This window comes from Nonomuraea sp. GTA35, from assembly GCF_041950525.1.
Lineage (GTDB): Bacteria > Actinomycetota > Actinomycetes > Streptosporangiales > Streptosporangiaceae > Nonomuraea.
This window is the reverse complement of sequence record NZ_JBGNUV010000001.1, coordinates 1,157,418-1,270,837: the sequence shown is the minus strand read 5'-3', so window position 1 is coordinate 1,270,837 and position 113,420 is coordinate 1,157,418. Positions and strand designations below refer to the sequence as shown.

Annotated in this window: 104 protein-coding genes and 1 pseudogene (2 of these 105 cut by a window edge); 65 read left to right on the top strand and 40 right to left on the bottom strand. The window is 72.3% G+C overall.

The window, feature by feature from the left end; translation table 11 throughout:
* Together ACBJ32_RS05725 and ACBJ32_RS05720 are read right to left on the bottom strand one after the other, a co-directional pair.
* Positions 1-692, bottom strand: the 5' portion of a protein-coding gene (locus ACBJ32_RS05725) for a polysaccharide lyase family 1 protein (protein WP_375125757.1). Its footprint begins 454 nt before the window's first position; the window shows 692 of its 1,146 coding nt (coding positions 1-692); its start codon is at positions 690-692; its stop codon lies beyond the left edge, outside the window.
* 188 nt (positions 693-880) lie between these two features.
* Complete coding sequence (locus ACBJ32_RS05720; RefSeq protein ID WP_375125756.1) at positions 881-1,936, bottom strand: polysaccharide lyase family 1 protein; 1,056 nt, start codon at positions 1,934-1,936, stop codon at positions 881-883.
* A 1,940-nt stretch (positions 1,937-3,876) separates the two neighbouring features.
* Between ACBJ32_RS05720 and ACBJ32_RS05715 the strand changes: the two genes are divergently transcribed.
* From ACBJ32_RS05715 to ACBJ32_RS05670, 10 genes are all read left to right on the top strand, one after another.
* The gene (locus ACBJ32_RS05715; protein WP_375125755.1) at positions 3,877-4,578 is read left to right on the top strand and encodes a response regulator transcription factor; all 702 of its coding nucleotides are present in this window, start codon (positions 3,877-3,879) and stop codon (positions 4,576-4,578) included.
* 8 nt (positions 4,579-4,586) lie between these two features.
* Positions 4,587-6,032 carry a sensor histidine kinase gene (locus ACBJ32_RS05710; protein WP_375125754.1) on the top strand — a complete coding sequence of 482 codons (1,446 nt, stop codon included), beginning with the start codon at positions 4,587-4,589 and terminating at the stop codon, positions 6,030-6,032.
* A gap of 90 nt (positions 6,033-6,122) precedes the next feature.
* A complete protein-coding gene (locus tag ACBJ32_RS05705; RefSeq protein WP_375125753.1) occupies positions 6,123-7,022 on the top strand; it encodes a polyphosphate polymerase domain-containing protein in 900 nt (299 codons plus the stop codon).
* Between the two features lie 6 nt (positions 7,023-7,028).
* Positions 7,029-7,706: a DUF4956 domain-containing protein gene (locus ACBJ32_RS05700; protein WP_375125752.1), complete on the top strand. Its 678-nt coding sequence runs from the start codon at positions 7,029-7,031 to the stop codon at positions 7,704-7,706.
* A 9-nt stretch (positions 7,707-7,715) separates the two neighbouring features.
* Positions 7,716-9,272, top strand: coding sequence for a CotH kinase family protein (locus ACBJ32_RS05695; RefSeq protein WP_375125751.1), 1,557 nt, complete (start codon positions 7,716-7,718; stop codon positions 9,270-9,272).
* A gap of 219 nt (positions 9,273-9,491) precedes the next feature.
* Complete coding sequence (locus ACBJ32_RS05690) at positions 9,492-11,294, top strand: hypothetical protein (RefSeq protein WP_375125750.1); 1,803 nt, start codon at positions 9,492-9,494, stop codon at positions 11,292-11,294.
* 7 nt (positions 11,295-11,301) lie between these two features.
* The gene (locus ACBJ32_RS05685) at positions 11,302-13,410 is read left to right on the top strand and encodes a hypothetical protein (protein WP_375125749.1); all 2,109 of its coding nucleotides are present in this window, start codon (positions 11,302-11,304) and stop codon (positions 13,408-13,410) included.
* A complete protein-coding gene (locus tag ACBJ32_RS05680; protein WP_375125748.1) occupies positions 13,407-14,600 on the top strand; it encodes a CHAT domain-containing protein in 1,194 nt (397 codons plus the stop codon). Before ACBJ32_RS05685 ends, ACBJ32_RS05680 begins: the two co-directional genes overlap by 4 nt.
* Positions 14,597-15,175, top strand: a complete 579-nt coding sequence (locus ACBJ32_RS05675; RefSeq protein ID WP_375125747.1) for a hypothetical protein — start codon at positions 14,597-14,599, stop codon at positions 15,173-15,175. Before ACBJ32_RS05680 ends, ACBJ32_RS05675 begins: the two co-directional genes overlap by 4 nt.
* Before the next feature lie 4 nt (positions 15,176-15,179).
* Complete coding sequence (locus tag ACBJ32_RS05670; protein WP_375125746.1) at positions 15,180-16,196, top strand: hypothetical protein; 1,017 nt, start codon at positions 15,180-15,182, stop codon at positions 16,194-16,196.
* Between the two features lie 111 nt (positions 16,197-16,307).
* On the opposite strand, the gene ACBJ32_RS05665 is transcribed toward ACBJ32_RS05670, so the two are convergent.
* Positions 16,308-17,285, bottom strand: coding sequence for a LacI family DNA-binding transcriptional regulator (locus ACBJ32_RS05665; protein ID WP_375125745.1), 978 nt, complete (start codon positions 17,283-17,285; stop codon positions 16,308-16,310).
* 296 nt (positions 17,286-17,581) lie between these two features.
* On the opposite strand from ACBJ32_RS05665, the gene ACBJ32_RS05660 reads away from it, so the two are divergent.
* The 6 genes and pseudogenes from ACBJ32_RS05660 (at position 17,582) to ACBJ32_RS05635 (ending at position 26,386) form a co-directional block, all read left to right on the top strand.
* A complete protein-coding gene (locus ACBJ32_RS05660) occupies positions 17,582-18,640 on the top strand; it encodes a family 43 glycosylhydrolase (RefSeq protein ID WP_375125744.1) in 1,059 nt (352 codons plus the stop codon).
* A gap of 109 nt (positions 18,641-18,749) precedes the next feature.
* Positions 18,750-20,087 (top strand): MFS transporter, encoded by a 1,338-nt coding sequence (locus tag ACBJ32_RS05655; RefSeq protein WP_375125743.1) that lies wholly within the window; start codon positions 18,750-18,752, stop codon positions 20,085-20,087.
* Positions 20,088-20,103: 16 nt separating this feature from the next.
* Positions 20,104-22,503, top strand: coding sequence for a glycoside hydrolase family 2 TIM barrel-domain containing protein (locus ACBJ32_RS05650; RefSeq protein WP_375125742.1), 2,400 nt, complete (start codon positions 20,104-20,106; stop codon positions 22,501-22,503).
* Positions 22,500-24,644, top strand: coding sequence for a hypothetical protein (locus ACBJ32_RS05645; RefSeq protein ID WP_375125741.1), 2,145 nt, complete (start codon positions 22,500-22,502; stop codon positions 24,642-24,644). The genes ACBJ32_RS05650 and ACBJ32_RS05645 overlap by 4 nt, the downstream gene beginning before the upstream one ends.
* A gap of 51 nt (positions 24,645-24,695) precedes the next feature.
* Positions 24,696-24,797: pseudogene (locus ACBJ32_RS05640) on the top strand (hypothetical protein); the annotation flags it as partial.
* Positions 24,770-26,386, top strand: coding sequence for a GMC oxidoreductase (locus tag ACBJ32_RS05635; RefSeq protein ID WP_375125973.1), 1,617 nt, complete (start codon positions 24,770-24,772; stop codon positions 26,384-26,386). The pseudogene ACBJ32_RS05640 and the gene ACBJ32_RS05635, both read left to right, overlap by 28 nt.
* A gap of 99 nt (positions 26,387-26,485) precedes the next feature.
* Here ACBJ32_RS05635 and ACBJ32_RS05630 read toward each other — a convergent pair whose 3' ends face one another.
* Positions 26,486-27,271: a TetR/AcrR family transcriptional regulator gene (locus tag ACBJ32_RS05630; RefSeq protein WP_375125740.1), complete on the bottom strand. Its 786-nt coding sequence runs from the start codon at positions 27,269-27,271 to the stop codon at positions 26,486-26,488.
* An 84-nt stretch (positions 27,272-27,355) separates the two neighbouring features.
* Here ACBJ32_RS05630 and ACBJ32_RS05625 point away from each other — a divergent pair, with 84 nt between their 5' ends.
* Both ACBJ32_RS05625 and ACBJ32_RS05620 read left to right on the top strand, forming a co-directional pair.
* Positions 27,356-28,288: a zinc-binding dehydrogenase gene (locus ACBJ32_RS05625; RefSeq protein WP_375125739.1), complete on the top strand. Its 933-nt coding sequence runs from the start codon at positions 27,356-27,358 to the stop codon at positions 28,286-28,288.
* Between the two features lie 832 nt (positions 28,289-29,120).
* Complete coding sequence (locus ACBJ32_RS05620; RefSeq protein WP_375125738.1) at positions 29,121-30,635, top strand: hypothetical protein; 1,515 nt, start codon at positions 29,121-29,123, stop codon at positions 30,633-30,635.
* Between the two features lie 141 nt (positions 30,636-30,776).
* On the opposite strand, the gene ACBJ32_RS05615 is transcribed toward ACBJ32_RS05620, so the two are convergent.
* Entirely contained in the window at positions 30,777-31,469 is a 693-nt protein-coding gene (locus ACBJ32_RS05615; protein ID WP_375125737.1) for a TetR/AcrR family transcriptional regulator, read from the bottom strand.
* A gap of 53 nt (positions 31,470-31,522) precedes the next feature.
* On the opposite strand from ACBJ32_RS05615, the gene ACBJ32_RS05610 reads away from it, so the two are divergent.
* On the top strand, positions 31,523-32,770 hold the full coding sequence (locus tag ACBJ32_RS05610; RefSeq protein WP_375125736.1) for an FAD-dependent oxidoreductase: 1,248 nt from the start codon (positions 31,523-31,525) through the stop codon (positions 32,768-32,770).
* Positions 32,771-32,870: 100 nt separating this feature from the next.
* On the opposite strand, the gene ACBJ32_RS05605 is transcribed toward ACBJ32_RS05610, so the two are convergent.
* Positions 32,871-33,530 (bottom strand): TetR/AcrR family transcriptional regulator, encoded by a 660-nt coding sequence (locus tag ACBJ32_RS05605; protein ID WP_375125735.1) that lies wholly within the window; start codon positions 33,528-33,530, stop codon positions 32,871-32,873.
* Between the two features lie 90 nt (positions 33,531-33,620).
* Here ACBJ32_RS05605 and ACBJ32_RS05600 point away from each other — a divergent pair, with 90 nt between their 5' ends.
* Positions 33,621-34,820 (top strand): glycoside hydrolase family 1 protein, encoded by a 1,200-nt coding sequence (locus ACBJ32_RS05600; RefSeq protein ID WP_375125734.1) that lies wholly within the window; start codon positions 33,621-33,623, stop codon positions 34,818-34,820.
* Positions 34,820-36,571 (top strand): beta-glucuronidase, encoded by a 1,752-nt coding sequence (gene uidA / locus ACBJ32_RS05595; protein ID WP_375125733.1) that lies wholly within the window; start codon positions 34,820-34,822, stop codon positions 36,569-36,571. Before ACBJ32_RS05600 ends, uidA begins: the two co-directional genes overlap by 1 nt.
* Before the next feature lie 96 nt (positions 36,572-36,667).
* Here the strand turns inward: uidA and ACBJ32_RS05590 are convergent, their stop codons facing one another.
* The 3 genes from ACBJ32_RS05590 to ACBJ32_RS05580 are packed head-to-tail and all read right to left on the bottom strand — an operon-like array spanning position 36,668 to position 38,830.
* Positions 36,668-37,483 (bottom strand): SDR family NAD(P)-dependent oxidoreductase, encoded by an 816-nt coding sequence (locus ACBJ32_RS05590; protein ID WP_375125732.1) that lies wholly within the window; start codon positions 37,481-37,483, stop codon positions 36,668-36,670.
* Positions 37,484-37,528: 45 nt separating this feature from the next.
* Complete coding sequence (locus ACBJ32_RS05585; RefSeq protein WP_375125731.1) at positions 37,529-38,128, bottom strand: TetR/AcrR family transcriptional regulator; 600 nt, start codon at positions 38,126-38,128, stop codon at positions 37,529-37,531.
* Between the two features lie 54 nt (positions 38,129-38,182).
* Positions 38,183-38,830, bottom strand: coding sequence for a TetR/AcrR family transcriptional regulator (locus tag ACBJ32_RS05580; RefSeq protein ID WP_375125730.1), 648 nt, complete (start codon positions 38,828-38,830; stop codon positions 38,183-38,185).
* A 198-nt stretch (positions 38,831-39,028) separates the two neighbouring features.
* Here ACBJ32_RS05580 and ACBJ32_RS05575 point away from each other — a divergent pair, with 198 nt between their 5' ends.
* Positions 39,029-40,366 carry an MFS transporter gene (locus ACBJ32_RS05575; protein WP_375125729.1) on the top strand — a complete coding sequence of 446 codons (1,338 nt, stop codon included), beginning with the start codon at positions 39,029-39,031 and terminating at the stop codon, positions 40,364-40,366.
* A gap of 14 nt (positions 40,367-40,380) precedes the next feature.
* Positions 40,381-43,008, top strand: coding sequence for a family 78 glycoside hydrolase catalytic domain (locus ACBJ32_RS05570; RefSeq protein WP_375125728.1), 2,628 nt, complete (start codon positions 40,381-40,383; stop codon positions 43,006-43,008).
* A 159-nt stretch (positions 43,009-43,167) separates the two neighbouring features.
* Here the strand turns inward: ACBJ32_RS05570 and ACBJ32_RS05565 are convergent, their stop codons facing one another.
* Positions 43,168-43,365, bottom strand: a complete 198-nt coding sequence (locus ACBJ32_RS05565; protein ID WP_375125727.1) for a hypothetical protein — start codon at positions 43,363-43,365, stop codon at positions 43,168-43,170.
* 65 nt (positions 43,366-43,430) lie between these two features.
* On the opposite strand from ACBJ32_RS05565, the gene ACBJ32_RS05560 reads away from it, so the two are divergent.
* Positions 43,431-44,195, top strand: coding sequence for a helix-turn-helix transcriptional regulator (locus tag ACBJ32_RS05560; protein WP_375125726.1), 765 nt, complete (start codon positions 43,431-43,433; stop codon positions 44,193-44,195).
* Positions 44,196-44,203: 8 nt separating this feature from the next.
* On the opposite strand, the gene ACBJ32_RS05555 is transcribed toward ACBJ32_RS05560, so the two are convergent.
* Together ACBJ32_RS05555 and ACBJ32_RS05550 are read right to left on the bottom strand one after the other, a co-directional pair.
* The gene (locus ACBJ32_RS05555; RefSeq protein WP_375125725.1) at positions 44,204-44,812 is read right to left on the bottom strand and encodes a hypothetical protein; all 609 of its coding nucleotides are present in this window, start codon (positions 44,810-44,812) and stop codon (positions 44,204-44,206) included.
* A 176-nt stretch (positions 44,813-44,988) separates the two neighbouring features.
* Positions 44,989-46,176 carry a DUF5685 family protein gene (locus tag ACBJ32_RS05550; RefSeq protein ID WP_375125724.1) on the bottom strand — a complete coding sequence of 396 codons (1,188 nt, stop codon included), beginning with the start codon at positions 46,174-46,176 and terminating at the stop codon, positions 44,989-44,991.
* 144 nt (positions 46,177-46,320) lie between these two features.
* Between ACBJ32_RS05550 and ACBJ32_RS05545 the strand changes: the two genes are divergently transcribed.
* The 4 genes from ACBJ32_RS05545 to ACBJ32_RS05530 are packed head-to-tail and all read left to right on the top strand — an operon-like array spanning position 46,321 to position 50,431.
* Positions 46,321-47,433 (top strand): sensor histidine kinase, encoded by a 1,113-nt coding sequence (locus tag ACBJ32_RS05545; protein WP_375125723.1) that lies wholly within the window; start codon positions 46,321-46,323, stop codon positions 47,431-47,433.
* The gene (locus ACBJ32_RS05540; RefSeq protein ID WP_375125722.1) at positions 47,430-48,107 is read left to right on the top strand and encodes a response regulator; all 678 of its coding nucleotides are present in this window, start codon (positions 47,430-47,432) and stop codon (positions 48,105-48,107) included. Before ACBJ32_RS05545 ends, ACBJ32_RS05540 begins: the two co-directional genes overlap by 4 nt.
* A gap of 59 nt (positions 48,108-48,166) precedes the next feature.
* Entirely contained in the window at positions 48,167-49,648 is a 1,482-nt protein-coding gene (locus ACBJ32_RS05535; RefSeq protein WP_375125721.1) for an ArnT family glycosyltransferase, read from the top strand.
* 9 nt (positions 49,649-49,657) lie between these two features.
* Positions 49,658-50,431 (top strand): polyprenol monophosphomannose synthase, encoded by a 774-nt coding sequence (locus ACBJ32_RS05530; RefSeq protein ID WP_375125720.1) that lies wholly within the window; start codon positions 49,658-49,660, stop codon positions 50,429-50,431.
* On the opposite strand, the gene ACBJ32_RS05525 is transcribed toward ACBJ32_RS05530, so the two are convergent.
* Positions 50,412-51,404: a zinc-dependent alcohol dehydrogenase family protein gene (locus ACBJ32_RS05525; RefSeq protein ID WP_375125719.1), complete on the bottom strand. Its 993-nt coding sequence runs from the start codon at positions 51,402-51,404 to the stop codon at positions 50,412-50,414. The two genes, ACBJ32_RS05530 and ACBJ32_RS05525, sit on opposite strands and share 20 nt — an antisense overlap.
* Positions 51,405-51,491: 87 nt before the next feature.
* On the opposite strand from ACBJ32_RS05525, the gene ACBJ32_RS05520 reads away from it, so the two are divergent.
* The 4 genes from ACBJ32_RS05520 to ACBJ32_RS05505 all read left to right on the top strand — a co-directional run bounded on the left by ACBJ32_RS05520 (position 51,492) and on the right by ACBJ32_RS05505 (position 54,062).
* Positions 51,492-51,875, top strand: a complete 384-nt coding sequence (locus tag ACBJ32_RS05520; protein ID WP_375125718.1) for a winged helix-turn-helix transcriptional regulator — start codon at positions 51,492-51,494, stop codon at positions 51,873-51,875.
* A gap of 112 nt (positions 51,876-51,987) precedes the next feature.
* Positions 51,988-53,010 (top strand): LLM class flavin-dependent oxidoreductase, encoded by a 1,023-nt coding sequence (locus ACBJ32_RS05515; RefSeq protein WP_375125717.1) that lies wholly within the window; start codon positions 51,988-51,990, stop codon positions 53,008-53,010.
* 166 nt (positions 53,011-53,176) lie between these two features.
* A complete protein-coding gene (locus ACBJ32_RS05510) occupies positions 53,177-53,488 on the top strand; it encodes a hypothetical protein (protein ID WP_375125716.1) in 312 nt (103 codons plus the stop codon).
* Between the two features lie 139 nt (positions 53,489-53,627).
* Complete coding sequence (locus tag ACBJ32_RS05505; protein ID WP_375125715.1) at positions 53,628-54,062, top strand: GNAT family N-acetyltransferase; 435 nt, start codon at positions 53,628-53,630, stop codon at positions 54,060-54,062.
* 19 nt (positions 54,063-54,081) lie between these two features.
* Here ACBJ32_RS05505 and ACBJ32_RS05500 read toward each other — a convergent pair whose 3' ends face one another.
* Entirely contained in the window at positions 54,082-54,459 is a 378-nt protein-coding gene (locus tag ACBJ32_RS05500) for a DUF6578 domain-containing protein (protein ID WP_375125714.1), read from the bottom strand.
* A 993-nt stretch (positions 54,460-55,452) separates the two neighbouring features.
* On the opposite strand from ACBJ32_RS05500, the gene ACBJ32_RS05495 reads away from it, so the two are divergent.
* Entirely contained in the window at positions 55,453-55,836 is a 384-nt protein-coding gene (locus ACBJ32_RS05495; RefSeq protein ID WP_375125713.1) for an STAS domain-containing protein, read from the top strand.
* Between the two features lie 379 nt (positions 55,837-56,215).
* Here ACBJ32_RS05495 and ACBJ32_RS05490 read toward each other — a convergent pair whose 3' ends face one another.
* Positions 56,216-57,418 carry an acyltransferase family protein gene (locus ACBJ32_RS05490; protein ID WP_375125712.1) on the bottom strand — a complete coding sequence of 401 codons (1,203 nt, stop codon included), beginning with the start codon at positions 57,416-57,418 and terminating at the stop codon, positions 56,216-56,218.
* Positions 57,419-57,548: 130 nt separating this feature from the next.
* A complete protein-coding gene (locus ACBJ32_RS05485) occupies positions 57,549-58,109 on the bottom strand; it encodes a TetR/AcrR family transcriptional regulator (protein ID WP_375125711.1) in 561 nt (186 codons plus the stop codon).
* Between the two features lie 80 nt (positions 58,110-58,189).
* Here ACBJ32_RS05485 and ACBJ32_RS05480 point away from each other — a divergent pair, with 80 nt between their 5' ends.
* Together ACBJ32_RS05480 and ACBJ32_RS05475 are read left to right on the top strand one after the other, a co-directional pair.
* The gene (locus ACBJ32_RS05480; protein WP_375125710.1) at positions 58,190-58,816 is read left to right on the top strand and encodes an FMN-dependent NADH-azoreductase; all 627 of its coding nucleotides are present in this window, start codon (positions 58,190-58,192) and stop codon (positions 58,814-58,816) included.
* On the top strand, positions 58,813-59,127 hold the full coding sequence (locus ACBJ32_RS05475) for a multidrug efflux SMR transporter (protein WP_357881412.1): 315 nt from the start codon (positions 58,813-58,815) through the stop codon (positions 59,125-59,127). Before ACBJ32_RS05480 ends, ACBJ32_RS05475 begins: the two co-directional genes overlap by 4 nt.
* Before the next feature lie 28 nt (positions 59,128-59,155).
* Here ACBJ32_RS05475 and ACBJ32_RS05470 read toward each other — a convergent pair whose 3' ends face one another.
* Positions 59,156-60,025: a LysR family transcriptional regulator gene (locus ACBJ32_RS05470; protein ID WP_375125709.1), complete on the bottom strand. Its 870-nt coding sequence runs from the start codon at positions 60,023-60,025 to the stop codon at positions 59,156-59,158.
* 296 nt (positions 60,026-60,321) lie between these two features.
* Positions 60,322-62,916 carry a rifamycin-inactivating phosphotransferase gene (rph, locus tag ACBJ32_RS05465; protein ID WP_375125708.1) on the bottom strand — a complete coding sequence of 865 codons (2,595 nt, stop codon included), beginning with the start codon at positions 62,914-62,916 and terminating at the stop codon, positions 60,322-60,324.
* 256 nt (positions 62,917-63,172) lie between these two features.
* Between rph and sigJ the strand changes: the two genes are divergently transcribed.
* From sigJ to ACBJ32_RS05450, 3 genes are all read left to right on the top strand, one after another.
* On the top strand, positions 63,173-64,060 hold the full coding sequence (gene sigJ, locus ACBJ32_RS05460; protein ID WP_375125707.1) for an RNA polymerase sigma factor SigJ: 888 nt from the start codon (positions 63,173-63,175) through the stop codon (positions 64,058-64,060).
* Positions 64,061-64,172: 112 nt separating this feature from the next.
* Positions 64,173-64,406, top strand: a complete 234-nt coding sequence (locus ACBJ32_RS05455; protein ID WP_375125706.1) for a hypothetical protein — start codon at positions 64,173-64,175, stop codon at positions 64,404-64,406.
* Between the two features lie 60 nt (positions 64,407-64,466).
* Entirely contained in the window at positions 64,467-65,612 is a 1,146-nt protein-coding gene (locus tag ACBJ32_RS05450) for a hypothetical protein (RefSeq protein ID WP_375125705.1), read from the top strand.
* Here the strand turns inward: ACBJ32_RS05450 and ACBJ32_RS05445 are convergent.
* Positions 65,593-66,162 (bottom strand): TetR/AcrR family transcriptional regulator, encoded by a 570-nt coding sequence (locus ACBJ32_RS05445; protein WP_357881393.1) that lies wholly within the window; start codon positions 66,160-66,162, stop codon positions 65,593-65,595. The genes ACBJ32_RS05450 and ACBJ32_RS05445 overlap by 20 nt on opposite strands.
* Before the next feature lie 114 nt (positions 66,163-66,276).
* Here ACBJ32_RS05445 and ACBJ32_RS05440 point away from each other — a divergent pair, with 114 nt between their 5' ends.
* The 3 genes from ACBJ32_RS05440 to ACBJ32_RS05430 all read left to right on the top strand — a co-directional run bounded on the left by ACBJ32_RS05440 (position 66,277) and on the right by ACBJ32_RS05430 (position 71,190).
* Positions 66,277-66,927, top strand: a complete 651-nt coding sequence (locus ACBJ32_RS05440; RefSeq protein WP_357881390.1) for a class I SAM-dependent methyltransferase — start codon at positions 66,277-66,279, stop codon at positions 66,925-66,927.
* Positions 66,928-67,099: 172 nt separating this feature from the next.
* Positions 67,100-69,274: a SpoIIE family protein phosphatase gene (locus ACBJ32_RS05435; RefSeq protein ID WP_375125704.1), complete on the top strand. Its 2,175-nt coding sequence runs from the start codon at positions 67,100-67,102 to the stop codon at positions 69,272-69,274.
* Between the two features lie 65 nt (positions 69,275-69,339).
* Positions 69,340-71,190, top strand: a complete 1,851-nt coding sequence (locus ACBJ32_RS05430; protein ID WP_375125703.1) for a glycoside hydrolase family 15 protein — start codon at positions 69,340-69,342, stop codon at positions 71,188-71,190.
* 97 nt (positions 71,191-71,287) lie between these two features.
* Here ACBJ32_RS05430 and ACBJ32_RS05425 read toward each other — a convergent pair whose 3' ends face one another.
* Positions 71,288-72,091: a helix-turn-helix transcriptional regulator gene (locus ACBJ32_RS05425; RefSeq protein ID WP_375125702.1), complete on the bottom strand. Its 804-nt coding sequence runs from the start codon at positions 72,089-72,091 to the stop codon at positions 71,288-71,290.
* A gap of 83 nt (positions 72,092-72,174) precedes the next feature.
* On the opposite strand from ACBJ32_RS05425, the gene ilvD reads away from it, so the two are divergent.
* Entirely contained in the window at positions 72,175-74,022 is a 1,848-nt protein-coding gene (gene ilvD / locus ACBJ32_RS05420) for a dihydroxy-acid dehydratase (protein WP_375125701.1), read from the top strand.
* 220 nt (positions 74,023-74,242) lie between these two features.
* On the opposite strand, the gene ACBJ32_RS05415 is transcribed toward ilvD, so the two are convergent.
* Positions 74,243-75,085: a helix-turn-helix domain-containing protein gene (locus ACBJ32_RS05415; RefSeq protein ID WP_375125700.1), complete on the bottom strand. Its 843-nt coding sequence runs from the start codon at positions 75,083-75,085 to the stop codon at positions 74,243-74,245.
* Positions 75,086-75,119: 34 nt separating this feature from the next.
* Between ACBJ32_RS05415 and ACBJ32_RS05410 the strand changes: the two genes are divergently transcribed.
* On the top strand, positions 75,120-75,776 hold the full coding sequence (locus ACBJ32_RS05410) for an alpha/beta hydrolase (RefSeq protein ID WP_375125699.1): 657 nt from the start codon (positions 75,120-75,122) through the stop codon (positions 75,774-75,776).
* Positions 75,777-75,845: 69 nt separating this feature from the next.
* Here the strand turns inward: ACBJ32_RS05410 and ACBJ32_RS05405 are convergent, their stop codons facing one another.
* Positions 75,846-76,529: a helix-turn-helix domain-containing protein gene (locus ACBJ32_RS05405; RefSeq protein WP_375125698.1), complete on the bottom strand. Its 684-nt coding sequence runs from the start codon at positions 76,527-76,529 to the stop codon at positions 75,846-75,848.
* Between the two features lie 97 nt (positions 76,530-76,626).
* Here ACBJ32_RS05405 and ACBJ32_RS05400 point away from each other — a divergent pair, with 97 nt between their 5' ends.
* On the top strand, positions 76,627-77,604 hold the full coding sequence (locus tag ACBJ32_RS05400; protein WP_375125697.1) for an alpha/beta hydrolase: 978 nt from the start codon (positions 76,627-76,629) through the stop codon (positions 77,602-77,604).
* Between the two features lie 92 nt (positions 77,605-77,696).
* Here ACBJ32_RS05400 and ACBJ32_RS05395 read toward each other — a convergent pair whose 3' ends face one another.
* Entirely contained in the window at positions 77,697-77,933 is a 237-nt protein-coding gene (locus tag ACBJ32_RS05395; protein WP_357881362.1) for a hypothetical protein, read from the bottom strand.
* Between the two features lie 173 nt (positions 77,934-78,106).
* Between ACBJ32_RS05395 and ACBJ32_RS05390 the strand changes: the two genes are divergently transcribed.
* Complete coding sequence (locus ACBJ32_RS05390; RefSeq protein ID WP_375125696.1) at positions 78,107-78,526, top strand: CoA-binding protein; 420 nt, start codon at positions 78,107-78,109, stop codon at positions 78,524-78,526.
* Between the two features lie 32 nt (positions 78,527-78,558).
* Here the strand turns inward: ACBJ32_RS05390 and ACBJ32_RS05385 are convergent, their stop codons facing one another.
* Both ACBJ32_RS05385 and ACBJ32_RS05380 read right to left on the bottom strand, forming a co-directional pair.
* Entirely contained in the window at positions 78,559-80,517 is a 1,959-nt protein-coding gene (locus ACBJ32_RS05385) for an FHA domain-containing protein (RefSeq protein WP_375125695.1), read from the bottom strand.
* A gap of 200 nt (positions 80,518-80,717) precedes the next feature.
* Positions 80,718-81,305: a DUF4396 domain-containing protein gene (locus ACBJ32_RS05380; RefSeq protein WP_375125694.1), complete on the bottom strand. Its 588-nt coding sequence runs from the start codon at positions 81,303-81,305 to the stop codon at positions 80,718-80,720.
* A gap of 356 nt (positions 81,306-81,661) precedes the next feature.
* Between ACBJ32_RS05380 and ACBJ32_RS05375 the strand changes: the two genes are divergently transcribed.
* Positions 81,662-81,880, top strand: a complete 219-nt coding sequence (locus ACBJ32_RS05375; RefSeq protein ID WP_375125693.1) for a hypothetical protein — start codon at positions 81,662-81,664, stop codon at positions 81,878-81,880.
* A gap of 532 nt (positions 81,881-82,412) precedes the next feature.
* On the opposite strand, the gene ACBJ32_RS05370 is transcribed toward ACBJ32_RS05375, so the two are convergent.
* Positions 82,413-82,622, bottom strand: coding sequence for a heavy-metal-associated domain-containing protein (locus ACBJ32_RS05370; RefSeq protein WP_375125692.1), 210 nt, complete (start codon positions 82,620-82,622; stop codon positions 82,413-82,415).
* A gap of 234 nt (positions 82,623-82,856) precedes the next feature.
* Between ACBJ32_RS05370 and ACBJ32_RS05365 the strand changes: the two genes are divergently transcribed.
* The 3 genes from ACBJ32_RS05365 to ACBJ32_RS05355 all read left to right on the top strand — a co-directional run bounded on the left by ACBJ32_RS05365 (position 82,857) and on the right by ACBJ32_RS05355 (position 84,407).
* The gene (locus ACBJ32_RS05365) at positions 82,857-83,159 is read left to right on the top strand and encodes an ArsR/SmtB family transcription factor (RefSeq protein WP_375125691.1); all 303 of its coding nucleotides are present in this window, start codon (positions 82,857-82,859) and stop codon (positions 83,157-83,159) included.
* Positions 83,156-83,674, top strand: a complete 519-nt coding sequence (locus ACBJ32_RS05360; RefSeq protein ID WP_375125690.1) for an SRPBCC family protein — start codon at positions 83,156-83,158, stop codon at positions 83,672-83,674. The genes ACBJ32_RS05365 and ACBJ32_RS05360 overlap by 4 nt, the downstream gene beginning before the upstream one ends.
* Before the next feature lie 91 nt (positions 83,675-83,765).
* Positions 83,766-84,407, top strand: coding sequence for a response regulator (locus tag ACBJ32_RS05355; RefSeq protein ID WP_375125689.1), 642 nt, complete (start codon positions 83,766-83,768; stop codon positions 84,405-84,407).
* Between the two features lie 98 nt (positions 84,408-84,505).
* On the opposite strand, the gene pta is transcribed toward ACBJ32_RS05355, so the two are convergent.
* Complete coding sequence (gene pta, locus ACBJ32_RS05350; protein WP_375125688.1) at positions 84,506-86,563, bottom strand: phosphate acetyltransferase; 2,058 nt, start codon at positions 86,561-86,563, stop codon at positions 84,506-84,508.
* A gap of 91 nt (positions 86,564-86,654) precedes the next feature.
* Between pta and ACBJ32_RS05345 the strand changes: the two genes are divergently transcribed.
* Positions 86,655-87,857: an acetate/propionate family kinase gene (locus ACBJ32_RS05345; protein ID WP_375125687.1), complete on the top strand. Its 1,203-nt coding sequence runs from the start codon at positions 86,655-86,657 to the stop codon at positions 87,855-87,857.
* Between the two features lie 189 nt (positions 87,858-88,046).
* Positions 88,047-89,297, top strand: coding sequence for a threonine ammonia-lyase IlvA (gene ilvA, locus ACBJ32_RS05340; protein WP_375125686.1), 1,251 nt, complete (start codon positions 88,047-88,049; stop codon positions 89,295-89,297).
* Here ilvA and ACBJ32_RS05335 read toward each other — a convergent pair.
* The 4 genes from ACBJ32_RS05335 to ACBJ32_RS05320 form a co-directional block, all read right to left on the bottom strand.
* A complete protein-coding gene (locus tag ACBJ32_RS05335; protein ID WP_375125685.1) occupies positions 89,287-90,240 on the bottom strand; it encodes a proline dehydrogenase family protein in 954 nt (317 codons plus the stop codon). The genes ilvA and ACBJ32_RS05335 overlap by 11 nt on opposite strands.
* 64 nt (positions 90,241-90,304) lie before the next feature.
* Positions 90,305-91,147 carry an ABC transporter permease gene (locus tag ACBJ32_RS05330; RefSeq protein WP_375125684.1) on the bottom strand — a complete coding sequence of 281 codons (843 nt, stop codon included), beginning with the start codon at positions 91,145-91,147 and terminating at the stop codon, positions 90,305-90,307.
* Positions 91,144-92,124, bottom strand: a complete 981-nt coding sequence (locus tag ACBJ32_RS05325; RefSeq protein WP_375125683.1) for an ATP-binding cassette domain-containing protein — start codon at positions 92,122-92,124, stop codon at positions 91,144-91,146. The genes ACBJ32_RS05330 and ACBJ32_RS05325 overlap by 4 nt, the downstream gene beginning before the upstream one ends.
* Before the next feature lie 102 nt (positions 92,125-92,226).
* Complete coding sequence (locus ACBJ32_RS05320) at positions 92,227-93,072, bottom strand: helix-turn-helix domain-containing protein (protein ID WP_375125682.1); 846 nt, start codon at positions 93,070-93,072, stop codon at positions 92,227-92,229.
* A 164-nt stretch (positions 93,073-93,236) separates the two neighbouring features.
* Here ACBJ32_RS05320 and ACBJ32_RS05315 point away from each other — a divergent pair, with 164 nt between their 5' ends.
* From ACBJ32_RS05315 to ACBJ32_RS05295, 5 genes are all read left to right on the top strand, one after another.
* Complete coding sequence (locus ACBJ32_RS05315) at positions 93,237-93,932, top strand: ABC transporter ATP-binding protein (RefSeq protein ID WP_375125681.1); 696 nt, start codon at positions 93,237-93,239, stop codon at positions 93,930-93,932.
* Positions 93,929-94,579: a hypothetical protein gene (locus tag ACBJ32_RS05310; protein ID WP_375125680.1), complete on the top strand. Its 651-nt coding sequence runs from the start codon at positions 93,929-93,931 to the stop codon at positions 94,577-94,579. The genes ACBJ32_RS05315 and ACBJ32_RS05310 overlap by 4 nt, the downstream gene beginning before the upstream one ends.
* Before the next feature lie 172 nt (positions 94,580-94,751).
* Positions 94,752-95,339, top strand: a complete 588-nt coding sequence (locus ACBJ32_RS05305; RefSeq protein ID WP_375125679.1) for a hemerythrin domain-containing protein — start codon at positions 94,752-94,754, stop codon at positions 95,337-95,339.
* Between the two features lie 209 nt (positions 95,340-95,548).
* Positions 95,549-96,541 carry a phosphotransferase family protein gene (locus tag ACBJ32_RS05300; RefSeq protein ID WP_375125678.1) on the top strand — a complete coding sequence of 331 codons (993 nt, stop codon included), beginning with the start codon at positions 95,549-95,551 and terminating at the stop codon, positions 96,539-96,541.
* Positions 96,542-96,650: 109 nt separating this feature from the next.
* Positions 96,651-97,229, top strand: a complete 579-nt coding sequence (locus ACBJ32_RS05295) for a TOPRIM nucleotidyl transferase/hydrolase domain-containing protein (protein ID WP_375125677.1) — start codon at positions 96,651-96,653, stop codon at positions 97,227-97,229.
* Positions 97,230-97,259: 30 nt separating this feature from the next.
* On the opposite strand, the gene ACBJ32_RS05290 is transcribed toward ACBJ32_RS05295, so the two are convergent.
* The 4 genes from ACBJ32_RS05290 to ACBJ32_RS05275 form a co-directional block, all read right to left on the bottom strand.
* Positions 97,260-99,083 carry an ABC transporter ATP-binding protein gene (locus tag ACBJ32_RS05290; RefSeq protein WP_375125676.1) on the bottom strand — a complete coding sequence of 608 codons (1,824 nt, stop codon included), beginning with the start codon at positions 99,081-99,083 and terminating at the stop codon, positions 97,260-97,262.
* Positions 99,084-99,198: 115 nt separating this feature from the next.
* Positions 99,199-99,810 (bottom strand): LysE family translocator, encoded by a 612-nt coding sequence (locus ACBJ32_RS05285; protein WP_357881303.1) that lies wholly within the window; start codon positions 99,808-99,810, stop codon positions 99,199-99,201.
* Between the two features lie 62 nt (positions 99,811-99,872).
* Positions 99,873-100,868, bottom strand: coding sequence for a small ribosomal subunit Rsm22 family protein (locus tag ACBJ32_RS05280; RefSeq protein ID WP_375125675.1), 996 nt, complete (start codon positions 100,866-100,868; stop codon positions 99,873-99,875).
* Between the two features lie 423 nt (positions 100,869-101,291).
* The gene (locus ACBJ32_RS05275; RefSeq protein ID WP_375125674.1) at positions 101,292-101,864 is read right to left on the bottom strand and encodes a TetR/AcrR family transcriptional regulator; all 573 of its coding nucleotides are present in this window, start codon (positions 101,862-101,864) and stop codon (positions 101,292-101,294) included.
* A gap of 75 nt (positions 101,865-101,939) precedes the next feature.
* Here ACBJ32_RS05275 and ACBJ32_RS05270 point away from each other — a divergent pair, with 75 nt between their 5' ends.
* Positions 101,940-102,938 carry a DsbA family protein gene (locus ACBJ32_RS05270; protein ID WP_375125673.1) on the top strand — a complete coding sequence of 333 codons (999 nt, stop codon included), beginning with the start codon at positions 101,940-101,942 and terminating at the stop codon, positions 102,936-102,938.
* 110 nt (positions 102,939-103,048) lie between these two features.
* On the opposite strand, the gene ACBJ32_RS05265 is transcribed toward ACBJ32_RS05270, so the two are convergent.
* Complete coding sequence (locus ACBJ32_RS05265) at positions 103,049-103,483, bottom strand: hypothetical protein (RefSeq protein WP_375125672.1); 435 nt, start codon at positions 103,481-103,483, stop codon at positions 103,049-103,051.
* 129 nt (positions 103,484-103,612) lie between these two features.
* Here ACBJ32_RS05265 and ACBJ32_RS05260 point away from each other — a divergent pair, with 129 nt between their 5' ends.
* The 3 genes from ACBJ32_RS05260 (at position 103,613) to ACBJ32_RS05250 (ending at position 105,961) form a co-directional block, all read left to right on the top strand.
* Positions 103,613-104,467, top strand: a complete 855-nt coding sequence (locus ACBJ32_RS05260; protein WP_375125671.1) for an alpha/beta fold hydrolase — start codon at positions 103,613-103,615, stop codon at positions 104,465-104,467.
* Between the two features lie 206 nt (positions 104,468-104,673).
* Positions 104,674-104,991 carry a hypothetical protein gene (locus tag ACBJ32_RS05255; RefSeq protein ID WP_375125670.1) on the top strand — a complete coding sequence of 106 codons (318 nt, stop codon included), beginning with the start codon at positions 104,674-104,676 and terminating at the stop codon, positions 104,989-104,991.
* Positions 104,992-105,205: 214 nt separating this feature from the next.
* The gene (locus tag ACBJ32_RS05250) at positions 105,206-105,961 is read left to right on the top strand and encodes a TetR/AcrR family transcriptional regulator (RefSeq protein WP_375125669.1); all 756 of its coding nucleotides are present in this window, start codon (positions 105,206-105,208) and stop codon (positions 105,959-105,961) included.
* An 8-nt stretch (positions 105,962-105,969) separates the two neighbouring features.
* On the opposite strand, the gene ACBJ32_RS05245 is transcribed toward ACBJ32_RS05250, so the two are convergent.
* The 3 genes from ACBJ32_RS05245 to ACBJ32_RS05235 are packed head-to-tail and all read right to left on the bottom strand — an operon-like array spanning position 105,970 to position 107,923.
* The gene (locus ACBJ32_RS05245; protein WP_375125668.1) at positions 105,970-106,311 is read right to left on the bottom strand and encodes a DUF4180 domain-containing protein; all 342 of its coding nucleotides are present in this window, start codon (positions 106,309-106,311) and stop codon (positions 105,970-105,972) included.
* Between the two features lie 50 nt (positions 106,312-106,361).
* Positions 106,362-106,763, bottom strand: a complete 402-nt coding sequence (locus ACBJ32_RS05240) for a helix-turn-helix domain-containing protein (RefSeq protein WP_375125667.1) — start codon at positions 106,761-106,763, stop codon at positions 106,362-106,364.
* Positions 106,764-106,807: 44 nt separating this feature from the next.
* Positions 106,808-107,923 carry a winged helix DNA-binding domain-containing protein gene (locus ACBJ32_RS05235; protein ID WP_375125666.1) on the bottom strand — a complete coding sequence of 372 codons (1,116 nt, stop codon included), beginning with the start codon at positions 107,921-107,923 and terminating at the stop codon, positions 106,808-106,810.
* 133 nt (positions 107,924-108,056) lie between these two features.
* Here ACBJ32_RS05235 and ACBJ32_RS05230 point away from each other — a divergent pair, with 133 nt between their 5' ends.
* From ACBJ32_RS05230 to ACBJ32_RS05215, 4 genes are read left to right on the top strand one after another with little or no spacing between them, the layout of a single operon-like run.
* On the top strand, positions 108,057-109,595 hold the full coding sequence (locus tag ACBJ32_RS05230) for a phenylacetate--CoA ligase family protein (RefSeq protein WP_375125665.1): 1,539 nt from the start codon (positions 108,057-108,059) through the stop codon (positions 109,593-109,595).
* Positions 109,592-110,038, top strand: coding sequence for a DUF4188 domain-containing protein (locus ACBJ32_RS05225; RefSeq protein ID WP_357881271.1), 447 nt, complete (start codon positions 109,592-109,594; stop codon positions 110,036-110,038). The genes ACBJ32_RS05230 and ACBJ32_RS05225 overlap by 4 nt, the downstream gene beginning before the upstream one ends.
* Positions 110,035-111,111, top strand: coding sequence for a hypothetical protein (locus ACBJ32_RS05220; RefSeq protein ID WP_375125664.1), 1,077 nt, complete (start codon positions 110,035-110,037; stop codon positions 111,109-111,111). The genes ACBJ32_RS05225 and ACBJ32_RS05220 overlap by 4 nt, the downstream gene beginning before the upstream one ends.
* Positions 111,108-112,028, top strand: a complete 921-nt coding sequence (locus ACBJ32_RS05215) for a hypothetical protein (protein ID WP_375125663.1) — start codon at positions 111,108-111,110, stop codon at positions 112,026-112,028. The genes ACBJ32_RS05220 and ACBJ32_RS05215 overlap by 4 nt, the downstream gene beginning before the upstream one ends.
* Before the next feature lie 36 nt (positions 112,029-112,064).
* Here ACBJ32_RS05215 and ACBJ32_RS05210 read toward each other — a convergent pair whose 3' ends face one another.
* Complete coding sequence (locus tag ACBJ32_RS05210) at positions 112,065-112,898, bottom strand: ABC transporter ATP-binding protein (RefSeq protein ID WP_375125662.1); 834 nt, start codon at positions 112,896-112,898, stop codon at positions 112,065-112,067.
* Positions 112,899-113,043: 145 nt separating this feature from the next.
* Between ACBJ32_RS05210 and ACBJ32_RS05205 the strand changes: the two genes are divergently transcribed.
* Positions 113,044-113,420 carry the 5' portion of a hypothetical protein gene (locus ACBJ32_RS05205; RefSeq protein ID WP_375125661.1) on the top strand. It continues 469 nt past the right edge of the window, so only the first 377 of its 846 coding nucleotides appear in the window; it begins with the start codon at positions 113,044-113,046; its stop codon lies off the right edge, out of view.

Genomic DNA, 113,420 nt, shown 5'->3' with positions numbered 1-113,420 from the left:
GTCGTCTTCCACGAATCGTGCAGGTAGTTCCACGAGATCGTGACATACGCCGCGCCGTCCTTGACGTCGATCAGACCGTCGTAGTAGTCCTTGTCCACGTCCGGGAACTCGTTGTAGATCTCGTTGTGGTCGATCCAGACGTTGGAACTCGATTTCTGGACGGTGATGCCGTCCCGCTCCCCGGTGTCGACGTGGTGGATCCTCAGGTTCTGGATGACGACGTTGCGGGAATTGCGGAGGCTGAGCCCTACCCCGTCGAACTCGCCCCGCGTCCCGACGCCCAGGATGGAGACGTTCTCCACGTCGTTGACATGCATCTTGTCCCGGCCGAAGTCGGCCGCCCTGATCGTCTCGTCGACGTAGACGACCAGGCCCTCGCCGGACCCGGTCCGGTCATCGTGCTCCTTGAACAGGTCGTACATCGCGTCGCCGGGGTTGGAGTAACCGGCGCTGCGCCAGTACTCGCTGAGGGTGTACTCGTGAACCACGTCGGCTCCGAACCCGCCGGTGGTCCCCCCGTTCATCGAGGCGTACCCGACCGGCTGCCCGGTCCGTGCGGAGGCCGCCGGGACCCTGGCCTGCGGGGCTGAGCCGGCCCGGCCGGCTTCGGAGGCCGCGAGCTGGCGGGCGTTGCCGCTGTCGCTGAAGGCCGTTGCGGCGCCTACCGGGGAGACGAGGGTGGTGGCAGCCACGGCTGCCAGGATGGTGAGCCCGGATGCCAGAACGGCCGCCCGCCGACGACGGCGAGATGGCCAGGATAACTTCACGATCTTTCCCTTCCTTCGGACGGATGCGGATCACCGCCGGGCGGCGGGGGACGCCCGCCGCCCGGTGTGCTGAGTCGGTTTGAGGCGTGGTGCCGGTTCCGGCTCGGCGTTCGTCAGGTGCCGATGTTGGCCTGGGGGCCGGCGTAGGTCCGCAGGAGGCCGGGCACGTCGGCGGCCGGGTCGAGCGTGTAGGAGTAGAAGCTCCTGGGGTCGAAGGCGGTGCCCTTCTCCTTGACCTTGCCGCTGCCCCAGGTGCTGTTGACCACGATGTTGCCGCGCTGCACCAGCTCGCCGGCCTCGACGTAGTAGGGGTCCTTCACGGTGTCGTAGTAGCTGTTCTCGATGACCGCCTTGGTCTTGCCGCGCACGAAGTTGCCGTACCCCGTGATGTTCTGCAGGTAGTTGTTGTACATGTGCAGGTTGGCGATGTTGTCCGCGCTCGGGTTGCGCGAGTTGGTGTTCTGGAACCAGTTGTGATGGATCGTGATCTTCGAGGTGACGTTGTCGGTCCAGCCGATGCCGAAGGTCTTGTTGTTCTCGACGAAGTGGTTCCACGACACGGTGAGGTTCGTGGTGTCCTTGCGGCTGTCGAGCAGGCCGTCGTTCATCCGGGTCAGCCGGTTGTGGTCGATCCAGATGTGATCGGCGGTGTCGATCTGGATGGCGTCGTAGTCGTAGGAGTCGTCGCCCGGGTCGTCGTCGGGCATGCGGGTGTCGCGGATGGTCAGGTTGCGGATGATCACATTGCTGACGCCGGCCTTGAGGAAGAAGCCGCCGCCGACGATCTCGCCCTTGGTACCGACTCCGACGATGGTCTTGTTCGAGCCGACGCGCAGCTCCGTGCCCTTCGGACTGATGTTGATCGTGCCGGCGACCTTGATGATGTACGGCTCGGCGGCCGTCACGTACTTGTTGAGGTCGGCCTGGTTGGTGACCGTGACGGTCTGCCCGCCCGCACCGCCGGTGGTCGGGCCGCGGCCGTTGCCCGGCAAGGCGGCGAAGCCGTCGGGAGTGGACGGCCAGGAGCGCGCCGCGGCGGCCCGCTTCTCGTTCGTGGTGGCGCCGGCCGGCGCGACGGCCGTGATGACGGCGACGGAGGCGAGCAGCGACAGAGCCGCTGCCGAGGCCAGTGCGGTGACTCCGCTACGGGACGGCATGATCGACTTCACGGTGTTCTGTTCCTTCCTGTGGGGGCGACCCGGCAGTTCACCGGGCCGGTCGGTTCTGGAACATGTGTTGACGGTTGCGGCCACCGCCGAAGCCCCCTGAGCATGCGCGCAGGCGGACGCCGACGTGCGCAGCAGAGAACAGGGGCGGGCAGAGACGCGGGGCCGTACGAAACGCGGTCCGGCCGGTCCGGGAACCGACGCAGCATCGCAGTTCAGCGGCCTGGACATCTCACACACCGCTCGCGAGCGTCGTGAGGGCCCGAATCCCGGCGATGCTCTCACATGATCGGGGGTGCGCCCTCACTGTAAGGAGCACCTCAATTAGAGTCAATGGCTTTCGGTAATTATTTGTTACATGCGTTTCCCCAACCTGACATCTCCCGGAGCGCCGGCACCCACCTCGCCGGCGCCCCCGTTGGCGCAGGTCAGCATCAGGACGCGCACCGGAGCCCGTGGTCATCACGCCTTACAGAAGGATCGCCGGCCTGCCCCGCCTCCGGGAGCACGAGCCGCCGGCAGCGGCGGGCAGGTCGATGCCCCTCCGGGCGCTCGGGGACCACTCCGGCCACCGCCGCGACGCAAGACCGTCCGCCGGGGGCACGCCTCGACGGAGGCGGCGTGACAGACGTGGAAGAGGACGCACTTGTCCATGTTCTTGCAATCGGTTGTTGCAGAAATACCGACACAACCAGGCATAACTCCTAGTAGCGTTTGCAGTTTTACCTAGATGTATTGACGTTTCCAGCATGTAACGTCAAGGTGTCTGCAACCGGTTGGCATCGGAATGCACAAAGGTGACATCGTGACAGCACCCCTGATGATCCTCCCGCGCACCTCACCACTCCATCCGGCCTGCTTCACCGCGCTCGCCCACCGGACCGCAGCCACCGCAGTGCCACTCGGACGGCCGTTCCGGACCCGGAAGTCATCCGTCCCGCGGACGCTCCCAGGACGGCGTGCTCCTCCTCCGGGACCAACCTCAGTCAGGCCGGCAGTGATCGGCTCGTCTTCGCGAACATGCGATTACTCTCTGGCGAGTAAATGCCCGACGCCTCGCCGTCTGCGGACGCGCTCTCCCGGCAGCGCTTTCGCGGCTGCCGCGTCGAGGGCCTCTCCTTGCGGCGAACGGGTCCTTCTCCCGGCGCCGCGGGCACGGTGAATTTCTCACGAGTGACGCTCCGGTCGTTCCGACCGAATATCGCGTCCGAGGAGATTCGCCGTCTGCTTCTGTTCACGCTGGTCCCGTTCTGCCGAAGGCTGGACTTCGCCCCTCGGGGGCCTGGCCTTACGACCTCGGCGAGACAGCGGCGCATCTGACATTCGACCACCGATTTCACGGTGCCCCATGTCCACGATCCGCTCAGCCCGCAGCAGTTCTCCAGAGCCGGCGCGATGAGGTAGCCGGCACAAAGGCAGAAGAACCACCCCGAAAGCCCGCGGCTCCTGCCACCTTTCCTCACTCAACCGCCTCAGCCCTCTCGCTCTGCTTCGTCATGCCTTGAACCGACACATCAGCAGCACGATCGTCTGAATGGAGCTGGACGTGCGTAGAAGAGAACATCTCGGCAGGAGGCCGCCGGTCGTCCTGACCGCTGGGCTCCTCACCACCGGCGGAATGGTGGCCGCGCTCAACGGGTTCCGCGACAACACCTCCTCGCCTACGCCTGCGGCCCGCCCGAGACCAACACCACCAGCCCCACCTCGGGTCCGCGCGGACCTTCGGCGGCATGCCGTTCGCGGCAGGGCGAGATGATCGGCATGGGCGGCTTCATGGGGTCCGACCCCGCGCCGACCGCCGAGCAGCTCGACCCCGCTGGGTCGAGAGCGACACCTCGGACAGGTCATCGTTCGGCGGCGGCCAGGCTCTCTACCGATGCGACTCATGATCCGGCGGCGACGCTTCACACGTTGCTCTCACCATGAGCGTGTAGAACGAGGTCGTGAACGAACAACCTGCCGCGAAAGTCCTGGTCGTCGATGACGAGCCGAACATTCGCGAGCTGCTGTCGGAGGCTCTGGAGCTGAACGGCTTCGCCGTGCGGACCGCCTGCGACGGGCGCCAGGCGCTGGCGGAGGTGGCCCTCGAGCGGCCCGACATCATCGTGCTGGACGTGATGATGCCCGGCCTGGACGGGTTCACGGTCGCCCGCAAGCTGCGCGAAGCCGGCGACAACCCCATGATGCTGTTCCTGACCGCCAGGGACACGGTGTCCGACCGGATCGCGGGGCTGACCGCCGGTGGTGATGACTACGTGACCAAGCCGTTCAGCCTGGAAGAGGTGGTGCTGCGGCTGCGGGCGATCATGCGCAGGATGCGGCCCGTGGAGGAGCAGGTCGACGACGGTGTGCTGCGGTACGCGGATCTGGAGCTCGACGAGCAGGCCCACAGCGTGCGGCGGGCCGGGCGGCCGATTCATCTGTCACCGACGGAATTCAGCCTGCTGAGATACCTCATGATCAACGCCGAGCGGGTGGTCAGCAAGGCGCAGATCCTCGACCGCGTGTGGGACTTCGACTTCGACGGCGAGAGCAGGATCGTCGAGTCCTACATCAGCTACCTGCGACGGAAGATCGACGCCGAGGGCCCGCCGCTGATCCACACGCTGCGCGGCGTCGGCTACCGGCTGCAGGGACCCTCGTGAGACCGGCCTTGCCTCTGCGGCATCGGCTGCTGATCGCGCTGCTGGGGCTGTGCGCGGCCGGGCTGGCGGCCTTCGCCACGGCGAGCGTGCTGCTCCTGGACCGCTCGCTGTTGGCGAGGGTGGACGCCCAGCTGACCGAGGTGGCCACCACGTTCGGCCGGCGCCCGGTACCCCCTCCGCCGCCGGTCGGCAGGGGCCGGGCCGTAGAGCTTCCGACGCAGTTCAGGATCGCCTTCTACGATCCTTCCGGGACTCTGCTGCGCAACCTGCCCACGGAGGACACGAGCGGCCCGGCCATCCCGCCTGCCGTGGTCTCCACGGCCCCGCGGGGTCCCGTCACCGTGCCCGCCAGGACGGGCCCGGAGCAGTGGCGGGTGCTGGTGAAGAGCCTGCCCGACGGCACCCGGATGACGGTGTCGATGTCGCTGGAGCCCAACCGGGCGACCGTGCACCAGATCCTGGTCATCGAGGTGGCGGTGGGCAGCCTGGTGCTGCTGCTGCTCGGCGCGCTCGCCCTCGCGGTGGTGCGCCTCGGGCTGCGCCCGCTCACCCGCATGGAACGCACGGCCGAGGCCATCGCCGGCGGGGACCTCGACCGCAGAGTCGATGACACCGACCCGGCGACCGAGAGCGGGCGGCTCGGCAGGGCGCTCAACATCATGCTGGAGCGCCTGGCGACCGCGCTGCGCGAGTCCGAGCGTTCCGAGCGGCGGCTGCGGCACTTCGTCGCCGACGCCTCCCACGAACTGCGCACGCCGCTCACCTCGATCCGGGGCTTCGCCGAGCTCTACCACCACGGCCAAGGCTCCCGGGACCCGGCGGCCGAACGGCTGTTGCGCAGGATCGAGGCCGAGGCCGCCCGCATGGGCGTCCTGGTCGAGGACATGCTGCTGCTGGCCCGCATGGACCAGGAGCCCACGCTGGAGCCTGCCGTCGTGGACCTGCACGTGCTGGCCGGGGACGTGGTGCACGCCGCCCGGGCCCGAGACCGGGGTCGGCCCATCCGGCTGGCCGTCTCCGACGAGCCGGTGTTCGTGCTCGGCGATGAGCACCGGCTGCACCAGGTCATCGCCAACCTGGTCGGCAACGCCGTCCAGCACACGGCCGCGGGAGCGGAGGTCCGGGTCGAAGTCGGCCCGCGCGCGGTCGCCGGGGTGCCCGCTCCCGGGGTGGTGCACGTCGGTTCCGGACCCGCCCCTCACGCCAGGGCCGCGCTGATCGAGGTGCGCGACGAAGGGCAGGGCATCGATCCCGAGCACCTGCCGCACCTGTTCGACCGCTTCTACCGGGCCGACGCGGGCCGCTCGCGCGACAGCGGCGGAACCGGGCTGGGCCTGGCCATCGCCGCGGCGCTCGTGCAGGCGCACGGCGGCCGGATCGAGGTGACGAGCGTTCCAGGCCACGGCACCACCTTCCGCGTCGTTCTACCGCTCGAGCAGCCGCAGGGCGACTGAACCCACCGGTCATTCACCTTCACGTCAGACGCGGTTCACACACTATTCCCAGCTTCGTGCTGTCAGATGTGTGCTGGCGAAAGGAGGGACATGCTGAAATGGTTCCGCAAACCAGCCGTTTCCGCAGCTGGCAGCAGCGATCAGCCCTTGTCCGGCGCGGAGATGGACGGTGACCAGGGCCACCGGCTGCGGGCACCGAGCAAGCTGCACGCGTTCAACCGGTACGAGATCAAGTACCTCGTGGACGCGGCGGAGGCGGTCGAACTGCGGCAGGAGATCGAGCAGCGGCTCGATCGCGACCGGCACAGCGGCGATGCGGGCTACGGCGTCTGGAGCGTCTACTACGACACCCGGCAGCTGCGCTTCTACTGGGAGAAGATCGAAGGGCTGAAGTTCCGCAGGAAGCTGCGGGTGCGCCACTACGGCGACAGGTTCGCCGTAGGCGACGACACGCCGGTGTTCATCGAGATCAAGCAGCGGGTCAACCGGGTCACGCAGAAGCGCCGGGTACGGCTGCCGTACCGGGACGCGCTGCGCCTGTGTGACGGACGGCAGATGGCCGAGCACGCCCCTTCCCAGCGGGCCTTCCTGGAAGAGGTGCTCGACCTGGTGCTCCGCCTGGACCTGCGGGCCGTCGCGATGACCGGCTACCAGCGGCACGCGTACCTGGGGCGCGACGCGGACGTGGGCCTGCGTGTCACCTTCGACCACCGCGTCCGCGGCCGGGACCGGGACTTCCACCTCGGCGCCGACGCCGAGAACCGGCTCATCGTGCCCGCCCGCAAGGCGATCGTGGAGGTCAAGGCCAACGAGCGGGTGCCGTACTGGCTGACCGACCTGACCGCGAAGCGGAACCTGCAGGTGGTGCGGGTCTCCAAGTACTGCCAGAGCGTGGAGGCCCACGGCCTGGCGCCGCGCTCGATCTTCCACGTTCCCGACCATGATCTCGATCTCGGCCGCGACCGGTCGAGCGTTCTCTCGGAGGCCTGACCCCCCATGGACTTCTCCTTCCAGGACCTGTCCGGCACGTTCAGCGTGGCTGACATCGCGATCGCGATGTCCCTGTCGTTCGTGCTCAGCGCGGTGATCGGCTGGGTGTACCGGGCGACGCACCGCAACGTCTCCTACAGCCAGTCGTACGTGCAGACGCTGGTCGTCCTCGGCATGCTGATCTCGCTCATCATGCTGGTCGTCGGCTCGAACATCGCCCGCGCCTTCGCCCTGGTCGGCGCCCTGTCGGTGGTGCGCTTCCGCAACGCCATCAAGGAGACCCGCGACGTCGGGTTCATCTTCCTGGTGATGGGCGTCGGCATGGCCGTCGGCACCCGTTTCTACCTGCTGGCCGTCGTGGCCGCCGCGGCGATCTCACTGATCATCATGGTCATGCACCGGTTCAACTGGTTCGCGCTGAACGTGCGGCGTCAGGTCGTCAAGGTCCAGGTGCCGTCGGACGAGGACCTCACCCCCTCGATCCAGGACGTGCTCATCCGGCACACCGACGAGTTCGAGCTGGTCAGCATGGAGTCGATCAGGGCGGGCGCGCTCACCGAGCTCATGTACACCGTGAAGGTCAAGAAGGGCAGCGAGCCCGCCGACCTGATCGCCGCCCTGCGCGAGCGCAATCACGGCCAGTCGGTCACCGTCCTGACCGGATACGACCAGACCGACCTGTAGGCACCGCACATGGCGCACTCCAAGCAGCTCAAGCACCGCATCCCGGTCAAGCTCCGGCACAACTGGAAACTGCTCGCGCTGTGCGTGGCGTTCCTGGCGGCGTGCTGGGGCGTGTTGGGCAGCGGTACCATCCGCCCGTACGTCACCACCGCGCGGGCCGCCGAGGCCGACACCGTCACCACGAACCTGACCGGCACCAAGAACCTGTTCGACGCCTCCGTGGCGCACGAGGTGCAGCTCACCTTCACCGACCAGGCGTACGAGGACATGCTGACCGAATACTTCAAGGAAGGCGAGAAGAAGTACGTCGAGGCGGACCTGACCATCGACGGCACCCGCATCCCCAGCGTGGGCGTCCGGCTCAAGGGCAACTCCACCCTGGCGGGCCTGACCTGGAGGGGACAGTCCAAGCAGCGCGCCATGACCGGCGGCGGTCAGCGGCCGGAGGGTCTGCCCGAGGGCTTCCGGCCGCCCGGCATCGGGCAGCGGGGAAACGGCGGGCCGCCCGGAGGCGGCATGATGCGGTCGACCCTGAAGGCCGAGGAGCCGGAGAACCTGCCGTGGCTGATCAGCTTCGACGAGTTCGTGGAGGGCCGCCGCTACCAGAATCACAGCCAGGTGGCCGTGCGACCGGCCGCGACGGGCTCGACGACGATGCTGAACGAGGCACTGGGCATCGCGCTGGTCGGCGCCTCGGGCGAGCCGACCCAGCGCTCCGCCTACAGTTCCTTCACCGTCAACGGCCGCTCCTCTCCCCCGCGCCTGGTGGTGGAGTACCTGGACGAGGGCTACGCGGAAGGTCTCGGTGACGGCGTGCTGTACAAGTCGCTGGCCACCGGCTCCTTCACCTACAAGGGCGAGGACCAGACCGAGTACACCACCGACTTCAAGCAGATCAACAAGGTCGGCGGCAAGGATCTGCAGCCGGTCATCGAGCTGGTCAAATGGGTGAACGAAGCCTCCGGCGCCGAGTTCGCCGAGGGCCTGGCCCACCGCCTGGACGTGCAGTCGTTCGCCCGCTACCTGGCCCTGCAGCACATCATGGCCAACTTCGACGACATGGCCGGGCCCGGCAAGAACTACTACCTGTGGTACGACTCGGGCACCGAGAAGTTCAAGGTCATCACCTGGGACCTCAACCTCGCCCTCAACGGCGACGCCACGAGCGGCGTGAACGACACGATCACGATGGGCGGCTTCGGCCGGGGACGTCCCCAGCAGGAGCAGCAGCAGGGCCGGCCCCCTGAAGGCTTCACCCCTCCCGGCGGCGGGGAGCAGGGGCGTCCAGGCGGCGGGGGCATGATGCGCATGGGCCACCCCTTGAAGGAGAAGTTCCTCCAGAACGCCACCTTCAAGAAGCTCTACGAGGAGCAGTACCGCGCGCTGTACACCAACCTGCTCGCCGACGGCACCGCCTCCGGCCTGCTGGACGACCTCGTCGCCGCCTACAAGCTGAACGAGCGGGCCGACACCGCCAAGGCCGACGCCGAGGCGAAGACCCTGCGCACGTTCCTGCGGACCCGGATCGAGACTCTGCGCTCCGACGAGGCGATCACCGGCGCCTGACACTCACGCGGTGATGGAACCCCAGGCCCGCCCCCGTCGATCGCAGGACCCGGGGCGGTTCGCCTGGGGCGTGTGCCCCTGCCATGGCGAGACGCTCGCCGTCCACGGCGACGTCTCGAGGAGCCCTGGGTGACCGACCGCGACTGGCCGGTTCCGGACAACGACCTCGTGCGGCGGCGGAATCCGGATAGGGTCGCCTCAGCAGGGAGGGAGTCGGCCGTGGTGGCAACCGCGTCGGTGGTCACGCCGGCGGTGGCTGCTGTGGCAGCGGTCGTGACTCTGGTGAACGTCCAGGAGTTCAAACGCCGGTGGTTGCCCTCGCAACTGCCCAAGGAGATCGCGCGGCCTGTTCACCGCACGTACAGCCCGGGCGTGGCGGTGCTCCTCGGGGCGATCGGCGTCGGGGTCACCTCGCTGCTCGCTCCGCTGCTCGCCCGGCTCGGGCACGCCGGTACGGCGGGGATCGTGCTCGGCTCCGTCCTCGGGCTCGCCCTCGGCGTCGCCGGGCTGAGCTTTCTCGGGCTCGGCGCCGCCGCCCACGCTCTGCTGTGGCCGCTGGACCCGTTGATCGTGTACGGGTGGGCGGCGCCGCTGGCCGCGGGCGGCATCGTCAGGTTCCTCCATCTCGCCGAGCACGACCGCCGCGGCGCCTGGGGGATGATCGTCATGATGAACCGGTACGGGCCGGTCATCAGGGGCACCGCTCCGGCCGAGCCGTTCTGGCGGGCCGCCGGGCTGCTGGGCGGGCTCGCGCCGCTCGCCGTCGTGGTCGTGGCCGGTCAGGGACTCGGCCTGGCCGACCGCGCCGCCCTGGTCGCCGCCGGCGTGCTCGTAGCCGTTCACGCCGCCTGGACGGACGTGCGTTCCCTGGTCATCCCCGAGCGGCTCGCCCGGCTGATCCGCCTGGCGTGCACCGCTCTGCTTCGCTGCGGCACCGTCGTGGTGGCCGCCGGGCCTGTCGGCGCGGCCTGCGCGGAGCTGTGGAGCGGTGGCCCCACCGGTGTCGCCGGAGGGTTGCTCCTGGCCGCTTGGGCGACCCTTCCGTGGCTGCTGCTCGAGCTGGCCTCGCGCCTCGGCCGCGTTCTGCCGGCACCCGTACGGATCGCCGCGACGCTGATCCGCGCACCCTTGACCGGCGGGTTCGCGGCTGTCGCCGTGGCGGCCTGCCACCCGCGTCCCGGGCTCGCCATCGCCGCCCTGTTCCTGGCCGCCGCGGAGGCCGCGACCCTCGCAGCCGGACGCGGCCGAGCCGTTCCGTGGGACCTGTCCTACCGCTCGTCCGCCGGCTTCCTGGCCGGCGACCCCGACCGGGCTCGAACGCTGGCCGGGAAATGGCTGCGCGACTCGATACTCAACCGCCCCGCCCGTCCGGACCTCAACCTGATCCGCGCCCTCGCCAAGCGCGCGGCCCTCGCCTCGCGCGGCGACAGCACAGGAGATCCCGCTCACCGGACCGGCCTGGACGCCCTGTGCTGGACCGACCTCGCCGATCGGCTGCTCGACCTGGTCGACAGTGAGGTGAGCCCCCGCTACCCGGCCAGGCACCGGGCCCGGCTGGCCCTCGCCACCGGCAACGCCCGCGCGGACGTGTCGTGGAGCCGCGCGATCGTGCTCACCCGTGCCGCGGCCTGGGACCAGGCGTGCCGCCAATGGCGTGACTGCGCGACCCGCCACCTGCTCCTCGGCCATCCCGCGCACGAGCTGTTCGCCCACACCATGATCACCCTTCTGCTCGTCCGCCTCGGGCGGACCGCCGACGCGGCGAGGTCCTTCGAACGGCTCCAGCGGGCGGGAACGACCGTCCCCGTCTTACGCGCCTGCGTCGCACTGGCCGGAGCGGCCGTCACCGGTGGCCCCGCCCTCCCGGAACCGCCGGTGACGGCCCGCGCTCTGCGCTCCGCGTGGCGGGGCGAGCCCGCAGGCCGCCTGCGTTCCAACTGGACCCCCGAGGAGAGCGCCCTGGTCCTGGCCGGCCAGGCGGCCCACCCGCGCACCGGCTCCGCCGCGGGCGTGGCGAGGTGATCGGCCGATGACGACCCCCCGCTCCGCCCGCGCCCTCTACCTCTACGCCGCGATCCTGCCCCTGGTCATGACCGCCATCGCGTGGACCACCGGCCGGCTGGGCCGCCCGGACGTCACGGTCGCCGCGGCCTTGTGCGTCACCGCGAACTACGTGCTGCAGTACCGCGCCTACGGGACCCTGACGGAGGTCATGCGCGGGCTGCGGCTCAGGAGCGAGCTGTCGTTCGCGAGCCTGCAGGCCTTCGTCGGCCTGTTCCTCGGCAGCCTGGTCGGGAAGCTGTGGGACGCGCTGCCCGCCCTCCACGGGAACGAGCTGTGGACCGCCCTCGCCATCGTGCTGGTCACGTTCCTCGCCGCCCCGGTCTACAAGCTCCGCCTGCATCCTGTCGTCTGGCTGCTGTCCGGCCCCTACCGGGCCCTGTTCGACAAGGGTGTCCTGGTGTTCTACGCCGCGCTCGTCACCTCCTCTCCCGGGCTGTTGTGGCTGGCGTTGTGGCTGGCGCTCCTCGACCTGCCCGGTTCCCTGGGCATGGCGATCCAGTCGCGTTCCCCGGGGTGGGAAGCCCGGGCCAACGACGCGCACCAGTACCTCGTCGGTGACGCCGAGGCCCGGCGGACCCTGTTCGAGGAGCCCTGGCTGAGAGACTTCGTGCTCGCCCGGCCCGACCGTCCCGACCTCGGCTTCATCCACACGCTCGCCCACGAGGCCACCCGATCGGTCCAGCAGACGCGTGCCATGACCCTCGACCTCAGCGGGATGAGCGCGTTCACCGGCCGTCCTGGGCTCCGTTCGCTCGACTGGGTCGATGCCGCCCTCGCCCTCCTCACCCGTGCCGAATCGGCGATCCCCGGCACGGCCGGGGCCCGCCGCCGGTTCCGGCTCGCCCGCGCCCACTGCGCCTACTCCCGGGCCCTCATCTACTTCGCCACCGGCCACCGCGACGAGTTCCGGGTGTCCTTCACCGAAGCGTGCACGATCTGGCGGCAGGAAGGTCACCAGGACCTCGCCGCCGCGGAGAGCGCGGTGACCTATCTCAGCTCGGGCGGCGAGAAGCTGTTCCGCCTCCTGACGCCCGCCGACGGCCTCGCCCTCCTCGACCCGCTCGTCCACGACCCCGCGCTCACCCCCCTCGCCCGGCGCCGCGTCCTGCTCGCCGCCTCCCTCGTCCACCAGGAGCTCGGCGACCCCGAACTGGCCACGCGGTTGAAGGCCGAAGCCTTCGCCCAACGGCAGCGCCTGGGCGACAGCCGCCGCCTCCTGAGCCAGTACCGAGCCGCCGGCCTGCCCCGCAAGCGGTCGGCGATCGCCACCGCGGGCCGGCTCCTGGACGCGGCGACCGGCCCGTTCGCCGATATCACCCTGTTCGCACCCTCCAGCGCCCCCGCCATCGCCCTGGACGGCTGGCCGCCGAGCCAGGCGCGCGACCGCGCCGCGCTCGGCCGGCGGATGTGGGATCTGGGACGCCGCGACCAGGCGGAGGCGCTGCTCATGGAGGCCGCCCGGCTGCTGCGGGCCGGCGACCAGCTCATCACCGCGTTCTACGTCCTGCTGGAGCTGGGCCGCGCCCAGCACGGCACAGCACCCTCCCGCGCCTACCGCGCGCTCGATCAGGCCGCCGAGGTCTATGAGACGCTCCGGATGCGGATCCTGGACGACGAGTTGCGGCTCAGCACGGGAGCCGCCGTAGAACGTCTGACGCTCCTCACGCTCGATCTGCTCCTGGACGCGCCGGGAGGCGACGGTGACTCCTGGCCGCGAGCACCACGCGCGGAAGCGTTCGCCCTGATCGAGCGGGCCCGCTCCCGCGAGCTGCTGGAACTGCTCGGCACCACTGTCCCGCCCGCCGGCACCGCCCCGCCGGACCTGCTCGCCGCCGAGGCCCGGGCGCGGCGGGCCGTCGCCGACAGGCGGGCCGCCCTCGCCGTCGCGGACACCCCGGCCGGCAGCGAGAGCGCGCTGCGGGGCCTGCGCGAGGCGTTGTCCGCCCTCTCGGCGGCCCGGGCCCGCATCGCCGCCGTCGACCTGGCAGGGGAGGAGTACGTGAGCCTGTCGCGCGGCACCCCGCTCACCTTCGCCGAGGTGAAGGCGTTGCTGCGCCCCGAGGAGTCCGGGTGAGAACCGTTCTGGCCGAGTACTTCGTCACCGAGCGGGAGACCCTCCTGTTCCTCCTGGACGCCGACGCCGACGAGCCACGCACCGAACGCATCCCTCTCACTCGTGAGGCCCTGCGCGCCCACACCGCCGACCTGGCCGGCGCCGTGCACGCCGGCCGCACCTCACCCGCCGAAGGGCCGCTGGCCGCGCTCACCGCCCCGCTCGCCCAGGCCAGCGCGCCCGGCGACCTCCTATGGATCGTCCCGCACGACACGCTCCACTATCTGCCGTTCAGCATGTTCCCCGTGGACGGCGCTCCCCTGGCGGCCCGCAACCCTCTGTGCACCACGCCCAGCGCCACCGTCATGGGCTACTGCCAGGCCAAGCACGACCCGTCGCGGCGACGCGTGCTCGCCTACGCCGACACCGCGCCCGACCGGCCGCTGCCGCATGCGCGCCGCCAGGCCGAAGCGCTCGCCCTCGTCTTCGGCGACGACACCGTCGTCCGGCTCGGCCCGCACGCCACCTCGGCAGCCCTCGACACCGACCTCGCGCCGGGGCCCGCGCGCATCCTCCACTTCGGCTGCCACGGAACGTTCGTGCCCGGCTCACCTCTCCGTTCCGGCATCACCCTCGCCGACGGCGATCTCACCGCCGAGCGCATCCTCAGCCGTTCCCTCCCCGCGGACCTCGTCACGCTCAGCGCCTGCGAGAGCGGTGTCAACGCCCGCCATCCCGGCGACGAGCTCGTCGGCCTCACCCGTTCGCTGATCTACGCCGGGGCGGCCTCGGTCCTCGTCACCCTCTGGTCCGTCGACGAGCTGTCGACCAGCCTGCTGATGGCCGACTTCTACCGCGAGCTCGCGGCCGGCGCCGGAAAGGCCGTCGCGCTCCAGCGCGCTCAGAACACGCTGCGGTCGATCACCGGCGACGAGGTGATCCGCCGGTGCGAGCAGGCGCCGGGCTCCTACGCCGAGGACATCGCCGACGTACGGTTCCGCTGCGGCGACTTCGCCGCGGCCCGCGCCGCCTACAGCCGCCTCCTCGACGGCGCCGGTCCGGACGACGACCGCGCGGCCCGGCTCCAGGCGGCGGAGACGCGCAGCAGGTGGGCGGCCACCGCCGCGGACCGTCCCCCCGACTACGAACGGCAGATCTACCGTGATCCCTATCATTGGGCCGCATTCGTATTGGTTGGTGACTGGCGATGAGCCCGACACTGCTGTCCGAAGCCGATGGCTTCTTCACCGCCCTGCCGTGGCGGACGGGGCTCGAGGCGGCCCGCACGGCTCTGGAGTCCGGCAGCCTCGGGATCGTCCACGATGACGCCGGCCACCCGGTCGCGGCCGTCCGGCACGCCGACCTGATCGACGTCGCCGCACCCGACCTGCGCGCGGCCGTGCCGCGCCTGGCACCCGTCATCGAGGTGGACGCCGACATGACCTTCGCCGAGTTCGCCGCCTCGCCCTCGGTCACCCTGCTCGACCTCGGCGCGAGGGTTCTCGTGCTTCGAGAGGGGGCGCGTACCGTCGGGGTCGTCCCGGCCGAGGTGTTCGCCGCGCATCTCGCCTCACCGGACTTCAGGCCACCGGCACCCGTCATGGCCGGAGCGGGCGGCCTCGGCGACCCCGCCCTCCCCGGACAGCCGCGGACCGGCCTGGCGCCCGTCGTCTGTCAGGAACCCGGATGCGGCCATCTCAACCGGCTCGCCGCGTACCGGTACAACGCGCCGCCCTGGTGCCAGCGTCCGGAACCGCCCCGCCACCGGCTGCGGACGGGAGGCTGAGGGCGTGCTCGGCGCCGTGGTCAAGGAGGCCGGTGGGCTGCTCGACCGCCGCTTCTTCCTCAACGGCCTGCTTCCCGTGCTGGCGTTCCTCGGCTGCTGTCTCCTCACCGTGGCCGCCGCGCGGGGAGGAGTCGTCGCCGCGGTGACCGCCTGGCAGCGACAGGACGCCACCATCAAGACCGTTCACGTCCTGGCGTTCCTCGTCGTCGCGCTCCTCGCCGCCGCGTGGCTGGCCAGCGCCGCGACCACCCTCGTCCGGCTCTACGAGGGCTACTGGCCCGGCCTGATCGGCGCTCCCCTGCGCGCCCTCGGCCTGCGCTGGCACCGCCGCCGCCTGGGCGCGCTCGACCCCTGCGACGACGCGGACTACGCCCGCCTCCACACCAGCTATCCCGGCGACCCCTCCGAGGTCATGCCGACCCGCCTCGGCAACATCCTCAAGAACGCCGAACTCCACCCCGAGGACCGTTACGGCCTCGACGCGGTCGTCGTCTGGCCGCGCCTGTATCCGCTGCTTCCCGAGGAGCAACGTGCCGCGCTCATCGCCGCCCGCACCGAGCTGGAGTTCTTCCTCACCGTCTCCGCCCTCGCCGCCGTCTACAGTGCCGCCTCCGGAATCTTCCTGCTCATCGCCGGTGCCGCGCCCGGCCTGTTCCTCCTCTGCCACGCCACCGGCGGCGCCGTCGCCCTCCTCACCTACCGGGCCGCTCTGCCCAGCGCCCGGCTCTACGGCCAGCAGGTCAAGGTCACCTTCGACGTCCACCGCGCTCTCCTGCTCACGGCCATCGACCGGCAGGACACGGCAGACCACGATGAGCGCCTTGTCTGGCAGGCTCTGGCCCGCCACTGGTATCGCGGCATCCCCCTGGCCGCCACCTTCCACGCGGCCGCGAGCCTCCCTCCCGACGAGCCGCCCCCGGACGACCCGCCCGGCCATCCCCGCCGGGCGCTCCCACCGACGGCCGTCGTCCTCGCCGCCCTCCTCGCCACGAGCGCCCTCGGCACCCTGCTGCTCCGATGAACCAAGGGTTCTGCCGCGCGGCCCGGCACCCGGCGATCTTCGAGCGGCGCACGGTGGCAGAGCGGCCTCGAACGGGACGTGCGGGTGCGACGGCGTCTCGGTGGCCGCGGCCTAGGTGGAGGAACGCCGGACGACCTGCGGGATGACGGGGGTGAGAGCGGCGTCGAGCCGCTGGCCCGACAGGCCCGCGACGACCGCTTCGGCGCGTTGCCTGCCGGCTTGGTGCAGGTCGTAGCAGACGGTGGTGAGCGGCGGGGTCGCCAGCCGCGCGGTCGGGATGTCGTCGGCTCCGATGACGGCCAGGTCGGCGGGGGCGGACAGGCCGTGGTGCCGCAAGCCGGCCAGGACGGCGATGGCGGTCTCGTCGTTGAAGGCGCAGACGCCGGTGACGGATCGCTCGGTCCAGCGGGTCACGGCCTGGGCCGCGCTCGCGATCTCCAGCGTCGTGGTCTGCACGACGGGCGGGTCGATGCCGGCTGCGGCGCAGGCGTCGGCGACGCCGCGCAGGCGTTCCTCGGCCATCTCGCGGAAGCCGGCGTGTCCTGGCGCGGCATAGCCGAGGCGCCGGTGCCCGAGGCTGATCAGGTGGTCCGCCTGCGCGCGTCCGACATGCCCCGTCGAGGCGGGCCTGTCGGCCTCGGAGGGAATCACGACGCGCGCGCCCGCCCGGTAGAGAGCCTGGACGGTGTCGTGGTCGAACGGGTCGAAGCCGATGACGGCCGAGGCGTCGACGCTCGCGCACACGTCCGGCAGCGGCCGCCCGTGGGCTCCGGCGAGGTGGGTGACCAGAGTCAGGCCGTAGGCGGCGAGTGCGGTGGCGAGCTCCTCGACGAAGCGGCTGATCCCCGACCCGATGGGCAGGTCGGGGATGGACAGCAGGACGACGTCGCTGCGCCCGGCCGCGAGGGAGCGCGCCGAGGCGTGCGGCCGGTAGTCCAGCCGCTGAGCGGCCTCCAGCACGCGGCGCCTGGTCTCCTCGGTGATCGACAGTCCCGGCCGGTCGTTGAGCACGAAGCTGACCGTGGCGCGGGAGACGCCGGCGGCCCGGGCCACGTCGGAGCTGGTGATCCGCTTGGCGGGTCGCGTCATGCACCCTCTCCTTGAGCTGAGCGGCACGGCCTTGCTGACGTCTCATGGTAGAGCTTGCCGGGTAACGCGCGTAACCAGAGCCGAGCCGCCCTGCTTCCGGGCGCTGTGTGGCTGTTGCGCAGTCGTTACGGGATGACGTCTTGCCTTCGTCGCGACACTCGCTGTTAACGTATTAACGCGCGTAGGTAACGCGCGTAAACGATGCGAACCGGTTCGGTTCGCCGTCTCTTTCTGTCATGCCGTTCGCGAAGCCTGCCTCGTTCCGGTGAGGCGCCCAGAGCTCGAAGGATCAGAACGTGAGCGATCATCTCCAGAGGTGCATCCGGCCGGGGCAGCCGTGGCTCGACACCAAGGGCGAGCGCATCCAGGCCCATGGCGGGTCCATCCTGCACCTCGACGGCACCTTCTACTGGTACGGGGAGAACAAGGAGAAGACCGTCACCGGCAGCGGCATCTGGCATTGGGGCATCCGCTGCTACGCCTCCAAGGACCTGTACAACTGGGAGGACCGCGGCCTGATCATCCCGCCCCGGCCCGACGACCCCGACAGCCCCCTGCATCCGGCCAGGCAGGTCGACCGGCCGCACATCGTCCACGACCGGCGAACCGGCCGGTTCGTCTGCTGGCTCAAGATCATGGGCGAGGTGCAGGAGTCCACGGTGCTGGTCGCCGACGCCCTCGAGGGGCCGTACCGGATCGTACGCACCGGCCTGCGGCCGCTCGGCATGAGCGCCGGCGACTTCGACCTGGTCGTCGACCCCGACGACGGCAGGGGCTACTACTACTTCGAGCGCGTGCACAGCGAGCTCGTCTGCGCCGACCTCACCGCCGACTACACCGACGTGAGCGGCTCGTACTCCACCCACTTCCCGCACCCGCACCCGCCGTACGTGCGCGAGGCCCCTGCCTACTTCCGCCGGGGCGACAAGCATTACCTGTTCACCTCGGGAACCTCGGGCTACTTCCCCAACCCGAGCGAGGTCGCCGTCGCCGGCACCTACCACGGCCCCTGGACGGTGCTGGGCGACCCCCATCCGGGCGATGCGACCGGCACCTCCTACCGGTCGCAGATCTCCTCGGTCTTCAAGCATCCCCACAAGCAGGACCTGTACATCGCGCTGGCCGACCGGTGGCTGCCGGACCTGCCCGCCGAGGTCTCCGCCAAGGTGCTCGACCGCATGGCGGCCATGTACGGCGGCGCACAGGACGACGGCGCGAGCGCGGCCGAGGCGCCGCCCGGCCTGCTGGAGCCGAGCACCGCGGTCGCGGACTACGTCTGGCTGCCGATCCGCTTCGACGGCGACATGCCCTACCTCGATTGGCACGACGAATGGCGCATCGAGGATTTCGGCTGATCGCACACCCTGCCGGCGCCGGGGACGGTCGTCACGCGCTGGGCGCGACCCAGAGCACCTGGCCCCGCGGCCCCCTTCCCCCTCCCGTCTCACCCTCTGTGAGGTTGCCATGGCTTCCACCCCCGCCGACCAGCCGATCCTCGATCCCCCTCACGATTCCTCCGACACCACCGCGGACCGGCCCGGCCTACCGGCAGCCGGCGCCGATGACCTGCAGAAGGTGGGCGCCACCTACATCTGGCTGATCGTCCTGGCCAACTTCGGGGTGTTCATGGCGCTCGTCACGCCGATGGCCCTGTCCCTGGCGATCAGGGTCTCCCAGCTCGCGCCGGGCCGTGACGAGTACCTCGGTTACGTCATCGGCGCGGGCGGCATCGCCTCGGTCCTGGCCGCGCCGCTGATCGGGATGCTCAGCGACCGCACCCGCAGCCGGTTCGGCCGTCGCCGGCCGTATCTGCTCGCCCTGACCGTCCTGGGTGTCGCCGCCCTCGTGGTCATGGCGCAGGCCCCCACCGTGCCCGTGCTCGGCCTCGGCTGGGTGCTGGCGCAGATCGGCTGGGGGTCGATCCTCGCGCTGCTGATCGCCTCGCAGGCCGACCGGCTGCCCGAGTCGCAGCGGGGCAAGGTGTCCGGCCTGGGCGGCATGGTCGGCCAGCTCGCGCCGGTGGCCGGCGCCCTGCTGGCCAGCGGCCTGACCGGCAACCCCCTGCTGCTGTTCCTGCTGCCGGGCGCGGTGGGCGCGGTGGTGATGGTGCTGTTCGTCCTCCTCGTTCCCGAGCCGGACAGCCGCGGCCAGAGGTGGACCGGTGAGCCGTGGTCGCTCGGGGCGCTGGCCCGGACCTACGTCTTCGACCCGCGCCGGAGCCCCGACTTCGCCTGGAACTGGCTCGGCAAGTTCCTGTTCATGACCGGGCTCACCTTCAACACCACCTTCACCGCGTACTTCGTGGCCTCCCGGCTGGGCATCACGGTGGAAGAGGTGGGCGGCCTGGTCGCGGTGCTGTCCATGGGCGGCATCGTCGCCGCGATCATCGGCGCGGTCGGCGGCGGCTTCCTGTCCGACAGGCTGCGCCGTCGCCGGGTCTTCGTGATCCTGGGCGGCTGCGTGTACGCCGTCGGCGCGATCACGATGGCGCTGGCGCCCGGCCTGCCGGTGATCATCGCGGGGGCGGTGCTCGGGAACCTCGGCATCGGCGTGTTCGCCGCCGTCGACCAGGCGATCGCGCTGGACGTGCTGCCCGACCGGACCAACGCCGGGCGCTACACCGGCATCTACAACTTCTCCACCACGATCGCCCAGGGTGTCGCGCCGCTCATCGCGCCGATCTTCCTGACGATCGGCGCCACCGGCGGCGCCAAGAACTACACGCTGCTGTACTTCGTCGCCGCCGCCTTCACCGTCGTGGCCGGCCTGGTCGTCCTGCTGCGCGTCAAGTCCGTCCGATAAGAGCCCTGGAGTACGTGTGATCCGCACCTCGTTCAACGACGGCTGGCAGTTCCGGCCGAAGGTCAACCCCTTCGCCGAGCTGGGTGGCCACAGCGTTCCCTACCGGGAGGTGACCCTGCCGCACGACGCGATGCTGGAGCAGGAGCGGCAGCCGCACGGCGAAGGCGCGAACGCGTACTTCCCCGGCGGCGCCTACGAATACCGCAAGACGTTCCTCGTCCCCGAGGAACTGCGCGGCAAGCGGGTCATCGTGGAGTTCGAGGGCGTCTACCGCGACGCCACCGTGCACATCAACGGCGACTACGCCGGGCAACGTCCCTACGGCTACTCCCGCTTCACCGTCGTGGCCGACCCCTACCTGCGCCACGGCCAGGACAACGAGATCCGCGTCGAGGCCCGCAGCCACCAGGACTCCCGCTGGTACACCGGCGCCGGCATCTACCGCGACACCTGGCTGCTGGTCGGTGAGGTGGTCCGGATCGTGCCCGACGGGGTGCGGGTCAGCACGCCCGACGTGGAGGCCGGGCGTGCCGTGACGGAGGTCGTCACGACGATCGCGAACGACTCCATCGCGATCCGCACCGCCGAGCTGACCACGACGATCCGCGACCACGCCGGGAACGTCGTGGCCGTCGAGACCGCGCCGGTCACCGTGCTGCCCGGCGAGACGACGAGCGCCCGGCACCGGCTCCACGTGCGCACGCCGTCCCTGTGGAGCCCCGGCTCGCCGTACCTGTACACCTGCCACGTCACCCTCGGCGACCTCGACGCGGAGACCGTCACCTTCGGCATCCGCAAGCTGCAGCTCGACCCCGAGCACGGCCTGCGGATCAACGGAGAAGGCCACAAGCTGCGGGGCGCCTGCCTGCACCACGACAACGGGCCGCTGGGCGCCGCCACCCACACCCGCGCCGAGGAACGCCGCATCCAGCTGCTGAAGCAGGCCGGGTTCAACGCGGTCCGCATGTCGCACCAGCCGATGAGCAAGGCCATGCTGCACGCCTGCGACCGCCACGGCATGCTCGTCGTCGACGAGACCTTCGACATGTGGACGTCCGGCAAGCACCCCTTCGACTACAGCCTCGCCTTTCCCGAATGGTGGGAGCGCGACGTCGAGGCGATGGTGGCCAAGGACCACAACCACCCCAGCGTCATCATGTACTCGATCGGCAACGAGATCCCCGAGACCGGCACACCCGCCGGCGCGGCGCTGGCGCGCAAGCTGGCCGAGAAGGTCCGCGCGCTGGACGGCACCCGTTACGTCACCAACGCCGTCAACACCATGCTGGCCGTCATGTCCGACCTGGCCGAGCTCAGACAGCAGCAGGAGCAGCCGGGGATCAACACGGCGATGGCCGACGCCGGCGACATGATGAACGCCATCGCCGCCTCCGACCTGGTCACCCGCCGTACTGCCGAGGCCTACGCGATGCTCGACGTGGCGGGCATGAACTACGCCGACAGCCGCTACGCCCCCGACGGCGAGGCGTTCCCGAACCGGATCATCCTCGGCACCGAGACCTTCCCCACCCGGATCGCGCACAACTGGGCGCTGGTCGAACAGCACGGCCACGTCATCGGCGACTTCACCTGGACCGGCTGGGACTACCTGGGCGAGGCCGGCATCGGCCGCCCGCAGTACGGCGAGCTCGACCGGCGCGCCTTCACCGCCGCCTACCCGTACCTGACGGCCGGGTGCGGCGACCTCGACATCACCGGCCACCGGCGGCCCGTCTCCTACTACCGGGAGATCGTCTTCGGCCTGCGCGAGCAGCCCTACCTCGCGGTGTGGCGGCCCGAGCACCACGGCGAGCCCTTCGTCGGCACCCCGTGGGCGTGGAGCGACGCGATCGCGAGCTGGACGTGGCCCGGCTTCGAGGGCGCGCCCATCACGGTCGAGGTGTACGCCGCGGCCGACGAGGTCGAGCTGCTGCTCAACGGCCGTTCCCTGGGCCGTGCGCCGGCCGGGCTCAAGACCGTCTTCGAGGCGGTCTACGAGCCTGGCGAACTGGTCGCCATCGCCTACCGCGACGGCGTGGAGACCGGCCGGAACGTCCTACGTACGGCATCGGACGCGGTACGGCTGCACGCCGAGGCCGACCGCCCGGAGATCACCGCGACCTGCGGTGACCTGGCCTACGTCGCCCTCACCCTCACCGACGCCGGCGGAACCGTGCACACCGCCGCCGACCGGCCGGTCAGCGTCGAGGTCTCCGGTGCCGGCGAACTGATCGCCCTGGGCAGCGCCGACCCGAGCACCGAGGAGCGCTTCGACGCGGTGCGACGCCGTACCCATGAAGGCCGGGCCCTGGCCGTCATCCGCCCGACCGGCCCCGGGAAGATCCGCCTGGTCGCCTCCGCCGAGGGCTGCCCCCCGGCCGAAATCGTGATCAACGTTCAGCAGGAGCGCTCGTGACCCCCATCGACCGCGAAGGCGTGGTCCGCCGCCACACCGTCAAGATCACCCGGCCTGACCCGGCGACGGTGCTCACCGTCGGCAACGGCGACTTCGCCTACACCGCCGACATCACCGGCATGCAGACCTTCACCGCCTTCCACGACCAGGCCGCCGCCCGCGCCGAGGGGCGGCTCGCGGTGAACACCGCGACGATGTCCACCTGGGGCTGGCACTCCATGCCCAACCCCGAGGGGTTCGTGCTCGCCGACGCCATGTCCACCTACGAGACCTCCCGAGGCCCGGTCCAATATCCGGACAGGTTCGACATGGCCGCGATGATGGGCGGCGGCGAGGTCGCCCGCGAATGGCGCGCCGGAACCTGGCTGCACGTCAACCCGCACCGGCTCGACCTGGGCCGCATCGGGCTCGTCCTGCGGCCGGAACCGGGAGCACCGGCGGAGACCGACCCCGCCGTCCTCACCGGCCCGCGCCAGCGCCTCGACCTGTGGACGGGCACCCTCACCAGCGTCTTCTCCTACGCCGGGCACGAGGTCCGCGTCACCACCGTGGCCGACCCGCGCCACGCGCGCGTCGCCTTCCGCATCGAGTCCGACCTGCTCGCCACCGGCCGGGCCGCCGTCGCCGTGCGCTTCCCGTACGCCAGCGACGGCTTCTTCGCCACCTCCGACTGGGACGCGCCCGACCGGCACACCACCACGCTCCACCTGCTGGACCAGCACGCCTGCCGGTTCGGCCGCATCCTCGACGACACCAGCTACGCGATGCGGCTGGACTGGTCGGAAGGCGGCATCGGCCCGGCCGCGCAGCCGCACACCTTCGAGCTGACCACCCCGGCCGCCACCCTGGACCTCGTGGCCGGCTTCGCCCCGGGCGGCGTGCTCGGACGCGGGGAGTTCACCACCATCGAAGGCGCCGCCATCTCCTGGTGGCGCGAGTTCTGGACCTCCGGCGCCGCCGTCGACTTCGCCGGCAGCACCGATCCGCGCGCGGCCGAGCTGGAGCGCCGCGTCGTGCTGTCGCAGTACCTGACGGCGGTCAACTGCTCCGGCAGCATGCCGCCCCAGGAGACCGGGCTGATCACCAACTCCTGGCAGGGCAAGTTCCACCTGGAGATGCACTTCTGGCACGCCGCCCACTTCGCCACCTGGGGACGTCCCGGACTCCTGGAACGCAGCCTCGGCTGGTACGGGTCCATCCTCGACGCCGCCCGCGAGACCGCCCGCCGCCAGCGCCACGACGGGGTTCGCTGGCCCAAGCACGTCGGCCCGGACGGCCGCGAGAGCCCGTCCGACATCGGCTCCCTGCTCATCTGGCAGCAACCGCACCTGCTCTACCTCCTCGAACTGCTGCACCGCACCCGCGAAGAGCCGCACGGCCTGGTGACCCGCTTCGCCGGCCTGGTCGAGGAGACGGCGGCGTTCATGGCCTCCTTCGTCGAGGAACGCGACGGCGTCTTCCACCTGCCCGCCCCGCTCGTGCCCGCCCAGGAGTTCTACGACGCCAGGACCACCGAGGACCCGACCTTCGAGCTCGCGTACTGGTGGTGGGGCCTGGAGATCGCCCAGCGCTGGCGCGAACGGCTCGGCCTCGAGCGGCACAAGCGGTGGCAGCACGTCCAGGACCACCTGGCCCTGCCGCGCCAGGAGGAGGGCCGCTACTCGGCGATCGCGACGGAGCCGTACCTGCGCCGCGACGACCACCCTTCGATGCTGTGCGCGCTCGGCGTCGTCCCGGCCACCCCGCTCATCGACCCCGCCGTCATGGAGGCCACCCTCCTCGACGTCCGCGACCACTGGGACTGGAACAGCGCCTGGGGCTGGGACTTCCCCGTCATGGCCATGACCGCCACCCGCCTCGGCCGCCCCGACCTGGCCGTGGACGCCCTCCTCGGCGACAGCGCCAAGAACACCTACCTGCCCACCGGCCACAGCCCCCAGATCGGCAGCATCCTCCCGGTCTACCTGCCGGCCAACGGCGCCCTCCTCGCCGCGGTCTCGCTCATGGCCGCCGGCTGGGAGGGTGCCGGCCGCGACTGTCCGGGCTTCCCCCGCGACGGCCGTTGGACCGTACGGCACGAGGGCTTCACCCCATGGCCCCGCGGCCGCGGCACCGCGCATCCTGAGCAGGACCGGAAATGAGCACGATTGGCTGAAAGGCACCCTTGATGACCCGCTCGCTCCTGGACTTCTATGCCGACCCCGACTCGGGGGCCTGGGAAGAGATCGGCTTCGACCCCTACCCGGCGGGCCGCCCGCCCGTCGACGTGCCCTTGGTGCAACGCCCTCCCGCACGCGCGCCACGAGATCTGCGCGACCGCTACGACGCCGTCGTGGTGGGCAGCGGTGCCGGAGGCGGCGTCGCCGCATTCGTGCTGGCCAGAAGCGGGGCGTCGGTCCTGGTGGTCGAGCGCGGCTCGTGGTTCGGCGCCCGCGACCTGGCGGCCGACCACGTCCACAACCACCGCTTCTTCTGCGGCGGCGATCTCGACACACCCCCTGGGCACCCGCGGGCCGTGCCCGGTGACGGCGGAGAGGTCGCCGTCGAGTACGACGACCCGCGCTACCACCACAACGCGATCACCGTGGGCGGCGGCACCCGGTTCTTCGGCGCGCAGGCCTGGCGGTTCCTGCCCGACGACTTCCGCATGGCGTCGCTGTACGGCGTCCTCGAAGGCTCGGCGCTGGCCGACTGGCCGATCACCTACGACGACCTCGAACCGTACTACGACCAGGTCGAATGGGAACTCGGCGTGGCCGGCCACGCCCACGCCGGGGAAGGGCCCCGCAAGCGCGGCTACCCGATGGCGCCGTTCCCGCCGACCGCCGAGGCCGCCGTGCTCCAGGCCGGAGCCGAAGCACTCGGCTGGCCCACCGGAGCGGTCCCGCTGCTGCTGAACACCGAGCCCCGGGGCGGCCGAGCCGCGTGCGTCCGCTGCGGGCAGTGCGTCGGCTTCGCCTGCCCCGTCGACGCCCGCAACGGCACCCACAGCACCGTCCTGCCCCGCGCGCTCGGCCTGGGAGCCCACCTGATCACACAGGCGCAGGTCACCCGGATCTCCGACGCCGGCGACGTCGAGATCGCCGCCGGCGGCACGGTGCGCGCCGTCCACGCCGGGCGGATCGTCCTGGCCGGCGGCTCGATCGAGACCCCCAGGCTGCTCCAGCTCAGCGGCCTGGGCAACGACTGGGTCGGCGACTGCCTCCAGGGCCACCTGTACGCCAACGTGTTCGGCCTGTTCGACCAGGACGTCCACGGCGGCCTCGGCCCCGGGCCCTCCGTCGCGACCCGGCACTTCTCCCACGGCAACGACGGCATCGTCGGCGGCGGCCTGCTCGGCCACGACTTCATCAAGATCCCCACCATGCACTACGCCCTGGGCCTGCCCTCGGACGTCGACCGGGCCGGACCCGGCGCGCGCCGCGCCCTGGCCGACGGCTACCGGCACACCATCAACATCCAAGGCCCGGTCCACGAGATACCGACCCGCGAGGCGCGCGTCCGGCTCGCCTCCACCGTCACCGACCACCTCGGGCTCCCCGTCGCCCGCCTCGAAGGACTCCAGCATCCCGAGGACCTGCGCACCTGCGCCTTCCTGTCCGATCGCGCCGAGGAATGGCTGCACGCATCCGGCGCCACCCGTACCTGGCGGGCGGGCGCGCCGCACCGCAGGCTGTCCGGGGGCCAGCACCAGGCCGGCACCGCGCGCATGTCCGACTCCCCGGGGCACGGCGCCACCGACCCGCACGGCAAGCTCTGGGGAACCGACCGCGTCCATATCGCCGACGCCAGCCTCCACGTCACCAACGGGGGCGCCAACCCCGTCCTGACCATCATGGCCCTCGCCTGGCGCACCGCCACCCACGCGGCCGCCGCCGGCTGACGACGCCCACCTGCCCGACCTCTCGATCCCGCTGGGGGCCTTCGGCCGGGCCCCGGAAGCTCCACTCGTGCACCCGCGGAACACGCCTCGACATGCCTCCTAATCGCGTATGACGTCCGCGTTCTGGATCAGGGCGTGGAATCCGGCCAGCAAGGCGTTGAGGCCGACCTCGAACTCGTCGTCGCTGCTGACCTCCGCGAGAGTGTCGGCGTGCTGGACCAGCAGGGGGAAGGCCGCGGCGTCCCGGGAGCGGTACAGCAGGCGTCGGTGACGGCGCTCTTCGGGATCCGACGTGTCCAGGCCGAGGTTGAAGTGCACCGAGCCGATGATGAACGTGGCCAGCGACGACGCGGCGGCGTACGCGAGCCGGGGGCTGAGGCCGGCGCCGATGAACAGGTCGAGGGAGTACTGCACCCCGGCCAGCGAGTTGGGGCCGAGCCGCTCGGTCCCGTGCAGGAGCGAGGCCACGCCGGGGTGCCGGAGGAGGTGCTCGCGGAACAGGCGTGCTGACCACGCCGCCTTCTCGGCCCAGTCCGCGTCGGCGGGCGGGACCGAGCTCGCCACGCTGAGCGCCCGGTCGATCAGCAGGGTCACCAGTTCCTCGCGGTTGCGCACGTGGCGGTAGAGGGACGCCTGCGTGCAGCCGAGCCCTTCGGCGATGTTGCGCATCGTCAGCGCGGCGGCCCCGCGCGTGTCGAGCAGGGCCATGGCCGTGTCGAGGACGGCATCGAGGGTCAGCGATCTGCGCCGCCGCCGCCGTGCGGGCTCGCTTTCCCGGGCGAGCCACCAGGCCGCCGTGCCCGGCCTCGGTTCCGGCCGCTGGTTCGTCCGCGCATTCTCCGGCGGCAGTTCGCCGGCCGTGCCTGTCGTCATCGGTTCGTGCACCGGTCAAGAATAGGCGTTATGCGAACACCTATCACTTAGCATAAGCTAACGGCGTTCACATAGTGGCGGGTCGAAGGGGTCACCATGCGCGCAGTGCGCAACACCGATCAGGGCATCCTCGTGACCGAGACCGACGAACCGGAAGCGCCCGGGTTACGCCTCACCGTCGCCTCGATGGGCATCTGCGGGACCGACGTGGACTTCGCGGCCGGCGGCGTGCAGGGCTTCATCTATGGTCACGAGTTCGCCGGCACCGCCGCCGACGGCCGGTGCTACGCCGTCGAGCCCACGGTCCACTGCGGAGCGTGCGCCCCCTGCCGCGCCGGCCACGTCCAGCTGTGCACCGCCCCGGAGCACGGAACGCTCGGGATATTCCGGGACGGCGGCATGCGCGATGCCGTGACGGTTTCCGAGAACATGCTCGTCCCGCTCCCGGCCGGCCTGGACGTTCGCGACGCCTGCCTCGTGGAGCCGGCGTCAGTGGCCTGGCACGGTGTCCGCAGGGCGGCGCTCGCGCCGGGAGAGCGGGTGGCGGTCGTCGGTGGCGGCAGCATCGGGCTGCTGGCCGCGGCCGCGGCCCGGCAGCGCGGCTACGACGTCGACATCGAGGTGCGCCACAAGCACCAGAGGACGGCCGCGGAACGTCTCGGCATCGGCCCGGCGGAAGGCGGCTACGACGTCGTGATCGACGCCGCGGGCAGCCAGACCGGCCTCGCCCGGTGCGCCGAGCTGACCCGCCCCGGCGGTCGCGTCGTGCTGCTGGGCGTGTACCGGCAAACCGTTCCCGTCCCCGGCGTCGTCAGCCTGGTCAAGGAACTCACCTACATCCACTCCATCGCCTACAGCCGGCACGACGGCATCCGCGACACCGAACAGGCCGCGGCGCTGCTCGCCGGCAACCCCACGATCGCGCGGACGGTGATCACCCACCGCTTCCCCCTCGACGAGGCCGCGGAGGCCTTCCGCGTGGCCGGCGACCGGGCCTCCGGAGCCATCAAGGTCGTCCTCCACCCCTGACGGCCCTCCGCTCGGGCCGGCCTGCCGGCCGCGTTCCCGGTGCGTTCACCGGTTTCGACGTATCCCCGCGCGGGTGCACGAGCACGCCGCTCATGGAACTGTCACGGACGTGCGCCGCCCCACCAGGGCGATCGCCTGCTTCCGCCATCTCACCTGGGCGCCGGCCTTGACGGTGCCCATCCCCCTTTGCACCCGGCTCCGGCGTCCTGCGCCTGCCATTGCTGGTTCTGCCAGGCAGACTGGTCGCACGCCACTCCGGCACATGCCTCGACGTCCCGAGCGGCTTCACCGCCGACGGCGAATGGCCGGACATACCGGGAACATACCCGGGCTCCCTAGCATCGCTCCCGTCTCAGCAACCGACCGGATGGGCGTACGTGGAGCGAACCCTGGAAGTGATCGGTGGAGCGCTCGTGGCGTCCACGGGGTGCGGCGCCGCCGAGCCCTCTGCCGCCGTGACCACCACGCCCGGCGGCACGCCCACCCCGCCTCCCCTGCACACGCCCGGGGAAGGGAGACCGGCCGGCTGAGCGGGTGCGCACCGAGCGCGCGGGACGCGCGGACCGGGAGGGTGCGCTGGACGATCCCCACCGAGCGTGTGCCGCGCATCTCGGCCGGGGACGGCACGACACCTGGAAGGGCCTGATCGAGAGCACGGCGGCTTCCCGGGCGGCGGCCCTGCCCTCGTGGCCGGGGGCGGCAGCCTGACGCTGAGCGCCCCAGGGGCCCTGGAGGAGCGACCGGCCCGGCGGGTCCTCGCCGCGGGCGGAGGGCCGGAACGCAGGGTGTGGGGCCCCGATCCCGGCATGACCGAAACACGGCAAGGAAGTGAATGCGAATGCTACGAAAGTGGTGGAAGGCCGGCCCGTCCATCTACCAGCACCTGCGTGACGGCGGCGGCGAGGACCTGCCCGACGAGGCCCGCGGGCCGGGAACGACGTGGATGCCGGGCGCGCGCGACGGCGTGCTGGTCTACCACTGGGGCGGCCAGGCCGACGAGGAGGAGCTGCGGCGCCTGTCCGCGGCGATCGCGACGCTCAAGCCCGCCACCGTACGCAAGGCGATCGGGGAGGCCCGGATCATCGCCCTGGTGGACGCCCTGCTGTTGGAGGTCAGCTCCGCCGGCCTTGATCCCGACGGGATCTACCACCTCGGGTACGCGCTGGCCACCGAGTCGGACGAGCGCGAAGCCGTCAAGCTGGGGATCGCGCTGCTGGGCCTGTTCGACGCCGCACACCACCGCGACGAGCTCATGACGCTCGGCCGCCACGACGAGTTCACCCTGTTCGCGCTGAACGCCCTGCGCAACACCGACGGCGATGCGACCGCCGGCCTGTGGGCCCTGGCCAGGCAGGTGCGCGGGTGGGGGCGGATCCACCTGGTCGAGCACCTGGCCCAGGTGCCCGACCCGGCCGTGCGCGAGTGGATCGTTCGCCGGGGCTTCCGCAACGCGGTGAGCACCGCCTACCTCGCCGGGACCGCCGCCGAAGCCGGTGACCTCGCGGGCAGGCTCGCCGGGACTCCGGACGACGAGCTGCTGGAGGCCGCGGGCGAGATCCTCGCGACGCTCACCGACGAAGGCGGGCCTGTCGCCGGCATGTCCGGCTACCAGGAGGGCAGGCGGGCGGCCGGGCTGTATCTCGGCCACGTCGAGGCCCGCACCGGCGGTTTCGGCCGCGCCGCGGGGCCTGACGCCGGGGAACTGCGCCACTTCCTGCACGTGCACGCCCTGCGCGAGTACGCCGCCGAGCACTGGCCCGAGCTGCTGCCGCGATGCGCGGAGATCCTGGCCCGCCCGGTCTGGGCCGAGCTGGCTCCGGGCGCCCTGGCCGCGGCGGACGACGACGACGCGTTCCGCCGTGCCGTACAGGCGTGCGAGCTGCTGGGCATCCCGACCGCCGGCGCTCTGCGGGCACGGCTGCGCGCCGATCCGTACGGCGAGGCGCACTGGCACGCCCTGATGCGGCAGGCGGCACCGCAGGACGTGGACGAGGTTCTCGCGCTGGCCGCGGAGCTCCTCCCGCTGGCCGAGATCGCCTCAGGACCCGGCCAGGACGACGGGGTCGGCCCCCGCTTCCGCGCCCACCGTGCCCTCGACATGCTCCTGCAGAGCCTGGACGCCTGGCCGGGACGCGGCTGGCCCCTGATCGCAGCCGGCCTGGCCAGCCCTGTCGTCCGCAACCGCAACCTGGCCGTTCGCGCGCTGTCCGCCTGGGACCACGCCACGCTGCCGCCCGAAGCGCGTGCTGCCGTGGCGGCGGCCCTGCGCGCAGAGCCGGACCCCGGCGTACGCGAGCGCCTCGAGCGCCTGCACGAGGGGCTCTCTCAGTCGCCCGCCCCACGATGACACCGTCCAGGTGGGGCGGGACGTCGCGCGAGCCACGCCTCGCATGACGGCGAGGGTGTGTCGCGCCGGGATTACGGTCATCGGCCGGGGTGAGCGGGTGCGGCCGCCGGGCACGGACCTGTCACCCGGACGTCGCGAGCCTCACGCCGGCGGCCGGGCGAGTTTGGCGGCCACGGCGTCGAGGACCCAGTCCAGGCCGGTCGCGAAGGACGTCTCGGCGTCCACCTCCGTGCCCTCGCGCACGAACCTGGCCAGCGCCGGGAAGCGGCCCGTGGCCAGCATCCTGCTCACATGCGGGCCGGAGGCGCGCTGCCAGTCGCGCTTGGACAGGCCCGTGGCGCGCTCGGCCCGCAGGTTCGCGATCTCGCGCCTGATCGCGCCGGTGATGTAGGCGCTGACCGTCTCCACGGCGCGCATGACGGTGTCGAGGTCGGCGAGGCCGTCGAGGGCGGCCAGCGTGACCTCGGTCACGGCCATGGCGTTGGGGCCCAGGGACGGGCGGCGGCCGAGCAGGTCGGCCAGCCATTCATGGCGGAGGGTGGCCTGCCTGGTGCGGTGGGCGTGGACGCGTAGCGCCTCCCGCCAGTCGCCGGGCTGCTCCTCGGGGAGGATCTCGGCGTAGACCTCGTCCACCATGAGGTCGAACAGCTCTTCCTTGGTGGAGATGTATCCGTACAGCCGCATCGGGCCTGCGTCCAGCCGGGCGGCGACCTTGCGCAACGACACCGCTTCCAGCCCGCCCTCGTCGGCCAGCGCGATGGCGGCGGCAACGATGCGCTCCCGGTCGAGCGGCACGGGGCGAGTCGGCGGCTCCGGCCGGTCCCACACAGTCATGGTTACATCGTACTGTTGCGATACAGCGTATTGCGGAAATACGGTGTATCGACATGAGACATCGTATCGCCGTTGTCGGAGGCGGCCCCGCCGGCCTCACCTTCGCCCGCGTCCTGCACCGCCACGAGCACCCCGTCACCGTCCTCGAACGAGATCCCGCCCCCGACGCCCGTCCCCCGGGCGGCACGCTCGACCTGCACGAGAACCTGGGCCAGCTCGCTCTGGCCAAGGCGGGGCTGCTGGCGCGGTTCCAGGCGCTGTCCCGTCCCGAGGGGCAGGCCATGCGCGTCCTGGACACGGACGGGACCGTCCTGCGCGACTGGCGACCCCGTCCGGATGATCGGGCCCATCCCGAGATCGACCGCGGGCAACTCCGTGACCTGCTGCTCGGCCCCCTCGACGTTCAGTGGGGGCGGGGCGTGACCGAGGTGGTGCCGGGGACCCGGGACGGCGTGCTGGTCCACTTCGCGGACGGGCGGCAGGAGACGTTCGACCTCGTGGTCGGCGCGGACGGCGCCTGGTCCCGGGTCCGCCCGGCCCTCTCGTCGGCGACGCCGCGCTACACCGGCATCACCTATGTCGAGACCTCCCTGGACGACGTCGACGATCGCCACCCCGACCTCGCCCGGCTCATCGGCGACGGTTCCATGGCCGTGTACGGCGTGAACCGCGCCCTCGTCGCCCAGCGCAACAGCGGCGGCCACGTCAAGGTGTACGCCCAGTTCCGCGCGCCGCTGGACTGGCACACGGACCCGGAACGGCACTTGGGCCTGAACCGGCGCGCGGGCCTGAGCGCGGGCCTGGACCCGGGCCTGGACCCGGGCCTGGACCCGGGCCTGGACCCGGGCCTGGACGCGAGTCTGGGCGCGGGCCTGGACCTGGCCGACGTCGAGGCCGTGCGATCAAGCCTGCTGGCCCTGTTCGACGGCTGGGCCGCTCCCGTCCTCGACCTCCTCCGCCACGGCACCGCCTTCGTCCACCGCCCCCTCCACGTCCTGCCCGTCTCCCACACCTGGGCCCACGTCCCCGGGGTGACGCTCCTGGGCGACGCCGCCCACCTGATGCCCCCGCTGGGGGCGGGCGCGAACCTCGCGATGCTGGAAGGCGCCGAACTCGCCGAGTCCGTCGCCGCCGCCTCCGGTCCCGACGATCTGGACAAGGCCGTCCGCGCCTTCGAGGAACAGATGTGGGCACGGGCGGGCAGGTGGGCGAAGTTCACGACGGCCGGCCTGGAACGCCTCGTGAGCCCGGACCCCACGGCAGCCCTCGCCCTCTTCGACGAGGTCCAGTCCCCCTCCTGAAGCGCCGGTTCAGAAGGAGAAGCGGCTGAAGCCGCGGCGGTCATCCAGGGGTGCCTGATGGCGCGGCGTCACATCGTGAAGGGCGTCGGCGCGGGCGCCATCAAGCGGACCGGTCCCGGGTGACGTCGCAGCGGGCGGTGTCCAGCGACGACAGCGCCGGGACGACCGTGCGGAGGAACTGGCGGATCGCGGTCTCGACCTTCACGGTGTCGCGGTCGAACAGCCACTGCGCCTGCAGGCCGTTGATGAGCGAGACGGTCATGGTGGCGAGGGTCTCCGGGTCGATCGCCGGGGGCAGCCCCCGCTCGGCGAGCGCGGTGAACGTCTCGGCGTAGAAGCGGCGCAGGTTGCGGTACCGGTCGGCGTAGTAGGCGTGCGCGGGGTGGTCGGCCGAGGTCGCCTCGCCGGAGACGACGCAGTGCAGCTCCATGAGGCCGGGCTGGAGCTCGTTGTCCACGATGACGGCGATCATGCCGTCGAGGATCTCGACGGGGTCGGCCGCCGGGTCCAGGACCTTGGCCGACTGCAGGAACTCGGTGCCTCGTTCGTCGCGCAGTGCCAGCACGCCGAGCAGCAGGTCCTCCTTGCGCGGGAAGTGGTGCAGCAGGCCTGTGTGGCTGATGCCGGCGCGCTTGGCGATGTCCTTCATGGTGGCGCCGTAGAAGCCGGTCTCGCCGAAGGCGTCCACGCAGGCTTCGAGGACGCGGCGCCGTACCGCCGCGGTCTTCGCGTACGGGCCGCGGTTGCCGGATGCCGTCATGGACGCCCCTCCAAATTAGTATCGCGATTCGGTTTTCATGCTAGCGTGTCGCCAGCGTCACCCCCATGGTCTCGAGCAAGGAACTCAACCATGCCCAAAACCCCCTCCGGTTTCCTCTGGGGTGCGGCGACCGCCCCGCACCAGATCGAAGGCAACAACCTCAACAGCGACTGGTGGGCACTCGAACAGGCGATGCCCGGCATGCAGCGCAGCGGCGACGCCATCGACAGCTACCACCGCTACGCCGAGGACATGCGCCTGCTGGCCGAGGCAGGTCTCAACGCCTACCGCTTCGGCCTGGAGTGGGCCCGCATCGAGCCGATCCCCGGGGAGTTCTCCCGGGCCGAGCTGGCCCACTACCGCCGCATGATCGACACCGCGCTCGACCTGGGCCTGACCCCCGTCGTCACCCTGCACCACTTCACCAACCCGCGCTGGTTCGCCGAGTCCGGCGGCTGGCTGGGCGAGGAGGCGATCGAGCGCTTCCGGCGCTACGCAGGCGAGGCCGCGAGCATCCTCGACGGCGTCCCATGGGTGTGCACGATCAACGAGCCCAACATGCTCGCCCTCATGATCGGCATGGCCCGCGACGCGCAGGAGCAGCGGTCCACCGAGGAGTGGATGAGCCCCACCGTCGAGGGCGCCGCCCGTCCGGTGCTGCCCGACCCCGACCCGAAGATCGGCGCCCGGCTGGCCGAGGCCCACCACGCCGCCCGCGAGGTGCTGAAGGAGCGGACGGGGGCCGCCGTCGGCTGGACGGTGGCCTGCCAGGCGCTCACCCCGACGCCGGGCAACGAGGCCAAACTGCGCGAGGTGCGCCAGGTGCGCGAGGACCTCTACCTGGAGGCGGCCCGCGACGACGACTTCATCGGCGTGCAGTCCTACACCAGCCAGGCCGTGGACGAGAACGGCGTCGTCCCGCACCCGCAGCACCCCGACAACACGATGACCGGCAACGCCTACCGCCCCGACGCCCTCGGCATCGCCGTCCGGCACGCCTGGGAGGCGACCGGCCACACGCCGATCCTCGTCACCGAGAACGGCATCGCCACCCCCGACGACACGCGCCGCGTCGCCTACACCGCAGAGGCGCTCGGCCACCTGTTCGCCGCCATGGACGACGGCATCGACGTGCGCGGCTACCTGCACTGGAGCGCGCTGGACAACTTCGAGTGGGGCCACTGGGAGCCGACCTTCGGCCTCATCGCCGTGGACCGGGAGACGTTCGAGCGCCGTCCGAAGCCGAGCCTGGCCTGGCTGGGCGAGGTCGCCCGCCGCGGGGGGATCTGATGCTCAAGCCCCGCTCCACCCCCACCCGCGAGCTGGTGAACCTCGACGGCCTGTGGCGGTTCGCCCTGGACGGCGGCCCCGGCCCGCTGGACACCACCCTGGAGGCCGCCGTCCCGGCCAGCTACAACGACCTGTTCACCGATCCCGCCATCCGCGACCACGTGGGCTGGGTGTGGTACCAGCGACAGGTGCGGGTGCCGCGCGGCTGGGCGGGCGAACGTGTCGTCCTGCGCGTGGACGCCGCCACCCATCAGGGCCGGATCTACGTGGACGACGTCCTGGTGGCCGAGCACGCCGGCGGCTACACGCCGTTCGAGGCCGACATCACCGAGCACGTGCGCGCCGGGCAGGAGTTCCGGCTCACCGTCGCGGTCGGCAACGAGCTGACCGATGTCACGATCCCGCCCGGGACGATCACCGTCACCGCCGACGGGGGCAGGAAACAGACGTACCTGCACGACTTCTACAACTACGCCGGGCTGGCCCGCTCGGTCTGGCTCTACAGCCGCCCGCCCGTGCACGTCCAGGACATCACCGTCGTCACCGCCCTCGACGGGACGGTGGAGTACACCGTGCGGACCAGCGAACCCGCGCCCGTCCGGGTGCGCGTGCTCGACGCCACCGGCGCCCAGGTCGCGGCGGGCGAGGGGGCCACCGGAACCGTGCGCATCGACGACGTCACCCTGTGGCGGCCCGGCGCGCCGTACCTGTACGAGCTGGTGGCCGAGATCGACGGCGACTCCTACCCGCAGCCGTTCGGCGTGCGGACCGTCGAGGTGCGGGGCACGCAGTTCCTCATCAACGGCGAGCCGTTCTACTTCACCGGCTTCGGCAAGCACGAGGACAGCCCCGTACGCGGCAAGGGCCACGACGACGCCTACCTCGTGCACGACTTCCAGCTCATGGACTGGATCGGCGCCAACTCCTTCCGCACCTCCCACTACCCCTACGCCGAGGAGGTGCTGGACTTCGCCGACCGGCACGGCATCGTCGTCATCGACGAGACCGCCGCCGTCGGGCTCAACCTGGCCGTCGCCTCCGGGCTCCTGGGCGCGCCGCCCCGTCGCACGTTCTCTCCCGAGACCTTCGGCGAGGCCACCCGCGAGGCGCACGCCCAGGCGATCCGCGAGCTGGTCGCCCGGGACAAGAACCATCCCAGCGTCGTCATGTGGTGCGTCGCCAACGAGCCGGCCTCCAACGAGGAGGGCGCGCGCGAGTACTTCGAGCCGCTGGTCGAGCTGACCCGCGAGCTCGATCCGACCCGCCCGGTGACCTACTCCGCCGTCATGTTCGCCACGCACGACAACGACCGCATCGCCGACCTGTTCGACGTCGTGTGCGTCAACCGCTACTACGGCTGGTACATCGCCACGGGGGACCTCGCCACAGCCGAGGCGTATCTGGAGGCGGACCTGCGCGGCTGGGCGGAGACGTTCGGCAAGCCGATCATGATGAGCGAGTACGGCGCCGACACGCAGCCCGGCCTGCACTCGGTGTGGGACACCCCGTGGACCGAGGAGTACCAGCAGGCCTACCTGGAGATGCACCACCGCGTGTTCGACCGGATCGAGGCGTTCGTCGGCGAGCACGTGTGGAACTTCGCCGACTTCCAGACCGCCCACGGCATCCACCGCGTGGACGGCAACAAGAAGGGCGTCTTCACCCGCGACCGCCGCCCCAAGGCCGCCGCCCACGCGCTGCGCGACCGGTGGAGGCCCCTGGCCGGCCGCAGGCCACCGAGCACCGGCTGAGCATCCGCTCCCCCTGCGGCCGGCGCGGCTCGCTCGCGCCGCACCGGCCGCCCGCCGCCCAGGCGGGCGGTGTCGCCGCTCAGGCGGTGTCGTCGCTCAGGCGGTGTCGCCGCCGTCGGCGAGCAGGGTGCTGCCGGTCATGAACGCCGACAGGTCCGAGGCGCAGAACAGGGCGACGCGCGCGATGTCGTCCGGCGTGCCGACGCGGCCGATCGGGCTGTTCAGCATGAGGTCGGTCGGCGGGAGTCCGGCGAGGTCCACGCCCGCGGCGGCAGCCATCGCCAGGTTGCCCTCCGTGGGGACGAAGCTGGGCGCGACCCCGAGCACGCGGATGCCCATGGGGGCGAGTTCGAGGGCCAGCTCGCGGGTGAGGCCGCGGGAGGCGTGCTTCGACCCGACGTAGGCGGCCAGGCCGGGGGCGCTGCCGCGGAAGCCGGCGGTGGAGACGATGTTCACGATGACGCCGCCCGTGCCCGCCACCGCCATGCGGCGGGCGGCCTCGCGCGCACCGGTGAACACGCCGCGCGCGTTCACCGCGAACACCTGGTCCCACGTCTGCTCGGTCATCTCCAGCAGGGGGACGGCCGGGAAGATCCCCGCGTTGTTCACCCAGACCTCCAGGCCGCCGAGCTCGGCGACCACGCGGTCGGCCGCGTCGGACACGGCCGCCGCGTCGGTGACGTCCATGGCGGCGCCGATCGCGCGCACCCCGTGGCGCTCGGCGATCTCCTTGGCCGCCGCCGCGGCCAGTTCCTCGTCGAGGTCGCCGATCAGCAGGTCGGCCCCGGCCTCGGCCAGCCGTGCGGCGATGGCCTTGCCCAGGCCGCGACCGCCGCCGGTGACGACCGCGCGCCGTCCCTTCAGCGAAACGAGCTCGGCAAGGGACTTGCCCGACACATCAGCAGTGGACATGAAACATCTCCTTCAGTTCAGGAACCAGTGGTGGCGCTCGGGCGCTCAGCCCCGGCTCGCGCTGACGCGGTACTGCGCGTTCAGCAGCGGCCAGGTCACCTCGGCCATCTCGGCAGGGGGGCGGGAGCAGCCGCGCTCCAGCCAGTCCATGGCAACCCCGATCAGCGCGCCGCCGGTGAACGCCGCCGTCACGTCGTGCGGGACGCGCTCCGGCCACGCGCCGGCGTCGGCCTGCCTCAGGCGGTCATGGATGACGGCGGCGATGCGGCGGCGGATGTGCCCGGCGACGCGCGCGCTGCCCTGCGAGCCGAGCAGCGCCCGGTACAGGCCGGCGTGCCCGGCCAGGCTCTCGAAGAACGCAGTCAGCGACGCGATCGCCTCCCGCACCAGGTCCGCCGAGTCGAGGGCGGGGCCGGGCAGGGACTCGATCAGCTCGTCGATCATCGCGGTGCAGGCGTCCTCGGCCAGCTCGTGGACGTCGCGGTAGTGGTCGTAGAAGGCCGAACGGCTCACTCCCGCGCCCTCGGCCACGTCCGAGACGCTGATCCGGGACAGGTCCCGCTCCTCGGCCAGCTCGATCAGCGCCCCGGCCAGGGCGGATCGGGTGCGGCGCACGCGCCGGTCGGTGTTCTCCCTGGCGGCCACGGCGCATCCCATCCGTCAAATAACTACAGCTGCAAGTTTTCTTACATGTGTAGCTTAACGTGCCTCGGCGGCGGCGCCCTCCTCCGGGGTGACGACCAGCTTCATGAAGACCTCGAGAAGCCCCAGGGGCTCGCGGGACGGGTCGAGCAGGGCCTGGATGCGCAGGCCGTCGACCATGGCCAGCACCAGCGTGACCTTCTCGTCGGCCGACAGGTACGCGCTGTCCCGCGAGGTGGGCAGCGGGCTGCTGTTGAAGCGGGTGCGCATGCGCTCGCGCCTGGTGACGAAGAACTCGTGCGCGGGATGCGCGGGGTCGGTCGCCGCGATCGACAGCGCCAGCCAGTTGCGCTGGTAGCCGGGGTTCTCGAACTCCTCGCGCAGCACCGCGCTCAGCACGCTGCCCCCCGTCAGCCCGGAGTGGAGGATCTGCTCGGCCAGCTTCTCCTCGTCGGCCTCCCGCTGGGCCAGCGCGGCCAGGAGCAGCTCGTCCTTGCCGGAGAAGTGCCGCAGCAGCGCCGCGTGCGTCACGCCCGCCCGGGCGGCGATGTCCCGCAGCGACGCCCGCTCGTAGCCGTGCTGGGCGAAGCTCTCCAGCGCGGCCCGGACGATCTGCGCACGCCGGGCCGGGGTGGCGGCGTTCGGGCCGCGGCGGCGTCTTGCGGGTTCCTTGCCCTGTTCAGGGCCCTGTTCAGGAGCGGTCACGAACGTCCTCCGTCTGCTGTCGCGCCCGGGGCGGCGATTGATCCAGATTCTAGTATTGCTAAAAAGTTTCCACTGTGGTTACTTTTGCCTTGTGCGGGGGAGTCGCGCATCGACGCGACCGCTAGAGATCTCGAACGCGCGCTGTATCTCGTGGGGCCTGCGCGCCGACAGCACCACCCCAACCCCAGAGGAGCCCCAGTGGTCGAAGAACGACCGGACAGTGATGCCCTCGCCGTCGGAGCCGCGGCATCCCGGCCCGTGACGGCGCCCGGCACCGAGCAGGCGGACCTCGCGGCGCCGCCGCTGCAGCGCATCGGCGCGGGCTACCTCGCGCTGCTGATGACCGCCGGTTTCGGGGCGTCGATCGCGCTCATGGTGCCGCTGACGTACGCGCTCGCCGTACGCATCTCGGAGATCGCGCCGGGACAGGAGGAGGTGCTGGGCTACGTCACCGGCACCGCACAGCTCGTCTACCTCGTGCTCAGCCCGCTGATCGGCATGTGGAGCGATCGCACCAGGTCGCGGTACGGGCGGCGGGCGCCCTTCATGGTGGCGGGGGCGCTGCTCGGCCTGGCCGCGCTGGCCGTCGTGGCCGTCGCGCCGACCGTTCCGCTGATCGGCCTGGGCTGGGTGTTCGGGATGATCGGCTGGTCGGTGGCGGGTGGAGCGATCCAGACGCTGCAGGCCGATCATGTCCCCGAGGAGCAGCGCGGCCGGGTGTCGGCCCTGACCGGCCTCACGACGCAGATCGCCCCGGTGATCGGCATCGGCGTCGCCTACGCGGTCTCGTCGAGCACGTTCCTGGTGTTCATGGTGCCCGGGCTGATCGGCTTCTTCATGATCGTGCTGTTGCCGCTCCTCAAGGCGGAGGGCAGCTCGTACGATCTCGTACGCTCCACCCACGTCGGCGCGAAGGAGCTGTTCGCCGGCTTCGTCTTCAATCCCAGGAAATATCCGGACTTCGGGTGGAACTGGCTCGGCCGCTTCATCTTCTTCATGGGCCTGTACTTCAACACGACCTTCGGCACGTTCTTCTACGCCCAGCGCCTCGACCTGCCCGTCAAGGAGGTCGCGGGGGTCGTGGCGTCCATCGGGATCCTGGGCGTCGTGGCGGCGTCCGTGGGCGCCCTGGCCGGCGGTTTCCTGTCCGACAAGCTCCGCCGGCGCAAGCTGTTCACGTTCATCGGCTCGCTGCTGTTCGTCGCCGGGGCGTGCGTCGACGCGTTCGCGTACTCGTTGCCGCCGCTGATCGCGGGCGCGGTGCTGATGCAGCTCGCCATCGCCGTGTTCGCCGCCGTGGACCAGGCGATCGTCTTCGCGGTGCTGCCCGACCGGGCGCAGGCGGGCCGGTACATGGCGGTGGTCGCGTTCGCGCAGAAGATCCCCAGCGCGATCGCCCCGCTCGTCGCCCCGTTCATCATCACCGCCGGCATGACCGGCGCGGAGAGGAACTACACCCTGCTCTACCTCACCGGAGCCGTGCTCGCCCTGGCCGGCGGCCTGCTCATCCTCCTCAAGGTCAAGTCCGTCCGATGAGGCAGAAAGAGATCATGATCAGCCAATCGCCTTACGACCTGCGCATCGACAGCGGCGGAGACCAGTTCCCCGTCTCCGGCCCCGCGCCCCGGCTGTCGTGGAGGCTGCCGCGCGAGTGGAGCCGCCAGGACGGCTACGACCTGCAGGTCCGCGTGGACGGCGCCGAGCAGGCAGTCGAGGGCGCCGGTTCGGCGCGGCACCTGTTCGTGGAGTGGCCGTTGCCGCCGTTGCGCAGCCGGCAGCGCGTCGCCTGGCGGGTCCGCACGCACCTGGACGGCTCGTCGTCGCGGTGGTCGCCGTGGCACACGTTCGAGTCGGGTCTGCTGGACGGGGACTGGTCGGCCCGCTGGATCTCCCCCCAGGACGGCGCCTCGCCCCGCGTGCTCTCCGGCAGCGTGCGGCTGCGGGGCGACCTCGCCGAGGCCCGGCTCTACGCCACCGCGCTCGGCGTCTACGAGGCGTTCGTCAACGGCACGCGCGCCGGCACGGCGGAGCTGACCCCCGGCTGGACGTCGTACGCCGACACCCTCCACGCCCAGGCCATGGACGTCACGGCGCTGCTCCGCGACGGGGACAACGACCTGGAGATCCTGCTGTCGGACGGCTGGTACCGGGGCAGCGTCGGCACCTGGCGCAGGCGCGACTCCTGGGGCACGATCACCGCGGCGCGGCTCCAGCTCCACGTCCGCCACGCCGACGGCACCGAGACGGTGGCGGTCACGGACGGGAGCTGGACCTCACGCCGCGGCCCCGTCGTCGCGGCCGACCTCATGGACGGCCAGACGACCGACTTCACCGCCCCGCCGGGCGAAACCCGTGCCGTCCTGGTGGACGCGGTCACCGCGCCGCCGATCGGCTGGTCGCCGGCTCCGCCCGTGCGCCGCGTCGAGCGGCTCGCCCCGCACTCGGTGACCCGCCTGGACGACGGCGGCTGCGTCGTGGACTTCGGCCAGAACGCCTCCGGCTGGATCCGCCTCGCCGACCTCGGCCCGGCCGGCACCCGCACCGTGATCGACCACGGCGAGCACCTCTCCCCCGCCGGCGACCTGACGACCTCCCACCTGGACAGCCAGAAGCCGGGCGAGCAGCCGATCCCGTTCGTGCAGCGCGACGAGGTCGTCTCCGCCGGCAGGCCCGGCGAGGTCTTCGAGCCCCGGCACACCGTGCACGGCTTCCGCTACGCCCGCCTCTCCCGCGCCGTGGACCCGGCGAGCGTGACCATGGCGGTGGTCCACACCGACCTGCGCCCCACGGCCACCTTCGCCTGCAGCCACGACGACCTCAACCGCCTGCACGAGGCGGCGCGCTGGAGCTTCCGCGGCAACGCCGTCGACATCCCCACCGACTGCCCCACCCGCGAGCGCCTCGGCTGGACCGGCGACTACCAGATCTTCGCCGCCACCGCCGCCCGCCTGTTCGACGTGGACGGCTTCAGCCGCAAGTGGCTGCGGTCCGTACGCGACGACCAGCTCCCGGACGGCCGCGTGGTCAACTCCTCCCCGGACGCCAACCGGCTCAAGACCCGCTCCGACCCGATGGCGGAGGCGATCACCGGCTCGGCGGGCTGGGGGGACGCCATCGTCCACGTCCCCTGGGTGCTCTACGAGACCTACGGCGACACCGCCGCCCTCGCCGAGAACTGGCCCGCCATGCGCCGGTGGGTCGACTGGGCGCTCACGACCGCCCGCACCGCCCGCCACCCCTCCCGCGTCGAGCGCTCCGCCGAGCCGCTCCCCCACGAGGAGTACCTCTGGGACGGCTCCTTCCACTGGGGCGAATGGACCGAGCCCAGGCAGCGGGCCGCCGACGGCTCGCTCATCGACCCCGTGCTGAGCGACCCCGTCGCCTGGTACACCGCCGACAAGGGCGAGGTCGGCACCGCCTACCTCTACCGCTCCACCCGCACCCTCGCCGCCGTCGCGCGGGTACTCGGCCACACCGGCGACGCCGCCCGTTACCACGCCACGGCCGAGCAGGTGCGCCACGCCTGGCAGCGCGAATTCCTCGACGGCGACGGCCGTACCGCGGCGGGCACCCAGGCGAGCTACGTCCGCGCCCTCGCCTTCGGCCTCGTCCCCGAGGACGTGCGGGACAAGGCCGCCCGCCACCTCGTGGACCTCGTCGACGCGGCCGGCGGCCACCTCACCACCGGCTTCCTGTCCACCGCGGACCTGCTCCCCGTCCTCGCCGACACCGGCCACTCCGACGTCGCCTACCGGCTGCTGTACCAGCGCACCTCCCCCTCCTGGCTGGGCATGCTCGACCGGGGCGCCACCACCATCTGGGAGGACTGGGACGGCGTGGACGAGAACGGCACCGCCACCGCCTCGCTCAACCACTACAGCAAGGGCGCGGTCGTCCGCTTCCTGCACACCCACACCCTCGGCCTGTACCAGGCGCCCGGTTCCATCGCCTGGGAGTCCTTCGTCGTCGCGCCCGTGCTCGACGGGTCGATCACGTGGGCGGAAGGCACGTTCGACAGCCCCCAAGGCAGCATCACCGTCGACTGGCGCGTCCAGGACGGCCACCTGACCATCTCCGCCGACGTCCCCGGAGGCTCCCAGGCGCGGATCAGGTTTCCGGACGGCACCGCGTACCGCGCCGGGCCCGGCCGCTTCTCCCGGCGGCATCCGGCCTCCTGACACGACCGCACAAATCCATAAAATATGGCGGCTTTCCACGGAATAACGCGAAAAAAATGGCAGAAAAATAAAGCCGTTGAGCATCCAGGTTGCGCGGGCTCAGAATGATGAAGTGGTAAGCACGCTTTCCGAGATCGAGGCCGGTGATGGGCGCATGGCTCAAGAGCTGTGTGCCGCCGTCGAATCGGCCGGCGGCCCGGCCGTGGCAGGGGCGGCCATCTCGCGGATCATCCGGCGCAGGGTGCCCCACGACGCGCTGCGCCTGGTCGGCCTGAACCCGGCGACCGGGGTCGGCCTGGGCACCTTCAGCTTCTGGCACGCGTACCAGCCCGCGCTCGTCAGCGATCTGGTGCTCAACAGGCATCTGGACGGCGACCCCTGCCCGCCACCGCTGCTCGCGCGGCGCACCGAGCCCGGTCGCGGTGGTGGGAGCCGGAGGCTGCGGCGGCACGCGCATGCGGCGGCTGCTGGCGTCGCACGGCGTGGGCGCCGAACTACGGCTGCTGATCACGGACCGGCACGGGCCGTGGGGCATGCTGGGCCTGCTGCGCGCCACGGACGTCAGGCCCTTCGGCCCGCAGGACCGCCGGCGGGCGCAGCAGCTCGTCCCCGCGCTGCTGGCGGCGCTGCGCCGCTACGTCACGGCGGGACCGCTGGCCCCGTCGATCCCCGCGCTCCCGACCGGCGTCATCACGGTCGGTCCCGACCACGCCGTCAGGTCGGTCTCGCCCCAGGCGCGAAGCTGGATGCGGCAGATGTGGCCGGGCCTGGGCAGCGGAGTGCCCGACTGGATCGCCGACGCCTTCTGGGTCGGGCTGTCCCTGCACGCGCGGGCCCACGCCCGCGACCCCCGCGCCTGGCAGCCGCTGCTCTGCACGCCGACCGCCAACTTCGGGCGCTCGGTCCTCATGCACGGCCAGCCGCTGGACGACAGGGGCGACGGTGACGTCGCCATCGTCGTCCAGGCGGCCGGCGGCGGCCTGTTGCTGCCGTCGTTCTGCGACTGGTACGGCATCACCACCCGGGAACGCCGCGTCCTCGAACACCTCTACGACGGGGCGGCCCCGAAACAGATCGCCCGAGCCCTGGGCGTGTCCGCCTACACCGTGAACGACCACCTGAAATCGGTGTACGGCAAGACCCGTGCCCAGGGCAGGGACGAACTCATCGCGGCGCTCTCCGGCTGAGCGCCCCCTCAGGCGACGATCGAGATGACCTTGCCGATCGCCTGCCCGGCCGCGACCAGCTTGATGACGGCGTCGAGGAAGGGCACGAAGTCGGCGTTGACCCGGGCCTCCCAGCGCCAGGACCAGCTCCGGTACAGCTCCCCCCAGTGATCGTGCATGAAGGTGTTGATCTCGGACTTGCCCCAGTCGTCATCCCGCGAGCCGGGCTCGAAGGTTCCGTGCACCCGGCCCGTGTGCTGGAAGGTGTAGATGTTGCCCACGGCGTCCTTGACCGCCCAGACGAAGGCCGTGTCGTAGCTGATCGCGCCCGACACGTGGAAGTGCCCGCTGAAGTTGACCGATCCCGTGTCGCTCAGCCCCAGGTTGGCCCAGCCGCCCACGGCCACGCCGTCCTTGAACCCGATGCTCGCGTTCCACGGGCCGAGCTGCTGGCTGTCCATCAGCATCGGCGGTCCGATCCCGGACGCGCTGGCGACGCGCTGCCCGAGCCCGCCCTTGGGGGGCGACTCCGGCATGTGCAGCGAGGCGCCGACGGATGCGCGCACGTTCGGCGCGGTGTCCCATTCGCGGAGGGCGGCGGCGACCCCTTGTGCCTCATCGGCAGTGAATTGCGACATTTCTTGAGATGTCCTTCCGTGTGTTTCCCGTTCCTTGCCTTCTCAGGATGGGAAATCGACCAAGGAAGAGAAATCCCCAGCATTAGGGATTCAGGTGCGGGCGCCGGTCTGCAAGATCTGGCCGGCCGCTCGAAATCGTCGGGATGCGGCCGCCGGCACGTCCATCGGCTCTCTGGTCAGTCGCAGCTACAGCCGTCGCAGCAACAGCCGTCCCCACCCGGACAGCAGGAGGAGCAGTTGCTGCAGTTGCCGCAGCAGTCGTAGCCGGAGCAGTCGAAGCGCTCGCAGCAGGAGCTCTCACGGTCCTCGTCCCAGGCCGGCCGGTACAGGCCGCACGTGCAGCAGGACAGCGCGGTGCACGCCAGCGACAGCAGCCCGCCGGGGTCCTGCTTCGGCGGGCGTTGCCGGGGCGGCGCGCCGGGATCGCCGGGCGGGTGGCCGGTACCGTTCGAGCCGATGGTGCCGTGCGGGCCTGCGGAGGCATGCGGGCCTGCAGAGGCGTAGATGCCGGCGGTGGCGAAGGCTCGGGAGACGGCGCTGCCGGTCTCCCGCACCAGCAGGGCGCGCGTCAGGCCGGGGCGGGGCAGGTCCAGCTCGTCCACGGCGGCGCGCAGCTCCGCGTGCGCGGCGTCGCAGTGGCGGCGGGCCTCGTCCAGGCCGGTGCCGGTGGCGGCCAGCGGGTTGTACGCCCCGGACGCCTGGTCGCCGGCCAGGTCCTCCACCGCGTCGATCAGGTGTGCCAGCCTGCCGAAACCGCGACCGGCCGCCTCCAGGGCCTCCCGGTTGTGCGGCTTCCCCGCGAGCACCGCCGTGTGCCCGAACGCGGCGGCCACGGCGTCCTCGGTGGGCCCCGTCAGCTCTCGTAACCCGGGGGACAGCTGGGCGGGGGCTCGTTCCAGGAGGGCCTGGCGGCCGGCCGCCGCCGTCAGCGGGGTGGGGTCGAAGCCCAGCGTGCCGGCCATGGCCGTGCCGGCCGAGGACCAGCGGCCCGCCAGGCGGGTGGCGCCGGCGGCCACCGGGCGCCGGGCGTAGACGCCGTCGCCGTCCGCCACGTGGTCGTTCACCTTTCCGGCCGCCAGGAGCAGCGACACCGAGGCGGCCAGCCGTACCCCCTCGGACTGCACCACGTCCGCGCCCTTGAAGCCGCGCAGCGCACACGGGCCCGCCCTCCGGCGCGACGCGGACGCAGGCGACTGCCCCTCGGTGAGGACGGACACGAGCAAGCCGTCGTAGTTGGTCACCAGACGGGACAGGTGTCCGTGCTCCTCGCGGAGCGCCAGGCAGAGCCCGCACAGGTGCCCCATCCAGTCCGTGTAGAGCCCCTTGCACAGGACGTGCCGACACGGGCGGACAATGCCGAACATACGTCCCCTTATGCGCACAGTAGACAGCCAACCGTAGCACCAGGCCGCCGGCGGACACCCGGCCTTCGCCCTCTGCCCGTGGCCAGAGGGCGGGTATCCCCGGGGGCGGATGCGCGCGGCACCGGCTGTTCCTACGATGTGGTGATGACTCCCCGCTGGCTGTTACCCGCCGGCCTCGGGCTGCTCGTGCTGCTGATCGGGCTGACGTGGGCGCAGACCAGCACGCGCGGCAGCGACTGTGCGTGGCCTTTCGCCACGGCCTGGTCGCTCGCCGGAGGGGCCGCCTTCGTCGTCGCCTGTCTCGTCATCGTGCGTACGGCGCCGGGCCGCCCTGCCGAGGTGGCCGGTCTGCTGGCTCCCGCCGCCATCGCCGCGCTCACGACGCTCGCCGTCAACAGCATCGGCTGGTTCATCCTGGTTCTCTACATGGGGCTCGTCGCGCTGACCCTGCGGCTGTGGCCGGGCGTCGTCATGTGGCTCGCCTCGCTCGCCGTGGTGGGCGCGGCGGCGTTCACCACGCCGGACCCCGGCTGGCCGAACTGGCTGGCCGCCGTGACGCTGGTCTTCTGGGGCGGCTGGGCCGTGCGATACCGCATCGCGGTGGGCGAGCGGCTGCACCGGGCGGAGAGCGCCGCCGCCGCTGCCGCCGCCCTGGCCGAGCGGCAGCGGCTCGCCGCCGACCTGCACGACATCGTCGCGCACACCCTCGCCGTGACGGTGCTGCACCTGGGCGGTGTACGGCTGGCGCTCGAACACGACCCCAAGGAGGCGGCGGCGGGCATCGCCGAGGCGGAGCGCCTGGCCCGGCAGAGCATGGCGGAGCTGCGCAAGGTGGTCCGCGTGCTCGCCGAGGAAGGCCCCGACCCCGCCGTGGTCGCCCCCCAGCCGACCGCGCCCCGGCTGCCCGAGCTCTTCGAGGAGTACCGGACGGCGGGGCTGCAGCTGGACTCGAACGTCGACGGCGAGCTGCCGGCGGTGGGCCTGACGACCGGGATGGTGCTCTACCGGCTGGTGCAGGAGGCCCTGGCCAACGCCAGCCGCCACGCTCCACGGTGCTCCGTCGAGGTACGGCTGCGCATCTCGGAGCAGGGCGCCGTGCTGGCCACGGTCTCCAACGCCCTGCCCGGCCGCCCGTCCCGGCACAATGGCGGCATGGGACTTCGCGCGATGGCCGACCGGGTGCGCATGGTGGGCGGCCACGTCACCGCCGGCCCCGAGGACGACCGGTGGGTCGTGCGGGCGGAGCTGCCGGCATGATCTCGGTGGTGCTGGTCGACGACCAGGAGCTGGCCAGGGCGGGGCTGCGCACGATCCTGCGCCGGCCGTACGGGTTCGACGTGATCGGCGAGGCGGCCGACGGCCGGGCGGCGCTGGCGGAGGTCGCGCGCGTCCGGCCCGACGCCGTGGTCATGGACATCCGCATGCCGCGGATGGACGGCGTCGAGGCCACGCGTGCCCTGCTGGCCGCGGATCCGGCCGCCCGCGTCCTGGTGCTGACCACGTTCGGCGAGGACGGCGTGCTCGCGGCGGCGCTGCGGGCCGGCGCGTCGGGGTTCTGCCTCAAGGACGCTCCGGCCGAGGACATCCAGCGGGCCGTGCGCGCGGTGGCGGCGGGTGACGGCTGGCTGGATCCCGCCGTCTGCGGGCGGGTCCTGCGGCGCTACCGTACGGATCCGGTGACCGACCCCGACGCGGTCCGGCGGCTCGGCGAGCTCACCTCCCGCGAGCTCGACGTGCTCAAGCTCATCGGCCGGGGGCTCACCAACACCGAGATCGCCCGCCACCTCGTCATCGGTGAGGGCACGATCAAGACCCACGTCGGCCGGATCTTCACCAAGCTGGCGGTACGCGACCGGGCCGCGGCCGTCGTCTTCGCGTTCGACCACGGCGTGGTCCGCCCCGGGGAACCGCCGCCTATGCCTGGGGGCTGACTCCAGGTTCCGTCCCTGGTCGGACGACGGGCGGGGAGGTCGTCGGCGACCGTGAAGGCATGCTTCTTCAGACGCCCGGCCGCCAGCGCGCCGCCCCTGCCTCGCTCCCGCCGATCGCCTGGCGGACCACCGGGCCCGTCGCGGCCGCCGTCGTGGTCACGCTGCTCCTGCTGAGCCCGTGGTACGGCTACCACCGCGACGAGCTCTACTTCCGGCTGCTCGGTCAGACCCCCGCCTGGGGGTACTTCGACCAGCCTCCGCTGACCCCGCTCCTGGCCAGGCTGTCCACGGAGCTGTTCGGGGACACCGTCGTCGGGCTGCGGGTCGTGCCCGCCCTGTGCACGGGGGCGCTGATCCTGCTCGGCGCCGCGATCACGCGGGAGCTCGGCGGCCACCGCGGCGCGCAGTCGCTCGCCGCCGCCGGGCTCGGCACCGGGATGTTCCCCCTGCTCACCGGGCACACCCTGCTGACGCAGTCGGCCGACTTCGTGTTCTGGACGGCGTGCCTCCTGTGCGTGCTGCGCGCCCTGCTGCGAGGCGACGGACGGTGGTGGCCGGCGGCCGGGGCCGTCGCGGGCGCCGCCACGTACAACAAGCACCTCATCCTGCTGCTGCTCGCCGGGCTGGCCGCCGGCCTGCTCGTCACCGCCGGGGCGGCGGCGAAGGGGCCGCGTGCCGTCTTCGCCGGCAGGTGGTTCTGGTCCGGGGCGCTCCTGGCCGCGGTGCTCGCGTCGCCGAACGTGGTCTACCAGGCGGTCAACGGCTGGCCCCAGCTCACCATGGCCGCCACGCTCAGCGAGCCCGTCAACCGGATCGTGTTCGTGCCGATGCTGGTGGCGCTGCTCAGCATGGGAGCGTTCGTGATCGCCGTCGCCGGGTGGGCGTGGTCGTACCGGCGGCCGGAGACCAGGCCGCTGGCGATCGCCGCCCTGGTGACGATCCTGCTCGGCTGGGCGTCAGGAGGGCGGGCGGACTACGTCGCGGGGAGCCTGATCTTCGCCTTCGTGGCCGGCTGCGTGCCCGCCGCCACGTGGATGCGGGCCCGCCGCGCCCGGCTGCGGACGGTGTGGTGGGGGCTGCTCGGCAGCTCGGTCGTCGGGATCGCCGTGGCGCTGCCGCTGCTCCCGCTGCCGGCGCTCAGCTTCTCGCCCAACGAGGTGTCCAGGGAGTCGGTGGGCTGGCCGCAGTTCGCCGCGCAGGTGGCGGCGGTGCACCGGGCGCTGCCACCAGGGACGATCGTGATCACCTCGAACTATGGCGAGGCCGGTGCACTGAACCGGTTCGCGCCGGGCATCCCCGTCTACAGCGGGCACAACGAGCTGTGGCACCAGGGGCCACCGCCGCGGACGGCGCGGACGGTGGTCGCCGTGGGGCTGCCGCCCTCGCGGCTGCGGACGCGCTTCACCGCCTGTGAATCCGCCGGGGTCATCGATCACGGCACCGCAGTCGCGAACGAGGAGCAGGGCCTGCCCATCACGGTCTGCTCGGGGCCGCGAACTCCATGGACGAGCGCCTGGGCCGACTTCCAGCACGCGAGCTGAGGAGCGATCATGAGCACCGTTCTGGTCATCACGCCGACCTACAACGAACGGGACAACCTGCCCGGCATCGTGGCCAGGATCCGCGCGGCCGTGCCCGCCGCCCGCGTCCTCGTCGTCGACGACAACAGCCCCGACGGCACGGGCCTGGTCGCGGACGAGCTCGCGGCCGGGCTCGACGGCGTGCACGTCCTGCATCGGGAGCGCAAGCAGGGGCTGGGCGCCGCGTACCTGGCGGGCTTCCGGTGGGGGCTCGAGCGCGGCTTCGACCTGCTGGTGGAGATCGACGCCGACGGCTCGCACCCGCCCGAGCGGCTGCCCGCCATGCTGCGCGCGGCGGAGCGGGCCGACCTCGTCATCGGCTCACGCTGGGCGCCCGGCGGCCGCGTGGCGAACTGGCCGCGCAGGCGGGAGCTGCTCTCACGGCTGGCCAACCGTTACGTACGGCGGGCGCTGCGCCTGCGCGTCGCCGACGCCACGGGCGGGTTCCGCGTCTACCGGGCCGCCGCGCTGGAGGAGCTCCTGCTCGGCGGGGTGGAGTCGCGGGGTTACTGCTTCCAGGTGGATCTCACGCTGCGGGCCGTCCGTCACGGGTACACGGTGGCGGAGGTGCCGATCACCTTCGTCGACCGGGCGAACGGGGCGAGCAAGATGAGCGCCGGCGTCCTGTTCGAGGCTCTCTGGCGGGTGACCGTCTGGGCCTGGTCGCCGCGGCGTCGGCCCGGCGGGCGGGAGCGGGCTGGGCCGGCTCGGTCCTGGTCCGTTCCTAGGGTTCCCGGACCGTGACGACGAGCTTCTTCCCGGCGTGGAGCCCCTTCTCGAGGTGGCGGTGTGCCTCGGCGACGTCGTCGAGGGCGAACACCCTGCCGACGGCGGGCCGCAGTGCGCCCAGGCGTACACCGGCGTTCAGGAAGGCCGCCATGCGCTTCACCACGACGGCGTCGAGGGTGTGCTCGAAGCTCCGGTAGCTGAAGATCGTGAGCGGTGTGCTGCCCGGGAAGGGGGTGGGCCGAGGGTCCAGGAAGCCGGCGGCGACCAGCGTCCCGCCGGGGCGGGCCGCCTTCAGCAGCTCCTGCTGGCCGGGGCCCATGACGAGGTCGAGGACGATGTCGGCGCCGGCCCCGCCGGTGTGGTGGCGGACGGCTTCGGCGACGTCCGCGTGGTCGGTGGCGATGACCGCGGCGGCGCCGGCCGCGAGCAGGTCGTCCTTCCGCGCAGTGTGCCGGGTGACGGCGATGGGCACGGCGCCGAGCTGGTTGGCGATCTGCATCGCCGCCCGGCCGACGCCGCCGGACGCGGCGGTGATGAGGACGTGGTCGCCGGGCCGCATCCCCGCCTTCTCGACGAGCGCGCCGTAGGCGGTGGAGTACGCGACCCAGATCGCCGCCGCCTCCGTGGTCGCGAGCCCGGCCGGCCGGGCGACGACCTGGCTCGCGGGGACCGTGGTGTATTCGGCGTAGCTGCCCCTGACGCCTGCGTCCGGGACGGCCGTGAGGATGACCGGATCGCCGATCCTCAGCCCGGTGACCTCGGGGCCCAGCGCGTCGACGACGCCGGTTCCTTCGACGCCGAGGCGGGCGTGGGGCAGGGAGACGGTCGCGGGCAAGGCGCCGGAACGCATCATCAGGTCGAGCGGGTTGACGGCGAACGCCTCGATCCTGACCCTTACCTCGCCGGCCGCGGGCTCGACGGCCGGCTCCTCGGCGACGTGCATGACATCCGGCCCGCCGAACTCGTCGAACACGACGACTCGTGGCATGGTGGCTCCTTCGCGGCTGGTGCTGGTTTCGTTGCTCGCGAAAGACGTTACGGAGCCGTGGGTTACCTCCTGGTACCTTCGAATTTCATGCAGAACGTGGCTGGACCAGCCTTCCTCGCCGACTGCCCCACGCGCCTGGCGGTCGACATCATCTCCGACAAGTGGGCCGTGCTCGTGGTCTTCGGGCTCAGCCTCCAGCCTCGAAGGCACGGTGAGCTGGTCGACCTCATCGGTGGCATCTCGCGCAAGGTCCTCACCCAGACGCTGCGCCGGCTCCAGCAGTACGGTCTGGTCGAACGCCGTGCCGAGGCGCCCCGGCGGGTCGAGTACCGCCTCACCGACCTCGGCCGCACCCTCGTCGGGCCCATCGAGGTCCTGACGGACTGGGCGAGGGACCACGGCGGCGCCATCGTCGACTTCCAGGAGGCGGCGGAAGCCGCGGCTTCGGCTCAGGCTCGCGCGGCGGGTTGATCCCGGCGATGGGCGGCCTCGCCGGCGGGGCGGATCGGGTGCGCTTCAGCTGGGCCGCTTCCCGTCTCGGACGTGCGGAATGTCCTTGACGCGAGGAAGGTTGAGCATGCATATGAAGAAGATCGGTTTCCTGAGCTTCGGGCATTGGTCGTCGTCGCCGTACTCGAAGGCGCGCAGCGCGTCCGACACCCTGTTGCAGTCGATCGAGCTGGCGGTGGCCGCCGAGGAGCTCGGTGCCGACGGCGCCTACTTCCGCGTCCACCACTTCGCCCAGCAGCTCGCCAGCCCCTTCCCGCTGCTGGCGGCCGTCGGCGCGCGGACGAGCCGGATCGAGATCGGCACGGGCGTGATCGACATGCGCTACGAGAACCCCCTCTACATGGCCGAGGACGCCGGCGCGGCCGACCTCATCGCGGGCGGGCGGCTGCAGCTCGGCATCAGCCGCGGATCACCCGAGCAGGTGATCGACGGCTGGCGCTACTTCGGCCACGAGCCGGCCGAGGGCGAGACCGAGGCGGACATGGCGCGCAGGCACGCGGAGGTCTTCCTCAAGGTGCTGGAAGGCGAGGGGTTCGCCCAGCCGAACCCGCGGCCGATGTTCCCCAACCCGCCCGGGCTGCTGCGCCTCGAACCGCACTCGCCAGGGCTGCGGCAGCGGATCTGGTGGGGCTCCAGCTCGAACGCCACCGCGAAGTGGGCCGCCGGGCTGGGCATGCACCTGATGAGCTCCACGCTCAAGGACGACGAGAACGGCAAACCGTTCCACGTGCAGCAGGCCGAGCAGATCGCGGCCTACCGGCAGGCGTGGCAGGAGGCCGGCCACGAGGGCGAGCCGCGGGTGTCGGTGAGCCGCTCGATCATGCCGATCGTCAACGAGACGGACCGCGCGTACTTCGGTCACGAGCGCGCCAGTTCCGACCAGATCGGCTTCATCGACGCCACCACCAGGGCCATCTTCGGGCGCACCTACGCCGCCGAGCCCGACGTGCTCGTCAAGGAACTGGCCGCCGACGAGGCGATCGCCGCGGCCGACACGCTCCTGCTGACCGTGCCCAGCCAGCTCGGCGTGGACTACAACGCCCACCTGCTCTCATCGGTCCTGACCCACGTCGCCCCGGCCCTCGGCTGGCGCTGACGGGGCAGGAGCTCGCGGCGTGCTCGATGGCCTCCGGTGCGGGACAGGGGAATGACCACGATCGATGTCCCTCCTGCCGACCAGCCGCACCGTGAGGACGTCGCTCAGCCTGCGGAGGACGTGGTTCCCGACGTAAGGGTCCTGGTGTCGGAGGCGCACGCCCTGGATGCACCCTAGGAAGCGACGCATCCCCCTGCTGCTGGCCGGACTCGCGGTGGTCACCGCCGCGTCGGCCGGATGCGCCACGGGCGACCAGAACGGCCGGGCCGCCCGGAGCGCGGCGGAGCGGCAGGCGGAGATCGCGGCCAAGAGCCGCCAGGTGATGGACCTGGAACGCGCCATGCACCGCTTCGCCAAGACCGGCACCGGCGGCGCGCAGATCACCTACACCACCTCGGACGCGTCCCTGATCAAGGCGCTGCACGCCTGGTTCGACGCCCAGGTCTCCGACCACGGCCGGCACGCCGAACACGGCTGACCCCCTCCCCCTGCACGCCACCGAACCAGTGCCGCAGAACGCGGCCTTCATACCCAACCGCGGTACGGTTTATCGGGCATGTCGGCCGCCCGGCCTGACAACATGCCGGCTCCTCGAGCCCCTCCCTGGAAGGACCACTGTGATCAACATCCGCCGCGCCACCCCCGACGACGCCACCACCGTGCACGGCCTCATGCGCGAGCTGGCCGAGCATCAGGACCAGGCTTGGGGCGTCACGGTGAGCGCCGACGAGCTGAAGCACCTGCTGACCCGCCCCGAGATCACCTACCTGATCGCCGAGCGGGACGGCCAGGCCGTCGGCTACGTCTCCTGGCTGGAGCGGATCAGCTTCTGGTCCGGCCAGGACTACCTTCACCTGGACGACCTGTACGTGACCGCCGCCGAGCGCGGCCACGGCGTGGGCGAGCGACTCATGCACGCGGCGGCCGAAGCCGCCGACGGCAAGGTGATCCGCTGGGAGGTCGCCGAGGCCAACGAGGCGGCACAGCGCTTCTACACGCGCATCGGCGCCACCCTCATCAGCAAGAAGATCGGCCGCTGGCAGCCCAGGTAGAGCGACGCGGGGATGGTGCCTACCGGTCGACCGCGAGGGTCACGACGTATCCGACGAATTTGCGGTCACCGGCATCTGGATCCTGCCCGTCGGCGGCGGTCTGCGGAGAGAGCACGCCATCGACCGGGTGATAGGCGTTCTCGCCGGGGAGGGGTTCCATCCGAGCGTGGACCGCGGCGATCCGGGTGACCTGGGCCTGGACACGGAGCCGGTCAGGAGACGGGTCGCCGTGGTGTTCCTCGCTCCACTCGATCGTGGCGGCGGTCTGCTCTCCCAGGACGCGGGTCAGCCAGTCGCGGTCAGCCGGGATGAGGGTCCAGGAGACCGCTGATCCGACCTGGAAGGGCTCGCCGCAACACTGCATCTGCCAGTCGTCGACCCAGACGTTCCATCTCATCCCGCCAGTCTTGCCAGGCAGGCCGGTTCGCACCACTACCCGAGGGGGTGCGGCGTCCACCTGAACGAGCCGTCCAGGAACTACCCATGAAAGATCAAAGTCCGGGCCGGACGCCGAGAGGCGCCGATACGTTGCGCACGCGTAGTGATCAGACGCTTCCGGGGGGCAGGACATGCGCAAGAAGCTTGAGCGGGCTCGTGGACGGGTGTCCGCGAAGGCTCTGATGCTGGTGGGGGGAGCCGCCGCCGTCGTGGCCATCGCGGTGGCCGTGGGCGGGGCTGGGCCGACCACGTCCGCCGGGCGGCAGAACGAGGGCGCGGACGCCCAGCAGGACGTCGCTCGCGATGGCGCCCCTCCCGCAGTCGCGCAGCTCCGGCCCGGGCCGAGCGCCCCGGCTGCCTCCCCCTCTCCGGCTCCGGAGGCTCTTCCCCGGGCGAAGACCGCAGGACGAGGCGGTCGAGCCGGCGGCACGAACCAGGAGGGTACGGTCAGCGATCGCGGGCGGGCCGACGAGCCGCGTGGTCGCCGCGAACTCGTGCGGCCACGCCCGCCGGCCGGCCCCGCGGGCGATCGCCACCCTTCCCGGCCGGGCCGTCGGGCAAAGCACGGGTCGAGCGCCTCAGCCCCGCACTCGCCGGCGCCGTCGGGACGCGGTGAAGGCGTTTCGCTGCTCGGGGTGAAGTGCGATGAGATGTTCCCGCCGCACAGGCAGGAGCTCGGGGTGCGCAACCTCGCGTGCCATCGCCTCCTGGGCTGACGAGCCGGCGATGCGGGGGACGACCGTGCCGGCCGTCAACGGCTCACCGGCCCGGGTCCGGCCGATGACGCCTGCCGGGCCATCCGCAAGGACTTTCCGCACATACCCGGATGACCTGGAATTCTTCGGGTCTCGCGCCTGCCGCCGGGTAGCGCCGGGGGCGTGAAGAGGGCGTAGTGTGGGCGGTACTCGGACACATGCCCGTCCCCCCTGGGCTCTGATGGAGGTCCGTTGCTGTGCCGTCGCTGACGTTCAGTTCCCAGTATCTGCCCGGCGTGACCGTGATCGCGGTGGCCGGGGAAGTGGACATCACCACCGCTCACCTCTTGGCCGACTACATCAGCCGTACCCGCCGCCACCAGGGCGACCACGTCGTGCTCGACCTGAGCGAGGTGCCGTACATGAGCACCTCGGCGCTGCCCGTCCTGCTGCAGACCCACATCACCGCCCGCCGCAACCGTGCGAGCCTGCACCTGGCGGCGCCGGCGCGCGGGCCGGCGCAACTGCTGCACGTCACCGAGGTCGAGTGCATGCTGAACGTGCACGACACCGTGGAACAGGCCATCCGCGCCGCGTTGCAGGCGGCACAGCCGTCCCCGGTCGGCGGTGGCGTCAGCTAGCCGCGGGCCTGCCCGGGGCAGGAGCACGTCCCGGCCGCCGTTCGGATCCGGGGTTGCCGGCGATGCCCTGATCAGGCCCGGCGTCACTCGCCCAGCGATCAAGGCGTTCGCCGACCGGCTCGCCCAGGGTCAGCGGCGACGCCTCCTTCTGCGCGCGCTACGGCTGGTGTCCGAGCCGCCCCCGCCGGGTGCGCGGGGATCCGGGTAGGGGGCCAGCGAAGGCCGCAGCCCCAGTAGCCCTAGATACTGTCTGGTCTGCATGATGTCCTCCCGTGTTGTCTACCGACCTTTTCGGCTTTCTCCTTTTCGGCCAGTACTCGCGACAACACGGCGGGTATAACGAGACTTCCCCAATCGTCCGATATGCGTTTATCTCGCCCTAAACTTTGCGATCCGGTCTCGCGGCGGGCCCGCGTGCCAGCCGACGGCCGAGACGCTGCATCGGGCGTTCGACGAAGCGGTGGCTGAGCCAGCTCGCCGGCATCAGCAGGCCCAGGAACGCCACGCTGACGCCGATCTGCAACGGCGGCGGCGACCACCGCATCTCCCCGGCCACCTGCATGACGACCAGGAGGATCGGCAGGTGCGCGAGGTAGAGCGAGTAGCTGATCGTGCCGAGCCAGGTGAGCACGGCGGGGATGAGCCGGGCCCGCCACGCCATGGCGGCGGCGAAGGTGAGGGCCGCGAGCAGGACGGTCAGGCTCCACACGTCCGGCCGGACCCACCACCAGCCCGCGTTCAGCGCCCACAGGGGCGTCGCGGCCACGAGCGCCACGGCGGCGGCCACCGGCCACAGCGGCCCCTGGCCGCGCTCCCATCGATGGACCGCCGTGCCGGCGAACATCACGGCCAGGATCGCCACGCCGAACCAGGGAACCCGGCTGCTCGACAACACCAGCGCCAGCGCCATCACGCCCAGCGCGTACGCGGCCGGGGTGCGCCCGCGGCCCGCCACCACGCAGGCGAGCCCGACCACGAACACACCGCACGAGACCGAGGCCGGCCATCCGCCCGACAGCGGCGGCCCCGGCAGCGCCAGCGCGGCGAAGGCCGCGACGAGCGCGAACAGCGCCGGCAGCAGCCCCAGCCGGTCACGCACGCCGGCCGTGAACAGCGCGACGACCAGCAGGTAGAAGACCATCTCGTACGACAGCGTCCACATGGTGTTCAGCACGCCTGCCGCCCCCACCGCGTCCAGGAGCATCGTCGCGTGCGCGGCCACGGACGACAGGTCCCTGGACACCTCGGGCCGGACCGGGATCCACCAGGCCAGCGCGAGGACCAGGGCGATGACCGCGAGATAGAGCGGGTACAGGCGGAAGAACCGTCCGATCCAGAAGGCCCGCACGTCGCCGTGCCGTTCCAGCGAGGTCGGGATGATGTAGCCGCTGACCAGGAAGAACACCAGCACGCCGTAGACGCCCAGGTTGAACGCGGTGGGCCGCAGCCAGGGCATGGCCCAGGTCGTCAGGTGCTCCCCCACCACCGCGAGGGCGCCGATGCCCCGCAGGGCGTCCAGCCAGGCGAGCCGGGGCGGAGTCTGGGGCGCGACACCGTGAGCTCCAGGAAGGGCCAGCGACATATGGCCCAACGTATCGGAATCGTGATCCTTTGCCTGCGGTGTCCCGGGCCGGATCTCTCGTCGTCCCGCGAGGGCAGCGCGGTCCGGCGCCTGCGCCCCGGCGTGGCGCGCGCCGCCATCGGGGCCGGGCTCAGGAGGCCTCTGGCTCCAGGGTCCTCGTGAGCCTGGCCAGCGCCTCGGTGATCTGCTCGGGGGTGAGGCCGAGCACCGTGCGCTGGTAGCCGTACACCTCGGGAGCCAGGGGGGCGAGCAGGACGTCGACCAGCGCGTCCGGGCGGGGTGTGCCCGCGGCGGCCAGGAGCGCGCGCACGTGGGCGCGCCAGAAGCCGTACGCGCCCGTCTCGAAGCGGGAGCGGCCCACCTCCGAGCCGAGCACCAGGTGGGAGTGGTCCTCCAGCAGGCGGACCATGGCGGCGTAGAAGGCGGCCAGCCGCTCGGCGGGCGGCGCTCCCGGGCCCAGGGGCGGCTCGCCGCGCAGCAGGTGTTCCTGCAGGTCCCTCTCGTGCTCGTCGAGCAGTGCCACGGCGATCGACGCCCGGTCGGGATAGCGGCGGTAGAGCGTGCCCCGGCCCACCCCGGCCTTCTTGGCGATGTCGTCCATCGTCACCTCCTGCGGGGACCGCTCGGCGAACAGCAGGGCGGCCGCCTCCAGGATCCGGGCGCGGTTGCGTGCGGCGTCGGCTCTCTCCATGCACGCGATTGTATCCGGACACGGCGTCCGGTTATAGTGAAGTGGACATCGTGTCCACATATCTGTGACGAGGAGAGATCATGCTGCTGCACCTGGACGCCAGCGCCCGCCGGGCGTCGTTCTCGCGGAGGCTGTCGGGCGTGTACGCCGAGACCTGGCGAGCGGCCCACCCGCAGGCGGGCTACGTCTACCGCGACCTGGCCGCGCAACCCGTGCCGCACATCGGCGAGGCCTGGACCGAGCTGTGCGACCACATCCTGGAGCACGAGATCACCGACATCTCCCGCTATCGGGAGGCGGTTCGCACCCCCGCCCAGCGCCAGGCGTGGGCCGTCGTGGAGCCGCTGCTGGAGGAGGTGGTCGCGGCCGAGGTGATCCTCATCGGCACGCCGATGTACAACTACTCGATCCCCTCGGCGCTGAAGGCCTGGCTGGACCAGATCACCTTTCCCAAGATGTCGCTCGAAGGCCGCTCGTTCGTGGTGACCAGCGCGCGCGGCGGCGCGTACGGCCCCGGCACGCCGCGCGAGCCGTACGACCATCAGGAGCGCTACCTGCGCGACTTCTTCAAGGGCCACTTCAGGGTCGAGGACGTCACGTTCATCCACGCCGAGCTCGTCAACGCCCGCCTCGACCCGGCGCTGGCGCACCTGCGGGACCAGCATGAGGAGTCCCTGGCGGCGGCGCTGGAGGAGGCGGCGCGATGAACTGGCTGATCCTGCTGCTGGCCGGGCTCGTCGAGGTGGCGTGGTCGCAGTCCATCAAGCCGACGCAGAACTTCACCCGGCCGCTGCCCACGCTGATCTGCCTGGTCCTGATGGCCGCCGCCGTCTGGCTGCTGTCCCAGGCCATGAACACGCTGCCGGTCGGCACCGCGTACGCCGTCTTCACCGGCATCGGCGCCGTCGGCGCGATCACCTTGGGCATCGTGCTCAACGACGACCCCGTGTCGGTGGGCAGGATGGCGGCGCTCGCCCTGATCGTCGGCGGCATCGTGCTGGCCCGGGTCACCGCCTGAGCCGGGTCGGATGGTGGGCGCGAGATCGCTACCGGGCGGCGTCCTGGATGGCCTGGATCAGCGCGCTGGTGGCGGGTGGATCGGGTGGGTCGCCGTAGGTGGCGGCGTAGAGGCGGCGGGTGAAGCCGGTGAGCTCGGTGGTGTGCACGCCGGGATTGCGGTGGGCCCGCAGCGCGAGACCGGGCAGGGTGGTGACGCCCACGCCGGCGGCGACGAGGGCCTGCACGACGACCATGTCGTCGCTGAGCGATGCGATGCGCGGAGTGAACCCCGCGTGCCGGCACAGCGCGATCAGTTCGTTCTGGCACCGTTCGCAGCCGCCGATCCAGGCGGAGTGGAGGTGGTTGGCGATGCTGTCCTCGGGTCGCCGGCTCACGAGGTGGATCGAGTCGTCGCCGACGTGGACGAGGCGAAAGCCCTCTTCCTCCTCCTCGACCGGGGCGCCGGCGTACCGGTAGACGAGCGCGACGTCGATCTTGCCCTGGCGCAGCAGCTGCAGTGCTTCGACCGGGTGACGGTCGAACAGGATCAGCTCCAGCCCCGGATGCGCCCGGGTCAGGGCGGTGGCCGCCTTCGGCACGATCGTGCTCAGCGATGAGGCGTTGGCGGCCAGGCGGACCCGCCCTGCCCGCAAACCGACCTGCGCCGCCAGCTCGCTGGTCGCCGCCTCGACCCGGCCCACGATCTCGGCGGACCGCGTGGCCAGCAGTTGCCCTTCCGGGGTCAGCCGGATCCCGCGCCCCACTCTCTGGATGAGCTTGACCCCGGTGGCTGCTTCCAGGCGGGACAGGTAGTGGCTCACCGACGGCTGCGAGTAGTGCAGCTCTCTGGCCGCTTCGGTCACGGATCCGTGTCGCGCCACCGCGGCCAGCACCTTGAGGTGGATCAGGTTTAGCACATATTAAGAATATGCATACGAATCTTGAAATATTGGCATGAGACATCATCCATGCCTCCGGCCATGTTCTCTGGTGGGAGGGCACCGGGCATCGGCGCCCCGCCGGCGATCTCGCTGGACGGTTTCGTCGCCGGCCCGAACCAGAGTGAGCGGAACCCGCTCGGCAAGGGCGGCGACCGGCTCCACGACCGGGTGGTTCCGCCGGCCGCCTCGATGCGCCCGGCGTCACCCACCTCAAGTACCGGATCTTGCCCGGCGCCTCGTCATGAGCGGGGCTCCGCGGCCGGGGCGGCGGCTCAGCCGAGGATCTCCACGTACCCGTCGGTGCCGTGAACGCGGATCCGCTGCCCGTCCCGGATCAGCCGGGTGGCCTGCTCCACCCCCACGACGGCCGGCAAGCCGTACTCCCGCGCGATCACCGCGCCGTGCGTCATGAGGCCGCCCACCTCCGTCACCAGCCCGGCGACGGTGACGAACAGGGGAGTCCAGCTCGGGTCGGTGTAGGCGGTGACCAGGATGTCGCCCGACTCCAGGTCGGCCCGCGTCATGTCCATGACGACACGGGCACGGCCCTCGACGGTGCCGGCCGAGACCGGGAGCCCGGGCAGCGCGCCGGGCGGGGTGTCGTCCCGCCGGTACTGGCCGGTGATGGCCTCGCCGTCCGAGGTGAGGACCCGGGGCGGGGTGAGCGCCTCGTACGACCGGAACGCCTCCCGCCTCTCCAGGATGAGCCCGGCGTCCGCCTCGCCGGTGCGCACCACTTCCCGCAACTCCTCGAACCGGAGGAAATAGATGTCCTCCTTCTCGCGCAGGGCGCCGGACCGGACGAGGCGATCGGCTTCCCGCAGCAACGCCTGCTTGTAGACGAAGTAGCGGCTGACCATGCCGTACTTGGGGTACTCGCGGTATCCGGCGAAGGTGCGGACGCGGTCGATCATCCGCTTGGTCTCCTCGGCCTTCTGCTGCCCGCCGGGCAGGTCGCGCAGTCGCGTCAGCAGCTCCTGTTCCTTCCGCCGCGACTCTTGACGTCCTTGTTCGAGGTGTCGCCTGCCCGCGCCCGGCTCGAAGTTCCTGACGTTGCCGAGGATGACGGGCACGAGCGTGGCGGGATCCTCGCTCCAGCGCGTTCTGGTGATGTCGATCTCGCCCGCGCAGCGCATGCCGTACTCGTCGAGGAAGCCCCGGACGGCGTCATGCGCTTCCCGCCCGCCGGGCAGTTCGGCCAGCTCGTTCAGGAAGCCGTCGCCGGCCCGGCCTTCGTCCACGACGCGGTGCAGGAACGCCACGACGTCGGCGTGCGGCCGGATGGCGTCCGCGACGTCGAGGAGCGCCCGCCCCATCTCCGACGTGACGTTGTGGGGGACGGACTGCGTGAGCGCGTCGGCCGCGTTCTTCTCGCCCAGCCACGCCTCCAGGTGGTCGTTGAGCCACCAGGTCGCCTCCATCGCCGCCGTGATCACCTGCATGCTGCGCGGGTCGGACAGCAGGCGCCGCAGCTCCGCGAGGTCGGCCACGATGAAGTCGAGCAGCGCGGGGCCGGACAGCGCCCGGATCTCGCGCCGCAGGGCGGCGACGGACTCCTGGTTGTGCCGGATCAGCTCGGTGACGACGTCCGGATCGGCCTCGATCGGGGTGGGCGGGCCACCGGCGGGTGCCCTGCCGGCGCCCTCGTCCGGACGGGAGCGGATGAAGTCTCCGCGGTCGACCACGGTCTGGAGCGCGTCGCGGATCAGCGGGTCGGACCTTCCCAGGGTCCCGATGAGCCACTCGCGGCCCGCGGGCGTCGCCAGTGTGGGGGCCACGTCGACGAACAACCGCCCGCCCGCCTCGTGCATCGGTCGCAGGGTCGTCAGCTGCCACACGGACAGTCCCAGCGGCTTCATCGCGTCGGTCATCATCTGCTGGTGACCGACCGAGACGTAGACGTGGTTGTCCCGGTCATCGGTGGCGGGGATCGGGAACAGGGTGGTGATCGGCCGGCTCTGGACGATGTGGAAGTCGTCGCCGGCCAGGCACCATTCGATGTCCTGGGGCCGGCCGAAGTGCGCCTCGATGCGCCGGCCCAGCCGCACCAGGCGCACGGCCTGCGCATCCGTCAGCACCGGCTGCCTCTGCCGCCGCGGCTCGACGGGTGTGTCGTGCGTGCCGCCGCCCGGTGACGCCTGGACGGACCGCGGCTTGGTGGCGACCGTCGCGGCGATGACCTGATCGTCGCGCACCGTGTAGACGTCGCCGGCCACCAGACCGGAGACCAGCGTCTCGCCGAGCCCCCAACCGGCCTCCACGGTGGCGACCTTGCGATTCGAGGTCACGGGGTCCGCGGTGAAGAGGATCCCGGCCGCGTCCGGGAACACCATCCGCTGGACGACCACGGCCATCCGCACCTTCCGGTGGTCGAAGCCGTTGCGGCACCGGTAGGTCACCGCCCGCTCGGTGAACAGCGAGGCCCAGCACCGCCGGACGTGGCGGAGGATCTCCGCCAGGCCCGCGATGTTCAGGTACGAGTCCTGCTGGCCGGCGAAGGACGCGGTCGGCAGGTCCTCCGCCGTGGCGCTGGACCGCACCGCGCAGGAGGCCCCCTCCCCGAGCCGGGCGAGCGCCGCGCCGATCTCCGCCGCGAGATCGTCGGGAACCGCGACGCCCTCGATGGCGTGGCGGATCTCGGCGCTCAGGGTGCGGATCGCCGCGTGGTCGTCCGGTCTCACGCGTGACAGCAGGCCGAGCTGAGCGTCGATCGACGGCGCGGCGGCCACGACCCGCTGGAAGGCGTCCGTCGTGACGCAGAAGCCGTCCGGCACGCGGATGCCGTCGATGCGCGAGAGCTCGCCCAGGTGCGCCCCCTTCCCGCCGACTTCCGCGACATCCGACGACCCGATTTGCTCAAAACCCATCACGTAGCGCAATTCCACTGCTCCATCGTTCGCCCGGCCGGTTCGCAACGGGCAATTATGAAGCACTTTCTGGCGCCTCATGAGGCTCGCGAATCTGCTATATGGTGAAAGTGGCGGCAGAAGCCGCCCGCGACCGTCCCGCGGTCGCCGGCGTGACGGATGGTCTGGAGGAAGACGACCGGGCACGTTCGCGGTCACCTTTCACTGCTTTACTGCGTCAGCGGTATGACGTTGCCGAAGTGAGAGGACCGAGACCGTGACGCCCCATGACTTCCTGGCCGACCAGTTCCAGGGCCACCGCCCCCATCTGAAGGCGGTCGCCTACCGCATGCTCGGCTCGCTGAGCGAGGCCGAGGACGCGGTCCAGGAGGCGTGGCTACGGCTGGCACGTTCGGACTCGTCCGACATCGACAACCTGGGCGGCTGGCTGACCACCGTGGTCGGCCGGGTCTGCCTGGACATGCTGCGCAGCCGCAAGTCCCGGCGCGAGGAATCGCTGGAGGAACGACTGCCCGACCCGGTGATCAGCCGTGCCGACACCGCCGACCCCGAACAGGAAGTGCTGCTGGCCGACTCGGTCGGGCTGGCGCTGCTGGTCGTGCTGGAGTCCCTCACCCCGGCCGAACGGCTGGCGTTCGTGCTGCACGACATGTTCGGCCTGCCGTTCGAACAGATCGCGCCCATCGTGGACCGCACCCCGGCCACCGCCAAGAAGCTCGCCAGCCGCGCCCGCCAGCGCGTCCGCGGCGCGGCCCCGAACCCCGACCCCGATCTGAGCAGTCAGCGCCGCGTGGTGGACGCCTTCCTGGCCGCCGCCCGCGGCGGCGACTTCGCCGCGCTGGTGTCCATCCTCGACCCCGACGTGGTGCTGCGCGCCGACGGCGGCACGCTCACCGGCGGCCTGAAGGTCATCCGCGGCGTCGCGGCCGTGGCCGGACAGCTCGCCACCTTCCAGCGCATGGCCACCAGCACCACCACCCACCCGGCGCTCGTCAACGGCCTGGCCGGCCTGGTCAACACCATCGACGACCAGCTCTTCTCCGTCATGAGCTTCACCATCTCCGACGGCAGGATCGCCACCATCGACATCCTGTCCGACCCCGACCGGCTGGCCCGGCTCGACCTCGCCGACCTGGAGCCGTGATGCCCGGCCCTGTTCAGCCCACGGCGGCTGGAGGCTGCCGAGCCTTGCACCCTTGCTTTCTATTAGTAAAATTAACTAACAGTTACGCATGAATCCGCAGGTCGGGAGAGTCATGAGAAGAGCAGCCTTACGCCTCGTCGTCACCGGCCTAGGGGTCGCCGCGCTCCTCGGCGGCACGGCCCCCGTCAGCGCCACGGCCGCCTCCGCGCCGGTCAGCATCTACGGCTACTACCCCACCGCCGAGAGCTGCCACCACGTCGGCCAGCAGGGCCGGAGCACCGGCATGTGGCCCTGGTACACCTGCTTCCAGTCGAACCAGCTTTGGGCCCTCCAGATCCCCTGGTAGCCCCTCCGGCACCAGCGCCGACCGGTCCGGGGGCGGCCGGCTCGGTCATACTGGGCTCTTATGAAGATCGCGCGGCTGGCGGCGTCCGTGGTGGTGTGTCTTGGCGCGACGGCCGGGTGTTCAGGGCCGGAGACCGTGCGATCGGCCCCCACGATCGTCACCCCTTCGGTGACCATCCAGCAGGTGCAGCCCCGCTCGCAGCGGTGGAAGGATGTCGCGGGTCCGCGGCTGCGGGCGCGGGCGGAGCTCGTCGACGTGGTCGCCGAAGGGCCTCGGCAGGCGTGGGCGGTGGGTTTCGAGGACGGCGCCGAGGACCGTGAGGGGACCGTGGTCGTCGAGCGGTGGGACGGGACGGCATGGAAGAAGACCACGCTCGATCGCGAGCTCTACGTGAGCGGGTTCGACGTGGGCGGGCCCGGCGACATCTGGATCGTGGGCGATGGGGTGGCCATCCACGGGGACGGGCGGCGCTGGTCGTACCCGCGCCTGTCCGGGCTGGGAGAGCACCGGTTCACCGACGTGTCGGCCGGCAGGGGGCGAGCGGTGCTGGTCGGTACGGACCCGGCCAGGCAGACCTCCTTCGCCGTCGAGTGGATCGGCCGGAAGTTCGTCAGGAGGGCCACCGTCCAGGGCCAGTTCGGCGCGGTGACGGCCAGGCACGGTCAGGTGTGGGTGGTCGGCGCCGGCCTGCGCGACGGGTGCTCGGGCGTCAGGCCCGCGGTCTGGCACGCCGGCCCGGACGGGACGTACGCCGAGATGCCCCTTCCTGACGTGCCGGGCGGCTACCTCGGCCAGGTCTGGGCGACCTCGCCGGACGACGTGTGGGCCGTCGGCGGGATCGGGGGCGAGACGACGCCGTGGTTCGCCTGCCGGACCGGGGGAGCGGCGCCCGGGCGGGCGGAGGCGCTCGTCATGCACTGGGACGGGTCATCGTGGCAGCGGGTGGCCGTGCCCGGCGGTGACGGGCCGCTGGTGAGCGTCACCGCGTCCGGGCCCGGCGACGTGTGGGCGGTCGGGTCCGGCAGCGGCGACACCACCGTCGCCCTGCACTTCGACGGACGGGCCTGGACCCGCGAGCGGATCTATGACTACCCGCTGGGCCGCGTGGCCGTGACGGCGGTTCCCGGCACGCCGGAGCTGTGGGCGGTGGGGGCCGCCAATCATGAGGCCGACTACGGCAGGGACGTCATCCTTCGGCGGAGGTAGGGCCGGCCAGCGCCGCTCGCACGCCGGGCAGGACGGCCGCGCGGAACGCGGCGTCCAGCTCCGCCGGCGAGGCGTCGGTGTCGCCGTCCACCCAGGCCCGCAACAGCCCCATGAACGCTCCCACCACGCAGACCACCAGCAGGTCGAGCGAGGCCGACGCCCGGCCGCCCGCCGCCACGAGCTCGGCTCTGACGACGGCGGCGAGCAGCTGCTCTCCGCGCGCGTGCACCAGCCCGCCGCCGCGCCGGCCCATCAGCGCCCGCACCAGCCGCTCCTGCTCCCGCACGTGCTCGAACATCGGCCGGCTGAACGCGAGCAGGTCCCCCGCCTCGCCCGCCGGCGCCGGGTGCAGGAACGCCAGTTGCTCGAGGTTGCTGAACAGCACGTCCTGTTTGTCGGTGAAATGGGCGTAGAAGGTGGACCGGCCCACGTCCGCGCGGTCGATGACGTCGGTGACGGTCACCGCGTCGTACCCCTTCTCCAGGATCAGCGCCACCAGCGCCTCCTGGATCAGCCGCCGGGTCCGCCGCACCCGCCGGTCTCCGGACACTTACCCGCCCTCCGTTCGGTACGGCACACCGCGACCGATCTGCTCGTTGACCGCTTCCCATTATGAACGCATGATTCATAACCGAACACATCGTTCGGAATCAAAGGAACAGCCATGGGTTTGGGCAAACTGCTGCACAGTCACGACGAGCACGCCGACGCGGGCGGCACCCTGGACCGCCCCCGCGCCTACGAGGCCTTCGCCTCGATCGCCTACCTCGGCGGCCGGCGGGCCGCCTTCACCCGCCTGGCCACCGCCGCCCGGCCACGCCCCGGGGACCGGATCCTCGACGTGGGCTGCGGCACCGGCTACCTCACCCGCATCCTGTCCCCCGTGGCCGGCCCCGGCGGCCACGTCACCGGCCTCGACCCGTCCCCCGCGATGATCGACCACGCCACCGGCCGGGCTCCTGCGAACTGCGCCTACGTCGTCGGGGAAGGCCAGCACCTGCCCTTCCCCGACGGCTCGTTCGACCTGGTGGTCTCCAGCCTCGCCGTGCACCACATGCCGCGCGAGGCCCGGCCGGAGGCGCTGCGGCAGATGTTCCGCGTGCTGCGGCCGGGCGGGCGGCTGCTCATCGCCGAGTTCCGCCCGCCGGCCGGCCGCCTCGCCCGCCACCTCGTCGGCCTGCTCAGCGGCCCCGCCATGCGGCATGACCCGCGCGACCTGCTCGGCACCATGATCCCCGACGCCGGCTTCCGCGTGGCGGCCGAAGGCCCGCTGCCGCACCTGCTGTACTACGTCCGCGCGACCCGCCCCGAATAGCCGGCACGGGCGCCGGGAGCGTTGCCGGGATTTTCCTCACGGCCCGGCCGGTGAGGCCGATCCGGCGGCCTCGCCATGACATCGCCTGAGGATGCCCATCGCCCGCCCCGCACGCGGCCATATTAGGACAAACAGCCACATGACACCCGAACATGGCGGATAGCGTGACCGCATGGCCGACGCAGGGAAGGGTCAGAGGCCGACGCCCTCGCCGGGGAACAACGAGCCCAGCACCTCTCCCCCATCAAGCATGTCCAGCGCGCACCTCACCGCCGCGCTGGACGAGACGCTCATGTGGGCGGCACGCGCCACCGCGGCCCACATCGCCGTGCTGTACCTGCTGGACGACACCGAGCAGCTCCTGCTGATGCAGGCCGAGCTGGGGCTGCCCGGCCCGGTCGTGGAGCCGTGGTCCAGGATGCGGCGCGGAAGCGACACGCCGGTGGCCGCGTCCGTCCGCCAGGGGGAACGGATCTGGGTCGCGGATCCGGAGGAACTGGCCCACCGCTTCCCCGCCGCTTCGCTGCTGGCGCCGTACCACTTCGCCATCATGGCCTCCCCGATCACCGTCGACGGGCAGGTCAAGGGCACCTGGGTGCTCATCTGGCCGGCGCCGCGCACGCCGCAGCCCGGCTCGCATGAAGGCGAGGCCATCGATCGGGCCTCCCGGCAAATGAGCGAGCTGCTGCGGGACGGCGGACCGCCGGTCCTGGCCGCCGCGCCGCCCCGCGTCCTGACCCCGTCCGCCGCCCCGGCGCCGGAGCCAGGGATCGCCACCGAGGCCGCCGGCTTCGCCGAGCGGCTGCGCGACGGCTGTGTCGCGGTCGACCTGCACGGCCGCGTCACCTACGTCAACCCGCCGGCGGCCGAACTGCTCGGCGGCAGCGTGCCCGCCATCTGCGGCCGGGTGCTGTGGGAGGCCGTGGGGTGGCTGCGCGACCCGTACTTCAAGGACCGCTTCCGGGCCGCGGTGGTCGGCCAGCGCCTCACCTCCTGCACCCTGGCTCCCCCGCACGGCGACCCGATCGAGATCCGGCTGCATCCCGGCCTGTCCGGCGTCAGCCTGCAGCTCACGCGCGTCGATCAGGTGGCGCACGAGCCGGACGGCTCTCCCGCGTCGGCGCAGCCGCACGGCGTTCACAACCTCCTGCACATGGCCGCGACGCTGACCAGCGCGCTCACCACGAACCAGGTCATCGAGGTGGTCACCGATCACATGCTGCCCATGTGCGGCGTGCAGGCCATGACGATCCTGGTCGCCGAGGGCGGCAGGATGAGGATCATCGGCTCGCACGGCTGCAGCCCCGAGCTGCTGAGCCACCTCGACTGCCTGCCCCTGACGTCCGTGGGTCCCGTCGGCGACGTCGCCCGGACGGGCCGGCCGGCGTTCCTCGGCGACGGGCAGGATCCCGGCGGCCAGGGCCTGGACGCGATCCCAGGCGGCATGGCCGCCTGGGCGTTCCTGCCACTGGCCTTCGCCGACCGGGTGATCGGGGTGTGCGTGCTGGCCTTCGACCACCCGCGCCGCTTCGCCGGCGCCGAGCGCGCCACGCTCACCTCCCTCGCCGGCATGATGGCCCAGGCCCTGGACCGCGCCCTGCTGTACGAGGCGAAGGACAACATGGCCCATAGCCTGCAGACCACCCTCCTGCCCCGCCGGCTCCCCGAGATCCGGGGCCTGGAGACGGCCGCCCGCTACACGCCCGCCACGCGCGGCGCCGGCATCGGCGGCGACTTCTACGACCTCATCCGCCTGCACGACAGGGCCGCCGTGGCCGTCATCGGAGACGTCCAGGGCCACAACATGGCGGCGGCGGCGCTCATGGGGCAGGTCCGCACCGCCATCCACACCTCCGTCGCCGCCGACGCCGATCTCGGCGCCGATCCGGGCGCCGTGCTCCGGCACACCAACCGGCTGCTCCTGGACCTGGACACCGACCTGTTCACCAGTTGCCTGGTCGTCCATCTCGACCTGCGCCTGCGCGCCTTCTCCGCCGCCAACGCCGGCCACATGCCGCCCCTGCTGCGCGTCCCCCACGGCAGCGCCGAGCCCGTCGACGTCCCGCCCGGTCCGCTGCTCGGCATCGATCCGGACGCGGAGTACCACCCGGTGCAGGTGCCGTTCTCGCCGGGCGCCGTCCTCGCCCTGTACACCGACGGTCTCGTCGAGAGGCCGGACACGCACCTGGGCGAGGCCATCGCCGGCCTGGCCGCGCAGCTCACGCAGGCCGCCGGCCAGCCGCTCCACCTGCTCAGCGAGACACTGCTCGACTGTGCCCCCGGCGCCGAGCAGCGCTGCGACGACATCGCGCTGCTGCTGCTCAAGCACCAGCCGCCCCCGCCCTGACCCGCGGCCGAGCCCTTCTGGCGCGTCCCCGCGACGTCGAGCCCGTCGCTGCTTACGTTGAGAACATGCAGCCAGACAGCACCGCCCCGGCGAACGACGGGCACGACCAACCCGGCGACCCCCGCTACCTGCCGATCGGCGAGCACGGGCTGATCGGCGACCTGCGCACGGTCGCGCTCGTGGGCACCAACGGCACCATCGACTGGTACTGCTGCCCCCGTTTCGACGCCCCGTCGGTGTTCGGCTCGCTCCTGGACGCCGGCCGGGGCGGCTCCTTCGAGCTGGCCGCGGACGTCCCGTACACGACCAAGCAGTTCTACTTCCCCGACACGAACGTCCTGATCACGCGCTTCTTCGCGGACGACGGCGTGGGCGAGATCCAGGACTTCATGCCCATCGAGGGCGACACCTCCGAGGCCGACCGGCACCGGCTGATCAGGCGCGTCACCTGCGTGCGCGGCACGCTGCCGTTCCGCGCCCTGGTCGCTCCCCGTTTCGACTACGCCCGCCAGCCGCACAGCGTCACGCAGGAGGGCGGGCTGACGTTCTTCGAGTCGCCGTCGCTCACCCTGGAACTCGTCTCCAGCGTTCCCGTCGAGCACGACGGCCGCGACGTCCGCAGCCGGTTCGTGCTGCGCGAGGGCGAGCTCGCCGTGTTCGCCCTCGACCGGCTCGTCTCCGGCGTCGAGCCCCGCGGCTGCCCGCTGGAGGAGGCCGAGAGGCTGTTCACCGCCACGGTCGCGTTCTGGCGCAGGTGGCTGTCGGCCTCCCGCTACCGGGGCCGCTGGCGGGAGATCGTGCACCGCTCCGCGCTCACGCTCAAGCTGCTCACCTACGCGCCGACCGGCGGCATCGTCGCCGCGCCCACGACCAGCCTGCCCGAGCAGATCGGCGGTCGGCGCAACTGGGACTACCGGTACGTGTGGGTGCGCGACGCCGCGTTCTGCGTCTACGCGCTGCTGCGGCTGGGCTTCACCGAGGAGGCCGAGGCGTTCATGGGCTTCCTGGACAAACACGTCCGGATGGAGGGCACCGGGCCGAGCGGGCCGCTGCAGATCATGTACGGCATCGACGGCCGCAGCGACCTGCCCGAGGAGGAGCTGCCCCACCTGGACGGCTACCGCGGCTCGCGGCCCGTCAGGATCGGCAACGCCGCCGTCGACCAGCTCCAGCTCGACATCTACGGCGCCCTCATCGACTCCGTGTACCTGTACAACAAGTGGGGCACGCCCATCTCCAGCCGGCGCTGGGACGAGCTGTGCACGCTGGTCAACTGGGTCTGCGACAACTGGGACCAGCCCGACGAGGGCGTCTGGGAGACCCGCGGCGGGCGCAGGAACTTCACCTACTCCCGCCTGATGTGCTGGGTCGCGATCGAGCGCGCCATGCGCGTGGCCGGCCAGCGCGGCCTGCCCGCCGACATCCCGCGCTGGCGCGAGAACCGCGACGCCATCTACCGCGACATCATGCGACACGGCTGGTCGGAGCGGCTGCAGGGGTTCGTCCAGCACTTCGACGACGAGCTGCTCGACGCGGCCGTGCTGATGATGCCGCTGGCCAAGTTCGTCTCGCCGACCGACCCCAAGTGGCTGTCCACCCTGGACGCGCTCGGCGGCAGCCTGGTCTCCGACTCCCTGGTCTACCGCTACGACCCCGAGCTCAGCCCGGACGGCCTGGAGGGCCCGGAAGGCACGTTCTCGATCTGCTCGTTCTGGTACGTCGAGGCGCTGGCCCGGGCAGGCCGCGTCGAGGAGGCCCGCCTGGCCTTCGAGAAGATGCTCACCTACGCCAACCACCTCGGCCTGTACGCCGAGCAGATCGGGCACACCGGCGAGCAGCTCGGCAACTTCCCGCAGGCCTTCACCCACCTGGCGCTCATCAGCGCGGCCTTCAACCTCGATCACGCCCTCGGTTAGGCGTGCTCCCTTCATGACGACCGTTATGCGTAGCCGCGTACCGCTCGTGATCGGGTGTCGGCGGCCGGACGATCAGGATCGCCCCTCGGGTGGTCGCTCACGGGTGCGCCGAGGACGGGGTGTAGATCACCACGTGCAGGTCGGGGTGGTCGGCGGGGGCCAGGCGGTGGTGTTCGTAGCGCAGGACGCCCGCGGTGGGGTGGTGGAAGAGCCGCTCGCGGGAGGTGAAGCCTTCGATGTGGTGGTCCTGCCAGGCGGCGCGGAACCCCTCGCTGGCCGCCAGGAGGCGCTGGATGACCGGGGTGCGGGCCAGGTCGCCGAGGCGGGGGCCGGCCTCGGCGCGGAACTCGGCGAGGAAGCGGCGGCTGGTGGTCTCCCAGTCGGGCAGGAGGTCGCGGACGTAGGGGTCGGTGAACACCAGCCACAGCAGGTTGCGCTCGCCCGGGTCCACCGTGGCCACGTTCGGGTACAGGGCGGCGTAGGCGGTGTTCCAGCCGGTGATCGTCCAGTCGGGGGCGATGGCGTAGGCGGGGAAGCCGGCGAGCGCGTCCAGCAGCCGCCGCACGTGGCCGGGCGCCGTCCGCCCGGCGCCCGCGGTGGCCGCGGGCAGCGGCGCGTACCCGGCCAGGGAGAGCACGTAGGCGTGCTCGGCGGAGGTCAGGTGCAGGGTGCGGGCGAGGGCGTCGAGGACCTGGCGGGAGGGCTGGATGTCGCGGCCCTGCTCCAGCCAGGTGTACCAGGTCGCGCTGACCCCGGAGAGGGTGGCGACCTCCTCGCGGCGCAGGCCGCCCCTGCGGCGCGGCCCGGGCGGGGGCAGGCCAACGGAGACCGGGTCCAGGGCCGCGCGTCTGGCGCGGAGGAAGCTGCCCAGTTCTCTGCGTCGCTCGGCCGCCGTGTTCACCCGGACAAGGGTAGTGCTGGTAGCGGGACTGCTAGCAGTACGGGCGTCTTCGCCGCACGCTCGCGAGCCGCCAGCATTGCGGCATGCCACAGTTGAGATCACGTACGGTCACCCACGGGCGGAACATGGCCGGCGCCCGCGCCCTGATGCGCGCCTCCGGCGTCCCTGCGGCGGACATCGGCGTCAAGCCGGTCGTCGCGGTGGCCAACAGCTTCACCGAGTTCGTGCCCGGCCACACGCACCTGCAGCCGGTGGGCCGCATCGTCTGCGAGGCGGTCACCGCGGCGGGCGGGATCGCGCGCGAGTTCAACACCATCGCCGTCGACGACGGCATCGCCATGGGCCACGCCGGGATGTTGTACTCGCTGCCGTCGCGGGAGTTGATCGCCGACTCCGTCGAGTACATGGTGCAGGCGCACTGCGCCGACGCGCTGGTGTGCGTCTCCAACTGCGACAAGATCACCCCCGGGATGCTGATGGCCGCGCTGCGGCTGAACATCCCCACGGTGTTCGTCTCCGGCGGCCCCATGGAGGGAGGCCGGACGGTCCTGAGCGACGGCACGGCCCGTACCGGGCTGACCCTGATCACCGCCATGTCCGAGGCCGCCAATCCCGGCATGCCGGACGAGGACCTGGCCAGGATCGAGGAGGCGGCCTGCCCCACCTGCGGATCCTGCGCCGGCATGTTCACCGCCAACTCCATGAACTGCCTGCTGGAGGCGCTCGGCCTGGCCCTGCCCGGAAACGGCACCACGCTGGCCACCCACACCGCCCGCCGTGCCCTGTACGAGCAGGCCGGCCGGACCGTGATGGAGCTTGCCGCCCGCTACTACGGCAAGGACGACCCCGGCGTGCTGCCCCGCGCGATCGCCTCCCGCGCCGCTTTCGACAACGCCATGGCCCTGGATCTGGCCATGGGCGGCTCCACCAACACCGTGCTGCACCTGCTCGCCGCCGCCCGCGAGGCCGATCTCGACTTCACGCTGGCCGACATCGAGGCCCGCTCCCGCACGGTGCCGTTCCTGTGCGAGGTCGCCCCCAACGGCCCGTACCTGATGGAGGACGTGCACCGCGCCGGCGGCATCCCCGCCATCCTGGGCGAGCTGCACCGCGCCGGGATGCTGCGGCCCGGCGTGCACGCCGTGCACGCGGACTCGCTCGACGCGTGGCTGGCCGCCTGGGACGTACGCGGCGCCTCCCCCTCGCCCGAGGCGGTGGAGCTGTTCCACGCCGCACCCGGCGGTGTCCGCTCGCCGGCCGCGTTCTCCCAGTCGGCCCGCTGGGAGTCCCTCGACCTGGACGCCGCGACCGGCTGCATCCGCGACACCGCCCACGCCTACTCGCCGGACGCGGGCCTCGCGGTGCTGCGCGGCGACCTCGCCCCCGACGGCGCCGTGGTGAAGTCGGCCGGCGTACCGGAGGGCATGCACGTCTTCACCGGCCCGGCGGTGGTCACCGAGTCGCAGGAGGAGGCCGTGGAGGCGATCCTGTCCGGCCGCCTGTCGCCGGGGGACGTGCTCGTCATCCGCTACGAGGGGCCGCGCGGCGGGCCCGGCATGCAGGAGATGTTGTACCCGACCGCCTATCTCAAGGGGCGGGGCCTGGCCGGGGTGTGCGCGGTCATCACCGACGGCCGCTTCTCCGGCGGCAGTTCCGGCCTGTCGATCGGCCACATGTCGCCCGAGGCCGCCGCGGGCGGGCCGCTGGCGCTCGTCCAGGACGGCGACACCATCACCATCGACATTCCCGCCCGTGAGCTGCGCCTGGACGTCGCCGAGCAGGAGCTCGCGGCCCGGCGCCACCGCCTGGAACAGCACACCGGCTACCGGCCCCGGCATCGCGACCGCCCCCTGTCCACCGCCCTGCGCGCCTACGCGGCCCTGGCCGAGTCGGCTGACAAGGGCGCCGTACGCGAGGTCGCAGGGCGCTGAGGGCCCGCGTGAGCAGGGCGCTGACGTCCGGGCGAACAGAGCGCTGACGCCCGGTGAGCGGGGTGCGGCGTCCCGTGCACAGGCCAGGGCTTCTTCCTGGGGAGCCGCATGGCGGCGGCAGTGCGCGGGTCTCCTCGCCGCAGGAGCGCCACTCTCGCTCGGTGCGATCGGGGGCCGTACGAGAACGACGCCATCGTCCACGGCGTTCGCGGACTCCCGGTCACCTGGTGAGCGGGAGGCCGGGCCAGGCGAGGTCGTCGACCGCCAGGAACGGCTCGCCGGCCACGCCCGTGGGCGTCACCCCGATGTACGCCATGACCTCCCGATGCAGGTGCGACTGGTCGGCGTAACCGGCGTCGGCCGCGACCCGGGCCGCGCTCTCGCCCGCGACCAGGCGGTGGACGGCGTGGTCGAAACGGACCAGCTTCACGGCCTGCTTGGGCCGCAGGCCGAGCTGCGAGCGGAACCGGGACCACAGCCGCTTGCGGCTCCACCCGGCCTCCCCCGCGAGCCCGTCGACCCGGACCAGGCCGCGGCTGCCGGCGATCCGTTCCCAGGCCCAGGCCACTTCCGGGTCCACCGGCGCCCGTGCCTCGTGCTGTCGGGCGAGCAGCGCCTCTGTCAGCGCGAACCGGTCCTCCCAGGAGGGGGCCTCGGCCAGCCGCTCACGGACCCGCGACGCCTCCCGGCCCCACAGGTCGTCGAGCGTCACCACGGCGCCGTCGAGTTCGGCGAGGCCGACGCCCAGGACCGCGCGGGCGATCACCGGGGACAGGCGCACCTGCACGCACTCGACGTTCTCGCCCCGCGCCCAGACCGCTCCTCCCGACCCGAACCCGGGCCCGGCGACGATGCTTCCCAGGTGCCGCCGCCCGGCGGCGCCGTCGAGGACGGGCGAGCCGGCGCCGAAGTCCAGCAGCAGCGTCACGGCCGGGTGCGGGACCATCCGGAGCGCGTCCAGGGCCCGGACCCGGAACCCGGCCATCGCGACCCCGGCCATCCGGCTGGGCCGCCGCGGGCACACGACGCCCCACACAGCCTCACCGTGCACGAACGTCCGCACGGCCCCATGCTACGCGAGCCGGTCGAGGGAACATTTGTCCAAGCCGTCCCACGGGTCCGCCTCCTCGGCCCGCTCGTGGGACCAGATGGTCCCGCTGCTGACCGGATCCCATCGCGTCATCAGGATCGACCTGCTCGGGCACGGCCGGTCGGCCAAACCGGACGACCGGAGCTACGCGACCCCTGACCAGGCACGCAGGGTCGGCGAAGCACTGGACCGGCTCGGCGTCCGGCACGCCGTCGTCGCCGGGCACTCCAGCGGCGGCGCGGTCGCCACCGCTCTCGCCGAGCTACGGCCCGGCCTCGTGACCGCGCTCGCGCTCGTCAACACCGGCCCCGGCCTGGACGCCTACCTCGCGCCGCAGTCCGCCGCCGTCTCGCCCGAGCAGTGGCCGCCGTCCGGCGAGCAGATCCGCCTGTTCGCGAGCACGGGTTTCAGCCGGCCTGGCTACCAGGTCCCGCAGGAGCTCCTGGACGAGGTGCGGCTCATGACGTACCACACGCTCGCCGTGACGATGCTGGGCACCACCGAGTACCTGAAGGAGCGGCCGCTCCCGGACCGGCTGGTGGCCCTCGGCAAGCCGCTGCTGGTGATCTTCGGTGCGGACGACCGGAGTGGCGGTCCTCGTCCGCCGCGGACTACCGCCCCGCTCCTGGCCTTCACCGCGGTCCGCGCCACGCGAGCGGGCTGAGCCTCGGCGAGCGCGATCGTGGGCGCGTTGGCCGGGCGGGCGGCTGGTTCGTGGTGCGACGGGCCCGGGTCAGCGCGTCAGGGTACGGCTCGGCGGCGCGGGCGCCCACCAGGTGCGGAAGTCGGCGTCCCGTACGGACAGCTCGCCGACGAGCCGGGCGAGCTCGGGATCGTCGGGATTGGCGGCGGACTCCATGCGCAGGGCGGCGACGGCGTCGCGGGCGTCGTGCTCCCACTCCAGGTGCATGTCCCGGATGACCGGGTCGGTGAACAGCAGCCGCAGGTAGTTGCGCCCGTCCGCGGGGAGCTGCGAGAAGTCGGTGTACAGGGCGACGGCGCCGGCGTTCCACTCCAGCACGTCCAGCCGTTTGCCCAGCACGATGGCGGGGGTCGCGGTGAGCTGGTCGAGCAGGCGCCGCATGGCGGGGCGCACGCGCTGCGCGGGCCGGCGCCTGCGCGGCCTGGCGTCGGTCTTGCCGGCCAGCTCGTACAGGTACCGCTGCTGGTCGTCGTCGAGGCGCAGCGCGCGGGCGAGCGTGGCGAGCACCGAGGCGGACGCGCGGACGCGGCCCTGCTCCAGCCGCGTGTAGTAGTCGACGCTGATCGCGGCGAGCTGGGCGACCTCCTCACGGCGCAGCCCCGCGACCTTGCGCCGCGAGTCCTGCTCGGGCAGCCCGAGGTCCTGCGGGGCCAGTTGTGCCCGGCGGGCCTTGAGGAAGGCGCCGAGTTCCCCCGGCCCGGATGTGGTGCTCATGTCATCCATTGTCGGGCTTGGGGTGCTGAAGTTGAGGGGGCAGGTTCTTTCCCAGGCAAGAACCCGCCGCTTTTGCCCGCCCCGGGATGCGACGACTGTGGACTCGTGCCCGGCACCGCGCCGGCTGACCACTGCAACGGAGAATCCCCTGTCGAAGATCGACGTCACCTTCCCCAGCGCCGGCATCCCGCTCGCCGCCCACCTCCACCTCCCCGACGCCCCGGCCGAGGGGCCCCGCCCGGCGATCGTCGTCGGGCACCCCGGTACCGGGGTGAAGGAGCAGGCCGCCGGCCTCTACGCCCGCGACCTGGCCGAGAGGGGGTTCGTCACGCTCGCCTACGATGCTGCCTACCAGGGCGAGAGCGGTGGCGAGCCCCGTGGCCTGGAGGACCCCGCGCAGCGCGTCGAGGACATCAAGGCCGCCGTCTCCTTCCTGAGCGGCCGAAGCGAGGTCGATCCTGAGCGCATCGGCGTGCTCGGCATCTGCGCCTCGGGCGGCTACGCCCTCGCGGCCACCGCGGGCGACCGCCGTGTCAGGGCGCTGGCCACCGTCAGCGCCGTCGACGTCGCCCGCCAGTTCCGCCTGGGCGCCGACGGCATCCAGGACCCGGCCGTGTTCCTCGGCATGCTGGACGCCGCGGCGCACGCCCGTACCGTGGCGGCCCGGGGCGAGGAGCCGCCGGTGCTGGCCCTCTTCCCCGGCACCGTGGAGCAGGCCTACGCGCTCGGCGGGGAGCACGGCGCCGAGGGCTTCGAGTACTACCGCACCGAACGCGGCCTGCACCCCCGCTCGGCGGGCTTCCTCACCTGGGACAGCGTCGACAGGATGGCTGCCTTCGACGCCTTCGCGCCGATCCCGCTGATCGGGGGGCGGCCGCTGCTCATGGTCGTCGGCAGCCGCGCCGTCACGTCCTGGATGAGCGTGGAGGCCTTCCAGCGTGCCACCTGCCCCAAGGAGATCTGCTGGATCGACGGCGCCAGCCATGTCGATCTCTACGACAGGAAGCAGTACGTGGACGTCGCCGTGGAGAGGATCGCCGGGTTCTTCGGCGAGAACCTGGGCCAGGCAGCCTAGCCCGCGCTTGTCCGCCGTCGGACCGCGAAGGCGGCACGTCGCGAAGGCGGCCGCCCGGTGCGGGCGGCCGCCTTCGCGGGAGAACCGGGCGCTTACTTGACCAGGCGCTTGCTCAGAAGCTCCTTGCCCTGCTCGGCTCCCTTCCGGCTTTCGGCTTGGGCGCGGCGGAAGAAGCTCGCCAGCTCCCCATCACCGGTGCGCTCGGCGTCGGCGATGTAGTTCTCCAGGCGAAGCACGTTGCTCAGGCACTGCTCCACGAACCAGATCAGGTTGTAGTCCTTGTCCTGAGTGCCGGTGACCTTGCCAGTCTCCTGGCTTGACGGATCCATGTGTCTCCTCCTAGCCCTTCGACGGTCAGATCCCCCTGCCGGCCCGGCCCGGCCGGGCCGCCTCTGTCCTCCTGCCCACCAGGCACGAGGTATGCCCGCTGCCGCCATGATGTGGCGGGTGATGACTTCTCCCCGGAGGAAATGCCCGCCCCGCCCCGGGCGTTGGCCGGGACATGGGGAACCGTTTCGCGGACGAGAACGTCATCCGTCGCCTCCTCGCCGAGGCGCGCACGTGGGCGTTCGTCGGACTGTCAGACAATCCCGGCCGTACGGCCTACGACCAGGCGGGCCTGCTCCAGTCGCGGGGGCGGCGGATCATCCCCGTCCACCCCGCCGCCGAGCCCGTGCTGGGCGAGCCGGGCTACGCGTCGCTGGCCGAGGTGCCGGGCAAGGTGGACGTCGTGGCCGTGTACCGCCGCTCCGAGCACGCCGGGCAGGTGATCGACGAGGCCATCGCGATGGGCGCCGGCGCGGTCTGGCTGCCCCTGGGCGTGATCGACGAGGCGGCCGGCCGGCGCGCGCTGGACGCCGGCCTCGACGTCGTCATGGACCGCTGCCCCGGGGTCGAGTGGGCCTTGCGCCGCATCGCCTGAGCATCCGGCGAGGCGCCGCCTTTCCCAGGATCCTAGGCCTGCCCGCGACGGATGACCTTGGTGGCCTGCTGACCCTCCGCCGCCGCCGGGCTCCGCGGGACCGCGGACACCAGCAGGTCGGGCGGGTCCTGGCGGTAGAAGAGGTCGATGTCGACCTCCTCACCGCCCATGATCAGCGTGTCCCACGCCCCGCTGACCAGCAGCGCGCGCAGGGTCTCCGCCTTCAGCCCGCGCAGGTGGCGGCGGAGCGTGGCGTCGTCCGGCATGCCGGGGATACGCGGGGCCAGGCGGTCGCGGATCTGCCGCAACCGGTCCATGAGCGCGTCCAGGTCGGCGTCCTCGCGCGCCTGGAGGTCGTTCCGCGCGGCGGTCTCGGCGATGCCCTGCGCGATCTGGTCCTTGATCGCCCGAGTGACGCCGTGCCCGTCGGTGGTGACCATCGCCTTCCAGGCGCGGCTCTTGTGCCGGTACTGCAGCATCGACATGGCCGCCTCGTGCCGGATGAAGTCCGCGTCCCGGAAGGGCCGGGCCCGCCAGCCCTGGCTGAGCGTCCTGGCCAGCGAGATGGCCGAGGCCAGCCCGCTGTTGAGGCCACGGCCCGGCCAGAAGTGGATGGCGTTGGCGGCGTCGCCGAGCAGGAACCCGTACGTGCCGGGCGTGGTGGCGGTGGGCGGGTGGAGCTGGGCGGTGAAGCGGGGCCGCTGCACCATGTCGAGCCGGAACGCGGTGACCGCGCTCAGGTTCTCCTCCGCCACTCCGAAGAACCGCAGCCCCTCCATCACCCGCCCCCACAGCGGCGAGCCCTTGACCAGGGCGGGCAGGAACAGCGTGCTGTGCGTCGAGCAGCGGAACTCGCCGTGCTCCGTCCGGTCCATGAGGCACGGGCTGGCGGCCACGCACTGCTCGAACACGCGCCGGACCGGGTCGATGCCGATGACCTCCTCGGCCTCGGCGTCGGTCAGCCGCATGTTGAGGAAGCCCTCGCCGCGCAGGGCGTTCAGCAGGAAGCGGTTCTGCGCCACGGTGAGCAGGACCGTCATGGGGTCCGGCAGGTCGGACTTGACCCGCAGGCCCAGCACGACGTCCCGCACGTGGTGGCCGTCGAGCGAGTAGATGGAGGTGTCGGCCTTGCCGAACTTGGCGGCGAAGTGCTCCCGGGTCCGCGACCGGCCGCCCTCGCAGATGGCCAGCACGTGGTCCCGCGCCGCGGCCTCCCGGTGCTCGCCGGCGTCGAACCGCTCCGGGACCAGCCGGATCCGGCCGGGCCGCTCGCCGGCCATCGCCAGCAGCGTGTCCTCGATGTGGGCGATGCGCAGGTTGCGCGGGCTCCGGCCGCGGATCGAGTCGGGGCCCGCCGGCCACATCTCGGTGTACGCGCCGGGGCCGAACAGCCGTGCCTGCACCTTCTCCGGCAGGTTCAGGTACTGGCGGCTCTGCACCGTCACCACCTGCTGCCGCCTGACGTTGCCCTGCTCCTTGCCCTTCCACACGACCCGGTCGCCGTCGCGCATCCAGCGGCCGTCGTACACGGTGACCGCCACCCGCTCGCCCATGAGGTGGTCGAGGAGCAGGGCGAAGCCGAGCCCGACGGGGCCGCCGCCGCTGATCGTGACGCGCAGGACCGCGGCGGGGTCCACCGCGCGCGCCGGCCGCCGGCCGATCTCCCGAATGAGCGCCGGATCCATGATCGTCTCGGCGTCGTCGGACGCCTCGAAGCGGAACACCTCGTCGCCGATCGCGATCAGGTCACCGGGCCGGAGCTCGTGCCTGGTCACCCGGACGCCGTTGACCAGGGTGCCGTTGCGGCTGCCCAGGTCGTGCAGGACGTACCGGCCCGCCTCGTGCCGCACCTCGGCGTGCGCGCGCGAGGCCCGGCCGCTGGCGATGACGATGCGGCTGTCGTTCCTGCGGCCGAAGGTCATCGGCCGGTCGTCCATCGGAAAACGCTGTCCGGACAGCGGGCCGTCACGCCCCACGATCACCGGCGGCATAGGTCACTCCCATTTCCCAGGCCTGTTGACGTAGTTGCGCCCCCAGCGTGAACCGGATCCCGGGAAACGACCGCTGAAAATTACGCACGCCGCCGATATCACCGGTGAAACAGCGGCTCGGGAAGAGGGGTCCTCCAGGCGGAGGACATCGGCCTCGTCCTGGACGCGTACCGGCGCGAGCCGCGCTCCACCTGAGCCGGTCAGTGGTGGTAGGCGTGGATCACCGCGTGACCCTTGCCCCGCCCGATGATCCACTTGTTGATGGGCGTGGTGACGAGGAAGGCCACGAGCAGCGAGAACGCCAGGGCGCCCCAGAAGAGGGCGGAGGCGAGGCCGGAGTCCATCGCGCCGGGGATGATCAGCATGATGCCGTTGTCGACGATCTCCATGACGAGGATCGACAGGGTGTCGGCGGCCAGCGCGAGCCGCAGCGCCGTACGCCACTTCAGGCCCGCGCGGAACAGGCCGCGCAGGGTGAGCGCGTAGCCGAAGACGAACGCCAGGAAGACGGCCAGCAGGATGCTGGGCAGGTCGTGCCAGCCCAGGGCGGTGGCGATCACCATGCCGAGCACCTCACCGATGGCGCACCCCGTGAGGCAGTGCAGCGTCGCGGACGCCGCCACTCCCCACGTCGCCTTCATCGGCCCGTGAGCCGCGCCTTGATGCTCGCCGTGCTGGCCCTGCTCGCCGTGCTCGCCGTGCGCGTCGGGACGAGGAGCAGAGGAGCCGTGGGCGTGCTCCGCATGCCCGGCGTGCTCGGCATGCTCGCCATGTTCACCGTGATGCATAGATCCGGACATTGCCACCTTCCAGGCAAATCATTCGCATTTAAGCGCGGCCCAACATATACCCCCACCAGGTATACATGCAATGCCGCAAGGTCTCGCCCGAGCGCGGCCGGCACACGAACGGGCCCACGGGTCAGCGCCTGTCGAGGATCTTCCGCAACTGCTCCACCCCTGCCTGCTAAGTGTGGGCGATCATCTGCCGCGCCGGCGTGCATGCCGCCCACGCCCAGAGCGCGGGCCACGAGCAGGACCGCATGCCACCCGCCATCCACGGACCAGCCGCATAGGCCCCACCACCCCCATCGTCAAGCAGCACGTCAGGACGCTCGCAAGCGTACTATCATTCATCGTAGATAATGGCAGATGGGGGGAAGGGCCGGCAGGTGGGGCGCGGCCTGGGAGAGGTGGAGTCCACGATCATGGAACGGATGTGGGCGATCAGGCGACCGGCCTCGGTACGGGACGTGCTGGAGCACCTCCAGCAGCGCCGGACCATCCTGCTCAAGCGGAGGTCAGCCGGGCGCGCCTCCATCTACGAGGCGGTGTCGTCGATGAGGCCCACACCGCCGACGTGATGCGCGAGTCCCTGGCGGGCAGCGGCAACAGGGCGGCCACGCTGGTGTACTTCCTGGAGCGACTCACCCCCGAGGAGGCCGGCGCTCTCGAGGCGGCGCTGCGGGTGTACCCACCGGGCTCCGCGCCCGCCGCGAACGACGGCGGCACGCCGACGCCCTGCCCCTTCTCGGGAGACATGACCACGAGCTCGACGCGATGGTGGTCGAGTACGAGGAGCGCCTGGCGTACTGCCTGCCCGGCCGGAAGGGGCACGCGGTCATCACCACCGGGGCGCTGCGCTCGCTCCCGCGCAGGTCGCCGCGGTGCTCGCGAACGAGCAGGCGCATCCGCCCGGCCGGCACCACCTGGTGCCGGCCGGCGCCGAGGCGCCGGCGCGGGCGTTCCCTCGGCTCCCGCTGTTCGAGCAGGCGCGGGTGGAGGTAGGGCGGCTGGTCGAGCTGCTGGCCGACGACGTGGCGGCACGCCGTCACCAGCGCGTCCACCTCGCGGCCGCGCTGGTCGGCCTCGCGACGGGGAGCTTCGTCGCGGTGTTCACTGGTTCGCCACTTCGTAACCGGCCTCCTCGACCGCGGCGACGATCTTCGCCGCGTCGACGGGGCCGTCACTGTCCACGGTCAGCAGGCCGGTCGCCAGGTCCACCTCGACGCCGGTGACACCGGCCACCTCGCCGACCTCCTCCTTGACCGAGCTGACGCAGTGACCGCAGGTCATGCCCTTGACGGTGTAGGTGGCGGTGCTCATATCGATCTCTCCTTCAATCCGCGGGTCAGTCAGGAACGAGGGTCAGCCGCTCGCATAAAGACCATACCCCCCTATGGTATTGCCAGCAACCGCGGGGCGACGTGACCGGGCGAGCATCTTCGCCGACTGCCACGCACGCCCGGGACAGAGCTCCCGATCCCCGCCGTGCCCCTGGGCCTTGATGGCGGAGGGCCCGGGTTGCGATCTCATATTTCCAACTGGCAATATGAGCACGTGAGCGCCTATGCAGCCCTGGCCGAGCCGCACCGCAGGCAGATTCTCGACCTGCTGCGTGAAGGCGAGCGGCCGGCCGGAGAGCTGGTGAAACGCCTTGATCTCAGCCAGCCCGGCGTGTCCAAGCACCTCAAGGTGTTGCGCGAGGCCGGACTCGTCGTGGTTCGCACGGAGGGCAAGCAGCGCATGTACTCGCTGCGCCCGGAGCCCCTTGCCGAGGTCGACCAGTGGCTGGCGCCCTATCGGGCGCTCTGGTCCAAACGCCTCGACGCCCTGGAACGACACCTGGAGGAAAACCCATGACCGACGGAACCCTGGAAACGATCGACGGCCGCCCTGCGCTGCGCTTCGAGCGCACGCTCCCCTACCCGGTCGAGCGCGTGTGGCGAGCCGTCAGCGTCCCGGCGGAGCTCGAACGCTGGTTCCCGGCCGCCGCCGAATGGACCCCTGCGGCGGGCGAGACCATCGAGGCCGCCGGCGGGACCGGCGAGGTGACCGAGGTCGACCCGCCCCACCGCCTGGCCTGGACCTTCGCCGGCCAGTCCTACAGCTTCGAGCTGACCCCTCACGGGGACGGCTGCCGCCTGGTGTTCACGCACGTCATCGACGACCGCGGCCTGTCCGCGCAGACCGCGGCCGGCTGGGAGGCCTACCTCTCGCGGCTCGAGCCCCATCTCGCCGGCAAGCCCGTGTCCGAGATGGATGCGCACGGGCAGTGGGAGGAGGTCCACGAACGCTACGCCGCGCGCTTCGGGGTCGACCCGGCGCCGGGCCGGCGCTTCGCGGCCGCGCTGCGCGGGGAGAACGGCGACGCCTGAGCGTTCCTGGGCGGCCCGAAGGACCTTCGCCAGTACGGCTTCGGGACCTTCGTCCTTTCGGCGCCACCGCCGCTTCGGTAGCGTCGAACGTATGATTCGTGTGTTTCTCCTCGACGATCACGAGGTCGTCCGCCGTGGTGTCGCCGCCCTGCTGGACTCGGAGGACGACATCGAGGTGATCGGCGAGGCGGGCACGGCCGAATCCGCGGTCGCGCGCATCCCGGCGCTCATGCCCGACGTGGCGGTGCTGGACGTGCGGCTGCCCGACGGCAACGGCGTGGACGTCTGCCGCGAGGTGCGCTCGCGGGTGCCGGGGCTGGCATGCCTGATGCTGACCTCGTACGCCGACGACGACGCCCTGTTCGACGCGGTCATGGCCGGCGCCGCCGGCTACGTGCTCAAGCAGATCCACGGCTCGGACCTGGTCGGCGCCGTGCGCACGGTCGCCTCCGGCCAGTCGCTGCTCGACCCTCAGACCACCGCCGCCATGCTGCAGCGGCTGCGCGACCAGGCCGCCAGGAAGGACCCGCTCGCCGCGCTGACCGAGCAGGAGCGGCAGATCCTCGACCTCATCGGGGAAGGGCTGACCAACCGGCAGATCGGCGAGCGCATGTTCCTGGCCGAGAAAACGGTCAAGAACTACGTCTCCAACCTGCTGTCCAAGCTCGACATGCAACGCCGCACCCAGGCCGCCGCCCTGGCGGCGCGGCTACGCGCCGACCGCAGGCGGTGACCGCCCGCTCCTGAACGGTTCGAAGGAACCGGGCCACCGTCGTGGGGCGGGACGGCCACGCCTGTGCGGGACGAGGTCACCGCCCCGCGTGCGTGCCCTCAGCGGCTGTCGCCGGCATCCGTCGGCACAGCGTCGTCGGCCACCTGGGCGGCCGTGACGGCGACGGTGGTGACGATGTCGGCCACCGTGGCGCCGCGGGACAGGTCGTTGACCGGCTTGCGCAGCCCCTGCAGCACCGGCCCGACCGCGACGGCCCCGGCGCTGCGCTGGACGCCCTTGTACAGGGTGTTGCCGGTGTTGAGGTCGGGCACCACGAAGACCGTGGCGCGCCCGGCCACCCGGCTGTCGGGCATCTTGGCCTGTGCCACGGTGGGGTCGATCGCGGCGTCGTACTGGATCGGCCCCTCCACCTGGAGGTCCGGGCGGCGCTCGCGGACCAGTTCGGTGGCGGCGCGGACCTTGTCGACGTCGGCGCCGGCGCCCGAGGCGCCCGTCGAGTACGACAGCATGGCGATCCTCGGCTCGACGCCGAACAGCGCCGCCGTGCCGGCCGAGGCGATCGCGATGTCGGCGAGCTGCTCGGCGCTCGGATCCGGGTTGACCGCGCAGTCGCCGTAGACCAGCACCCGATCGGCCAGGCACATGAAGAACACGCTGGAGACCAGGCCCAGGCGCAGGATCTCGAACGCGGGCCTGATCGTGTGCGCGGTGGTGTGCGCCGCGCCCGACACCATGCCGTCGGCCATCCCGGTGTGCACCATGAGCGTGCCGAAGTAGGAGACGTCGGTGACGGTGTCGCGGGCCAGCTCGACGTTCATGCCCTTGTGCGCCCGGGCGGCGGCGTACTCGCGGGCGAACCGCTCGCGCAGCTCCGGGTCGAACGGGCTGAGCACCCGGGCGTCGTCCAGGTCGAGGCCGAGCTGGGCGGCCTGGACCCGGATGCGTTCCTCGTCGCCGAGCAGGGTGAGCTCGGCGACGCCGCGGCGCAGCAGGATGTCGGCCGCGCGCAGGATGCGCGGCTCCTCGCCCTCGGGCAGCACGATGTGCCTGCGGCGGGCGCGGGCCCGGTCCAGCAGCTCGTACTCGAACATGAGCGGCGTGACGACGTCGGTCTTGGCGATGTCCAGCCGCTCCAGCAGCAGTGCGCCGTCCACGTGCTCGGCGAACAGCCGCACCGCCGTGTCGATCTTACCGCCGGCCTCGGGCGTGAACCGGCCCTCCACCGTCGACAGGCGGGTCGCGGTGTCGAAGGTGTCGTGGTCGGTGGCGATCACCGGCAGGGGGATCGTCATGCCGCGCAGCAGGCGTTCGACGGGGGCGGGCAGGTCGGTGCCGCCGGTGAGCAGCACGGCCGACAGGGCGGGGAACCCCGGCGACGTGTGCGCCGCGATCAGGCCGGGCAGCAGCGCGGCGGCCCGGTCGGACGGGATGATCACCGCCGCGCCCTCGGTGAGGCGGTCCAGGATGCCGGGCAGCGACATCGCGCCCACCATCAGCGCGCTCGCCTCCCGGCCGAGCCCGTCGCGCTCGCCCAGGAAGAACCGGCCGTCGCAGGCGTCCAGCAGGTCGGCCACCGTCGGCGCGCGCAGCGAGGGGGTCTCCGGCAGCACGAACACGGGCGTCGGATGCGCGATCGCGAGCCGCTCGGCCGCGCGGGTGACCACGACCGCGAGCTCGCGGGCGTGGTGGTGGGCCAGTTCCCTGGCCGACAGCTCGACCGCCGCGGCGATCTGCGCGGCCGTCCGGCCCCTGCCGCTCACCACGTTGACCACGGGCGTGCCCAGGTCGGCGGCCAGCCGGGCGTTGAACCCGAACTCCGTGGGCGCGCCCACGTCGGTGTAGTCGGTGCCGACCACCACCACCGCGTCACACCGCCCGGCCAGCTCGCGGAAGCGGGCTACGACGTCCCCCGCCGCCCGCTCGACGTCGGCGTGCACGTCGTCATAGGTGACGCCCGCGTACGCCTCGTAGGGCAGGGCGAGCTGGAATCGGCTGCGGATGGTGTTGATCAGGGCGTCCGCGCGGCCGGCACGTACCACCGGGCGGAACACGCCCACGGTCTCCACCTGCCGGGACAGCAGCTCCACCAGGCCCAGCGCGACGGTCCCCTTGTTGCTTCCCGCCTCACCCGCGGCGACGTACACAGCACGTGTCATGTCCCTCATTGTTCTCGCCTCCGGCGGTCCCCTCATCGCAGGGTCCGGGCCAGGCGCGGGGCTTCGGCACGCAGGGCCTAGGCTCGTGGGCATGGCCGACCCCATCCTCGTCCTGAACACGGGATCCTCCTCGATCAAGTACGAGCTCGTGGACCCGCACACCCGCGAACGTTCGGCCAAGGGCCTGGTCGAGCGGATCGGGCAGGAGCAGGGGCGGCTGACGCACCGCAGCGGGGACGGGCCGCCGTACGTCCGTGACCGCGCCTTCGCCGATCACGGCGAGGGGCTGGCGGCGATGATGGAGGCGTTCGCGGCGGCGGGGCCGGAGCTGGCCCCGGTCGCGGTGGGGCATCGGGTGGTGCACGGCGGCGACCGGTTCGCCGAGGCCGTGCTGATCGACGACTCGGTGGTCGCCGCCATCGAGGAGCTGGCGCCGCTCGCGCCCCTGCACAACCCGGTCAACCTCACCGGCATCCGGCTCGCCCGCAAGGTGTTCCCCGACGTGCCGCAGGTCGCCGTGTTCGACACCGCGTTCCATCGCACGCTGCCGCCGGAGGCGTACACGTACGCGGTGCCGGGCGAGTGGCGCGAGCTGGGCGTGCGGCGCTTCGGCTTCCACGGCACGTCCTGCGCCTACGTCTCCCGCCGCGCCGCGGCGTTCCTCGGCCGGGACCTCGCCGGGCTCGACCTGATCGTGCTGCACCTGGGCAACGGCGCCAGCGCCACCGCGATCTCCGGCGGCCGCAGCGTCGACACCTCCATGGGCATGACGCCGCTGGAGGGGCTGGTCATGGGCACCCGCTCGGGCGACGTGGACCCCGCCCTCGCCGGCTACCTCGCCCGGACGGGCGGCCTCGACGCCGAGCAGGTGGAGCACGGGCTCAGCCACCGGGGCGGCCTGCTGGCGCTCACCGGATCCAGCGACATGCGCGAGGTGCGCGCCCGCTCCCGTGACGACGACGGTGCCCGGCTGGCCCTGCGGATCTACACCAGGCGCATCCGCAAGTACGTCGGCGCCTACCACGCGCTGCTCGGCCGGGTGGACGCCATCGTGTTCACCGGCGGCGTGGGCGAGCACGACGCCGCCACCCGCGCCGAGTCGCTGGCGGGGCTGGAGCGGCTCGGCATCGCCGTGGACGCCGCGCTCAACGAGACGGCCTCGGGCGGGGAGCGCGCGGTGTCCCCGGCAGGGGCGGAGGTGCCCGTCCTGGTCATCCCCACCGACGAGGAGTGGGAGATCGCCGCCCAGACCCTCGCGCGGCTGGCCGGCCCGCCTGCCCCTTCCGCCGGGTGACGGGGCCGGTGCGGGGGCGGTCCGGGCTGGCTCGGGTAGGGGTGCGGCGGGCATAGCATGGCTTGGTGGGGTCGTTGTGGCCGGTGTGCCGCTCACGCGGCGGGCACCGTTCCCGGTGATCATTCGTGCGGTCGCCATCATGAGATGCCCTGCGCCGTCCCTTGATCCGCCGCTGTGCCAGGAGTGTGCATGAGCAACCGCCTCACCGCCACGATGATCAACCAGGCGGCCGAACGGTTGCGGCCGGTGATCCGCCGTACCGCGCTGGAGCCGAATGAGCGGCTGTCCGGCCTGCTCGGCGGCCGGGTGCTGCTCAAGCGCGAGGACGCGCAGGTCTGCCGGTCCTACAAGGTGCGCGGCGCGTTCAACCTGATCGCCTCGCTCACGCAGGAGGAACGGCGGCGCGGCGTGGTCTGCGCGAGCGCGGGCAACCACGGGCAGGGCGTCGCGTTCGCCTGCGCGCGCCTGGGGATCAGCGGCCGCGTGTACGTCCCGTCCACCACGCCGCGGCAGAAGCGCGAGCGCATCGCGGCGCTCGGCGGCGACCGGGTGGAGATCGTGGTCGGCGGCGGCACCTACGACGAGGCGAGCAGCGCCGCGCACGACGACAGCGAGCGCACCGGCGCGGTCTACGTGCATCCGTTCGACGACGTCAGGACGATGGCCGGGCAGGGCACGGTGGGCCTGGAGATCCTGGAGCAGTCCGGGGAGCGGCCGGGCACCGTGGTCGTCCCGGTCGGCGGGGGCGGGCTGATCAGCGGCCTGGCCGTCTGGCTGCGCGAGCACTCCCCCGGCACCCGCATCGTCGGCGCCGAGCCGGCCGGAGCGGCCAGCATGCGTGCCGCGCTCGACCACGGCGGCCCTCTCGCCCTGCCCGAGCTGGACACCTTCGTGGACGGTGCCGCCGTCGGCAGGGTCGGAGACGCCACGTTCCCCCTGGTCAAGGAGCTGGTCGACGAGGTCGTCGCGGTCGATGAGGGCGCGATCTGCACCGAGATGCTGGATCTGTACCAGACCGACGGCATCATCGCCGAGCCCGCCGGTGCCCTCGCGGGCGCGGCGGCCCGCGAGGTTCTGCCCTACGCCCCGGCGGGGCCGGTGGTGTGCGTGGTGTCGGGCGGGAACAACGACGTCAGCCGGTACAACGAGGTGCTGGAGCGCTCCCTCGTGCACATCGGGCTGAGGCACTACTTCCTGGTGACCTTCCCGCAGCGCCCCGGCGCCCTGCGCCACTTCCTGGACGAGGTGCTGGGCGAGGGCCAGGACATCATCGCCTTCGAGTACATCAAGAAGAACAACCGCGAGACCGGCCCGGCCCTCGTCGGCATCGAGCTGGAACGGGCGGGCGACCTCGACGATCTCCTGTTCAGGATGAAGGCCGGCCCGCTGGCGGTGGAGCGCATCCCGCCGGGCTCGCCGCTGTTCACGTTCATCCTCTGACGGCCGTGGCCGGCGGGGCCGCGGCGTCGAGGAGGGCTTGGAACAGGCGCGCGGGGTCCTCGGCGATCCGGTTGCAGACGTAGAGCCACCACTCGGTGCCGAACACGACGTACTCGCGGACCGGGTGCCCGCCGTCCTGTGCCGCGCGCAGCCGCTCCGTGCCGAGGCCGAGCAGCATCTCGAACTCGTAGTGGCGGGCGCCGGCCGGCAGGCGCGCGGTCAGCTCGCCGATGAGGTCCGCGTCGTGGGTGGCGATCGAGCACGGGTGGCCGCTGTCCAGCAGGGTCGTGGCCTGGTCGAGGAAGGCGGTGCGCAGGGCGGCGCCGCCGCGCGGGTGGGCGATCGTCTCGGGTTCCAGGTAGGAGCCCTTGACCAGGCGGATGCGTCCGGGACGGCCGAGCAGCGCGGGCAGGTCGTCGGCGGTCCTGTGCAGCCGTGCCTGCACGGTGACGCCGACGTGGTCGAAGCGCTCGCACAACCGCTCGTGCGTCCACAGGATGAGGTCGGTTCGGCCCGACCCCTCCATGGAGATCATCATCTCCTGGCCGGCGGCGGCCGTCGCGGCGGCGAGCCGGGTGGCGTTCCTGAGGCCGAGGTCGGGGTCCACGACGGAGCCGATGTGCGAGAGGTCGAGCGAGATGGAGCAGTTCAGCCGGCGGGCGGCGACCTCGCGTGCGAGCTCGGCGAACACCTCGGTCTCGGCCGTGGCGCGGGCGGCGTCGCGGCAGCTCTCCCCCATGTAGTCGATGGTGGCGGCCTGTCCTCGGGCGTTGATGCGGGCGACCCGGTCGAGCGCCTCGGCCGCGGTTCGCCCGCCCACGTAGCGTTCGGCCACCCGCCAGGCCAGGCTGCGCAGGGCGGGGTCGGACGCGACCCGCTCCTTGAGGTCCTCGTCAAGAGCCAGGGCGCGCATCGTGTCGGCCGCCTGATCCAGCAACGTCATGATCATCCTTTCGTCGCACCCGGACTCTATCACCAACAGATATTTTTTTAGAAGGCCGGATCCGTCACGCCCCGCGGCTGTAGAGCCGGAGCGCGATCGGCGCGAGCACGACCGTCATGACGCCCGAGATCCCGAGGACGAGCAGTACGTCCCCCGCGTCCGGGACGCCGCCGAGCAGGCCGCGCGCCGCCTCGACCAGGAGCGTCACCGGGTTGACGGTCACGAACTCCCGCACCCAGGCCGGCATGGTCCCCGGCGGCGCGAACGCCGAGCTCACGAACGTCAGCGGGAAAAGAATCATGGTGGATGCCCCCATGACGGCGGCGGGCGTCCGCACGGTGAGGCCGACGATCAGCCACAGCCAGCTCAGCGCGAAGCAGAAGACCAGGAGCAGCGCGACGGCCCCGGCGAGGCCCCCGAGCCCGCCGGGCGCGCGATATCCGATCAGCGTCGCGATGCCGAGCACGAACGCGGAGGCGATGCCGTAGCGCAGCGTGTCGCCGAGCAGCGCGCCGACGAGCGGCGCGGGCCGCCAGATCGGCTGCGAGCGGAAGCGGTCGAACGTGCCCTGCCCGATGTCGGTGTTGAGCGTCACGGCCGTGTACATCGTCATGAAGACGATCGTCTGGGCGAGGATTCCCGGCAGGGCGTAGCTCAGGTACGCCTCCGGCGATCCGATCATCGCCCCGCCGAACACGTACGTGAACATCAGCGTGAACATGATCGGGAACAGCGTGGCGTCGAGGAGCTGCTCCGGCACGTGCCTGATCTTCAGCAGGACGCGCCAGGCGAAGGTCAGCGTCGCGCCGAGCGGGCCGGCGCCCCTGCCCGGTGGTGGCGCGCCGGCGACGGCGGAGACGAGCCGGGTGTCGAGCGCGGGGCGTTCGGCCGCCTGGTGGATGGTCACGTCGATGCCTCCTCGCGGCCCGGCGCGGCGGCGTCGGCCGGTTTGCCGGTGAGAGCCAGGAACACCTCGTCCAGGCTCGGCTGGGCCAGCGCGTACTCGCCGATGCCGAGCCCGCGCCCGGTGACGGCCGCCAGCGCGCTCGCGACCGCGGACGGTTCGTGCACCCGCAGGGAGAGCGCGGCGGGATCCGGCTCCAGGACGGGATCCGCGCCGAGCAGCTGCGCCAGGAGGCGGGCGACCTCCGGGCGGTCGGCGCTGTCGGTGACCCGCACGCGCAGCGCGCCCGCGCCGACCAGCGCCTTGAGCCGGCCGCTCGTGCCCTCGGCGATGACGCGGCCGTGGTCGACGACGGCGATGCGGTCGGCGAGCTGATCGGCCTCCTCCAGGTACTGCGTGGTGAGCAGGACGGTGGTGCCGGCGCCGACGAGCGCCCGCACGCTCTGCCACACCTGGCCGCGGGTACGCGGATCAAGGCCGGTCGTCGGCTCGTCGAGCATCAGCAGGGCCGGGCGGACGACGAGGGAGCCCGCGATGTCGAGCCGGCGCCGCATGCCGCCGGAGTACGTCTTCACCGCCCGCCTGGCGGCCGGGGCCAGGTCGAAGGCCTCCAGCAGGCCGGTGGCGCGCTTCCCGGCCGCCCTGCCCCGGTGCCCGCGCAGGCGGGCGAGCAGGATGAGGTTCTCCAGCCCGGTCAGGTCCTCGTCCAGGGAGGCGAACTGCCCGGTGAGCGCCAGCAGGGCCCTGACCCGGGCCGCCTCGGTGGCGACGTCGTGGCCCAGCACGCGAGCGGCGCCGCCGTCGGGACGGATCAGCGTGGCGATCATCCGGATCAGGGTGGTCTTGCCCGCCCCGTTGGGCCCGAGCACGGAGTACACGCACCCGGCGGGCACCGCGAGGTCGACGCCGTCCACCGCCCGGGTGGCGCCGAAGACCTTGACCAGGCCGCGGGTCTCGATCGCCCAGGTCTCCTGGCTCATGCCGCGGGGCCTTCCCCGCGCAGCCGGAACGCCGGCCTTCCGATCAGTGATGTCATGCAGGCAGCGTGCCCCGGCGCCGTGGCCGCGGTCTTGAAGGAAGGTTCAGGCGGCGGGCGCCCGCGCCCAGGCGACGCTGTCGACCGTCCACAGCGGGTCGGCGGCGATCGCGCCCGGGGTGCGGCCGGCGAACCGCAGCACCTCGCGGTGGAGGTGCGACTGGTCGGCGTAGCCGAGCTCCGCGGCGACCTCGGCGACGCCGGCGGCCGTGCCGAGCCGGCGAAGCGCCAGGTCGAACCGGACGATCGTCGCCGCCCGCTTCGGCGAGACACCGATCTGCGACTTGAACCGGCTCCAGAAGCGTGTGCGGCTCCAGCCGTACAGGCCGGGCAGGTCACCGATCAGCACCCGCCCGTGGCCGGCCCTGATCCGCCGCCAGGCGTCGGCCACCTCGGGGTCGAGGCGGGCCGTGGAACGGCGCCGCCGGGCGAGCGCGGCGCGGACCAGCGCGAACCGGTCGTCCCAGGACCGCGTCTCGATCAGCCGTGCGCGCAGCCGGGCGGCGTCGCGCCCCCAGACCTCGGCCAGGTCCAGCGGCGCGCCGTTGAGCTCGGCCGGCTGCACGCCGAGCAGGCCTGGCGCGGCCGGCGGATCCACCTGGAGCTCGACGCAGTCGATGGCGCGGCCGGCCATCCTGACGGCCGCCGGGGCGATGCCGGCGACGAGGCCGCCCTCGATGGCGCCGCTGCCGAAGGGCTCGAGGCTGCCAGGCGTGCAGTCGATCACGATCGCGATCGCCGGACCGGGGGGAACGCGCTCCTCGAACGTCCCGCCGGAGCGATCGCGGAAGCCGGCCATCCTGACGCCGGGGACCGCGTGCGCCGCGCTGGGGGCCGCCACCTCCCAGCCGCCGTGGGCCCGCGGCTCCGGCCCGGTGTCGTCGGCTCTCATGCACGCGAGCCTAACCCGTGCGCGTCCGTGAACCGGAGCGGCGTGAACCGGAGCGGCCTCCCGCCCGACTGAGCCAGGTGACGGAAGGACGAACCCGAGAAGGAGGCAACGGCCATGGTCGAGCGAGGAGCGATCGCGGACACGCGGGCGGGCGGGGTCCTGGCATGAAGGCGCTGGAGGCCGACGGGCTGGGCAAGCGGTACCGCACGCGCTGGGCGCTGCGCGAGGCCACGTTCGAGCTGCCCGCCGGGGCCCGGTGCGCGCTGGTCGGGCCGAACGGGGCGGGCAAGACCACGCTGCTGAACCTGGTGACCGGGCTGCTGGCGCCCACCACCGGCCGGGTCCGCGTCCTCGGCCGGCCGCTGGAGGTGTCCAGGGTGGCGTTCGTGGCGCAGGACAAGCCGCTGTACCGGCGGTGGAGCGTGGCCGACCTGCTGCGTTTCGGCGCCGCGACCAACCCTCGCTGGGACCGGCACGCCGCCACCTCGTTCCTGCACGACCACGACATCCCCGTCCAGGAGCGGGCCGATCGCCTGTCCGGCGGGCAGCGCACCCTGGTGGCGCTCGCCCTGGCCGCCGGCAAGCGGGCCGACCTGCTGGTGCTGGACGAGCCGCTGGCCGAGCTGGATCCGCTGGCGCGCGTGCAGGTGATGGACGCGGTGCGCGCGCTGCGGACCACCGTCCTGCTGTCGTCGCACATCCTCGCCGACCTGGCCGGGGTGTGCGATCACCTGATCCTGCTCGGCGCCGGCCGGATCCGGCTGTGCGGCACCTTCACCGACCTGCTGGCCTCCCGCCCGGACACCACCATGGAGGACCTCGTGCTCGACCACCTGCGCAACCCCGGGCCCGCCCGATGACCGGGCCTGTCGCGGGGCCGCTGTGGGCGGCCTGGCGGGGGCAGCGCGCCCAGGCCGCCGCGATCGCCGCCGTCGTGCTGATGTACGGGCTGGCCGCCGCCGTGGAGCGGGCGGAGCCCGGCCTGTCCGGGCTGACCCGGCAACTGGCCGGGCTGCTGCCGGGGGCGGTCTGCCTGGTGTGGGGCGCGCCGCTGATCTCCCGCGAGTTCGAGACGGGAACGTACAGGCTCGCCTGGACGCAGAGCTTGACGCGCGGCCGCTGGCTGGCCGCGGTCGTGGCCGTCCCGGTGGCCGGCGCGCTGGCCGCGGCGGCGGTGCCGGCCGCGCTGCTGGCCTGGGCGGTGCCCGCCGCCGGGGGCGATCCGATGGCCTGGCCGTACTACGAGAGCCACGGCCCGGTACCGTTCGCCCGGGTGCTGTTCGCCCTGCTGCTCGGCGTCGCGATCGGCGCCGTGACCAGGCACACCCGCATCGCCATGCCGCTGTCCGTCCTGCTGGTGGGCCTCGGCCAGCTCGCGGGGCGGGCGCTGCGGGGCCGTCTCGACCTGCCCTACTGGCCGGCGCAGTGGATCGAGACGGCCGCCTGTCTCGTCCTCGCGCTGCTCCTGGCCGGCGTCGCCCTCCTGGCGATCCGGCGGCGCGCCTGAACGGCGCCGGATCCCGGGCGGGCGCGGTGGCGGCGCCGTCGCACGCCGGGCGTGGCCTTGGAGCAGCAGGAACGGCGTGCCGTCCAGCACCAGTACGAGGTCCGTGGCTGCCCTCGGGCTCCCGGGTGAAGCCGCCGCGCTTGGCACTGCGCGAGCGGGGTAGCGAGCGGCCATGGCAGCCGACGTCATCACCCTCATCAAGGCCGACCACCGCAAGGTGGAGGAGCTGTTCGCCAAGCTGGCCAGCGGCAGGGGCGACCCGCGGGCCATCGTGGCCGCGCTGCACGCCCTGCTCACCGCGCACGCCCGGGCCGAGGAGGACGTGGTCTACCCCCGCCTCGACGCCCACCACGGCCTGGAGCAGCACAAGGAGGCCGAGGTACTGCTGGACAGCCTGAAGCGGGCCCAGCCCGGCGGCACGGAGTTCACGAGCGCCCACGCGCTGCTGGCTCTCACGGTGAGCCATCACGTGCAGGAGGAGGAGAGCACCCTCCTGCCGCTGCTGGCCCGCACGGCGAGCGAGCGAGAGCTGCGCGACCTGGGCCGGACGTTCCGGCAACGCCGGCAGCAGGAGCTGCGCGCGCTGACCACCCCCAGGAAGGCCCGCACGGCCTCCCCCAGGAAGGCCCGCGCGACCTCCGACGGCGGCCACCTCACCAAGACGGAGCTGTACGAGCGGGCCCGCAAGGCCGACATCCCCGGGCGCTCCCGCATGAGCAAGGAGGAGCTCGAGAAGGCCCTGGCCAAGACCCGTTCCTGAGACCTTCGCCCCAGCTCGAGCACGATCCACCCGGCAGCGGCCCCGACGGCGAGCAGCTCTGGACGGTCCGGCACGGCGCTGGAGCGGTTCCTCCAGGCCGACCGCGGTGCAGGATCGAGCTCGCGATCCGAGCGGCCCGGGCTGCCGGGCCTCGCTGCCGGGGGAAAAGGGTGAGACGGCGCCCTGGCGTCCGTGCCAGCATCTCGATCATGGCTGAGTACGAGACGAGCGACGAGACCCTGGCCGCCATCGCCGCCCGGCACGGTGTCGCCGCCGAGCAGGTGCGGCCCCTGCCCGAAGGGGTGGCCAACCGCGTCTTCCTGCTCGGGGACGACCTGGTCCTGCGTATCCCGCGGGCCGAGCGGTTCCTGCCGGACCTGGTCAAGGAGGCCGCGGTCATCCCGGTCGCGCTGCGGGCCGGCGTGCGTACCGCGGAGGTCGTCGCCTTCGACGGCACCTGCTCGGAGGTGGGCGTGCCGTACATGGTGCTCACCCGGACGCGGGGGGTGGATCTCACCCGGCTCGACCCGCGCTCGGCAGGGCTGGCCGGGGTGCTCCGGCAGGTGGGGCGGGAGCTGGCCAAGCTGCACCGGCTGTCCCCGCCGGCCCCTTCAGCCCGGCTCGGCCACGCGGCGGCGTCGGCCTCGTCCACCCCTTCGGCCCTCGCCGCCGTGCCGGTGGACGACGGCGGGGCGGACCCGTGGGCGCTCACCGGCCGGCTGGTCGAGGAAGGCTGGATCGACGCCGAGGCCGGCCGGTGGCTCGGCGGCTGGTTCGACCGCCTCTCGGCGCACCTGCCGGCGAACCCGCCGCCGGCCCTGATCCACGGCGACATCGCGCCGCAGAACCTGCTCGTCCACTCCGGGACGGCCCGGCTCGGCGGGATCGTCGACTGGGGCGACGCCGCCTGGGCCGACCCCGCCGCCGACTTCGCCAAGATGCCGCTCGAATGCGTCCCCGCCATGCTCGACGGCTACCGGGAGGAGACCCCGGCGGGCGCGCCGGCCTGGGAGGCCCGGGTGCTCTGGTTCCACCTCGCCTGGGCGCTGGGCCGCCTGGCCGCTCCGGTGCCGCGCCCTGGCGAACGCCACTGGACCGCCCCTCCGGCCGGCCGCCTCCTGGGCCTGCTCCGCTTCTTCGCCTCGTCACCGCCGGCCCCCTGGGCCGAACTGGCCTGCCCGGCCGCCTCGGCTCAGGCATGAGGTACGCCGGGGCCTCGGCGCCGGGCGGGCCGCTCCGGCGCGGTGGCGAGCCGTTCACCGGCCAGGGGCAGTCGGACGATCGTTCAGCCCGGTGTGCGAGGCTGGAGTCGTGATCGACACGCGAACCGTGGTCCTGGTCGAGGGAGCCAGCGACAAGTCGGCCATCGAGACGTTGGCCCGGCGCCGGGGCCTTGACCTGGCCGCCGAGGGCATCTCCCTCGTGGCGATGGGCGGCGCCACCAACATCGGGACCTACGTCGGCGAGCTCGGCCCCTCCGGCCGCCGGCTCCGGCTGGCCGGCCTGTGCGACGCCCGGGAGGAGGGCGACTTCCGCAGGGCCCTGGAGCGCGCCGGCCTCGGCTCCGGGATGGGCCCGGGCGACCTGGAGAAGCTCGGGTTCTTCGTGTGCGTCGCCGACCTGGAGGACGAGCTGATCCGCGCCCTCGGCACCGACGCGGTCGAGCGTGTCGTCGACGCCGAGGGCGAGCTCGGCTCCTTCCGCACGATGCAGATGCAGCCCGCATGGCGCGGAAGGGCCGCTCACGACCAGTTGCGCCGGTTCATGGGAGCGGGGAGCGGGCGGAAGATCCGCTACTCCAGCCTGCTCGTCGCGGCACTCGACCTCGATCGGGTGCCGAGGCCGCTGGACCTGCTGCTGGCCCACCTGCTCGACGGCCGGGGAGGGTGAGCCGGAGCCCTCGGGCTCGGGCCGGGCGGGTCAGGCGTGGCCGGCCTGCGTGAGGTGGAGCTGGGCGTACCGGCCGCCGGCCGCCAGGAGCTCGTCGTGCGTGCCCTGCTCGACGACGCGGCCGCGGTCGAGCACGACGATCCGGTCGGCTTGCCGCACGGTGGACAGGCGGTGCGCGACGACGAGGGTCGTCCGCCCCCGCATGAGGCGGGCGAGCGCGTCCTTGACCAGCTCCTCGGACTCGGAATCCAGCGCGGAGGTCGCCTCGTCCAGCAGCAGGATCCGCGGATCGCGGACGAGCGCGCGGGCGATCGCGAGCCGCTGCCGCTGGCCGCCGGACAGGCGCGCGCCCCGCTCGCCCACGACCGTGTCCCAGCCGTTCGGCTGGTCCTGGACGAACGACCACGCGTTGGCGTCGCGCAGCGCCTGGACGATCCGCTCGTCGGGGACCTCCGGCAGCCCGTAGGCGATGTTCTCCCGGATGGTGCCCTCGAACAGCACGGACTCCTGCGGGACGACCGAGACGAAGCGGCGCACGGTACGCAGGTCGAGCTCCTGGATGTCGGCGCCGTCGAGCAGGATGCGGCCACCGGTCGGCCGCACGAAGCCGAGCACCAGGTTGAGCAGCGTCGACTTGCCCGAGCCGGACGAGCCGACGAACGCGACGGTGGTCCCCGAGGGGATGTCGAGGTCGATGCCGTGCAGGGCGTCCTCGTCCGCTCCCGGGTAGCGGTGCGACGCGCGCTCCAGCCGGATCGTGCCGTCCACGGCGGCGACGACCCGCTTGCCCTCGTTCTGCTCCAGGTCGGGCTCCTGGATGACCTCGGCGATCGACCGGATCGACTCCACGCCGCGCGCGGCGACCGGGATGAGCAGGAGCAACTGGGTGAGCCCCTGCGTGAGCAGCGCGAAGTAGCTCGACAGCAGCACCACCTCGCCCGCGGTGATCGGGAGGAACCCCGTGAGGGAGAACACCGCGGCCAGCACCAGGCAGCCGACCCCCAGCAGCTGCATCGTCACCCAGGACAGGGAGGCGACGTGCCCGTTGAGCATGTCCAGGTGCAGGCCGGCCCTGCGGACGCCGTCGGCGCCGTAGGCGACGCGCGTGACCGCGGTCTCCTCCAGGCCGTGCGCGCGGGTGACGGGAATCAGGGACGCCATCTCGCCGACCCGGGCGGCCAGCCCCTCCATCTCGCGGCGCAGGGCCTCGTTGCGGCGGCGCGAACGCCTGCCGAGCGCGGTGCGCAGCACGAGCGCGATCGGGACGGTGAGCGCGTAGACGGGCAGGAACTGCGGCACGGCGATCGCGGTCATCGAGATCGCGCCGATGAGCACCATGGTCGCCGACAGCAGCGGATGGGTCACCTGCTGGAGCATGAGCTCCACGTTCTCGACGTCGCGCACGACCTTGTTCTGCACGATCGACGAGCTCATGCGGGTGTGGTAGCCGATCGACAGGCTCTGCAGCCGCGCGGCCAGCGCGTTGCGCAGGTCGGCGCCGATGTCGCGGACGACCGTCATGAAGCTGCGCGTGTACAGGATGTGGTTCGGATAGTTCTGCAGCAGCAGGACGCCCGCGAGCGCGAACCACCACAGGACGGCGGTCAGGGACCCGCGGTCGGCGACGACGTCGATGATCGCGGCGGTGATGACGGGGAGGAACCAGAGCGGGATCTCCTTCAACGCGAACGCCAGGAGCGCGAGTGACATGCGGCCGGGCCGGCGGGCGAGCAGCCGGGCGACGGATCGGGCCGGGTGGGCGCCGTCGATCAGAGCGGAGACGTGGGAGGGAGGTTTCACTGCGAGGGTGTCCTTTCTCGCCGTCACGATCGACGACGTGACGGCGAGGATCATGCAACCACACCCTCCCCCGCCGACCTGGACCGGCCAGGCGGTTCAGACACCTGCCCAGGCGAGGTGGACGGCACTCGCCCCGGCTCTCAGCGCCTCGTCCGGGAGGACGACGGGCTCAGCGCTCGGTCAACGCCAGCTTCGCGCCGAGGGCCACGAAGGCGGCGCCGAAGCCGCGCCGCAGCCACGTCAGCACCTTGGGCCGGGAGATCACCTGGTTCCTGACGGCGGCGGCGCACAGCCCGTACCCGGCGAAGACCACGAACGTCAGCAGCATGAACACGGCGCTGAGCTCCAGCATGCGCGCCACCGCGGTCTGCTCGCCCGCGCTGACGAACTGCGGCAGGAACGCGAAGAAGAAGATCGACAGCTTGGGGTTGAGTATGTTGACCAGCACGCCGTCGGTGATCACGCGCAGCGCGGGGCGCGGCTCGGCCTTCCCCTCGACGTTCAGCGCGCCGCGCTCGCGCAGGGTGTTCCAGGCCATGTACAGCAGGTACGCGACGCCCGCGTACTTGATGACCTGGAAGGCGACGGCGCTGGCGTGCAGGAGGGCGGCCAGGCCGGTGACGGCGGCGGCCATGTGCGGGACGATGCCGAGCGTGCAGCCGAACGCGGCCACGACCCCGGCCCGGCCGCCGCGGGTGAGCCCGGCCGCGAGCGTGTAGAGCACGCCCGTGCCGGGGGTGGCGACGATGACGAGCGAGGTCAGCAGGAACTCGATGCTCACGGAGGGCAGCCCTTTCCGGGGGGTCGGTGTCCCCCGGAGCCAACCACCCTCCACCTTCTATGTCAATGTTGATTTGATTTAGATGGTGATGGAGGCCAGGCGTCGCCCCAGTCCACGTCGCGGGCCTGGCGGTAGAGCTCGCCCTGCCGCTTGGAGACGATCACGTCGCGCAGGCCGTCGCCGTCGGTGCACAGGCGCAGCGAGACCACGCCCTTGCGTTTGTGCGGGTGACGCAGGACGCGGGCGGCGGGGCGCGGCCAGGAGCCGGTGATGGCGGCCACGTACGAGAACTTCTCGTCCTCGAAGCTGAGCGTGCCCGCCTTGATGCGGCGGTGCAGGGACGTCCGGGGCAGGCGTACCGAGAAGTGGCACCAGTCGCGCCCCTGCTGGATCGGGCAGGCGCCGTCGTGCGGGCAGGGGGCGACGATCGTGCGGCCCTGGGCGGCGAGGACGTCTCGGGCCGCGGCGACGGTGGCGTGGCCCGCCGGGGTGCCCGGCTCGATGATGATCACCATGGCGGCCTGCTGGGCCAGCCAGGTGACGACGCCCGGACGGTCGGGCTCGGGGAGCTCGCCCAGGGCGTACGACATGGTGACCAGGTCGGCGGCGGGCCGGTCGAGGCCCGCGCTGATGGACGCCTGACGCCAGGTCGCGCCACGCAGCGGCTCCGGGCCACCCCTGGCCAGGCGGCGGCCCAGGTCGATGATGTGCGCGTCGTGCTCGACGACGGTGATCCGCTCGATGGACGGCCAGATCCCGGCCGCGGCCCAGATCGCCGCGCCGGTGCCACCTCCGGCGTCGAAGTGGCTGGTGGGCTCGAAGCCGGGGGTCAGCGTCGCCGCCTGGCGCATGGCGGTGGAAGCGGCGGCGTACGTGGCGGGCATGCGGTAGGCCGCGTAGGCGGCGATGTCGGCGCGCGAGCGCAGGTGGTTGCCGCCGGTGGAGACGCCGGCGACGCGGTAGCGCTCGGTGAGCCGGGTCACCGAGTCCGACAGCTCCTGGGGCGAGAAGCGGGCCACGGCCTGGTCGAGGGCGGTTCTGAGGTCATCGGGGAGCATGGCTGGGGTTCACCTGACGCGCGGGGGTGGGGAGAAGGGGCGAGGTCTGGACATGGCTTGGAGAGGTCCGCGCCGGGCGCGCGGACATGAAGGCACGCAAAGGGACTCCTCGAAGGGAAGGGGAAACGGTCGGTTATGCGAACGACCGCTTCAGACGAGGAGCATTCGCCGCCGGACGGGCACGCCGGACGGGCACGCCTGCATGCGTGCAGCGGCGACCGGCTGACCGGCTAGAGCGTGCGGCGCCCTCGCCATGAAGCGGTGGCACAGACCTTGGCGAGGCGCATACGAACCCCCATCAATCGCGCGAAGACAACCGTGGACATTATCGGCCATGCGGCGCGGTCGGCGGTATCACCCTCTGCCTGCGGCGCCCTACGGCGGTGGCGCCCAGCGGGAGGTGTCCCCCTCCCGTTCAGGGTGTCACCCGCCGGCGGCCTGGCAGCCGGTGCGGAAGAGCCGCCAGAAGGCCAGCGCCGCCTCCTCGGCGGACCCCCCGTCCGCGACCCAGTGCGCGATCACCCCAACCAGGGCGCCGGCCAGGTACGCGGCGTGCATGTCCACCGGCACGTCATCCCATCCGGAGGGCCGCCGGCCATCGGCGAAGCGCTGCGCGAGCTCGGCCGTCAGGCGCTCGCGCATCCGGGCGCCGAAGCGCGCGCTGCCGTGGGACCCGAGCATGCGCCGGTACATCCCGGCGTTGACGGCCACGTGCTCGAACAGCTCCACCAGCGGGCCGGGCGCCTGATCGCGGGGCGCGTCGAGCGGGCACAGGGCGGCGGCCCTGGCGACGGCCGCGACGGCGTCCTCCATGGCGTCGGTGACCAGCGAGTCGACGTCGGGATAGTGCAGGTAGACCGTCGCCCGGTTCACCTCGGCGCGCTTGGCCAGCGCGGACATCGTGATGGTGGCGAGCTCCTGCTGCAGGGCCAGCTCCAGCACGGCCGCCTTGAGACGGGCGCGGGTGCGCTGGGCGCGTGGATCATCGGGGTTCACGCCACCCACTATACGACAGCCATCGCTTATGCGACATGTGTTGACTATTCAACATTTGTCGCATACTTTGGCGGCATGAGAGTGGAGATTTGGGCGGACGTCGTCTGCGGATGGGCTCACATCGGGAAGCGCCGACTGGAGAAGGCGCTGGCCTCCTGGGAGGGGGAGCCGGTCGAGGTGGTCTGGCGGCCGTACCAGATCGATCCGTCGGCGCCCGCGCGGGCCGTCCCTATGGCGGAGCTGCTGCGGGACCCGATGGCCGACGAGGCCCTGCGCGCCTGCGCGCCCGGGCTGTCCCCCATGGAGAACCGGGCGCGGGTGGCCGAGGTGGCCGCCGCCGAAGGGCTCGGCGAGCAGTGGGGCTCCGGATGGCGGGCCGGCACGCTGGAGGCGCACCGGCTGATCGCGCTGGCGTACGAGAAGGGCGGGGCCGAGCTGCAGGACCGCGTGGTGGAGCGGGTGCTGCGGGCACATTTCGTGGACGTGCAGGACATCAGCGACCTCGCCGTCCTGACCGCCATCGCCGCCGAGGCGGGGCTGGCCGAGGAGGCCGGCTACACCGGCGAGTCCGCCCTGGAGACCCTCCCGGGGGCCGAGCTGGTGCGCGAGCTGCTGCTCGTCGGCAAGGCCAAGGGCGTGCGGACCTCGCCGACGATCGTGGCGAACGGGCTCGCGCTGGAGGGCGCGCAGCCGCCGGAGGCGCTGCGGGAGTTCCTGGAGGACGCCGCGCGGCACACGCCCCGGCAGCTGCCCGCCGAGGTGGAGCGGCTGCGGTACGCGGAGTCGCTGCTCGACCAGCGCGACCCCCTCGGCACGCTGACGTTGCTGCGTCCGCTGATGGAGGAGCACGGCGACGACCCGGGCGTGCGGCTGCTGGCGGCGCGGGCGTACTTCGCCTCGGCCCAGCTCAACCGGGCGCGCACGGCACTGGAGTCCCTGGTCGCCGAGTCACCGGACGACTCCTACGCCCGCCACCTGCTGGGCCGCACCCTCCAGCGCCAGGGGCGGCACGAGGAGGCCGCCTCCCACCTCACCCTGGCCGCCGTCATGACCCCGGACTACGGGAACGACTGACCCTCGTGGCGGCCCGCGCCTTGGCGGAACGGGCCCAGGCACGGCGGCAGGCGACCGCTCACCTGCCGCCGCCCCCGCCCAGGGCGAGCTACCGGATGCGGGCACCACAGTCACGCGCGGCGGCTCACCGCGGGCCGGTGCCGTTGCCGCAGGTCGCGGGTGGCGAGGAGGAGCAGGGCGGCCCACACGGCGCAGTACCCGCCGAAGAGCGCGCCTCCCCGGTCCGTGAGCAGCGCGCCGCCGAGCATGCCCACCGCACCGGCCGCCGCCATCGCGGCGCAGAGCCAGTGCGTGCCCAGCAACGTCCGGTACGCCCACCGCCGGCGAACGCGGAACCGCCCGGCGAGCAGGACCACCATGACCAGCACCCCGGCCCCGGCGTTCCCCCACTGGGCCAGCGCCACCTCACCCGGCCCGTACGCGAGGTGGCTCTCCGGCGACACCACCGGCCCGCCGGTCACCCCCAGCCGCCCCTCCCAGGCGTGAACGACCTTGGAGGCCACGTACAGCCCGGTCCACCCGATTCCCAGATCCGCGTATCTCACGACCTTGACCCTGCCGCCCACCCCCCTTCGCCGGGCTCCCCCGCACGGGGGATCCCCCTCCCCTGCGGGAGCTGTGCCCGTGGCGAACACCCGCTCCGCAGTCCCCGCCACCCCGCTAGCGTGCGAGCCGTGGACGATCTCGACATCGCGTACGAGGAGGCGGGGCCTCCGGCGCCGGCGGGCACCGTCGTGCTCCTGCACGCGGGGGTGGCCGACATGCGCATGTGGGAGCACCAGTTCGCCGCCCTGGCCGAGCGTCACCGGGTGATCCGTTACGACTGGCGCGGCCACGGCAGGTCCGGCGACGCCGCCGGCGAGGTCTGCCACCACGAGGACCTGCTCGCCCTCATGGACGCCCTCGACGTGGACCGGGCGGCCCTGGTGGGCTGCTCGATGGGCGGCGCGTACGCGGTCGAGGCCGCTCTCGCCGCACCCGGCCGGGTCGCCGCGCTCGCCCTGATCTGCTCGGGCCTGGCCGGTCACCAGTGGCCGCGCGCGATGCTGGAGCAGGCGGCCGAGCGCGTGCACTCCTCGGTGCCGCCCGACCGCCTGGCCCGCTACCGCGCGGGCACGGCCGAGCGGGTGGTCCCCGCCGACGTGCGGGCGATGGCGGAGGCGCACACGCTCTGGCAGGTCGCTGGGCCCGATCGGAGCCGTGACGTGCTGCCGGAGCCGGTGTGGGACGCGGCCGTGGAGATGTGCCGGCTGGTGTTTGAACGCGCCTGGACCGGCCCCAGGTCCAGCGAGCGCCGGCTCGTCCCGCCCGCCGCCACCCGCCTGCACGAGGTGACGGCCCCCACGCTGGTGATCAACGGGCTGTCGGACGTGCCGGGCATCCAGGAGGTGTCCGCGCTGCTGTCGGCGGGGATCCCGGGCGCGCGCCGCCTCGACCTGCCCGAAACCGGCCACCTCCCGCCCCTGGAACGCCCGCGGGAGGTGACCGGCGCCCTGACGGCCTTCCTGCGGGAGGTCTTCGCCACCTGACCGGCAGCCTGGCCGGCGGGTTCCACGACGTCGAGGCGGGGTTGCCGGCACCGGTGATGATCGGGTTCTTCGCGGCCGGGCGGGGTGACACCCGGGCTCGTCGTCGGCGGTCTATTGAGGGAAAAGTCGGTGTGGCGCTACTGGAAGCGCCAAGATCGCTACGTATAGTGATGGCCGATGGCACTCCGTGATTACAGGGGGAGATCATGAGAAAGAGCCTCACCGCCACTGGCGGGGCGCTGCTCGCCGCGGCCGTACTGTTCGGCACGGCAGGCTCCGCGTCCGCAGACGACAAGAAGGACCACGCCTGGGCCGAGCACTGGAACAAGCACCCGCAGCACTGCGGCCTGGGCATGAACGACGACTCGACCTACTCGCACATCACCAAGCACGGCGTCTTCCTCGGCACCCGCGATGCGGACGTCTGCAAGAAGTTCGAGTCCAAGGACTACAAGGAAGACTGGTCGGGCGACGAGGACGACGATTACGGCTATGGCGACGATGGCGACGACGCCGACGGCTGACGAGAGCTGAGCTCTCGGCGTACGGCTGTCCCGGTACCCGCTCTGCGCGGGGCCGGGACAGCCGCCGTTCCGGCCCTCCGCCGCCCGCGGCGCCCCTCGGACGGCCCGGCTCACAGCCTCATCGAGTACCCTCGACCCACCTGGACGCCATCGCATGATCGGCACGGCTGATAGCCTTATGCCGTAAGGAATTGTCCGCCCCGGGAGTTCCGCGTTGGTCGTCTTCGCAGGTCAAGGTGATGCGCGACGGTCGATGGCGCTGTTGTGGCGCAGCGGCGAGGAGCCGGGCGAGGTCCGGCCCGGCCCCAAACCGGGGCTGAGCGTGGACGTGATCGTCGAGGCGGCGATCGAGGTGGCCGACAGCGAGGGCATGGCGGCCCTGTCGATGCGCAAGGTCGGCGAACGGCTGGGGCGCACGGGCATGGCGCTCTACACGTACGTGCCGAACAAGGGCGAGCTGGTCGACCTGATGTACGACCGCGTGCTGGCCGAACTGCCCACCACGTACGACGCGAGCGCGGGCTGGCGCCCGGCCGTGGCCTCGTGGGCCGAGCACACGCTGGCCTTCTACCTGCGTCACCCCTGGGTGCTGCAGGTGTCGCAGGCCCGGCCGGTGCTGGGGCCCAACGAGTTCGCGACGCTGGAGAGCGTGGTGTCGATCCTGCGCGGCACGGGGCTGGGGCCGCGGCGGACGCGCGGGGTGGTGGCGCTGCTGTTCGACTTCGTCCGGGGCGCGGCCAGGACCGTCACGGAGTCGCGGCTGGCGCCCTCGGCGACCGGGGTGTCGGACGAGGAGTGGTGGCGGACGCGCTCGCACCTGCTGGAGGAGGTGGCGCCGGGCTTCACCGACCAGTACCCGATGGTGGCGTGGGTGGAGTCGGAGGACGGCGGGCCCGGCACGGCCGACACGTTCGCGATCGGCCTGAACGTGCTGCTCGACGGCATCGAGGCGGCGGTGGCGAAGGGATGAGCGTCCGGCTAGCCACGGCCTGACAGGCGGGCCGCCAGCTCGGCCTCGTCGCGGACGAACCAGAGGTGCTCCCCCCGGTTGGCCTCGGCGATCCAGGCGCGCACCGCGTTGCTGGCGGCGGCCTGACGGCCGGTGTCGCCCACGATGGCCAGCCCGAGCCGGTAGTTGGCGAACTTCTGCGTGATCTCGCCGGCCACGCCGGTGCTCAGCGTGAAGAAGTCGGCGGGCAGCCGCTCGATGGGCACGGCCACCCAGGTGACGTCGCGCCCCCAGGTCTCGCCGATGAGGTCGAGCACGTCGGCGGTCCCGTTCAGGGGCTCGCCGTCCGCGTAGTGATAGCCGTCAGGCATGAAAGCTCTCCAGGAAGTCCATGATGTCTCAGCGGGGGCGGCCCGGCCGTTCAGTCCCGCACCAGCGCGTCGAGGATGCGCAGCACCTGCGCGCTCTCCTCCAGCCCGCCCAGGACGACGACCTTGAGGTGCTCGCGCTCCTCGTCGTAGACGAACTGCACGCGCAGGCCGTGCGGCCGGCCCGTCAGGGAGCCCATGACCATGGTGCTGACGCGGTCCATGTCGCGCCTGGCGATGCCGTCGATCTGCACGATGCTGGACACCTCGGCGTGGCGGGCCCTGGCGGGCGCGCCGACGGGCAGGCCGGTGAACGCCGCGAGGTCCTCCTTGGCGATGCGGTACTGCCTGCCGATGCGCACGGCGGGCAGCCGCCCGTCCCGTACGTAGTTACGCACGGTCTTGACGTGCAGGCCCAGGAGGTCCGCCACCTGCTCCACGGTGTATTGCTCCATAACACTCCCCATTATGCCCTAGCTGAGGGAGTGAAAGGGAAGGATCAGGCGTGCGCCCCGACGGTGACCGGCCCGATCGTGAGATGCGGGCGGCCCTCCAGCACCTCGCCCACCCGCAGCACCTGCTCCTGGAGCTCGCCGAGCTGGGCCGGCGTGAGGTCGCGCAGCGGCTCGACCGTGACGTCGATCCGGCTGCCCGAGCGCCGCTGGTGCCAGACGCCGGCCACGTTCCCGTCCACGAGCAGCACGGGGAAGTTGCCCGCCTGGCCGCCGGCCAGCGCCCGCTGTGCGGCGGCCCCGGCGTACAGCAGCTCGCGGGGCCGGCCCGCCACCACGTACGCGTCGAAGTACGGCAGCAGCCGCACGCCCCGGGGCGGTTCGCCGGGCACCGCGGTGTCGCCCGCGAGCACCCAGGCCGGCCGCCCCTCCAGCCGCACCTCCTCCAGCTCGACCCCCTCGAACGCCGCCTTCGCCCACCCGACGGAGCCGCCCGCCCACTGGGCGAACTCCGCGGGCGTGGCGGGCCCGTACGCCCGCAGGTAGCTCCTGGCCAGCCAGGCGGGCCCGTCCGTCGCTGGCGGGGCCTCCGGCGCGGCGGTGTAGGTGACCTTGCGCCCGCGGCCCGCGCCGAAGACGAATGCGCCCCGGTGCGCCGCCAGGTGCATGACCTGCCGCCACCGCGGCCAGTAGGTCTGGAACGCGGGCATGACCAGGTCGCCCGCCCACGGCCCGGTGGCCGCGACGACCGCCTCGCTCAGCTCGTCCATCGTCAGCTCGGCGCCCTGCACCGCCTGGCGGATGGCGGCCACCACCTGGTCGCTCTGCCCGTCCGTCATCCGCATGGACGCCGGCGAGGGCGTGGCGGGCAGCGTGGACAGGGCGGCGACCCACCTGGGCAGGTCGCGGGCGGGCAGCAGGTGCACGGTGCCGCGCGGGCCGTGCGTCTTGACCAGGCCGCGCTCCTTCCACAGCGCCTCGCGCACGTGGACGCGGGTGGCGCCGTCGAGCCGCAGCCCGATGGACAGCTCGGCGGCGGACATGACCTGGGCGTGCGCGCCGCACATGGCGGCCACGGTCTCCTCGGGGCCGCCGGCTGCGGTGACGAGCCCGGCGCGCTCCAGCCGCCTCGCGCTGACCTGCGGCCACGACAGTTCGATCACGGGAATGTGCCTCTCTTCCGTTCGACGGCACCCACGCTACGGCGCAATGCGGAAAGCTTTTTTCCGCATGGGCGAATGCGTTGAAAGTGGACGACAAGTGATCTTCCAGTCGATCCCACTAGTCTCACGGGTCATGATCCGCCTCAGTCCCGCCCTCGGGCCGCTCACCCCCCGTCAGCGCTGGCGCCGAGCCCGGCTCCAGGCCTACTCCTGGGCCCTGACCGGCGCGTACCGGCTGGGCACCCTGAACCCCGCGATCTGGCGCATGGTCGCCCGCGGCTACCACCCCGCGCTCGACCGGGTGGCGGCCCGGCACGCCAGGGTGGCCTGCCAGTTCGCGGCCGTGGACGTGCCCGCCTACCGCCACTTCCTGCGCGCGCACGGCGCCGAGCGGGCCCGCCGGCTGGCCGACTTCCCCGAGACGACCAAGCAGAACTACGCCGGCGCGTACGACGAGGCGAGCCGCTGCCAGGAGGGCAGGCTGCACCGGCCCGGCGTGATCGTGGACGAGTCTTCGGGGTCCAGCGGCAAGCCGTACAACTGGGTTCGCGGGCCGCGCGAGCTCCAGGGCATCTACCGCAACGCCGCCGGGTACATCGAGCTGGTCTTCCCCGGCAGGCGGCTGTTCGTGATCAACGCGTACTCGATGGGCGCGTGGGCCACCGGCACCACCACCGGGGCCGCCATGGCCCGCATCGCGATGGTCAAGAACACCGGCCCCGACCTGGAGAAGATCTCCGACACGCTGGAGCACTTCGGTCCCGGTTACGACTACGTGGTGGCGGCGTACCCGCCGTTCCTCAAGCACCTGCGCGACCGCCTCGACGAGGCGGGCTTCCCGTGGGAGGACTACCGCATCCGCGGCATGGTCGGCGGCGAGGGCATGACGGAGGCGCTGCGCGACTACCTGGAGGAGCGCTTCGAGGAGGTGCGCTCCGGCTACGGCGCCAGCGACCTGACGATCGGGATGGGCGCGGAGAGCGGCTTCAGCGTACGGCTGCGCAAGCGCCTGGCCACCGACCGGCGGCTGCGCGACGCCCTGCTCGGCCCCGGCGAGCAGCGGCTGCCGATGGTCTTCCACTACAACCCGCTGGAGACGTTCCTGGAGGTGAACGCCGGCGGCGAGCTGCTGTGCACGATCAACACCAAGAGCTGTCTGCAGCCCAAGCTGCGCTACAACGTCGGCGACGAGGCCCGGCTGCACACGCTCGCCGAGGTCCGGAAGGCGCTGGGCGAGGACGACTACGCGGCCATGTGGACCGACGAGCGGATGAACCTGCCGCTGCTGTTCCTGTTCGGCCGCAAGGATTCGACGATCTCCTACATGGGGGCCAACCTCTACCCGCAGGACGTCGAGTACGGCCTCTACCAGGGCAACCCGTACGCCGCCGCGATCAACCGGTTCTGCCTGTCCCTGGAGGAGCTGCCCGGCCTGGAGTACCGGCCGGTGATCAACCTGGAGGTACGCGGCGAGGTGGATCAGGGGGCGCTGGCGGAGATCTGCCGCAAGGGGGTCGTGGCGCACCTGAGCGCGGTCTCGCGCGACTTCGCCGAGTCGCTGAAGGAGGACCCGACGGCCGCCGACCTGCGGATCAAGGTGTTCGGGCTGGGTGAGGGGCCGTTCGCGCGGCTGACGAAGACGAAGAACGTCTATCTGGTGAAGGACGCATGAGGACCACCGATTTCAGCAGGACGCCGCCGCAGGGGCAGGCGACGGCGATGTTCGTCGGGGCGACCCGTTACCGGGGACCGCTGTCGATCCTGACGCTCACGCTGACGTGGTTCCGGATGGTGCGCGACATGAAGCGGATGCGCGGCTACCGCTGGCACAAGATCTACTGGGAGTTCCCGTACACGCTGGGCACCCTGGCCTTCTTCGAGGACCGTGACGCGCTGCTGCGCTTCGCCCGCAGCCGCCACCACCGCAAGCTCATGCAGTGGGTGACGGACGGCACGAAGAACGCCACCGGCGGCTACATCCGGCTCTACAACGCCGAGCCCGAGGGGTACAGCAACGGCATCTGGCGAGCCGAGGGCGGCCCGATGGCGCACATCGAGACGTTCACGCCGCTGTCCACCGAGGACGGCGAGGGGCCCCGGGTGAAGCGCTCGTGACCGGGCTGCGGCCCGTCGAGACCCGGCGCGACCTGCGCGACTTCCTCGCCTTCACCGATCACCTGTACGCGGGCGAGGAGCGGTTCGTGCCGCCGCTGCACGCCACGGTGCGCGGGTGGCACCGGCGGGGCGTGCGGCTGTTCCTGCTGCGGCGCGGCGGGCGGGTGGTCGCGCGCACGACGCTGCACACCGACGCCGCGCTGGACGCCAGGCTGGGGCGCGACACCCAGCTGTTCGGGCTGACGGAGTTCGCCGAGGAGGCGGCCGAGGAGCTGTTCGAGGCGATCTGCGCGGCCGGGGCCGCGGCGGGCAGGAAGGCGGCGTTCGGACCGGTGTCGCTGCTGCCCAACCAGGCGGGCGGGGTGATCACCTCCGGGTTCGGGGAGCGCGGGTTCATCGACAGCGCCTGGAACCGGCCGTACTATCCGGCCGCCTACGAGGCGTGCGGGTTCAGCCGCCGGTTCGAGTCCGACACCTGGATCTGCCCGGTGCCGCAGGAGCCGGTGTTCGCCTTCGACGACGCGCGGATCCGCGCCGAGGAGCTGCGGGTGCACCGCGGGGACCGGCGCCGGGTGCGCGAGCAGCTGCCGATCCTGCGGGAGATGCTGAACACCAGTTTCGCGCAGCTCGGCTACTACACCGAGATCTCCGCCGAGCAGCTCGCCGAGCAGACGGACGGGCTGGCGTACCTGCTGGACGAGGCGCTGCTGCTGTACCTGACGAAGGCGGGGCGGCCCGTCGCGTTCGTGCTGTGCCTGCCCGACATCTCCCGCTTCATCGCGGGCATTCGCGGGAACCTGCACCTCGTCCACCAGCTCCGGCTGCTCGCCACCCGCTCCCGCTACCGCCGCGAGGCCGTGCTCATCATCAAGGGCACGGTCCCGGACGAGCAGGGGCACGGCTACATGCGGCTGCTGTCACGGGAGCTGCACGACGGGCTGCGGCGGGGCGGCTACCACACGCTGCGCAGCACGTACGTGGAGCGCGACAACCCCGGCTCGGCCGCCCAGTACGTCGCGATGGGCGGGCGGCCGCTGCACGGCTACACCTTCTATGACAAGGATCTCGCGTGAGACAGCTCCGGGCGCTGGAGCCCGACTTCTGGCGCGCGCCCAGCGCGCACAACACGCAGCCGTGGACGCTCACCTACGCCGACGGTCAGGCGGCCGTCGGCTGGGACCCGGCCAGGGCGCTGCCCATCAGCGACCCCACGGGGCGTGACCTGCGGCTCAGTCTGGGGGCGTTCGTCGAGTGCTGCCTGATCGTGTGCGCGGACGCGGGCCTGTCCGTCGCCTACCGGCCCGACCCGGGGCCGCTGCGGGTGGGCTTCCTGTACGGGGCCGAGGAGCCGTACAGGACGCCCTTCACCACGGCGGACGTGCGGGCCCGGGGCGCCAACCGCGGCGAGTACCACGCGGGGCGGCTCCCGGACGAGGTGGCCGGCGCGCTGGCGGGGACGCGCCGGCTGCCCTGCCGCGACCTGGCGGACCTGCTGCACGCCGCGGACCTGCACCAGTTCGGGGACCGGGAGGTGACGCGGGAGCTGCGGGCCTGGCTGCGGCTGACCCGGCGGCACCGCCGCTACTTCCTCGACGGCCTCAGCGACCGGGCGCTGGCGCTGACCAAGGTGGAGGCGCTCGCGCTACGGGCCTCGCTCGCCCTCTACCCGGCGCTGCGGCGGCTGGGCCTGCCCCGGGTGCTGGCCGGGGCGTCTCGGGGGCTGCTGGACTACGACGGGGACGTGCTCGTCCTGGTCGGGCCGGTGGACGAGGAGGTGGAGGCGGGGCGGCTGCTGATGCGGCACTGGCTGACGCTGTCGGAGCTCGGGTACACGACGCACCCGCTGAGCCAGGTCATCGACTGCGAGGGGACCCGGCGGGAGCTGGCGCGGCGCGTCGGCGTGGCGGATCCCCGCACGCTGCTGCACGTGGCGCGGGTGGGACGGCCCCGGGCGCCCGCCACGCCGTCCGCCCGGCTCCTCAGGGCCTGACCGGCTCGGGCCGCTCGCGCCCCGCGGCCCGGCGGCTCACACGGGGACGCTCATGGGGACGGGCTCGGCGCGGGCGGCCCAGCGGCCGTCGTCGCTGCGGACCAGGCGTACCGGATGCTCGAAGCAGGCGCTGACCAGCTCGCTGGTCAGCACGTCCGCGACCGGGCCGGCGGCCAGGCAGCGGCCGTCGCGCAGCAGCATGGCGTGCGTGGTGGTGGCGGGCAGCTCCTCCAGGTGGTGCGTGACCAGCACGGTGGCCAGCGAGGGGTGCCGGGCGCGCAGCGCGTCGATGCTGGCCAGCAGCTGCTCGCGGGCGGCCAGGTCGAGCCCGGTCGCCGGCTCGTCGAGCAGCAGCAGCCGGGGCTGCGGCATGAGCGCCCTGGCGATGAGGGCGCGGCCCCGCTCGCCCTGGGAGAGGGTGGCCCACGTGGCCTGCGCCCGGTGGCTCATGCCGAGCATGGCGATCAGCCGGTCGGCCCGCTCGCTCTCCTGCGCGGTGGGCGTCCAGCGGGGCACGGGCGCGGCGGTGTTGGTCAGCCCGGTCAGCACCACGTCCCGGGCCCGCAGCGGCCCGTCAGGGGTGTGGCGGGGGTTGACGTGCCCCAGGTACGAGCGCAGCTCGCGCACGTCCACCCGGCCCATGGTGCGCCCGAGCACCTCGACCACGCCACGGCTGGGATGGGTCACGGCGCCCAGCAGGCTGAGCAGGGTGCTCTTGCCGGCGCCGTTCGCCCCGAGCAGCGCCCAGTGCTCGCCGGGGTGCACGGTGAGCGAGATGGCGCGCAGCAGGTGGCGCCCGTCGCGGACGAGTTCCACGGCGTCGGCCCGCAACACGGGGCCGCTGTCGGCAGGGCGCGAGACTACGGTCATGCGCCCCAACTTATCAGGTCCTCAGACATCTGATGTTTCATGCCAAGGATTCCCCAGGAATTGATGATCGGCGCGTTCCACGTGCGTAGGTCACGCTCCCGTGCGGTACGACCTGGCCTGATGGCGGCGAGCTCTCGGGGGAACGGTGAAGAGGACCTGGCCGGCCGTGGCGACCGCGTTCGCCGCCGCCGCAGTACTGGCGGGCGGCTGCGCGGACGGCCAGGGCGGGGCAGGACAGGCCGGACCAGGGGCTCCCGGACAGACACAGACACCGGCACAGGCACAGGCACGGCCGATCATCACCCCGGACGGCGAACTCCCGACCGAAGGCAGCGGGGACCTCCCCGAGGCCACGGCCAAGGTGGGGCTGGACTGCCAGAAGATGCTGAAGGAGCGCGACTTCGCGGGTGCGGAGCAGAGGATGGGCCGGGTGGCGTCCGGCGGCGGCACCGCCGGCGAGAAGGCGGTCGCGAAGGTGTGCCAAGCGGCGGCACAGGCCAACCAGGGACAATGGCGGAGGGC

Coding starts and splice junctions, on each gene's coding strand:
- ACBJ32_RS05480 (WP_375125710.1), top strand. CDS start 58,190: ATGCTGCTGCACCTGGACGCCAGCGCCCGCCGGGCGTCGTTCTCGCGG.
- ACBJ32_RS05500 (WP_375125714.1), bottom strand. CDS start 54,459: ATGAGATGGAACGTCTGGGTCGACGACTGGCAGATGCAGTGTTGCGGC.
- ACBJ32_RS05370 (WP_375125692.1), bottom strand. CDS start 82,622: ATGAGCACCGCCACCTACACCGTCAAGGGCATGACCTGCGGTCACTGC.
- ACBJ32_RS05375 (WP_375125693.1), top strand. CDS start 81,662: ATGGCAGATGGGGGGAAGGGCCGGCAGGTGGGGCGCGGCCTGGGAGAG.
- ACBJ32_RS05510 (WP_375125716.1), top strand. CDS start 53,177: ATGCACCCTAGGAAGCGACGCATCCCCCTGCTGCTGGCCGGACTCGCG.
- ACBJ32_RS05355 (WP_375125689.1), top strand. CDS start 83,766: ATGATTCGTGTGTTTCTCCTCGACGATCACGAGGTCGTCCGCCGTGGT.
- ACBJ32_RS05240 (WP_375125667.1), bottom strand. CDS start 106,763: ATGGAGCAATACACCGTGGAGCAGGTGGCGGACCTCCTGGGCCTGCAC.
- ACBJ32_RS05610 (WP_375125736.1), top strand. CDS start 31,523: ATGAGACATCGTATCGCCGTTGTCGGAGGCGGCCCCGCCGGCCTCACC.
- ACBJ32_RS05605 (WP_375125735.1), bottom strand. CDS start 33,530: ATGACGGCATCCGGCAACCGCGGCCCGTACGCGAAGACCGCGGCGGTA.
- pta (WP_375125688.1), bottom strand. CDS start 86,563: ATGACACGTGCTGTGTACGTCGCCGCGGGTGAGGCGGGAAGCAACAAG.
- ACBJ32_RS05535 (WP_375125721.1), top strand. CDS start 48,167: ATGCTTCTTCAGACGCCCGGCCGCCAGCGCGCCGCCCCTGCCTCGCTC.
- ACBJ32_RS05345 (WP_375125687.1), top strand. CDS start 86,655: ATGGCCGACCCCATCCTCGTCCTGAACACGGGATCCTCCTCGATCAAG.
- ilvA (WP_375125686.1), top strand. CDS start 88,047: ATGAGCAACCGCCTCACCGCCACGATGATCAACCAGGCGGCCGAACGG.
- ACBJ32_RS05310 (WP_375125680.1), top strand. CDS start 93,929: ATGACCGGGCCTGTCGCGGGGCCGCTGTGGGCGGCCTGGCGGGGGCAG.
- ACBJ32_RS05280 (WP_375125675.1), bottom strand. CDS start 100,868: ATGCTCCCCGATGACCTCAGAACCGCCCTCGACCAGGCCGTGGCCCGC.
- ACBJ32_RS05475 (WP_357881412.1), top strand. CDS start 58,813: ATGAACTGGCTGATCCTGCTGCTGGCCGGGCTCGTCGAGGTGGCGTGG.
- ACBJ32_RS05590 (WP_375125732.1), bottom strand. CDS start 37,483: ATGTCCACTGCTGATGTGTCGGGCAAGTCCCTTGCCGAGCTCGTTTCG.
- ACBJ32_RS05675 (WP_375125747.1), top strand. CDS start 14,597: ATGAGCCCGACACTGCTGTCCGAAGCCGATGGCTTCTTCACCGCCCTG.
- ACBJ32_RS05255 (WP_375125670.1), top strand. CDS start 104,674: ATGAGAAAGAGCCTCACCGCCACTGGCGGGGCGCTGCTCGCCGCGGCC.
- ACBJ32_RS05615 (WP_375125737.1), bottom strand. CDS start 31,469: ATGACTGTGTGGGACCGGCCGGAGCCGCCGACTCGCCCCGTGCCGCTC.
- rph (WP_375125708.1), bottom strand. CDS start 62,916: ATGGGTTTTGAGCAAATCGGGTCGTCGGATGTCGCGGAAGTCGGCGGG.
- ACBJ32_RS05520 (WP_375125718.1), top strand. CDS start 51,492: ATGCAGAACGTGGCTGGACCAGCCTTCCTCGCCGACTGCCCCACGCGC.
- ACBJ32_RS05550 (WP_375125724.1), bottom strand. CDS start 46,176: ATGTTCGGCATTGTCCGCCCGTGTCGGCACGTCCTGTGCAAGGGGCTC.
- ACBJ32_RS05700 (WP_375125752.1), top strand. CDS start 7,029: ATGGACTTCTCCTTCCAGGACCTGTCCGGCACGTTCAGCGTGGCTGAC.
- ACBJ32_RS05335 (WP_375125685.1), bottom strand. CDS start 90,240: ATGACGTTGCTGGATCAGGCGGCCGACACGATGCGCGCCCTGGCTCTT.
- ACBJ32_RS05305 (WP_375125679.1), top strand. CDS start 94,752: ATGGCAGCCGACGTCATCACCCTCATCAAGGCCGACCACCGCAAGGTG.
- ACBJ32_RS05540 (WP_375125722.1), top strand. CDS start 47,430: ATGATCTCGGTGGTGCTGGTCGACGACCAGGAGCTGGCCAGGGCGGGG.
- ACBJ32_RS05430 (WP_375125703.1), top strand. CDS start 69,340: ATGCAGCCAGACAGCACCGCCCCGGCGAACGACGGGCACGACCAACCC.
- ACBJ32_RS05555 (WP_375125725.1), bottom strand. CDS start 44,812: ATGTCGCAATTCACTGCCGATGAGGCACAAGGGGTCGCCGCCGCCCTC.
- uidA (WP_375125733.1), top strand. CDS start 34,820: ATGCTCAAGCCCCGCTCCACCCCCACCCGCGAGCTGGTGAACCTCGAC.
- ACBJ32_RS05685 (WP_375125749.1), top strand. CDS start 11,302: ATGACGACCCCCCGCTCCGCCCGCGCCCTCTACCTCTACGCCGCGATC.
- ACBJ32_RS05270 (WP_375125673.1), top strand. CDS start 101,940: ATGAGAGTGGAGATTTGGGCGGACGTCGTCTGCGGATGGGCTCACATC.
- ACBJ32_RS05515 (WP_375125717.1), top strand. CDS start 51,988: ATGAAGAAGATCGGTTTCCTGAGCTTCGGGCATTGGTCGTCGTCGCCG.
- ACBJ32_RS05290 (WP_375125676.1), bottom strand. CDS start 99,083: ATGATCCTCGCCGTCACGTCGTCGATCGTGACGGCGAGAAAGGACACC.
- ACBJ32_RS05485 (WP_375125711.1), bottom strand. CDS start 58,109: ATGGAGAGAGCCGACGCCGCACGCAACCGCGCCCGGATCCTGGAGGCG.
- ACBJ32_RS05570 (WP_375125728.1), top strand. CDS start 40,381: ATGATCAGCCAATCGCCTTACGACCTGCGCATCGACAGCGGCGGAGAC.
- ACBJ32_RS05230 (WP_375125665.1), top strand. CDS start 108,057: ATGATCCGCCTCAGTCCCGCCCTCGGGCCGCTCACCCCCCGTCAGCGC.
- ACBJ32_RS05245 (WP_375125668.1), bottom strand. CDS start 106,311: ATGCCTGACGGCTATCACTACGCGGACGGCGAGCCCCTGAACGGGACC.
- ACBJ32_RS05380 (WP_375125694.1), bottom strand. CDS start 81,305: ATGCATCACGGTGAACATGGCGAGCATGCCGAGCACGCCGGGCATGCG.
- ACBJ32_RS05695 (WP_375125751.1), top strand. CDS start 7,716: ATGGCGCACTCCAAGCAGCTCAAGCACCGCATCCCGGTCAAGCTCCGG.
- ACBJ32_RS05395 (WP_357881362.1), bottom strand. CDS start 77,933: ATGGATCCGTCAAGCCAGGAGACTGGCAAGGTCACCGGCACTCAGGAC.
- ACBJ32_RS05390 (WP_375125696.1), top strand. CDS start 78,107: ATGGGGAACCGTTTCGCGGACGAGAACGTCATCCGTCGCCTCCTCGCC.
- ACBJ32_RS05600 (WP_375125734.1), top strand. CDS start 33,621: ATGCCCAAAACCCCCTCCGGTTTCCTCTGGGGTGCGGCGACCGCCCCG.
- ACBJ32_RS05455 (WP_375125706.1), top strand. CDS start 64,173: ATGAGAAGAGCAGCCTTACGCCTCGTCGTCACCGGCCTAGGGGTCGCC.
- ACBJ32_RS05625 (WP_375125739.1), top strand. CDS start 27,356: ATGCGCGCAGTGCGCAACACCGATCAGGGCATCCTCGTGACCGAGACC.
- ACBJ32_RS05385 (WP_375125695.1), bottom strand. CDS start 80,517: ATGCCGCCGGTGATCGTGGGGCGTGACGGCCCGCTGTCCGGACAGCGT.
- ACBJ32_RS05705 (WP_375125753.1), top strand. CDS start 6,123: ATGCTGAAATGGTTCCGCAAACCAGCCGTTTCCGCAGCTGGCAGCAGC.
- ACBJ32_RS05665 (WP_375125745.1), bottom strand. CDS start 17,285: ATGACGCGACCCGCCAAGCGGATCACCAGCTCCGACGTGGCCCGGGCC.
- ACBJ32_RS05320 (WP_375125682.1), bottom strand. CDS start 93,072: ATGAGAGCCGACGACACCGGGCCGGAGCCGCGGGCCCACGGCGGCTGG.
- ACBJ32_RS05360 (WP_375125690.1), top strand. CDS start 83,156: ATGACCGACGGAACCCTGGAAACGATCGACGGCCGCCCTGCGCTGCGC.
- ACBJ32_RS05490 (WP_375125712.1), bottom strand. CDS start 57,418: ATGTCGCTGGCCCTTCCTGGAGCTCACGGTGTCGCGCCCCAGACTCCG.
- ACBJ32_RS05440 (WP_357881390.1), top strand. CDS start 66,277: ATGGGTTTGGGCAAACTGCTGCACAGTCACGACGAGCACGCCGACGCG.
- ACBJ32_RS05405 (WP_375125698.1), bottom strand. CDS start 76,529: ATGAGCACCACATCCGGGCCGGGGGAACTCGGCGCCTTCCTCAAGGCC.
- ACBJ32_RS05525 (WP_375125719.1), bottom strand. CDS start 51,404: ATGCCACGAGTCGTCGTGTTCGACGAGTTCGGCGGGCCGGATGTCATG.
- ilvD (WP_375125701.1), top strand. CDS start 72,175: ATGCCACAGTTGAGATCACGTACGGTCACCCACGGGCGGAACATGGCC.
- ACBJ32_RS05300 (WP_375125678.1), top strand. CDS start 95,549: ATGGCTGAGTACGAGACGAGCGACGAGACCCTGGCCGCCATCGCCGCC.
- ACBJ32_RS05435 (WP_375125704.1), top strand. CDS start 67,100: ATGGCCGACGCAGGGAAGGGTCAGAGGCCGACGCCCTCGCCGGGGAAC.
- ACBJ32_RS05450 (WP_375125705.1), top strand. CDS start 64,467: ATGAAGATCGCGCGGCTGGCGGCGTCCGTGGTGGTGTGTCTTGGCGCG.
- ACBJ32_RS05225 (WP_357881271.1), top strand. CDS start 109,592: ATGAGGACCACCGATTTCAGCAGGACGCCGCCGCAGGGGCAGGCGACG.
- ACBJ32_RS05530 (WP_375125720.1), top strand. CDS start 49,658: ATGAGCACCGTTCTGGTCATCACGCCGACCTACAACGAACGGGACAAC.
- ACBJ32_RS05325 (WP_375125683.1), bottom strand. CDS start 92,124: ATGAGCCAGGAGACCTGGGCGATCGAGACCCGCGGCCTGGTCAAGGTC.
- ACBJ32_RS05620 (WP_375125738.1), top strand. CDS start 29,121: ATGCGAATGCTACGAAAGTGGTGGAAGGCCGGCCCGTCCATCTACCAG.
- ACBJ32_RS05655 (WP_375125743.1), top strand. CDS start 18,750: ATGGCTTCCACCCCCGCCGACCAGCCGATCCTCGATCCCCCTCACGAT.
- ACBJ32_RS05210 (WP_375125662.1), bottom strand. CDS start 112,898: ATGACCGTAGTCTCGCGCCCTGCCGACAGCGGCCCCGTGTTGCGGGCC.
- ACBJ32_RS05545 (WP_375125723.1), top strand. CDS start 46,321: ATGACTCCCCGCTGGCTGTTACCCGCCGGCCTCGGGCTGCTCGTGCTG.
- ACBJ32_RS05315 (WP_375125681.1), top strand. CDS start 93,237: ATGAAGGCGCTGGAGGCCGACGGGCTGGGCAAGCGGTACCGCACGCGC.